Source organism: Demequina sp. NBRC 110052, assembly GCF_002090075.1.
In the GTDB taxonomy this organism is placed as follows: domain Bacteria; phylum Actinomycetota; class Actinomycetes; order Actinomycetales; family Demequinaceae; genus Demequina.
In genome coordinates, this window is the sequence record NZ_BBRI01000002.1 from 226,867 (window position 1) to 342,209 (window position 115,343).

The window sequence follows — 115,343 nt, forward strand, 5'->3', positions numbered from 1 at the left end:
CCACGCACTGTGACGTCGCCGTGCACGGTCGGGAGCCGAGCCTCGCCCTCGAACAGCACGCGATGGGGCTGGGGTGCGATGGGCTCGGGAAGGTCCTCCACATGGCGCCGGTACTCGATGAGGTCGGCGATCGTGAGGAACACCAGGTCGTCGGTCGCGGCCAGAGCGGTCGCGTCGCCCTGGCGCATCATCGTGCCGTCGTCGTTGACGAGCTCGGCGATCACGCCCACAGGCGAGACACCTGCGAGCCTGCACAGATCCACGGCCGCCTCGGTGTGCCCAGGGCGGTGAAGGACGCCGCCGGCGACCGCGCGCAACGGCAGCACGTGGCCCGGCCGGATGAACTCCTCAGCGGACGCCGTCGGGTCGGCGAGCAGCTGGAGCGTGCGATGACGGTCAGCCGCGGAGATGCCCGTCGTGACGCCCTCGGCCGCGTCGATCGACACCGTGTACGCGGTGCGTCGCGGGTCCTGACTCTGCGGCACCATGAGGGGAAGCTTGAGCGCGTCGGCGCGATCGCCGGTGAGCGGCGCACAGAGATAGCCCGAGGAGTGGCGGATCCCCCAGGCGACCCACTCCACGGTCGCGCGCTCGGCTGACATGATGAAGTCGGCCTCGTCCTCGCGGTCACGAGAGTCGGCGACAAGCACGGGTCGGCCCGCGCGGATCTCCTCCAGCGCGCGTTCGACCAGGGCGATCGCCTCCGCGGTCATGCGCGCGCCTCCATCATGCGCTCGACGTACTTGCCGATCACGTCGACCTCGACGTTCGCGCGGTCGCCGACCCGAGCGTCGCCGAACACGGTCTCCGCGAGGGTCGTCGGGATGAGCGACACGGTGGCGATGTCACCCTCGAGCTCCGCAACAGTCAGCGACACGCCATTGAGCGCAATCGAGCCCTTACGCACGACGTAGCGCAGCACCTCAGCAGGCAGGCGGAACGAGAGGTCGTCCCAATCGGGCTGCGAGTCGCGCGCGACGAGCTCCGCGACGCCGTCCACGTGGCCCTGCATCATGTGCCCGCCGAGCCGGCCGTCGGCGCGCATCGCGCGCTCGAGGTTGACGCGGTCGCCGACCTTCACATCGGCGAGCGTCGTGGTGGCGCGCGTGACCTTCATGACGTCCGCGATCCAAGTGTCGCCGGAGTGCTTCGCGACGGTGAGACACACGCCGTTGACGGCGATCGACTCGCCGTATTCGAGATCATCGCCGAATCCGGGTGACGAGATGGAGATCTGGGACTGAGCGCCGCTGTCCGTGACCGCGGTGACGGTGCCGACGGATTCGACGATGCCGGTGAACATCTAGGGGCCTGCTTTCGTGATCTTCGCTGCGACCAGCGTATCCGCGCCCAGGCGGACCGTGGTCACGTCCTCGCCTCTCAACGCCTCGGACATCGTGGCGATTCCGAGGTCCCCCACCGCGCTCGGTCCCGCACCTAGGATCACGGGCGCGACGTAGGCGTGCACCTCGTCGACGAGCCCAGCGCGCAGGAATGCCGTCGTCACTGTCGCGCCGCCCTCGACCAGGACGACGCGGACATCCCGCTTCCACAGTTCGGCGAGCACCTGAGCCGGGTCGTGTGTCGCGAGGTGCACCGCGTTGTCGTCGCGCCACACGCGTCTGCCTCGCGTCTCCGTCATGCCCATGGCGACGCGCAGCGGCTGATGTGCGTCCGCCACCCCCGCGGGCCGAGCGCTGAGCGAGGGGTCGTCGGCGAGCACCGTGCCGGTGCCCACCACGATCGCCCCGACCTCAGCACGCACACGGTGCGCGTGCTCGCGCGCCTCCTCGCCCGTGATCCAGAAGCTGGTGCCGTCGGCGGCCGCGGTGCGCCCGTCGAGCGTCGCCGCCCACTTCGCGATGACGTAGGGGCGCCCGGCGCTCACCGCGGTGAGCCACCTCGAGTTCAGGTCTGCGGCGCCGTCGTGGGGCGCGAGCTCCGCCGGGATGCCGCGCGAGCGCAGCACCTCCCCTCCCCCGGCGGCCACCGGATTGGGATCCTCGACGGCATAGACCACGCGTCCGACGCCGGCCTCAGTGAGCGCGTCCGCGCACGGCCCGGTGCGGCCCGTGTGGGTGCACGGTTCGAGTGTCACGTAGGCCGTCGCGCCGGTCACGTCGACTCCGGCGGCTCGCGCGCGCGCCAGAGCGTCCGCCTCTGCGTGCAGGGTTCCGGCGCCGCGGTGCCATCCCGCCGTGAGCACCTGGCCTGCGGCGTCCACGATCACGCAGCCGACGCGCGGGTTGGGTCCCCACGCTGGCCCCTGCGCGGCCAGCGCGACGGCACGATCCATCGGATGCTGCGCCGCAGCGAGATCGAGTCCCTCGAGATCAGGCACGTGAGTGCCGCTCGCCGAGCGCGCGCAGCGCAGCGATCTCGCCGGCCACGTCGTCCGCACCGTAGATGGCCGATCCCGCGACTAGCACGTCGGCGCCGGCCTCCACCACGGTCGGGACAGTGTCGCGCGCGACACCACCGTCGACCTCGATGCGCAACGAGTGGCCCAGACGGGTGGCGTGCTCACGTAGCGCCGTGACCTTGGGCATCGTCTCGGGCATGAATGCCTGGCCGCCGAAGCCGGGCTCGACCGTCATGACGAGCACCATGTCGAACTCGCGCAGCACGTCGAGCAACGAGTCCACGGGCGTGCCCGGCCTGACTGCGACCGAGGCACGGGCGCCGAGCGCGCGCAGGTCCTTGGCGATGCGCACCGGGTCCTCGGCAGCCTCGAGGTGGAACGTCACTGATGTCGCGCCCGCCTCGGCGTAACGAGGCGCCCAATGGTCGGGGTTCTCGATCATGAGATGCGCGTCGACGGGCAGCGGCGAGACCTCCGCGAGCCGCTCGAGCACCGGCAGGCCGAGCGTGAGGTTGGGGACGAAGTGACCGTCCATGACGTCCACGTGGAGCCAGTCGGCGCTCGCGACACGAGTGATGTCGCGCTCGAGGTTGGCGAAGTCGGCAGAGAGGATGGAGGGAGCGATCTGGATGCCCATGATCACAACCTAACGCGCTCGACGGCGGGTCATTCCGCGGGCCTCTCGAGCAGCGCGAGGAACATGCTGTCGGTCCCGTGCGCGTGGGTCCACAGCTGGACGTGCGGCCCTTCTCCCCACGTGTCGGGCGACGTCCCCGACAGTGCTGCGACCGGCACGCGCGCGTCGAGCGCCCGCAGTCCACGCTCGCGCGCAACCACGTCGCGCGTCTCGGCCAGCAGGGGCGAACAGGTGATGTAGGCGACCAGCCCGCCGGGACGGACGAGGCGCGCGGCGTTCGCGAGGAGGCGGGACTGCAGCGCCGAGAGCTCGCCGACATCAGAGGACTGCTTGCGCCACCTCGCCTCCGGCCTGCGTCTCAGCGCGCCGAGCCCCGTGCACGGCGCGTCGAGGATCACGCGGTCATACGACCCGGAGTCGCCCCACGCCGTCCCGTCCCCCACCGCGATGTCGACCGTGCCTGCGGGCACCGCCCGCACGGAGTCCCGCACGAGGTCCGCGCGATGCGGGTGCAGCTCGAGCGCGTCCAGATGCGCACCGAACTGGGCGGCGTGCGCGCCCAGAAGCGCGGCCTTGCCTCCCGGTCCCGCGCACAGATCGAGCCAACGCTCTCCCGGCGCGACCTCCCGAGCGGCCACCAGAGCCGACGCGACGAGTTGGCTTCCCTCGTCCTGCACCGCGGCGCGTCGGTCACGCACCGCCGCTACGGCACCGGGGTCTCCTCCGCCGCGCAGGACCGCCGCCGTGGGCGCCCAGTGCCCCGGTTCGGCGCCGTCGACCTGCTCCACCAGGTCCTCGCGCGCCACCAGGCCGGGTCGCGCCACCAGCGTGACGGCGGCGGGCTCGTTGTCGGCCTCGAGCAGCTCCTCCACCTCGCCACGTCGGCCGTCCGCGGCCAGCGCGCGGTCGAGCTCGGCGACGACCCACGCCGGGTGCGAGTGACGCAGAGCGATCGCGTCCCTGCCGCTCCCGGGTGCCACGCGCGCCAGCCACGCCTCCCGATCCGCCTCCGTCACGCGCCGCAGGACCGCATTGACGAGCCGCGCAGGTCCCTCGCCTGCGACGGAGCGAGCGAGAGTTACCGTCTCCCCTACCGCCGCGTGGTCCGCCACACGCATGCCGAGCACCTGGTGGCATCCCAGCAGCAAAGCTCGTCCTACCGGCGGGTCGAGGCGTCGCCACGGACGACCCGACGCGCGCTCGACGATCGCCTCATACAGTCCACTGAACCGCAGCGCCCCATAGGCGAGCTCGGTCGCGAACGCCGCGTCGCGCCCGGCGAGCCGGTGCTCCGCGAGGATGCGCGGCATCACCAGGTTCGCGTAGCCGTCGTCCTCCTCGACCGCAGTGACGCATGCGTACGCCGCGAGACGCGCCGCGTCCGGACGAGGTCGTCGTCCGGTTCCTCCGCGGCCTTGGGGTGAGCGACGATCGGCGCTGCGACCGCCTCGTGCCCCCTGCGCGCCACCGCGCGCCGGTCCGCCGCTCATGCCTCGCCCAGCGCAGCGCCCTCAGGAAGGCGAGCGCCGCGCCACCACGCGTCGGCGTCCATCGCCTTCTTGCCCGCCGGCGCGATCCAGCTCAGCGCCACCGGCTCCGTCCCCGTGCCGACCAGCACCTCACCCTCGACGAGCGACATCTGGCCGGGGACCGTCACCGACCGCCCCACGCGCGGCGACACCGGGCCCAGCTTCGCCGTCTGACCATCAGGGAGCGTGGTCCACGCCCCCGGTGCCGGCGTGCATCCGCGGACCTGTCGATCCACCACGTGCGCGGGACGATCCCAGCGCACGTACGCATCCTCGCGGGAGAGCTTCGCCGCGTACGACACGCCATCGGCGGGCTGCGGCTCTGGCACGAGCGCCCCCGCCTCGAGCCCACTCAAGGTCTGGACGAGCAGCGGCGCGCCGACCCGAGCCAGCCGCTCCAGCAGGGTGCCAGCGGTGTCCGTGACGCGAATCCGCTCAGTCAGAACGCCCAGCACCGGACCCGTATCCATGCCCTCGTCGAGCAGGAACGTCGTGGCGCCCGTCAGATCGTCACCCGCCATGAGCGCCCGCTGCACCGGCGCCGCACCGCGCCACGCCGGCAACAGGGAGAAGTGCAGGTTGACCCACCCCAGGCGCGTCGCCGCGAGGAGGGCAGGACGGAGGATCTGGCCGTACGCGACTACGGCGGCGGCATCCGCCTCGAGCGCGGCGATCTGCGCGATGAACTCGGAGGCGGAAGCCTTCGCCGGGTCCAGCACAGGGATGCCGTGAGCTTCAGCTGCCTGCTTCACCGGAGACGGGTGGAGCGCGCGACCGCGCCTGCCTCGCGCGTCGGGCTGCGTCACCACCGCGACCACCTCATGCGGCGACGCGACCAGCGCCTCCAGGCTGGGAACGGCGACGTCCGGGGTGCCGGCGAAGATCAGGCGCATGCCCCCATCGTAGAGCGGCTGAGATGTCCGCCGAGGGCCCCAGGGACGCCTAGAGTGTTCGCGTGGAACCTGTCGGGATGGAGTCGGCGGAGCCCTCGTGGGCTCGCAAGAAGGCGCGGCGACGACGCCGACGCTGGATCCTGGCGGGCGGCGCCGTCGCGCTGATCGCCGCAGCTGTCATCTTCGGCAGCATCGTGGAGCGCGTGCCTGCCGCGGAAGAGTACACCCAGCGCCTGAGCGAGGCCCTCGCCACCGCCCGGTCCGACGCAGGCGTAGCCGCGCTCGCGTGGAACGACTGCGTCGCCGCCGAAGCTGCGGAGGCCGCCGAGGTGTACGAGGCGAGCTTGCGCGTCGAGGCCTCGATCACCGAGGTGCCGTGCGGGGACGCCGTCGTCGTCGGCGAGCTTCCCATCCGTGGCATCACCTCCCCCGAGGATGCCGTCGCCACGTGGACTAGGTCGAGCTACCGCCGCGACATCGCTCTTGCCCCCGACGCCGACGCGTGGGGTGCGGCATGCCGCACCTACGAGGTCGACATCCGACGCTACGTCACGTGCTCTGTCGTGCTCGTCTCGTATCCGTCCTAGCGCGTCGCTCAGCGGAGGCGCAGCGGCCCGTCCACACGAAGTCTCACGGGACCTCCACCCTGCTTTGAGGCCCTGCGCACCGCAGCGCGCAGCGCGTCGACGCATCCCTGCGCCGCGGCCCTGCTCACGAGAAGCGACGCGCCCTCGGCATCCCGCACGACGATCGCGCCGTCGCGCTCGGCCTCGCGGAGCTCGCTCTTCGCTGCGCCCAGGTCGCCCTCCACACGCACATGGCGCGTCGCGGGCGGCAGCGACAGCTCGAACCGCTCGCGGTACGCCTCGAGGGCGGCCGACGCCGTACGCCAGGTGCCGAGCGCGCGTGACGTGAGGTCCGGCAGCGATCCGACGACCGTGACCTCACCACCGCTCTTCCTGGAGCTCACAAACACTGCCGCCGCCGCGATCCACAGACGCAGCGCGGCGATCTCGCCGCCTAGGCCCGTGGACGGAACGGACGCGTCCACGACCACCACGTGCGCGTAGCCTCCCGGCACCGCCGGAAGCGCTCCTGGTGTGGCCACGACGATCCCCGTGGACACCGCACCGTCGGACAGGACCTCGGTGGCACCCGCGGACACCACGAGCGACACCCCCGGCGCCATCGCACGCAGCTGCTCCGCTATGCGCAGCACCCCCTGCCTGCGGTGCGCGAGACGCGACCCCTGGCAGTGCGGGCAATGCCAATGGGACTGGATCACGCCGCACACGGTGCACTGCGGGTCCTCGCCCGCGCGCGCGATCGCCACGGGACCCTCGCACTCGCGGCACCTCGCCCACTCGTCGCAGCGCGCGCACGCGGCCGCGGCGACATATCCCGCGCGGGGAACGACGATCGCGACGGGCCCGCGCTCGCGTGCACTCATCAGCCTTCGCCACGCACCGGGTGGCATCCAATGGAAGCCTGCGGGGCCTTCCGCCTCGCGCCGCGCATCGTCCCACACTGTGATCGTCGCTGTGCGCTCCCGGACCTCGTCCATCGTCGGCTCCTCAAGACGGGCCCAGCCGTGCTCGACGAGCGCAGCCGCATCCACCGAGGGAGCGTAGGAGGCAAGAGTCAGGTCCGCGTGCTCCGCCTCGGAACGCATCGCGGCGACCGTGCGCGCGTGGGGATACGGCGCATGAGGATCCTCGTAGGCCGAGTGCCCGTCGTCCCACAGCACCAGCGCGGCCAGTGACGGGACCGGCTGCATCGCGGTCGCACGCGTGCCGATCACGAGACGCGCCTCGCCGCGCAGCGCTGTGAGGTACTGGCCGTACCGCACGCTCGGACCGTCGTCAGCGTCCAGCACCACGAAGTCCCCTCCGCCGCGCGCGATCCAGCGCTCGGCACCAGCCTCGCGCAACGCCGCGACGAGCGCCGCAGTCGCCCGAGCGTCCGGCACCACGACAATCACGGAGCCGGTCGACACGGCGAGTCGACTCGCGGCCTCGCGCACGATCTCTCGCGCGGGGATCGACCCCGGCGCTCCCGGATCCGGAACGCACTGCCTCACGATGCGCGCTGGTGCGCCGTGCGTAACCGCGGAGCCTGCGTTCGCGCCCAAGCGCGGAGCGTCCTGCGGCTCCTCACCCGACAGCGCAGCGGCGAGCGTGCCCCACCGCTCGCGATCGTCGACGGCTCCCACAATGGTCCGCTTCTCCACGGCCGCGACGCGCGGCGGCGCCATGAGCCGCAACACATCCCAGGTGGACCCGCCATAGCGCCGGGCGATCTCTCCGGCGAGACGCAAGCTCTCGTGCGTGAATGACGGTGCGTGCGCCGCGGTGCGCACCTCGCTGAGGCGTCCCTCGAACGAGGACTCGCCCGCGACCTCCATGACGACGGCCGAAACGAGGCGACCCGCGAAGGGGACGCGCACGCGGAAGCCCGCGGTCACCCGCTCCAGGCGCTCAGGGATCGCGTAGTCGAAGAAGCCGTCGAGGTGCGGCAGCGGCGAGTCGATCACCACGCGCGCGATGCGCGCGGGGCGCTCCCCTACGGCCACGTGCGGATCACACGGCTGCGAGCAGCGCGTCCACGCGGTCCAGCCGCTCCCACGTGAAGTCGTCCAGCTCGCGCCCGAAGTGGCCGTACGCGGACGTCTGACGGTAGATGGGACGACGCAGGTCGAGCGCGTCGATGATCGCCGCTGGCCTGAGATCGAACACCTCGTGAACCGCAGAGGCGATGCGCGAGGGGTCCACCGTCTCGGTGCCGAAGGTCTCAACATAGAGACCCACGGGATGAGCGGTGCCGATCGCGTACGCGACCTGCACCTCGCACCGATCGGCGAGCCCGGCCGCCACGACGTTCTTCGCGACCCAGCGCATCGCGTACGCCGCCGAGCGATCCACCTTCGACGGATCCTTGCCCGAGAAGGCGCCTCCGCCGTGGCGCGCCATGCCGCCGTACGTGTCGACGATGATCTTGCGGCCGGTGAGCCCCGCGTCGCCCTTGGGGCCGCCGATCTCGAAGCGCCCTGTGGGGTTGATGAGGCTGCGGTGCGCACTCGCGTCGAGGTCGAACTGAGCGAGCACGGGCGCGATCACCGCGGTCTCGAGTCGCTCCCGCAGCTCGCCCATCTCGATGTGCTCGGCGTGCTGGCTCGAGAGCACCACCGTGTCCACCGTCCGCGCGACATCGCCGTCGTAGCCGATCGTCACCTGGGCCTTGCCATCGGGCCTGAGGCCGGGCACCTCATCGGAACGGCGCACCTGGGCGAGGCGCTGCGTGAGACGATGCGCGATCGCGATGGGCAACGGCATGAGCTCGGGAGTGTCGCGGCACGCGTAGCCGAACATGAGTCCCTGGTCGCCTGCGCCGAGCTCCTGCCCGTCCACATCCGTCGCGTGACCGACGCCCATCCAGATGTCAGGGCTCTGCTCGCCGATCGACACCGACACTCCGCACGAGTCGCCGTCGAAGCCGACCTTCGAGGACGTGTAGCCGATCGAGCTGACAACCTCGCGAATGGTGCCGGGGATGTCCACGTACGCTTCGGTGGTGACCTCGCCCGCCACGTGCACGAGGCCCGTCGTGACCATCGTCTCGACCGCGACCCGGGAGAGCGGGTCCTGCCGCAGCATCTCATCGAGGATCGCGTCGGAGACCTGGTCGCAGACCTTGTCCGGGTGGCCCTCGGTCACGGACTCGGAGGTGAAAAGTCGCAGGTCAGTCATGCTCACCATCGTACGGGCCCCGGCTGACACGCAGACCCGCCACAGCGTCGAGCATCGCGTGAGCTACCGCGAGCTTGGAGCCCTCGGCCCGACCGGCGACGTTGCCGTCAGCGTCGAGCATGATCACCGCATTGGGCCGGTCGCCGAAGCCGATCTCGGCGCCCACCGCGTTAACGCACAGCAGGTCTGCACCCTTGCGCCTGGCCTTGTCCGCTCCGTGCTCAAGCACGCTCGCCTGAGCGTCTCCGGTCTCCGCCGCGAAGCCCACGACCACCTGAGGCGCCACCCGGGAAGCCACGAGCGATGCGAGGATGTCCTCCGTGGGGACGAGCTCGAGCGTCAGCGCATCGTCCCCGCGCTTCTTGATCTTGTGCGACGCCACCTCGCGGGGCCGATAGTCCGCGACCGCGGCCGCCATGATCACCACGTCCGCACCGACGGCCTCGCGCTTCATCGCCTCCGCCATCTCAGCGCCCGTGCTCACGTCGACCCGCCTGATGTCCTCCCCCAGTGGCAGCGCGACGTGCGCCGCCACGACGGTCACGTTCGCGCCACGCTCGCGTGCGGCCTCCGCGATCGCGAAGCCCTGGTGTCCCGACGAACGGTTGCCGAGGAACCTCACCGCATCGAGAGGCTCGCGCGTGCCGCCCGCGCTGACGAGCACCGTAAGTCCGTGCAGGTCTCCCCACTCCGCTCCGGCGTCCGAGCGCGGCGCGAGCAAGATTCCGGATCCCTCGGCCATGGCATAGAGGCCGACGACGATGTCCTCGGGCTCCGGGAGACGGCCAGGCCCCGAGTCGGCACCGGTGAGCCTGCCGACGGCTGGCTCGAGCACGTGGACGCCACGCGATCGAAGGGTCTCGACGTTGGCGCGAGTGGCAGGGTGCTCCCACATCTCGGTGTGCATCGCCGGGGCCACCATCACAGGCGCCGCAGTGGCAAGCAGCGCATTCCCGAGCAGGTCGCGCGCCTCGCCGTGGGCCATTGACGCGAGGAAGTCAGCAGTGGCGGGCGCGATGAGCACGACGTCGGCGTGCTGGCCGAGCCGCACGTGCTCCACGCCCGGCACGTCCTCGAACGTGCCCGTGGTCGCGGGCAGTCCTGACAGCGCCTCCCACGTCGCGCGCCCCACGAAGTTCAGCGACGCCTCGGTAGGGACGACGCGCACCGAGTGCCCATCCTCCTTGAGGCGCCGAAGAACGAGGGCAACCTTGTAGGCGGCGATGCCGCCAGTCACCCCCAGCAGGACGCGCATATGCGCGTCTACTCGGCCGAGTCGCCGAGCTCCAGCAGGTCTCCCGCGTTGATCTCACGCAGCGCCACCGAGAGCGGCTTATCCGTCTGGTCGGCCTCGACGAGCGGGCCCACGTTCTCGAAGTGGCCCTCGCCGAGCACCTCGTAGTACGAGTTAATCTGGCGTGCGCGCTTGGAGCTGTAGATCACGAGCGCGTACTTCGAGTCGACCTTCTCAAGCAGCTCGTCGATGGGCGGGTTCGTGATGCCCTCGGGCTGTGCGACCGTTCCGGCCATGATGTGTACCTCTCTCCTGCGGGGAGACTCCCCCGCAAACCCGCACCATCCTACCGTGCGTGCTCCACCAGATGGGCGACCGCCGCGACGGCGCGGTCCAGATCGTCGTTCACGACGGTCTCGTCGAACTCCTCGACTGCTGCCAGCTCGTCGCGCGCGGTCGCGAGTCGCCGCTCGCGCTCCGCCTCAGTCTCGGTGCCCCTTCCCACGAGTCGCCGCACAAGCTCCTCCCACGACGGCGGCGCAAGGAAGACGAACAGCGCGTCTGGCATCGACGCCTTGACCTGCCGGGCACCCTGGAGGTCGATCTCGAGCAGGCACGGCGTGCCCTGGGCGAGCCGCTCCTCGACGGGGCCGCGAGGCGTGCCGTAGCGGCGATCGCCGTGCACCGACGCCCACTCAAGCAGCTCACCCGCCGCCACCATCCTGTCGAACTCGTCGTCGGACACGAAAAAGTAGTGCTCGCCGTCCACCTCGCCCGGGCGCGGACTCCTGGTGGTCGCCGATACCGACACCCAGATGTCCGGGCGCGAGACCCTGAGCGCGCGCACCACGGTGCCCTTGCCGACCGCAGTAGGCCCGGCAAGGACGACCAGGCGGCTCACCTGGTCTCTCGGGCGACCAGCGCGTCGACCTGATGCGTGCCGAGGCCGCGGATGCGGCGTGCGTGCGAGATTCCGATCTCGTCCATGACGGTCGTCGCGCGCTTGGGGCCGATGCCGGGGAGGCACTGCAGCAGGTCCTTGACCCGGATCCCGGCGAGCGCGTCATCCGACTTCGCCTGACGGATTGCCTCCTGCAGCGACATCTCGCCACGCGAGAGGTCCTCCTTGAACACGCGTCGCGCCGAGCGCACCGCGGTCGCCTTCACCAGCGCGGCGGCGCGCTGCTCCTTGGACAGCTCCGGAGTGGTCACGTGAACTCCTAACGAGGTCTGTCAGTCCAGCTCGTCGGTGGACTGCAGGGTGTACTGCGCGGCGCCGGCGGCAGCCTGGATCGCACCACGCAGCTTCTCCACGAAGGGCCCCGCGTTGAGCACCCCTCGCGACTGATTGACGAGCACGCGCTTGCGCGCGTCCCCGAATACCTGCATCAACTGCGCAGGTCCCGCACCCTGAGCGCCCACACCGGGCGACAGGATCGGTCCGTTGAAGCCCGAGAGATCGATCCCGAGCTTGCTCACGGCATCGCCGACGGTCGCTCCGACGACGAGGCCGACATCTCCCATGGGGCTCGCGCCCTCGTTGAGCTCATTCGCAAGCCGCACGACCGAGGCCGCGACGGGCTCGCCATCCGGACCCACCGCGTGCTGCACCGAGGCGCCCTCCGGGTTCGAGGTCAGCGCCAGCACGAAGACGCCCTTGCCCGTGTGCGCCGCGAGATCGAACGCGGGCTGCAGCGAGCCGAAGCCGAGGTAAGGGGAGACGGTGATCGCGTCGGCCTCGAGCGGGACGCCCTCGGCGAGGTACGCGTCCGCGTAGCCCTCCATCGTGGATCCGATGTCACCGCGCTTGACGTCGAGGATGGTGAGGATCTCGAGCTCGCGGGCGCGACGCAGCACGTGCTCAAGCGCCGCCACTCCCCTGGCGCCGTGACGCTCAAAGAACGCGGCGTTGGGCTTCACGGCCGCCGCGGAGCGGACCGACGCCTCGAGAATGGTCTCGCCGAACGCGGCCAGGCTCTCGGCGGTGTCGGTCAGACCCCACCGCGCGAGCAACTCCGGGTGGGGGTCGATCCCCACGCACAGGGGTCCGCTGACGTCCATCGCCGTCGCGAGACGCTCGCCGAAGCCCATCCGGTCCTCCTTCTCGACGCCAGGCGCCGAATCATCCGTGTTTCCCATGCTACCTGCCCACTTGCTCTCAAGCAGAGAGGGCGCCATGCGCCTCCTGCAGGCTCATCACCTCGAACGAGCCCGCCCGCAGCGCCTCGATCGCCTGCACCGCCGCCGCGAGCTGCTGCGTCGTGGTGATGATCGCCGCGTCGGCAGCGGTCGCTGCCGCCCTGATCTCGTATCCGTCGGCGCGCCCGCCCTGGCCCGACGGGGTGTTGACCACGAGGTGGACCTGACCCGTCTGCACGAGGTCGACGATCGTCGGCTCACCGTCGGGGCCGCGACCCTCGAAGTGCTTGCGCACGACCTCGGCCGGAATCCCGTAGCGGGCGAGCACCTGCGCAGTGCCCGCGGTCGCGAGGATCCTGAATCCCATCTGATGCAGCCGCGCGACCGGGAAGGTGATGGACCGCTTGTCACGGTCCGCCATCGACACGAAGACGGTGCCCTCCGTGGGCAGGCCCCCGAACGCGGCGGCCTGCGACTTCGCGAAGGCCATCGGGAACGTCTCGTCGAAGCCCATCACCTCTCCGGTCGAGCGCATCTCCGGCCCCAGCACCGTGTCGACGGCGAGACCCTCGTGCGTGCGGAAGCGTCGGAACGGCAGCACGGCCTCCTTGACGGCGATGCGCTGCGACATGTCGATGGCGGAGGCATCCTCCTCGGGCAGCACGCCGTCGCGGCGCAGGTCCGCGATCGAGGCGCCCGCCATCAGGAGCGAGGCGGCCGTCGCGAGCGGCACGCCGGTCGCCTTCGCCACGAACGGCACCGTGCGCGACGCACGGGGATTCGCCTCGAGGACGTACAGCACGTCGCTCACGAGCGCGTACTGGACGTTCATGAGCCCGCGCACGCCGATGCCCTTGGCCAGCGCCTCGGTCGAGCGACGGATGCGCTCCAGCTCCTTCACGGACAGCGTGACCGGGGGCAGCACGCACGCGGAATCACCCGAGTGGATGCCCGCCTCCTCGATGTGCTCCATGACACCGCCGAGGTACAGCTCCTCGCCGTCGTACAGCGCGTCGACATCGATCTCGATCGCGTCGTCGAGGAAGCGATCCACGAGCAGCGGCGCGTCAGTGGCGTGGTCGCCGACCTCCGCCATGCGCGTGCCATAGTCCTCGAGCTGGGCGCGGTCGTAGACGATCTCCATGCCGCGGCCGCCCAGCACGTAGGACGGGCGCACGAGCACGGGGAAGCCGATGCTCTCGGCGATCTCGATCGCCTCATCGATGCCGCGCGCGGTGCCGTACGCGGGGGCGGGCAACTCGGCGGCCTCGAGGACCTTGCCGAACGCCTCACGGTCCTCAGCGTTGTCGATCGCCTCGGGGGACGTACCGAGGATGGGGACTCCCGCGTCGGACAGGCGCTGTGCGAGGCTCAGCGGGGTCTGCCCACCCAGCTGGACGAACATTCCCTTGACGGGACCGGCCGCGAGCTCCGCCTCGTACACGGCCATGACGTCCTCGAACGTCAACGGCTCGAAGTACAGGCGGTTGGCGGTGTCGTAGTCCGTCGAGACGGTCTCAGGGTTGCAGTTGACCATGACGGTCTCGTAGCGGTCCTTGAGGCTCAGCGCCGCGTGCACGCACGAGTAGTCGAACTCGATGCCCTGCCCGATGCGGTTGGGGCCCGAGCCGAGGATGAGGATGGCCTCGCGCTCGCGCGGCGCGACCTCGTTCTCGGCGTCGTACGAGCTGTAGTGGTACGGCGTCCGCGCCTCGAACTCGGCCGCGCAGGTGTCGACCGTCTTGAACACCGGGAGCACACCAAGGGCCTGACGCGCCTCGCGCACGTCCGCCGCTTCCAGTCCTCGCAGAGAGGCGACCTGCTCATCCGCGAGGCCGTGACGCTTGGCCTCGAGCAGCACGTCGTACGTGAGTTCAGGGGCCTTGGCCACCGAGTCGGCGACCTCGTTCATCAGCAGCATCTGGTCCAGGAACCACGGGTCGATGCGGCACGCGTCATAGATGGACTCGAGCGTGGTGTCTCCCGCATGGACCGCGCGCAGAAGCTGCTGCACCTGGATGAAGCGTCCCTCTGTGGGCGTCCTGATGGCATCGAGGAGCGCATCGATCTCCGCGCCGACGGGCGCGTCGCCGCGCCAGTGGAAGTTCGCCTGGCGCTTGTCGATCGACCGCAGCGCCTTGCCGAGCGCCTCCGTGAACGAGCGGCCGATGCTCATGGCCTCGCCCACGGACTTCATGGTGGTGGTCAGCACGGGGTCCGCCGCAGGGAACTTCTCGAATGCGAAACGCGGCACCTTCACCACGACGTAGTCGAGCGTCGGCTCGAAGCTCGCGGGCGTGGAGCCGGTGATGTCGTTGGGGATCTCGTCGAGCGTGTAGCCGAGCGCGAGGCGAGCGGCGATCTTCGCGATCGGGAAGCCCGTGGCCTTCGACGCCAGCGCCGAGGACCGCGACACGCGCGGGTTCATCTCAATCACGATGAGGCGGCCCGTCTCGGGCTCCACCGCGAACTGCACGTTGCAGCCGCCCGTATCCACCCCGACCTCGCGGATGATCGCGATGCCCACGTCACGCATGCGCTGGTACTCGCGGTCGGTCAGCGTCATCGCAGGCGCCACCGTGACCGAGTCGCCGGTGTGCACGCCGACGGGGTCCACGTTCTCGATCGAGCACACGACCACGACGTTGTCGTGCTTGTCGCGCATGAGCTCGAGCTCGTACTCCTTCCAGCCGAGAATCGACTCCTCCAGGAGCACCTCGGTGGTCGGCGAGTAGTGCAGTCCCTGTCCGCCGATGCGACGCAGGTCCTCCTCGTTCCACGCGAAGCCGGAGCCGAGCCCGCCCATCGTGAAGGACGGGCGCACCACGACCGGGTACTTGAGGTCCTCCGCGGCGGCGAGCAGCTCGTCCATCGTGTGGCAGATGGCGGAGCGCGCCGAGTCGGCTCCGCAGCGCTCGACTACGCCCTTGAACAGCTCGCGGTTCTCACCGAGGTTGATGGCCTCGAGGTTGGCGCCGATGAGCTCGACGCCGTGCTTGTCGAGGATGCCAGTCTCGGCCACCGCGATGGCGGCGTTGAGCGCCGTCTGGCCGCCGAGCGTCGGAAGCAGCGCGTCGGGCTTCTCCTTCTCGATGATCCGCTCAATGACCTCGGTGGTGATGGGCTCCACGTACGTGGCGTCGGCGAACTCGGGGTCCGTCATGATCGTCGCAGGGTTCGAGTTCACGAGGATCACACGCACGCCCTCGGCGCGAAGCACGCGGCAGGCCTGGGTGCCGGAGTAGTCGAACTCGCAGGCCTGGCCGATCACGATGGGACCGGAGCCGATGACCAGCACGGAGTTGATGTCGTCGCGCTTGGGCATCGTCAGCGCTCCCCCTTCATGAGGTCGATGAATCGGTCGAACAGGTACGACGCATCATGCGGACCTGCGGCGGCCTCCGGGTGGTACTGCACCGAGAAGGCGGGAATGTCGAGACACTCAAGTCCCTCGACCACGTCGTCGTTGAGGCACACGTGGCTGACCTTCACGCGGCCGTAGCCGGCCGGCGAGACGCTGTCACCCTCGCGCGGGGCATCGACGGCGAAGCCGTGATTGTGCGCGGTGATCTCGACCTTGCCTGTCGTACGGTCCATCACGGGCTGATTGATGCCACGGTGACCGAACGGCAGCTTGTACGTGCCGTAGCCGAGCGCGCGGCCCAGCAGTTGGTTGCCGAAGCAGATGCCGAAGAACGGCACCTTCTCGTCGAGCACCTTGCGCAGCTCGCCCACCGAGCGTTCCGCCGCCGCGGGGTCGCCCGGGCCGTTCGAGAAGAACACGCCGTCGGGGTTCATCGCGAGGATCTCCTCGCCGGTGGTGGTCGAGGGGACCACGGTGACGCGCAGTCCGCGCTCGGCCATGCGCTCCGGCGTCATGGCCTTGATGCCAAGGTCCACCGCGACCACGTGCAGACCCGCGTACGCGCCGGTCGGCTCGATCACGTACGGCTCGGTGACAGACACCGCGTCGGCCAGGTGGGCACCGGCCATCTCCTCGCCCGCCTTGACCCGCTCCACGAGCTCGGCCTCCGGGGCCAGCGCGTCGCCGGAGAAGATACCTCCGCGCATCACGCCCTCGCGCAGGATGCGCGTGAGCTGACGCGTATCGATCCCCGAGATGCCGACGATGCCCTGGTCCTCGAGCATCGCGTCGAGGCTGCGGGTCGAGCGCCAGTTCGAGGGCACGCGCGCAGGATCGCGCACCACATAGCCGGCGACCCAGATCTTCGTCGACTCGTCGTCTTCGTCGTTGACTCCCGTATTGCCGATGTGCGGCGCGGTCATCACCACGATCTGGCGGTGATAGCTCGGATCGGTCAGAGTCTCCTGGTAGCCGGTCATGCCGGTGTTGAAGACGACCTCGCCGAGCGTGGCTCCGCGCGCGCCGTACGCACGACCGGTGAAGACCTGGCCGTTCTCCAGGACGAGCAGGGCGGTGTCGCTCACGCGGGGACTCCTTCGGTGTCGGGGGCCAGTCGAGGGTCGAGGTGGGTCGGCTCGCCGCGCAGGATCGTCGCGACGGGCCGACCGGGAAGCTCGATCCCACCGTACGGCGTGTTGCGGGCGCGCGACGCCAGCGCATCGGCGCTGACGGTCCACGGGGCATTCGGATCGATGAGCGTGATGTTGGCGGGCTCGCCAGCGGCGAGCGGGCGCCCGTGAAGATGGTCCACCCGCCCGATGCGCGCGGGCGTCTCCGACATCACGCGGGCGACGTCGCGCCAGGTCAGCACGCCCGTGTCCACGAGCACCTTCTGGACGATGCCGAGCGCGGTCTCGAGCCCGAGCATGCCGAACGACGCGGCGGCCCACTCGCAGTCCTTGTCCTCGCTGGCGTGCGGGGCGTGGTCGGTCGCGATGATGTCGATGGTGCCGTCGCCCACGGCGTCGCGCAGCGCGTCGACGTCATCCTGGGTGCGAAGCGGCGGGTTCACCTTGAACAGCGGGTCGTAGGTGCGCGCGGACTCGTGGGTGAGCAGCAGGTGGTGCGGCGTCGCCTCGGCGGTGACCGAGATGCCGCGCTCCTTGGCCCAGCGCACGATCTCCACCGAGCCGCGGGTCGACAGGTGCTGGACGTGCACGCGCGAGCCGACGTGCTCGGCGAGCAGTGCGTCGCGCGCCACGATCGACTCCTCCGCGACCGCAGGCCAGCCCGCGAGTCCTAGCTCTGCGGAGACCTCGCCCTCGTGCATCTGCGAGCCCTCTGTCAACCGGAGGTCCTGCGCGTGCTGCACGACGGCGCCGTCGAACGTCTTCACGTACTCGAGCGCACGGCGCATAATCACCGGGTCGTAGACGCAGATTCCGTCGTCGGAGAACAGCCGCACGCGGGCGCGCGAGTTCGCCATGGCACCCATCTCGGACAGATGCTCTCCCTTGAGGCCCACCGTCACAGCCCCCACGGGGAAGACGTCGACGAGGCCGATCTCCTGGCCACGGCTATGCACCTGCTCGACCACGCCGGCAGTGTCCGCGACGGGGTTGGTGTTGGCCATGGCGTGCACGGCGGTCCAGCCGCCACGAGCGGCGGCTCGCGATCCCGTCTCGATGGTCTCGGCATCCTCGCGCCCGGGCTCACGCAGGTGCGTGTGCAGGTCCACGAGGCCCGGCAGGGCGACCAGGCCCGACGCGTCGATCACGAGGGCGCCCTCCGGCGCCTCGATCGAGTCGGCCACCTGGGCGATGACACCATCCTCCACGAGGAGGCTGGCGGTCTCCTCGCCGTACAGCGAGGCGTTGACGATGACGATGGGGCGGCTCACTGGGCGCCCTCCTCTCCGGCGAGAAGCAGATACAGGGCGGCCATGCGGACGGCGACTCCGTTGCCCACCTGCTCCACGATGACGGAGCGGGGCGAGTCGGCGGCCTCGGCCGAGATCTCGAGGCCCCTGTTCATGGGGCCGGGGTGCATGACGATCGCGTGGTCGGGCAGCCGTCCCAGACGGTCCGCGTCGAGCCCGTACAGGCGCGTGTACTCGGCGGGGCTCGGGAAGAACGCCAATCCTCCACCCGACATGCGCTCGCGCTGCACTCGCAGCATCATGAGCGCATCGATGTCGTACGACTCGATCGCCTCGTCGAGGGTGTGGACCACCTCGCACGGCCACGGCTCCATGCCGACCGGCACCAGCGTCGGCGGGGCGACGAGCACGACGCGCGCGCCGAGCGTGTGAAGCAGGTGGACGTTCGAGCGCGCCACGCGCGAGTGGAGCACATCGCCCACGATCGCCACGGTCAGCCCATCGAGGCCCGCGCCCTCCGGAGAGCCGACGAGGTGACGGCGCATCGTGAACGCGTCGAGCAACGCCTGCGTCGGGTGCTGGTGCGTGCCGTCGCCCGCGTTGAGGACGCTGCCGTGGAGCCAGCCGCCGTGAGCGAGCTGATACGCCGCTCCGGACGCCCAATGGCGCACGACGACCGCGTCCGCGCCCATGGCCTGCAGGGTCAGCGCCGTGTCCTTGAGGCTCTCCCCCTTGGACACGCTCGAGCCCTTGGCCGAGAAGTTGATGACATCCGCACTGAGGCGCTTCGCGGCGGCCTCGAACGAGATGCGGGTGCGCGTCGAGTCCTCGAAGAACAGGTTGACGACCGTCTTGCCGCGAAGCGTCGGAAGCTTGCGCACCTCGCGCTCCTGCGTGGCGGCCATCTGCGCGGCGGTGTCGAGGATGAGGATCGCGTCGTCGCGGCTGAGGTCGCGCGTGCTAAGCAGGTGCTTCACGCCTCCGCCCTCCCCGCGCTGAGGATCACGGCGTCCTCGCCGTCGACCTCCTCCAGGTGCACGTCGACGCGCTCACTGCGAGAGGTCGGGATGTTCTTGCCCACGAAGTCAGCGCGGATCGGCAGCTCGCGATGGCCTCGGTCCACGAGCGCGGCGAGCTGGACCGCGCGCGGGCGTCCCAGGTCCTTGATCGCGTCGAGCGCCGCCCGAATCGTGCGGCCCGTGTGGAGCACGTCGTCAACGAGCACCACGACCGCGTCGTCGATGCCCTGCTCGGGAAGCCGCGTCGTGCCGATCGCGCGCGTGGGCTGACGGTGCAGATCGTCGCGGTACATCGTGATGTCGAGTGCGCCGCATCGCGCGTCGGCGTCGAACCCGGGCTCGACCTCGGCGAGCCGCGTGGCGAGCCGCTCGGCGAGCGGAAGCCCACGGGTGGGGATGCCCAGCAGGACCACGTCGTCGGGTCCACCATTGCGCTCGAGGATCTCGTGCGCGATACGAGTGAGGGCGCGGGAGATGTCTCCCGGCCCGAGCAGGGTGCCGGTCACGGCGACCTCCTTCTCCGCCTCACAGGACGGCCTTTAAAGGGTGTCTTCGGAGTTCAGCCTAGCCGAGCGCGCACCGCAGGGGCGCCCGCGCGGCCCTCTTCAGTTGTCGTGTCCTTCGAGGTCCGACGCGGTGGTGACGTCATCGACGGGCTCAGCCTCCGCGTCGGGCTGGCTCGCCGGCACCGAACCCATCGCGGGCGCCTCGCGCGCGATGCGCCCGAGCACTCCGTTGATAAACCTCGGCGAGTCGTCAGTCGAGAGCTCCCCGGCGAGGTCCACTGCCTCGTCGATCGCCACCGCTGTGGGAACCTCGGTGCTGAACAGCACCTCCCACGTCGCAAGACGGAGGATTGCGCGATCCACCGCGGGCATGCGGTGCAGCGGCCACTCCTCGGAGGCCTCCTGCAGCAGCGCATTGATCTCGAGCCAACGCGAAATCACGCCGCGGACCAGCTCCGCCGAGTACTCCGGGAGCGGAGTCTCGCGGCCCGAGCGCGCCAGGCGCTCCTCGAGCACATCCGCGACGTTGGCGCCGCGCTGGTCCGCCTCGAACAGGATGTCGAGCGCGCGCTTCCTCGCCTTGGTGCGAGCGGCCACTAGTCGTTCACGCGGCCCAGGTACTCGCCCGTGCCGGTGTTGACCTTGACCTTGACGGGTGCCTCGAGGAATAGCGGCACCTGGATCTCCTTGCCGGTCTCGAGCGTCGCGGGCTTGGTGCCGCCCGACGAACGGTCGCCCTGCAGGCCCGGCTCCGTGTACGTCACCTCAAGCACGACTGAGCCCGGGAGCTCGAGGAAGATCGGGTTGCCGTTGTGCGAGCCGATCGTGGCGACCTCGTTCTCGAGCAGGTAGTCGGTCGCGTCACCCATGACCGCAGGCGAGACGGGGATCTGGTCGAACGTGTCGGGATCCATGAAGATGAAGTCGGTGCCGTCGTTGTACAGGTACTGCATGTTGCGGCGGTCGACCGTCTCGAAGTCGACCTTCGCGCCCGCGTTGAACGTCTTGTCCACGACCTTGCCCGTGAGGACGTTCTTGAGCTTGGTGCGCACGAACGCGCCGCCCTTGCCCGGCTTCACGTGCTGGAACTCGATGACGGACCACAGGTTGCCGTCGAGGTTGAGCACGGAGCCGTTCTTGATGTCGTTCGAAGTCGCCACTGGATAGTCCTCGTTCTCGCTTGAATACCGCAGACGATTCTAGCCGACGCGCACGCCGCACCACCGCGCGGCGCCGCGGGTTAGGCGACCTTCTGGGCGATCGCGTCGAGCGCGAGGCGGTACGAGTCGACGCCGAACCCAGCGATCGTCCCCACAGCGACACCCGAGATCACCGACGTGTGCCGGAACTCCTCGCGCGCATGGGGGTTCGTGAGATGCACCTCGACCAGCGTCAGCCCCGCACCGCCAAGCATCGCGCACGCGTCCCTCAACGCATACGAGTAGTGCGTGAACGCTGCCGGATTCAGGATCACGTGGGCGCCCCAGTCGACGGCCTCATGAATCCACGCGACGAGCTCGCTCTCCGAGTCCGTCTGCCGCACGTCCGCGTCAAGGTGGCGTTCGTCCGCCCAGGCCGCGACCTTCTCCGTCAGCTCGCCCCACGAGGTCGACCCGTACTTCTCGGGCTCACGCGAACCGAGCCTTCCCAGATTGGGGCCGTTGAGGACGAGCACGCGGTTCATGCGGCCAGCCTAGCGGCGCACGGTACGCGTGCCACTCGCCGCGCTCAGCGGCTGACGGCGCCGTACGCACCCAGCAGCAGCGCGGGGTCGGGGCCCTCCAGACGAACGGGGTTGCCGATGCCCTGCAGGACCACGAAACGCAGCATGTCCCCGCGCGACTTCTTGTCGAGCCGCATCGCCGCGAGCAGCGCGTCCCACTTGTCACTCGCGTAGGTCGTCGGAAGACCCAGCCCGGTGAGGATCGCCCGGTGCCGCTCCACGTCGGCCTCGCTGAGGCGCCCCGCGAGGTGGGCGAGTTCAGCCGCGAACATCATGCCGACCGCGACGGCGGAGCCGTGACGCCACTGGTAGCGCTCGACGTGCTCGATCGCGTGTCCGAACGTGTGGCCGTAGTTGAGGATCTCGCGCAGGTGCGACTCCTTCAGGTCTGCGGCGACGACTTCTGCCTTGACCGCGACCTTGCGAGCGATCAGCTCCTCGAGTATCGGCAGTGCGGCATCGTCGAGCGTGCGCTCGTCGGCCATGGAGGCGCGCGCGCCGTCCTGCGGCCCCGCCGCGGAGAGGAGGTCGAGGTTGTCCTCGACGATCTCGAGGATCCGCCCGTCGCGGATGAAGCCGCCCTTGACGACCTCCGCGAGGCCCGCGACCAGATCGTGTCTCGGCAGTGTCGTGAGGAACTGGACGTCGTTGAACACCGCGAGGGGCTCGTGGAACGCGCCGACGAGGTTCTTCCCCTCGGCAGTGTTGATCCCCGTCTTGCCGCCCACTGCGGCGTCGACCATCCCCAGCAGCGTCGTCGGGAGGTGGATCACGCCGATGCCGCGCATCCAGGTCGCGGCGACGAACCCGGCCAGGTCGGTCACGGCTCCCCCGCCGAGGCCGACCACCACGTCCGACCGCGTGAACCCCGACTTGCCGAGGACCTGCCAGCAGAACGCCAGCACCTCGGCGGTCTTGCCCTGCTCCGCATCCGGAACCTCGGCGAGCACGGGCTCGCGCCCCGAGGCCTCGATCAGCGCCCGGAGTCGATCTGCCACCGGCGCCAGCGGTGCCGAGTGCACAACGAGAACCTTGGCCGATGCCCCGGGCAGCGCGTCGATCGCTCGCTCGAGAAGCCCGCGCCCCACGGTCACGTCATACGGCGCGGCCGAGGCGACATGGACGATCCGATCAGTCATGAGGCGCCTCCCGCGATCTCGCCAGCCACCGCGTCGGGTGTGATGCCATCAGTGAGCACCGTGCGCGTCGCTACGGCCTCGTACACCGGACGGCGCTCGTCCATCAGCTGCTTCCATCGCAGGCGCGGATTGCCTGCCAGGAGCGGACGCGCGGCGTTCAGACCCACACGCGGCGCAGCCTGCGCGAGCGACACATCGAGGAACACGACCTCGCCCCCGTCACGCGCGTAGGTCGCGAGCCGTGCCTGTGTATCTGCGTCGAGGACCGCGCCCCCGCCGAGTGACAGCACACCCTCGTGCTCTGTCAGCGCACTCGCAACAGCCTCACGCTCGAGCTCCCTGAAGCGCTCCTCGCCGTCGTCGAGGAAGATCTCTGCGACGGACTTGCCCGCTGCCTGCTCCACGTCATGGTCGGTATCGCGGAACGGCTCGCCCCACACTCGCGCCAGGGCATGCCCGACGCTTGTCTTGCCAGAGCCGGGAGGGCCGACGAGGACGACGCGGGGGCCGGGCATCAGCGGAGGTTGTCCGGGATCGCCGCGGCGAACGCTTCCACATTGCGCCGCACCTCGTCCACCGAGTCGCCGCCGAACTTCTCCAGCACCGCGTCAGCGAGCGTCAGCGCGACCATCGCCTGCGCCACCACAGCCGCCGGCGCCACCGCGCACACGTCGGAGCGCTGATGGATCGCCTTGGCGGGTTCCCCCGACGCCGTATCGATGGTGTCGAGCGCGCGCGGGACGGTGCTGATCGGCTTCATCGCAGCGCGCACGCGCAGCGGCTCGCCGTTCGTCATGCCGCCCTCGACGCCGCCCGCGCGATTGGTGCGGCGCCGCACGCCACCCTCCGTGTACTCGATCTCGTCATGGGCGACAGAGCCGCGTCGCGCCGCCGTACGGAAGCCGTCGCCGACCTCGACGCCCTTAATCGCCTGCACGCCCATCAGCGCGGCCGCCAGCCGTGAGTCAAGGCGTCGATCCCAGTGCACGTGAGAGCCCAGGCCCACCGGCACGCCGTACGCCACGACCTCCACGACGCCGCCGAGCGTGTCGCCGTCCTTCTGACACGCGTCGATCTCCGCGACCATGGCCGCGGAGGTCTCCGCGTGGAAGCAGCGGATCGGATCGGCGTCCAGATCGGGAGTCGAGCCGCGAGGCGGCAACGGCGCGTCCTCGGGCACCGTCACCGACCCCACCTGCACGGTATGAGAGACGAGCTCGATCCCCGCGGCCTGCGTGAGAAAGGCCTCGGCCACGGTCCCCAGCGCCACGCGCGCGGCGGTCTCCCGCGCGGACGCCCGCTCGAGCACGGGGCGAGCGTCGTCGAAGCCGTACTTCGCCATCCCCACGAGATCCGCATGACCGGGACGGGGGCGCGTCAGCGCCGCCGCGCGCGCACCCGTGAGCTCCTCGGGATCCACCGGATCCGCGCTCATCACGGTCTCCCACTTGGGCCACTCAGTGTTCCCGACCATGACGGCCACCGGACCACCTTGGCTGAGCCCGTGGCGCACGCCGCCGAGGATCGTCACCGCATCCTGCTCGAAGCTCATGCGCGCGCCGCGACCGTAGCCCAGGCGCCTGCGCGCCAACGCGTCCTGGATCTCTCCCGTGGTGATCCCGACGCCAGCCGGAAGCCCCTCAAGAGTGCCGACCAGCGCCGGGCCGTGCGATTCGCCTGCCGTGAGCCATCTGAGCATGAGCGTCATTCTTCCATGGTCGGGACGCGCGTCGGCCCCCGCAGGACGAGCCTGCGAGGGCCGTGCGCGACGGGCTAGTTGGAACCGGTGAAATTGCCGTACGGGTCGCCCGCTCCCGGAGCGGTCGGCTCCGCATCGACGAGCTGTTCCGGCACGGTCGGGTCCACGTTCTCGTTGACGTACGTGAAGACGTGGAAGCTGAACTCGCCCGTGTAGAGGTTCTCGTCCTCATCACCGGACTCCACGATCGAAGAGCTCTCGACGTAGAGGAAGCGGTGCTCGCCGAGCTGGAGCTCGGTCAGTACGCCTGCGACACGGCGGTACTCGCCCTGCACCGTCACCGTGATCGGCGTCGCCACGAGATTCCCGAAGGACGCCCCGTCGCTCGGCGCTGTCTTGCCAACCGCGGCAGCGGCTTCGGCCAAGGACTGCGACGCCGGGTCGACGACGGTCGCATCGCCCACCGACGAGTTGACGAGCGTCACGCCGTAGGCATCGAAGGCGGACTGAAGAACGGTACGAACCGCCGCAAGATCCTCTCGGAGCGGCAGGTCGACACGCACCGCCTCGAGCTCCGCGGCGAGCGCTGGCAACTGCGCGTAGTCGAGCTTGAGCACCTCGAGCTGCGTCTCGAGGATGTCGTTCTGGTCCTGCGCCGCGACTGTCTGCTCCTGCGCGTCGGACCGTGCGGTCAGAGCCGGCGAGTACAGCCCGAACCACGCGAGCACGGTCGCCAGGAGCACCAACAAGACGAGTCCGAGGATGATTCCAGCGTTGGAGGTCTTCATGTCAGCGTCCCGCCCCTCGTGCGTTCGCCAGCAGCCCCGCGTAGTACTCCTGGGTGCCGGGCTCGTCCTCGGTGCCGTACCACGACCGCGAGAACCTCTCGGTGAACACGTCGTAGGTCACTTGGATCGTGCCAGTCAACTCGAAACCAGTCGCGCCCTCACCCTCTTCGGCACCTTCGAGGCCCAGATTGCTCACATCCACGACCCGAACCTGGGAGAACGCATCGTAGGACTCGAGACGAAGTTCAACATCGTTGGCTGCAACGAAGGTAGGCGAAGATGCGGTGAAATTGATCGTGCCGACGCTCGGCTTGGCAAAGGCCCCGCTGCCACCGCCAGCTGCGTTCGCGAAGGTCGTAATTCCCAAGGTGTACTGCGTGAGAACCGTGCCTTCGGGCATCGCGCCGAGCAGGTACGAACTGACCTCCGCGCGCACTACGTCCGTGTTGCCCACGAACACGCGCGCCTGCTCCGCGGACGTGAGCTCGGACTTGATGTTCTGCACCACCTGGTATTGCGCGATCTCCGTGTTGAGCGCCGTCATCTTCTGCTGCTCGAAGGCGAGCTCGTCCTCAGCGGAACGGCGCAGGTTGTCCACCAGGAGGAAGCCAGCCGCGAGGAAGATGACGAACACCACTGCGAAGACACCCGCAATCCGCACGAGCCTGGACCGCGTGCGCCGTTCGCCGACCTCGGGAGGCAGGAGGTTGACCTGCGGGAGCGCGGGCGCCTTCACCGACGCGGGAACCGGGTTCACGACGACACCTCCATCATTCCCAGGCCCACCGCGATGGCCCCGAGCGTCTCGTAGCCAGCCACCGACGTCGTCGCCTTCTTCGCGACCTTCACGCGAGAGAACCCGTCACCGAAGCTGACGGGAAGCCTGCTCGCGCTCGCCAGGTACTGGCCGAGCCCGGGGAGGTGCGACCCTCCACCGGTGATCACCACGTGCTGGATCCCGGCGCCCGGGTTGTTGCCCGCGTAATACACGAATGTGTTGCGCACCGCATCGACGAGCGTCTTCGTCGTGGTGGCGATCGCGTCCTTGGCCAGCTGGTACTCCGGGCCCACCTCGGTGCCGATGCCGATGCGACGCTTGTACTCCTCCGCCTCCGGGAGCGACACCTTCATCGCGCTCGCCACGGCGTCGGTCGCCTCTGCTCCGCCTGACGGCAGGACGCGGATGAACCGCGGCATGCCGTTCTGCGCCACGACCACGTTCGTGGTTCGGGCGCCGATGTCCACGAGCGCGACGACCTGCTGGGCCCAGTCGCCGAACACCTGAGCGCGCAACAGTGCGAAGGCGCTGAGGTCGACCCCGATGGGCCGCAGACCCGCAGCCTCGACCGCCACGATGGCGTTGGCAACCGCATGCTTGCTCGCGGCCACGAGGATGCCGCGCAACTGCTTCGCGCCGTCCACCTCGACCTCTGCGGTCGGATAGAAGTCGAGCAGGGCCTCATCGGCCGACATCGGCAGCATCTCCGCGACCTGGAACGGCAGGGACGAGCGCAGCTCCGCGAGCGGCATGGACGAGAGCTCGAGCTCACGCAGCACGGTGCGCTGGTTCCCGAAGCCCACCACCACCTGCTTGTCCGAGAACTTCGCCGACGCCCACAACTGCTTGAGCACGGCGGCCAGGCCCGCAGTATCGAGAACCTCGCCGTCGCCCACCACTCCCGCGGGAAGCTGAGCGGTCGCGAAGTTGACGAGCGTTGCAGATCCCCCCGCGCCCGGGCCCTTGCCCGAGAGCTCGACCTCTGCGGCCCGCACCTGCGTCGTTCCGATATCGACGCCGATCACACGTGTCGCCACGGCACTCCTTCCCCAGAAAACCTTGCCCAGACTATCGGCATGCCACGCGTATTCATCAAGGCATCCGTGAGATTTCTCGCATCCGGTCGTAAACGCACAATCATCGCATTGACCTCATACCACGCCCAGCATTCCCAGATATGCATCCGAAATCGCGCCGCCAGCAAGAAGCCCCAGCCACGCGCCTGCGATCAGCGCCGGTCCGTACGGCACCGCGGATTTGCGGCCGAGCTGGCCCGCGAGGAGGCCTCCGATCACGAAGACGCCTCCGATCAGGGGCCCCGCAATGGCGGCGACCGCGACGGCGCCCCAGCCAAGGTGCCCGGCGACGAGCCCCAGAAGCCCGGCGGTCACGACGTCGCCGAAGCCCATGCCCGCGGGGTACACGAACCACACCGCGGCGTAGAAGCCTCCGAGCGCGCCCAGGCCCGCGAGAGGCATCCACCAGGTGGCGCCCTCCCCCATCACGGTCGCGACCAGCAGCAGGACGGCGACCACGCCATAGCTCGGGAGCACGAGCGCAAAGGGCAGTCGGCGCACATCGAGATCGATGGCCACGAGAGCGACCGAGACGACGGCGAGGTATGCGAGGAGGAGCGCGGTGACGGACCAGCCCCACTGGAGGAACACCAGCACCCAGAGCGATGCGACGGCGACCTCGACGATCGGATAGCGCCATGAGATCGGCTCACGGCACGCCCGGCACCTGCCCCTCAGGATCGCGAAGGACAAAACCGGAACGTTGTCATACCAGCGAATCGGCGCCCCGCACCGAGGGCAGCGGCTGCCGTCGCTGACCCAGTTCTCCCCCGCCGGCACGCGAGCGATGAGCACATTCGTGAAGGATCCCCAGAGCAGACCGAGGACCGCGACTGCCGCGATCTCCACTCGGTCAGCGCATCTCGCGCTTGCTGGCGATCTGCACGTAGTAACCGGCCGAAGCGCTCGACTGATCGATGTTCAGCTCCACACCAGGCACATCCACGGCCTCATAGATGAAGTTCGTGCCGGTCTGACCCACCGTGACGTTCCCGCCGTACACCTGCCCGTACGCCGTGGAGCGGTTCTGGAACGAGATGGTGCACGGCGAGTACATGAAGATCGAGATGGGCGGCTGCACGTCGATGGCGTTGGCACTCAACGAGATATTGCCGATGCCGCCCGAGCACTCCGCGACGCCGTTCGGGTTGTTGTCCATCACCATGATCATCACCTGGTGCGGCTGACCATCTCCGGACTTCATGACGATGCCGTTGGACACGTCGAACGAGTTCACGATCAGCGCCGCATCGGCGTAGAGGTTCATCGTGAAGTAGGTGTTGCCCGAGTGCGAGTTGATCCTCAGGTCGCAGCCCCGCATGTCGTAGACCGTGTTCGTGGTGCCCGTCTGCGGGAAGCGCACCGGCCCCTCGTCCCAGTTAGCAGGCACCGTGCACGCGTTCAGGCTGTCCGTCACCTGCGTGAGCTTCCATGCCTGGTTGAAGTGGGGGGCCCATTGCGCGAGGATCGCGTCGCGGAAGCCGCCGAGGTCGGACATCGCCCAGCCATCTCCGGTCCAGTCGCTCGGCTCCCACACGATTTCCGGGAGGCCCACGGGGTTGTAGTACTCGAGGCCAGGGCACGGCGTGGTGTTGTCCGAGCACACGGTGCCGGAGATCACCGAGTTGCTCCAGTGTCCGTTGGTCGGAGTGTTGCCGCCGACCGCGAGGTTGCCGCCGATCGTGATCCTGTTGCTGAGGTTCACGTCGCCGTTGAAGATCGTCGCGTTGCCGCCAATCGTCGGCGAGCCCGCAGGCGCCGGAGTCGCGTTGTACAGACCGTCGGACGCATAGAGGTTGCCGGTGATGTGGCAGCCGCGGCTCTGGAAGTTCGCAGTGCCGTCGACCACGTAGACAGAACCCTCGATCGCGGTGTTATTCGGATTGCACAGCCAGTCACCGGAGTCCTGCCACACCGCTGCTGCCTCCGAGGCGGCTGCCGCGCTCACAAGGTAGCCGCCTCCGGGGTTGATGACGCCACCACTGAACAGTGCTGCGCCAGGAATGGACGTGGAGATCGCCTGGAGATTGACCGTGGCCTGCACGGTCCGCTCGGGCTCGGCGCCGGGACCGGGATTGACCGGAGTCGCGACGGCAGTGATGATCGCCTTGGTCGCGATCTCGTTGAGCACGCCGCTCGCGCACGTGAGGTTCGGGGAGGCCGCTGCCGGGTCGTCCGTGAAGTACTCGAGAGAGACATCGACCGTCACTTCGGTGGAGCCCTCCCCGTAGGTCAGGGTGTCGCTGCACACCGGACCGATCCGAAGTGAGGCGAGAGTCGCGTCAACCGCGGCCTCGGCCGCGTGTACCTCGGTGGTGCGCACGCGGTCGCGCTGGGAGTCGTTGGTGACCATGAGGGCCTGCGCCACGACGACCACGCTGAGCATCATCCCGATGATGGACACGCCCACGGCTGCCACGAGCGCGCTGCCGCGATCGCGCATCCGGTAGGTGTTCGCGCTGCTCATCAGTTCTCCTCCTGGTACATGCTACGGCGCGGGGTACGCCTGGCACTTGGTCGCGGGGTATCCGATGACAGAGTTGCGACCGGTCACGACGGTCGAGACGGCCACCGGCTTCGACTGCTCGCGCGCCTCGGGGTCCTTGAGACGCAGCGTGACACGGACGAACTGCGCAGTCGTGGTGCCGGTCGACGTCGTGTCCACCCAGAACGGCGGCCACGTCGTGGGATCGGCGGGATCGATGTCCGACTCGGTCGCTGGCAACACGTCCATCTGCACGAGGTTGCGGGCGACGACTCCCCAGTCGGTGGCACTCAGCACATTGCCGGGCTCCCACTTACGGAACTGCAGGTCGCCGAAGCCGTCGCCCTCCTGATCGATCACGCGCCACTGGACGCACATGTCGAGACCGTCCTCCTGCGTGTTGATGCGCATGGAGAAGAACGGACCCACGCCGGCCGTCGCCATCGACTCCTGCGAGGGGTCAAGGATCACATTGCCCGAGCGCACCTGGCGGTCGATCTGTGACACTCCCAGGCGAGCCTCCTGCACCGCCCGCACGGTCGCCACGGTGTCTTTCGACTGGTACGTGATCGCGATCAGCACGGAGAACACGATCGCCATGAGGATGCCGAAGATGACCATGCCGATCAGCAGCTCGGTGAGAGTCATGCCGGAGTCGTCGGTCCGGCGCCGCAGGCTGCTACGCATCCGACGGCTCCAGGTATGTGACCGATGCGCGCATGCCTGAGAGCTGAGTGGTCGCCGTGACGGTGTATACCAGGGTGGGGTCCGCGACCGACGCGATGGTGTACGAGGCCGTGATCGTCACCGAGCCGCTGTCCACCGTCGCGATGCACGCCTCATCGATGCAGTCGGGGTCGGTGCCGTCCTCGGCATCGACCGCGCCAGTCACGGTCACACCCGCCGAGGCCGTGACTTCGTAGCCGCCGAAGGTCGCAGTGACAGGAGCCGTGATCTCGGTGCGCGAGGTCGAGGAGCTCAGATCGAACGCCTCGTAGCCGCTGTACGGACCCGTTCCGGTCCACCAGTACACGGTGCCGCACCGCGTCGAGATCGGGTCGGTGTCCTCGAAACCGAAGCCTCGCTGCACCAGGACCGATTCGGTGTAGCGCGAGCACGAGCCTGCATCGCCCTCGACCCGCACAAGGCCGCTCGAGGCATCGCCGCCCCAGTCGGCGCCGATCACGGCGCCGATAGACACGTCGGCCGACGACCGCTCGGCGCCCGCCGACACGCAGCCGGGCTCGGAGTTGGTCACGCAACCCACGCTGGGGTCGGATGCCGCGGCGGTCGGGAAGCGCGCGACCCACGCGTCATCCGAGTTGCTGCTCGACTCAGCGAGTCGCCGGGCCAGCCGGATCTGCGTGCCATCGACGTCCATGATCATGTACGCAGAACCGGACGCGATCGTCGCATTGTTGCCCAGTGATGCGTGAGCGCAGCCCGAGTCCGCAGGGATGCCCGTCACACAGCCGTTGGTCATACTCGCGTCGATGCTTCCCGGTCGCGCGTAGTCGGAGCGCGCCCAGAAATCGATGCCCGTGCCTCCGGTCGTCACGTAGCGGATACTCTCGTCTCCGCCCGTGAGGCTGACCGAGACGTCGCTCGGATTCGTCGTCAGCGCAGACGCCACGTCGTTGTCCGCTGCGAGCTCGAACCCTGACCCGCCGTTGAGCCAGCCGCTGCTGGAAACCTGCGTGTTGGGATTGTTGTCGTCCACGCTCGTCGCGCCGTACTGCAGGTAGCCGACCGCGTTGGTCACCTGCTGGCTCTGCAGGATGGCCGAGGTGCTCGCGCTGCGCACGTAGAACGAGTAGAAGATGTCACCGGTGGGGTACAGCAGGTTGACGGCCGTGGGCGGACCGGTCGGCGGAGTCATCGAGGCGTCGACATACGTGGAGAACGTGCCAGAAGCGGACTCAGCCGAGAAGTACGCCTGGCAGCCCGTGAGGAACGGCTGGACCGCCTGCTGCGCGCTGTTGCACGCGTCACCACGGAAAGCCTCCGACCAGATCACGGTCTGACTGGGACGGCCGCCGGGCCCGGACCAGTTCACCACCGCGGCGAGAGTGACGATCGAGTTGTCCGCCACCGTGGGCTCCAGCACGTACGAGCGAATCGTGAAGTCCGTGCCAGCGAGCGAGGGATCCTGCCTCACCTGCATGTTCGAGCCCGCCGCATAGCCCGTACCTGCGGGATCCATGAGGATGGGCGTCCACTCGGGGGTCGAGTCCTGCACGGACGTGCGGACGGTGCGCGAGACCCCGCCCACCTCGAGCTTCCCCGTGGACGTGTTGATGTTCGGGTCGACGTTCCCGTCGTTGAAGTTGTTGTCGAGACCGCTCGCGAGCACTGCCCACGGAATGGCGCGCATCTGCTCCATCGCCTCGTTCGCAAAGGCGGTGGCCTGCTCGCGCTTGCGCGCCTCCGCGACGGTCACCATCGACGAGATCTGGATGCCGATGAGCAGCGTGAGGATCAGCCCCAGGATGAACATTGCGACGATGAGCTCAACGAGCGAGAACCCTTGCTCTCGTTCGCTCAGCACACGCCACCGCGCGTTCATCAGCTGCACGACTGCCCCTCTCAGCTACGTGGTCCTCGATACTACCGGTGCCGCCGGACCCGAGCGGCGGTGCCGTGGGGCGACGCATTGTGCGCGCCACCCCACGGCTCCTTACCCGATGTCGTCGAAACGACGTCAGCCTTACGGGCAGGTGCCCTCTTCGAGGCCGCCCTGAGCGGAGTACTTGAAGCCGAGGTCGTTGGCGACGTCGCCCTCGTCGTTGCGCACGGAGACGCACCAGTCAGTCGACGATGCAGCCGTACCGGAAACGGTGGCGAGGTACACGTTGTTCGACTGGTTGCCGATGAGGTTGTCGGTCGCGACCGTGTTCATGTAGTACTTCTCGTTCGACACGGTGATCGCAGGCATCACGGTGCCGTCGACCCAGAAGGTGGCGATCTCCTTGCCGAGGGTGGAGACGTCGGCCTTCGCCGCCGAGTCCTCGGCCTTCTTGCGCTGGTTGAGGAAGATCGGGATGGCCACCGCGGCGAGGATGCCGATGATGATCATGACGACCAGCAGCTCGATGAGCGTGAAGCCCTGGTCCTTGTTCTCGATGCTCTTGCGGATGCGCGCGATCATGCGTGCTCCCCCATTTCTGTGTGCATTGTTTTCATTGTGAACTCCGCGGCGAACCGCGGATTTAACGTCCGCCCCCGTGTGCCATGTTAAACCCTCAGCAATGAGGTCGGACGAGCTCTTTGTAACTACTAGGCAATCAGGTCGAACACTCCAAAGATCGGCAGATAGAGCGCGATCACCATGAATCCGACAATTCCTCCCAGCACCGCAATCATGAGCGGCTCGATAAGCGAGGTCAACGCCTCTGTGGTCGATTCCACTTCCTGATCGTAGAAATCTGCGACCTTCGCCAGCATCTCGTCGAGCGCGCCCGTGTCCTCACCGACGGCGATCATCTGCACGACCATCGCGGGGAAGACCGGATGCTGCTGCAGCGGCGCGGCCAGGGAGTTTCCGGTGCGCACGGACTCCTTGACTGCTTTGGCCGCATTCTCGATGACGATGTTGCCCGAGGCCTCGCCGACGATGTCGAGCGCCTGGAGGATCGGCACGCCCGCCTTGATCATCGCGCCGAAGTTGCGCGTGAACCGCGCGACGGCGATCTTGCGGACCAGCCCTCCGAACACCGGCATCTTGAGGTAGAGCGGCTCGACCTTCTCGCGGAAGCCTCGCTTGTGCTTGTTCTTGTTGAAGAGCACGACGGCGACCACGATGCCGATCACGATGGGGACCGCGCCGATCTTCAAGAACGCGGACATGTTCACGAGGACCTGCGTCAGCGCCGGCAGCTCGCCACCGAGATCCGTGTACATCGACGCGAACACGGGCACGATGAACAGCAGCATGCCGATCACGGCGAGTACGGCGATCGCGAACACGACCACGGGGTACGTCATCGCGGACTTGATCTTGCCCTGGAGCTTGACGGAGGCCTCGAAGTTCTCGGCGACCGACACGAGCACGTCGTCGAGGAATCCGCCGACCTCGCCTGCTCGCACCATGTTGATCATCAGCGGCGGGAAGACTCCCTGGTGCTTGCTCAGCGACTGGGACAGCGAGTTTCCGGTCTCGACGTCGGACCGAACCTCCTGGATCACCTTCGCGAGGGCCTTGTTCTCGGTCTGCTCCGAGAGGATGTTGAGCGCGCGGATGAGGGATAGTCCCGACTGGATCATCGTGGCCATCTGACGCGCCATGACGGCGATGTCCTTGAGGCTGATCTTGTCGGTGAGGCCAGGGATATGGATCTCGGTGTTGAGACCACCGGTGCTGACGGCCGTGATGGAAACCGGCGACATGCCCATGGCCTTGAGCCGCGAGGACACCGCTGCTTCGTTGGCGGCCTCGATCTTGCCCGTCTGGATGCGCCCGCCCGAGTCCCTGACGGAGTACTCGAACGTCTTGGTCTGCGCTGCCATCTGTCAGTCCCTCCCGCTCACATCGCGTGGCTGGAGGTCATGGCGCCCTGCGCGGAGCCGCCCGAGCGGCCGCTGAGGCGGTTGAACTCCTCGGTGTGGTGACACTTCTCGAGCCCGGTCTCGTACGAGATCTTGCCCGCCTTGACCAGATCCGCAAGATGCTGGTCCATGGTGTGCATGCCCTGCTTCTGGCCGGCCTGCATCGACGAGTAGATCTGGTGGGTCTTGCCCTCGCGGATGAGGTTGCGAATCGCCGAGGTGGCGACCATGACTTCGGTCGCGACTGCTCGGCCGGGCCCGTCGGCGCGGCGGCAGAGCGTCTGACACACGACGCCCTGGAGCGCGGTGGCGAGCTGGGTGCGGACCTGGCCCTGCTGGTGCGCGGGGAAGACGTCGATGATGCGGTCGATGGTCTGCGCGGCGTCCTGCGTGTGCAGGGTGCCGAACACGAGGTGGCCGGTTTCGGCTGCGGTCAGCGCCACCGAGATGGTCTCGAGGTCGCGGAGCTCGCCGACGAGGATGATGTCGGGGTCCTGACGCAGCACGTGCTTGAGCGCGGCACCGAACGAGTGCGTGTCCGCGCCGACCTCGCGCTGGTTGACGAGCGACTTCTTGTGGCGGTGCAGGAACTCGATCGGGTCCTCGACCGTCATGATGTGGTCCGAGCGGGACCTGTTCGCGAGGTCGATCACCGAGGCGAGGGTCGTCGACTTGCCCGATCCCGTCGGTCCGGTCACGAGCACAAGTCCGCGCGGCAGTCCAGCGAAGTTGCCGACCACCGGCGGGATGCCCAGCGACTCGAGCGGTTTGATCTCGTAGGGGATCACTCGGAAGGCCGCACCCACCGAGTCGCGCTGCATGTAGACGTTGACGCGGAATCGCGCCTCGCCCACCAGTGCGTACGCGAAGTCGAGCTCGAGATTGGCCTCGAAGTCTTCGCGCTGCTTCTGGGACAGGATCGAGTAGATGACACGCTGCAGCTCCTCGCCGTCGAGCGTCTTGAAGCCCTCGAGGGGGCTGAGCGATCCATCCACGCGCGCCATGGGCGGTGCGCCCACGGTCACGTGGAGGTCGGAGCCGCCGAGCTTGAGCATGCGGCGGAGCGCTCCGTTGAGGTCGAAGTCGTCCTCGCGCGCCTCGTTGTTCATGCCGACGCGTCCGCCGCTGGCAGCGGTCGGGCGCGGGGCTGCGGCGGGCGCGCCAACCCCGGCCTGCGCCGCCCGGGCGGCAGAGCGCGACACCTCGGCGCCGCTCGGGACGGGAGCCTGTGGCGCCGGCTGCTGGGGTGGGACAGGCGCGCCGCCAGGGGCGGGCGTCGGAATGGACTGCGTCGCGGGCGTCGGCTGGCCGTACGACGGAGCTGAAGGCGCAGGCGCCTGCGGCGGTATCGCGGGGCCGCCGGGGGCGAAGGTGCCTTGTCCGGGCGTCGGGGGCTGCGCCGCGCCCTGAGGCGCGTAGCCAGGGGCAGGTGCCTGCTGACCGTACGAGGGCTGGCCCTGCGCGGGGTATGCCTGGGGCGGGATCGGAGCCTGAGGCGTGCCTGTCTGGGGCACGAACGCGCCCTGCGCGGGAGCGCCCGTGGGCGGCCCATCGGGCTGGAACTGTCCGTTCACGTGGGGATCCCCTCCTCCGGTTCCTGCGAACCGTGGCTCAGACTACGTGGCGATTCTCTCAGTGAGTATCGGCGAAACGCCCCGATTTCTTCACTCGTGCGGCCTGCGTGGCCTATTTCACAACCCTCAGCAACTCTTCGACAGTGGTCAGCCCCTCCATCGCCTTGGCCCAGCCGTCCTCGATGAGGGACTCCATGCCAGCGGCCTTCGCCGCACGCTGGATTTCCGCCGCAGAGGCACGGGCCACGGCGAGCCGCTCGATCTCCTCGTTCACGGGCATGATCTCGTGCAATGCAAGACGCCCGCGGTAGCCGGTGTTCGAGCACGAGTTGCATCCGACCGCCTTGACGAGCGTGGGAGGTGCGGCACCTTCCCAGCCGAAGCGCGCGACCTCGATCGCGGACGGCTCGTACTCCTCGCAGCACTTCTGGCACACGCGCCTCGCGAGTCGCTGGGCCACGACACAGTCAAGGCCCGAGCCGACGAGGAACGGCTCGATGTCCATCTCGATCAGTCGCGTGATGGCTGACGGCGCGTCGTTGGTGTGCAGCGTGGAGAGCACGAGGTGACCGGTCAGTGCGGCCTCGATCGCGATCTGCGCGGTCTCGTGGTCTCGGATCTCACCGAGCAGCACCACATCGGGGTCGGCGCGGAGGATCGAGCGCAGCGCTCCCGCGAATGTGAGGCCCGCCTTCACGTTCACCTGCACCTGATTGATGCCAGGGATGCGGTACTCGACCGGGTCCTCGACGGTGATCACATTGATCTCGGGCCGCGAGATCTGGTTGAGCGTCGCGTACAGCGTGGTCGACTTTCCCGAGCCGGTCGGGCCGGTGACGAGGATCATCCCGTACGGCTTCCTGAACGACGCGGAGAAGATCTCGTAGTTGTTCTCGCGAATGCCAAGGTCGGCGAGCTCCATCGCCGCCGTCGAGTTGTCGAGCACACGCATGACGATCTTCTCGCCCCACACCGTGGGGAGCGCGGCCACACGCAGGTCGATCTTCTTGCCCTGGTGATTGACTGACAGGCGACCGTCCTGAGGCTTGCGCCTCTCGGCGATATCCATGTCCGCCATGATCTTGAGGCGCGACAGGACTCCGTTCTGGATGTTCTTGCCCGCGCGCTGCATCTCGTGGAGCACGCCGTCGATCCGGTAGCGGATGCGAAGGTCCTTCTCCCCCGGCTCGATGTGGATGTCGGAGGCACGGTCCTGGATGGCCTGCGTGATGAGGAGGTTGACGAACCGCACGATCGGCGCGTCGTCCTCGATCTCTGCCGTCATGTCCGAGAGGTCTTCGACGGCCTCGCCCTCGAGCGAGCCCTGGAGGTCCTCGATCTCGTGGTCTGCACGGCAGTAGCGGTCGATCGCTTGGAGCACGTCGTCGTGCGCGGCGACGACCGGCACCACCTTGAGGTTGGTGAGCGTCCGGAAGTCGTCGACGGCGACCACGTTGCCGGGGTTCGACATCGCGAGCTTGAGCGTGCCGTCCTCGAGCGCGATGGGAAGTGCCGTGTGTCGGCGGCACACCTGGGCAGAGACGAGCGACACCGCCGTGCGGTCGACGTTGTAATCGGCGAGCTCAACGAACTCCATGCCCACCTGGCTGGCGAGCGCCTTCACCAGCTGTGCCTCGCTGATCATGCCGAGCTCGACGAGCGTGCGGCCGAGCGACTGCCCGCGCTGCTGCTGCGCGTCGATCGCGTCCATCAGCTGGTCCTCGGTGAGGACGCCCTCCTCCAGGAGGATGGAACCGAGCTGCTTCACCTGTGCCCCTCTCACTGCGCCGGGCCTTGCTCCCGACCTGCACACGGTACATCGGCACGCCGACCGCTTCACCCAAGAGTCGGAAAGTCCACATCCGCCCGAAAAGTCACGTACACGTCCGACGCTGGGGGCAGATCCCCGGAGGGTTGCGGTTCCTGCAGCGTCAGCGGGTCAGGGCCTGCGACAGCGCCGCGTCCATCGCGTCGAGCGGCGCCTCGCGACCGGTCATGAGGCGCACCTGCTCCCCCGCCTGGTGCAGGAGCATGCGGGTGCCATTCACGGCCGTCCCGCCGCTCGCGGTCCACGACGCGGCGAAGGGGCTCTCGAGCGGCTCGTACACGACATCAAGAAGCACGCCACGCGCCGTCGTGAGTGCCGGCACCAGCGCTGCCGCCGCGTCGGCCGGGATGGTGGAGACGACGGCGTCCGCATGGACGAGGTCCCGCGCGACATCGTCGAACGCGACGAACCGGGGCGCGACACCCATGCGCGTGGCCGCGCGCACGAGCGCACCTGCGCGGGCTCTGCTGCGCACTGCCACGACGGGTGCGGTGCACCCGAGCTGGCCGAGCGCCGCCATCGCCGACGTCGCCGTGGCGCCTCCGCCGAGGATCACGGCGGACTCGACTCGCGCGACGCCCTGCTCGCGCAGCGCGGCGACCACGCCATGGACGTCGGTGTTCGCGCCGACGAGCTGTCGCATGGGCCCCACGTGCTGGATCAGCACCGTGTTGACCGCGCCGACGAGTTTGGCCATGGGCTCGACGAAGTCCATCAGCGGCACCGCGGCCACCTTGAGGGGCATCGTCAGCGACAGGCCCGCCCATTCGAGACCTAGGCCGTCGATGAATCCGCTCAGCTGGGACTCCTCGACGTCGTACGCCTCGTACTCCCAGTCCAGTTCCAGTCCCGCGTAGGCGGCACGGTGAAGCGTCGGCGACAGCGAGTGGGCGATGGGATGCCCGAGCACGCCCGCCCGGCGGGCGACGCTCACGCGATCAGCCGCCGTTCTCCGCGTACCACTGCTGCAGGATCTCGACGTTCTTGAGGTGCTCCGAGTAGGTCTCCGCGTAAGCCGTCTCGCCGGTGATGAGGTTCGTCGTCACGAAGTACATGTAGTCGTGCTCCGCGGGAAGCCACGCCGCCTGGATCGACGCCTCGCCAGGTCCCATGATGGGACCGGGCGGCAGCCCGGTGTACAGGTACGTGTTGTACGGCGAGTCGATCGCGCGCTCCTCGTCCGAAGTGAACGCACCTTCCGACGGCGAGAGGTACTTGACCGTCGAGTCGAACTGCAGAGGCATGTCTGCCTCGAGACGGTTGTAGATCACTCCGGCGATCATGGGCCGGTCCTCGTCCAGCTTCGCTTCCGCCTCGACCAGCGAGGCGACGGTCAGCACCCGCTGCCACTGATCCTGGGGAACGCCGACGCTCTGGAGCTTGCTCACGGTGGTCGCGACCATCTTGGACAGCACATCCTGCGGCGTCACGCCGGGGTTGAACTCGTACGTCGAGGGGAACAGCCAACCCTCGAGGTTGCCGCCAGCTTCGGCGGGCAGGCCGAGCGCCTCGGTGTCCGCGGCAGCCGCCTCGACCTCGTCGTACGTGTACTCCGTGAGGTCGGCGATCTTCTGGTAGTAGTACTCGAGCCGCACGCCCTCGCGCACCGTGATGCGGCGCACGTCCCGGTAGTTGGGATCGAGCAGCTGCTGAAGCGCGTATACAGCCTTCATCTCGCGCTGCATGAAGTAGTAGCCGGGCGTGATGCCCGCCGAGTCGGGGTTGCTCTGCCACGCCTGGATGAAGGCCTGGGTCGAGGCGACCACGCCCGCGTCGTACAGCGTGTTCGCGATGTCGGTGCCGGTGTCGCCGGCCTCGATCACGACCTGGACCGTTCCCTGTCCGCTGCCCTCGAAGTCCGCGACCGTCGTCTCCTCCGGCTGGAACGAGTTCAGGAAGCCGTAGGCCACGGACGCGCCGAGCGCGAGCACCACGAGCGCCACGGCCGTGGCGACGAGCGTCCACTTGCGGCGCGTGGCGCGGCGCTTCTGGCGCTGCAGACGGCGCAGATCGAGAGACGTGGTGGACACGGTCTCCGCTTCGAACAGGTCAGTCATGACTCCCCTTGCGTGAAACCTCGTAGGTCACTGTACCGAGGTTCCCGTTCTTCTGTATATCGAGTGCGTTCTCGAGGATGACCACGGCGGCGGCCTGATCGATCACCGCGCGCTGCTGCTTGGTGGATCGCCCGGCGGCGCTCATGGCCCGCGAGGCGGTCGTGGTCGAGAATCGCTCGTCCACCAAACGAACCGTCGCGTGCGTGAGTTCCGCGAGCTCCTGTGCAAAAGCGCGAGCATCGTCCGCGGACGTGCTCTCGCGCCCCGCGAGCGTGCGTGGCAGCCCCACGAAGACGACGCGTGCGTCGCGCTCGGCGACCAGCGCGGCCACCTCACGCACGGCGGTCTTGGACCGCTGCACGGTGCCGACCGGGAAGGCCATGAGACCGTCCGGGTCGCTCGCGGCGACGCCGACGCGCACGGTGCCCACGTCGACGCCCACGCGCACGTGCCTATCCACGCACGGCGTCCTTGATGGCCGCCAGCGCGTCGGGCACGCGCGCCGGGTCCTGGCCGCCGCCCTGCGCGAGGTCGGGCTTGCCGCCGCCTCCGCCGCCGAGCACGCCCGCCGCGATCTTCACGAGGTCTCCCGCGCGCACCCCCCGGCCGCGCGCCGCCTCGTTCGTGGCGACGACGATCTGGGGCCGCCCGTCGAACACGCCCGACGCGGCGACCACGGCAGGGGCCGACTCGCCGAGGCGGGCACGGACGTCGAGCACGAGGGTGCGCAGGTCGTCACCGCTCGCGGCTGCCTCCGACGCATGCGTCACGACGCGCACGCCGTCCACCTCGTCGGCGGAGTCGACCAGGCCCGCCGCGGCGTCGCGCATCGCCTGCTGGCGGAAGCCCGCGAGCTGGCGCTCCGCATCGGCCACACGCTCGAGCAGGCGCTCGACACGGCCACGAAGCTCGCCCGGCTGAACCTTGAGGGTGCTCGTGAGCTCCGTCACGAGGGCGCGCTCGGCCGCGAGCTGCTGGAACGCCTCAAGCCCGACGAAGGCCTCGATGCGACGCGAGCCCGAACCGACAGAGGCCTCGGAGGAAACGGCGACCATGCCGACCTGGCTCGCGTGGTCCACGTGCGTGCCGCCGCACAGCTCGCGCGACCACGGGCCACCGATCTGCACCACGCGCACCTGAGACTCGTCATAGGTCTCGCCGAACAGCGCAACGGCGCCCCAGTCCTTCGCCTCGGGGAGCGTCATGTACTGCCACGACACGTCGAGGTCCTGGCGGATCGCGCGGTTCGTGACCTCCTCGATCTCGGAGCGCGTCTCGGCGCTGAGCGCCGAAGGCCACGAGAAGTCCAGGCGCAGGTAGCCGGGCTTGTTGTACGAGCCGGACTGCAGCGCCTGCGGACCCAGGACCTCACGCAGCGCAGCGTGCAGCAGGTGCGTGCCGGAGTGTGCCTGACGCGCGCCAAGGCGCCACTCGGGGTCGACCTCGGCGGAGACGGCGTCACCCTGCGCGATCTCGCCCTCGACGACGCGCGCGGTGTGGACGATGAGTCCCTTGACCGGGCGCTGCACGTCGATGACTTCCAAGGTCGCGTGCGCGGAGCGGATCACGCCAGAGTCCGCCTCCTGGCCGCCAGACTCCGCGTAGAACGGGGTCTGCGGTAGCACCACCTCGACGGTGTCGCCCTCGGTCGCCACCGGCACGGACACGCCTTCCTTGAGCAGCGCAGTCACCTCGGTCGCGAGGGTGAGGGTCTCGTAGGCCCTGAACTCAGTGAGCCCCTCGGCCTCCTTGATGCCGTTATAGACGCTGACGTCCGCGTGGCCGCCCTTCTTTGCCTTCGCGTCGGCGCGCGCACGCTCCTTCTGCTCCTTCATGAGCTCGCGGAAGCGCGCCTCATCCACCTGGATGCCCTGCTCGGCGGCCATCTCGAGGGTGATGTCGATCGGGAAGCCGTAGGTGTCGTGCAGCGTGAACGCGTCGGCTCCCGAGAGCGCCTTGTCGCCGGCGCTCTTCGCCTTGGCGACCGCGACGTCGAAGATCGTGGTGCCGGAGGTGAGAGTGCGACGGAACGCGTCCTCCTCGGTGTAGGCGATCTGCTCGATGCGGCCGCGGTCCGCCTCGAGCTCGGGGTACGTGAGCTTCATCGCCTCGAGCGAGACGGGCAGCAGCTCCGGCATCGCCTGCGCGTCATAGCCCATGAGGCGCATGGCGCGCACGGAACGTCGGATCAGGCGGCGCAGCACGTAGCCACGGCCCTCGTTGCCCGGGGTGACGCCGTCGCCGATGAGCATGAGCGAGGAGCGCACGTGGTCCGCGATGACGCGCATGCGCACGTCGTTGGTCTCATCCGAGCCGTAGTCGCGACCGGTGAGCTCCTGAGCCTTCGCGATGACGGGAAAGACCTCGTCGATCTCGTACATGTTCGCCACGCCCTGCTTGAGGTACGCGAGGCGCTCCAGGCCAGCTCCCGTGTCGATCGCCTTCTGGTCGAGTTCCTTGATCAGCGGGTAGTCCTTGCCTGCGCCCTCGCCCCGCAGGAACTGGTCGAACACCAGGTTCCAGACCTCGAGGTAGCGGTCGCCGCCGGGATCGACGGTGCCCCCCACGGCCTCGGGGCCGAACTCGGGGCCGCGGTCGTAGTGCCACTCTGCGCACGGGCCCGCGGGGCCAGGCTGACCGGTATCCCAGAAGTTCTCCTCGCGCGTCAGCTTGACGATGCGCGACGGGTCCACTCCCACGTTCGTGAGGTGCGAGTACGCCTCGTCGTCCTCGCTCCAGATCGTCACCCAGAACCGCTCGGGGTCGAAGCCGAGCTTGCCCTCGGACTCGGGACCGGTCAGGAAGTCGTACGCGAAGTGGATCGCGCCTTCCTTGAAGTAGTCGCCGAAGGAGAAGTTGCCCAGCATCTGGAAGAACGTGCCGTGGCGGGTGGTCTTGCCGACCTCTTCGATGTCCTTGGTGCGAATGCACTTCTGGACCGAGGCGATACGCGCGTGCGGGGACGTGTCGGTGCCGATGATGTACGGGATGAACGGCACCATCCCTGCGACCGTGAACAGCAGCGACGGGTCCGGAGACACCAGCGACGCGCTCGGCGCCACGTGGTGGTCCTGCTTCGCGAAGTAGTCAGTCCAGCGCGTGGCGATCTCGGAGGTGCGCATTCTTTCCCTGTCTCCTGGCCCGCGCGAGGCGGGCGAATCTGTGCGGCGGCCGGCGTGAACGGGCCTCATGCAGAACGCCGCGACGCTCCGCTCCCGACCGGGAGCAGCGCGCCGCGGCGTCTGCGTGTGTCGGCTCTGGAAGAGCCTAACGGTTCAGCGGATTATCGAGCGTAGTACTCGACGACCAGCTGCACGTCGCAGGTCACGGGGACCTCGGCACGCTTGGGGCGACGCACGAGCTGAGCCGTGAGCTTCTCCAGCGTGACGTTGAGGTACTCCGGCACCTGGGGCAGGACGTCGCGGTGCGCGCCCGCTGCAGCGGCCATGTAAGGCTCCATGGTGACGGCCTTGGGCTTGACCTGGATGGTCTGACCCGGCTTCACGCGGAACGAGGGGCGGTCGACGATCTTGCCGTCCACGAGGATGTGGCGGTGCAGCACCGACTGGCGGGCCTGCAGGATCGTGCGGGCGAAGCCGGCGCGCAGCACGAGCGCGTCGAGACGCATCTCGAGAAGCTCGACGAACGCCTCACCGGTCAGGCCCTGCTCCTTCTTGGCCTCGGCGTAGGTCGAGGTCATCTGCTTCTCGCGCAGACCGTACTGCGCGCGAAGACGCTGCTTCTCGCGCAGACGGACGGCGTAGTCGCTCTCCTTGCGGCGGGCGGTACGACCGTGCTCGCCGGGCGGGTAGGGGCGCTTCTCGAAGTGCTTGACAGCCTTGGGCGTCAGGGCGATGCCGAGAGCGCGGGACAGCCGCACCTGGCGGCGTGCCTTCTGAACAGAGGTCATGATTTCCTTCACTGCCTCGATGCGCGCGGGAGCGCACCGAGAAGTACGAGTGTGTGCATGTTCGCGGCGACAGCAGCCAACCGTCCGCGAGGGCTGAACAAGCATACCAGGCGCAGGTCGCCTGGTCAGTCCCGTCCGAGCATCTCCCGGATCGCGGTGAGCCTCTCCCCCAGCGTGCGCTCGACGCCATGGTCCGTCGGGGCGTAGTAGCGCGTGCCGCGCAACTCCTCCGGCAAGTACTCCTGGGCGGCGACTCCGCGCGGCGCGTCGTGGCTGTACTGATAGCCCTTGCCGTGCCCGAGCTTCTCGGCCCCGCTGTAGTGCGCGTCCCGAAGGTGCGCCGGCACGACGCCTGCCCTGCCGGCCTTGACGTCTGCGATCGCCCTGTTGATGGCGTCGTACGCGCGATTCGACTTGGGTGCGAGAGCCAAGTAGGCCGTCGCCTCCGCAAGTGGGATGCGACCCTCGGGCATGCCGATGAAGCTCACCGCGTCGGCCGCTGCCTGAGCGATCACCAAGCCCTGAGGATCCGCCAGACCGATGTCCTCCGACGCGAGGATCACGAGCCGGCGCGCGATGAAGCGCGGGTCCTCCCCCGCCACCACCATGCGAGCGAGGTAGTGGAGCGCGGCGTCGACGTCGGATCCGCGCACCGACTTGATGAACGCGCTGATGACGTCGTAGTGCTGGTCGCCGGACTTGTCGTAGGCGACCAACGCGGCGTCCATGGTGGCCTCGACGATGCCCCGAGTGATGACACCGTCATTGTCCGCGGCCGCATCCGCGACCGCCTCGAGGAGCGTGAGCGCCTTGCGCGCGTCTGCGCCCGCGACACGCACCAGCTGATCGCGCGCGTCGTCGTCGAGGACCACGTCCCCGCCGAGGCCGCGCGCATCGGCGACGGCGCGTCCCAGCAGCGCCGTCACATCGTCGGCGCCCAGGGGCTTGAGGGTCAGTAACAGCGACCGAGACAGCAGCGGGCCGACGACCGAGAAGGACGGGTTCTCGGTGGTCGCCCCGATCAGCGTGATCCAACGGTTCTCGACCGCTGGCAGCAGGATGTCCTGCTGGCTGCGGGTGAAGCGGTGGATCTCGTCGATGAATACGACCGTCTCGCGCTCCCCTGTGGCGATCCGACGCTTCGAGTCGTCGATCACGGCACGCACGTCCTTGACGCCGGACGACACCGCCGAGAGCTCGACGAAGCGCCGGCCTCCGGCGACGAGGTAGGCGAGCGTGGTCTTGCCCGTGCCCGGAGGCCCCCACAGCATCACGGAGGTAGCGGGCGCGGTCTCGCCGATCAGCCGCCGCAGGGGCGAGCCGTCGCCGAGCAGATGGGACTGTCCCACGACCTCATCGAGGGTGCGCGGGCGCATCCGCACCGCGAGCGGCGAGCTCGACGTGGGCGCGGGCACTCCCGAGGCGTCAGTGCGCGCCGCGTCGAACAGATCCATGCGGCAAGCCTAGGCCGTCGCACCGACACCCCGGGAACGCGACGAGGGCGGATCCGATGGTGGGGATCCGCCCTCGTTCGACTGCGGCGAGCTACGCCTTGGAGTCCGCCTCTTCCGGCTCGGGCACGAAGTCCACGCCTGCCTCCTTGCGCTGCTCCTCGGTGATGGGAGCGGGCGCCTCGGTGAGCGGGTCGTAGCCGCCTCCGGACTTGGGGAACGCGATGACGTCTCGAATGGAGCCGGCCTTCGCGAGCAGCGCGGTGACGCGGTCCCAGCCGAGCGCGATGCCGCCGTGCGGCGGCGCGCCGTACTGGAACGCGTCCAGGAGGAAGCCGAACTTCTCCTGCGCCTCCTCCTCACCGATGCCCATGACGTTGAACACGCGCTGCTGCACGTCCTGGCGGTGGATACGGATCGATCCGCCGCCGATCTCGTTGCCGTTGCAGACGATGTCGTACGCGTACGCCGTGGCCGGGCCCGGGTCCGTGTCGAACGTGTCCATGAACTCAGGCTTGGGGCTCGTGAACGCGTGGTGGACGGCGGTCCAGGCCGACGAGCCGAGCGCCACGTCGTCGTCGTCGGCGACGACCGGCTTGAACAGCGGAGCGTCGACGACCCAGCAGAACTCGAAGCGGTCCTCGTCGATCAGGCCGACGCGCTTGGCGATCTCGTTGCGGGCGGCACCAAGGAGCGCACGGGAAGTATCCACGCCACCTGCGGCGAAGAAGATGCAGTCGCCTGGCGCCGCGCCGGTGGCCCCCGCGAGCCCGGCCAGCTCCGATTCCGAGAGATTCTTGGCGACCGGGCCCGTGAGCGTGCCGTCCTCCTGGACGAGCACATACGCAAGGCCCTTGGCGCCGCGCTGCTTGGCCCACTCCTGCCAGGCGTCGAGCACCTTGCGCGGCTGCGAGGCCCCGCCGGGCATGACGACCGCGCCCACGTAGTCCGCCTGGAACACGCGGAACGGCGTCTCCTTGAAGTACTCGGTCAGCTCCGTGAGCTCGAGGCCGAAGCGCAGGTCGGGCTTGTCAGAGCCGAAGCGCGCCATGGCGTCCGCGTACGTGATGCGCGGGATCGGCGTCGAGACCTCATAGCCGATGAGCGCCCACAACTCCTTGACGAGCTCCTCGCCCAGCGCGATCACATCGTCCTGGTCAACGAAGCTCATCTCGATGTCGAGCTGCGTGAACTCGGGCTGGCGGTCGGCGCGGAAGTCCTCATCGCGGTAGCAGCGCGCGATCTGGTAATACCGCTCCATGCCGCCGACCATGAGCAGCTGCTTGAACAGCTGCGGCGACTGCGGCAGCGCGTACCAGGACCCGGGCGACAGGCGGGCGGGCACCAGGAAGTCTCGGGCGCCCTCGGGCGTGGAGCGCGTCAGCGTCGGAGTCTCGATCTCGAGGAAGTCGTGGCGTTCGAGCACGCGGCGCGCAGCCTGGTTGACCTTCGAGCGCAGCACGATGTTCGCGCGGGGCTGGGGGCGCCGCAGGTCGAGGTACCGGTGCTTGAGGCGCGCCTCCTCGCCGACGTTGACGTGCTCGTCGATCGGGAACGGCGTGGGCGCTGACTCGTTCAGGACGGTCACGTCGCTGACGACGACCTCGACCTCACCCGACGGCATGTTCGGATTCGCCGAGCCGGCCGGGCGTTCGCGGACCTCGCCCACCACCTGGATGACGTACTCCGTGCGCAACGCGTGCGCGATCTCCTCGCGTATGACGACCTGAGCGAGGCCCGACGCGTCGCGCAGGTCGATGAACGCCACGCCGCCGTGATCGCGACGGCGGCCCACCCAGCCGGCAAGCGTGACGGTCTGGCCCGCGTCGGAGGCGCGGAGGTTTCCTGCGAGATGCGTGCGGAGCAAGGTCTGCCTTTCGTTGGCGCCCCTGGGGCGCTCGGTGGTGCGTGAAGCGGGTTCCAGTCTAGCGGCGGGCGCCGTACGGCTCGCAGGCCCGACGCTAGACCCAGTCAGTCGGCGACGGGCACCACGCGTGGGGCACGGTCCTCGAGGGGCGGGGTCCACGCGTCGGCGTCCGCGGGAGCCTGCGAGCCCGAACGGATGTCCTTGACCTCGCCGTCGCCGGAGGCACCGGGGAACCACACGAACGGGATGCCGCGTCGATCCGCGTACTGGATTTGCTTGCCGAACTTCGCGGCGCTCGGAGCGACCTCGCAGGCGATGCCGCGCGCGCGCAGACGATCGGCGATCGCGGCGGACTGACCACGAGACCCCTCATCGACGACGGCGACGAGCACCGCCGAGGGCACCGAGCGCGTCGGCGCCACGAGTCCAGCGGACAGCAGCAGCGCGACGAGTCGGCTCACGCCGATCGACATGCCGACTCCAGGGAAGCCTCCCCCGGCCACGAGCGAGTCATAGCGGCCGCCCGAACAGATGGAGCCGAAGCCCTCGTGGCCGTCCATGAACGTCTCGTAGACCGAGCCCGTGTAGTAGTCGAGCCCTCGGGCGATCCGCAGATCCGCCACCGCGGTGCCGGGCACGGCGGCGTTGACGGACTCCACGAGCGCCGCGAGTGAGGCGATGCCGCGCGCGAGCTGCTCCTGCGCGGCCGCGTGGTCGTGGACCTTCACGGTGGTCTCCCACAGATCATCGACGGCCCGGGCGAACGACGCGTCGGTCGACGAGATCTTCGCGAGCTCGAGTGCCGCGTCGGCCGCCGTCTGCGCGATCCCCTGCGCCGCGAGCTCGGCGCGCACGCCATCGGGACCGATCTTGTCGAGCTTGTCCACGCTGCGGAGCGCGCCCGCGACGTCCTCGATGCCCACACCGCGGTAGAACCCCTCGACGAGCGCACGATTGTTCACACGCATCGTCACGGACGGGATCGGCAGCGATCCGAGCGCGCGCGCCATGACGATCGCGACCTCGGCCTCGAGGTGCTCGGGCAGCGTCTCGCGAGCCACGACATCGATGTCGGCCTGATAGAACTCGCGGAAGCGCCCCTCCTGAGGCCGCTCGCCGCGCCACACCTTCTGAATCTGCCAGCGACGGAACGGGAACTGCAGCGCGCCCTGGTGCTCCTCGACGTAGCGCGCGAAAGGCACCGTCAGATCGAAGTGCAGACCGAGCTTCGCCTCGGCGTCGCCCTCGGCGTGCAGACGCTGGAGCACATAGATCTCCTTCGAGGCCTCCGAGTCGCCCGCCAGTCGTTCCACGGGCTCCACCGCGCGCGTCTCGATCTCGCCGAAGCCATGGAGCGCGAACACCTCGCGGAGCGTTCCGAGGACGTGGGACTCGACCACCCGCTCGGCGGGGGTCCACTCGGGGAATCCTGACAGGGGTCTCACGCGTGCCATGCAGCACATTGTTCCATCCGACGCGCGCCTACACTGACGGCGCCGAGAACAGGGAGAACGCTGTGAGCAGTCGACACCGCGCCACAGAGCGCGCACGCCGGGAGCGCATCGAGCACGAGCGTGCCGAGGCGGAGCGCGAACGGCGCGTGAGACGGCGCTGGCAGCTGGTCGCGATCGTCGCGGCGGTCCTCCTGATCGGCGCGTTGGTGGCAGTCGTGCTCGCGCTGGCTACAGGGCGCGACGAGGCGGGGACGGACGACGCCCCCACTGCATCGGGCGTGCCGACACCCACCGATGCCGCTGAAGCCGAACCCGAGTTCGAGGTCTCAGACGGGTGGGCTGCATCCAGCACGCCACCGCCCAGCTCGCTTGCGGAGGCACAGACCTGGACCGCGACGCTCGCGACCAATCACGGCGACATCGTCGTCGAACTCGACGGCGAGGCAGCGCCGCAGGCCGTCGCGTCGTTCCTCGCGCTCGCCGAGGACGGCTACTTCGATCGCACCGAGTGCCACCGGCTGACCACCTCGGGAATCTATGTGCTCCAGTGCGGCGACCCGCTCGGCACCGGCGCTGGCGGCCCGGCGTACACGTTCGGGCCGATCGAGAACGCACCCGCGGATGGCATCTACCCAGCGGGCACGCTCGCGATGGCACGCCAGAGCGCCCTCGCCGCGGGCGCGGACGCCGCCGCGAACTCGATGGGGAGCCAGTTCTTCGTCGTCTACGAGGACTCCGCCATTCCCGCCGACGACGCCGGCGGCTATACGGTGTTCGGCCACGTGGTGTCCGGGCTGGGTATTGTGGACTCCGTTGCCCACGCCGGCACGATCACCGGGGATGCCGATGGTCGTCCGGCACTGTCCGTCATCGTGAACGAGGTATCCGTTTCATGACCACCGCCGAGCGCCCCGCCGACACCACTGCCGACGCCGTCCCCACCGAGGAGGGCGCGGTCGACGACGCCACCGTCGACTCCCCCGTCGAGCCCGAGGCCGCGACCACACCAGCCGCCGACGCGTCGGCCGACTCCGCGCCGGACGAGGCCGCTCCGAGCACGGACGGCGGTGACTCGAAGGACGCCGCCGAGGCGCCCACGAAGGCAAAGGGCCCGAAGCCTCGTGCGCCGAAGCCAGGTTCCCCCAAGCCCCGCGCTCCCAAGCCTGGCTCGGGCCCCTCCCCCGCGGCGATCGCGGCGCACGCCACGCATCCCGTCAAGGTGCCGGTCGTGGACGAGGTCACGCCCGAGCAGCTCGCCGCAGCCGAGGCGTTCGGCGAGGTCGAGGACGGCACCGTGTACGTCGTGATCGGCAAGGACAAGGTCGCGGTGGGGCCCGCCTCCGCAGAGGACCCGCTCGCCCCGTACTCGAAGGCCTTCTACGAGCTGAAGGCGTCGGTCGAGCGCTTCCACGCTCGACTGAGCTCCGCCGAGCTGTCGGTCAAGGACATCGACGACTCGATGTCGACGCTCACCGAGGCGCTCGGCCGCCCCGAGGTCGTCGGCGACGTCGCTGCGCTGCGCGAGCGCTTCGCCGCAGTCTCCGACGAGGCCGCTGCCGCCCGCACTCGCATTCAGGAGGAGCGGCGCGCCGCGCGCGAAGCCGCGCTCGCCGCCCGCGAGGACATCGTCGCCCGTGCCGAGGCGATCGCCGCGAAGCCCGAGTCACAGGTCCACTGGAAGAACGACACCGCCGAACTGCGCGCGCTGCTCGACGAGTGGAAGGAAGCGCAGCGCGCCGGTGCGCGCATCTCCAAGGACACCGAACGTGCCCTGTGGAAGCGCTTCACGCACGCACGATCGGCCTTCGAGAAGGCTCGCAAGCACCACTTCGCTCAGCTCGACAAGGACAATGCCGAAGTGGCCGACCGCAAGGAGGCGCTCGTCGCCCGCGCCGAGGCCCTCCAGACGTCGACGGACTGGGACTCGACCGCGCGCGCATTCCGTGACCTCATGAACGAGTGGCGCCAGTCCGGTCGCGGGCGCCGCAGCGTCGATGACGCCCTGTGGCGCCGCTTCCAGGCAGCACAGGACGCCTTCTTCGACAGCCGCCGACAGGCGAGCGACGCGGAGGACGCGGCGCTCGCGGGCAACGTCGAGGCCAAGGAGGCCGTGGTCGTCGAGGCCGAGGCACTCCTGCCCATCACCGATCTGGCGACCGTGAAGCAGACGCTGCGTGCGCTGCAGGATCGCTACGAGGCCGCAGGTCGCCTGCCGCGTGCGGACGCCGCCCGACTGGCCAAGCGACTCGGCGCCGTGGAACGCGCCGTGCGCGAGGCGGAGGACGCCGCCTGGAACTCGTCCAACCCCGAGCTCGAGAAGCGCGCCTCCGGCGCCGCGGCACAGCTGTACTCCGCCATCGCGGAGCTCGAGTCCGACCTCGAGAAGGCCAAGGCAGCCAAGGATGCGCGCGCCATCAAGGCGGCCGAGGAGGCACTTGCCGCCCGCCGCGCCTGGCTCGCACAGATCGAGGCTCTCTAGACCGCAGGCCGCGCCGGCGGCGCGCGAAGTCATCCCCAATGGGCCCGGTTCGGATTCCTCCGAGCCGGGCCCACTGGCATGCTCGGGGCCATGCTTCTCGCCACCGCCCCCACGCTCGGGAGACACGGTTACGAGCGCGCGCTGCGTGAGGGCCACCTCCGCCAGCTGCTGCCAGGCGTCGCCGCCCCGATCGACCTGCCGCTCACGCCTGGGATCCGCGCGCTCGCGGTCGCGCACCTGGTGCCGCGACGCGGCGTCGTGACCGGACTCGCGGGGCTGTGGATACACACGGGATCGCAACCCACCACCACCATCGACGTCATCGGCCCGCGGGAGATGCACCGTCCAGACGTGCGCGCCGGGGCGTCCCTCCGCGTGCGCACGCACGTCGCCTGCGCTCCGGCGACGCCCGTCGCGCCCGGCGTGGCCGTCACTGACCCACTGCGATGCTGTGCCGACGCGCTGCGCTTCAGCGCAGCAGCGCACGCGTTCTCACCCGTCCAGGCGTTCCTGCGCTGCAACCCTGCTGGCCTCGACGGCGTCGCCGCCATGGTCGCCGCAGTGCCGCCGACGCGAAGAGGAGACGCCGACGCGGTGCTGACGGCGCTGCGTGCCATCGCCCGCGAATCACCCGGCTTGACCGAGGCCGCCTAGATCTTGCGGGTGCCCGTCACGCGGCGCGCGTCGTACACGCCCTCGATGCGGCGCACCGCACCCAGCACGGCGCCGAGGTGCGAGGGGTCCGCCATCTCGAACGTGAAGGTGTTCAGCGCGACGCGATCCTTGTTGGTCGAGACGTGCGCTCCCAAGATGTTGACGTGGTGGTCGGACAGCACCTGCACCACATCGCTCAGCAGCCTGTTGCGGTCGAGCGCCTCGACCTCGATCTGGACCATGTAAGTCGCCTCGTGCTGCCCGGTCCACTGGACGTCGATGAGGCGTTCGGGCTGCTGCTCCCTCAGGGAGGCGAGATTGTCGCAGTCGGCACGATGGACGCTTACTCCCTGGCCGCGCGTGACGAAGCCCTGGATCGCGTCGCCGGGCACGGGGGTACAGCACTTCGACAGCTTGACGACCACATCCGACAGCCCGTGCACCGAGACGCCGGGGTCTCCCCGCCTCGCGGTGCGCGCCGTGCCTGGTCGGGTGATCTCGGTGATGTCCTCGTCGGCGCCCTCCTGGCCACCGACGGCCTCGACCATGCGGGCCACGACGTCGGCCGGCTGCTCCTTGTGCTCGCCGATGGCGGCGTAGAGAGCGTCCACATCGTCGTAGTGCATCTCCTTGGCGAGTGCGAGGAGCGTCGACCGGGACATGAGGCGCTGCATGGGCAGGTGCTGGCGCCTGATGGCACGCGCGAGCATGTCGCGACCTGCCTCGATGGACTCCTCGCGCCGCTCGCGCGTGAACCACTGCCTGATCTTGTTGCGCGCACGCGTCGACTGCACGAAGTCGAGCCAGTCGCGCCGCGGATGAGCGTTCTCGTCTGAGGTGGTCAGCACCTCGACCGTGTCGCCGTTGTCCAAGGTCGAATCGAGCGGCACCAGCCGCCCGTTGACCTTCGCGCCGATCGTCTTGTGTCCCACCTCGGTGTGCACGGCGTAGGCGAAGTCGACGGGCGTCGCGCCCTGCGGCAGCGACAGCAGGCGCCCGCGCGGCGTGAAGACGTACACCTCGGCGCGCGAGATCTCCCCTCGCAGCGAGTCGAGGAACTCGCTCGGGTCGGCCGTCTCCTGCTGCCAGTCGGCGATCTGGCGCAGCCACCCCATGTCCCCGGGCGCACTCGTCGCCTGCTCGCCGGTGCGCCCGTTCTCCTTGTAACGCCAATGAGCAGCGAGGCCATACTCAGCACGCCGGTGCATGTCGTGGGTGCGGATCTGCAGCTCCACCGGCTTGCCCGAAGGGCCGATCACCGTCGTGTGCAGCGACTGGTACAGGTTGAACTTGGGCGTCGCGATGTAGTCCTTGAAGCGGCCCGGCACCGGCTGATAGCGGGCGTGCATGGCGCCCAGCACGGCGTAGCAGTCGCGCACCGTGTCCACCAGGATGCGCACACCTACGAGGTCGTAGATGTCGTTGAGGTCGCGCCCGCGCACGATCATCTTCTGGTAGACGGAGTAGTAGTGCTTGGGTCGCCCCGAGATCTCCGCCTTCACGCGCATCTCGCGCAGGTCCGCCGCGATCTCCTCGCGCACCTGCGCCAGGTACTTGTCGCGCTCGGGCGCGCGCTCCGTGACGACGTCCACGATCTCCTGGTAGATCTTCGGGTACAGCGTCCGGAAGGACAGGTCCTCGAGCTCCCACTTGATCGCGTTGAGCCCCATGCGATGCGCCAGCGGCGCATAGATCTCGAGCGTCTCCTGCGCCTTCTTGCGCGCCGACTCGGGCGAGACGAACTCCCACGTGCGCGCGTTGTGCAGGCGATCGCACAGTTTGAGAAGCAGCACCCGGATGTCCTTGGCCATGGCCACGACCATCTTGCGCACTGTCTCGGCCTGCGCGGCGTCGCCGTACTTCACCTTGTCGAGCTTGGTGACGCCGTCGACGATCATCGAGATCTCGTCGCCGAACTCCGCGGTCATCTGCTCCAGCGGATACTCGGTGTCCTCGACGACGTCGTGAAGGAGCGCGGCTGCGATCACGCTCGCCGGCAGGCCGAGATCGGCGACGATCTGGGCGACCGCGATCGGGTGGGTGATGTACGGCTCGCCGCTCTTGCGGCGCTGACCCTCGTGCGCCTCTGCGGCGACCGTGTACGCGCGCTCGATGACCGCGCTGCGCTCACGCGGGTAGTGGGCACGGAACGTGTCGAGCACGCCGTCGATCGCGGTGGGCTCACGCTGTCCGCGACGCAGGAACCCCAACGGTCCGAGCGACGCGGTGGAGGGCCTCGTCTCGGTCACGCGCACCTCCTGTCACCACGGTCGACGCGGAGACCGCCTGGCAGCCCCGCGAAGGCACCAGTCTAGCGGTGCCTGCACACTCGACTCGCAGGCACAGGAGTGCGACTGCGCGACGGCGGATCAGCTCAGCGGCGTCCCTTGCGGCGCGGCTGCGACTGCGTGCCCTGGTGGTGTCCGGGCTGAAGGGCACCGACGCGCACCTCGCCGTCCTCGCTGTACGAGACGTCCGTGGTGCCCGCCTCGCGTGCGGCGAGCACCTGCGCGGTGTGCTCCTTGATGCGCGGCTCGCTGCTGCGCAGCGCGACCTCGACCGGCGTCGCCACGAAGATCGACGAGTAGGTGCCGACTGCCATGCCGATGAACAGCGCGAGCGAGATGTCCTTGAGGGTTCCCGCGCCCAACAGGAACGAGCCGATGAAGAGGATCGCGCTCACGGGCAGCAGTGCGACGACCGACGTGTTGATCGAGCGCACGAGCGTCTGGTTGACTGCCAGGTTCGCGAGCTCCGCATAGGTGAAGCGATGCTGACTGAACAGGTTCGAGGTGTTCTCGCGCACCTTGTCGAAGACCACGACCGTGTCGTACAACGAGTAGCCCAGAATCGTCAGGAAGCCGATCACGGAGCCCGGGGTGACCTCGAAGCCTGAGAGCGCGTAGATGCCGACGGTGAACAGCAGGTCGTGGAACAGTGCGACGAGCGCTCCTGCGGCCATGCGCCACGCGCGGAAGTACAGCGTCATCACGACGCTCACGAGCAGGAGGAACACGATGAGGCCCTGGATGGCCTTCTTGCCGACCTCCGCGCCCCACGTGGGGCCGATCTGGGTGGAGGCGATGTCCCCCGGGTCGACGCCGTAGCCCTCGGAGAGCTCGTCGACGATGCCGCGCGCCTCCTCGATCGAGGTCTCCCCCATCGACAGCTGCACACGGTCAGTGCCGAGCGGGATCGCCACCGCATCGGCCGAGTGCTCGGAACCGATCTCCTGGGCGATCGCCGGGTCGGTCTGGTCCTGGATCACGAACTGCGTGCCGCCGACGAAGTCGATGCCGGGGTTGATGCCCTTGACCAGCAGGATCAGCACCGAGAGCGCCATGAGCGCTCCCGAAACGATGAACCAACGCTTGCGCTGGCGCACTATGGGATAGGTGATCTCGCCGCTGTGGAGCTTGTTGCCCCACTGTCCGAGGTTGCCGAGCATCAGCTCTCTCCCTTCGCCGCGGCCGCCTTGCGCTCCGCGAGGGTCGGGGCCGTCGAGGCGACGAAGCGCCCGCGACCCTTGTAGATCGTGTCGCGGCCCAGCTGGCGCGGGTCGAGGCCTGACCAGGGGTGGCCCTCGCCGAAGAACTTCGTGCGCGACAGGAGCACGAGCGTCGGGTGGGTGAAGAGGAACACGATGATGACATCGATCACGGTCGTGAGGCCGAGCGTGAAGGCGAAGCCTCGCACCGAGCCGACAGCGAGGAGATACAGCACCACCGCGGCGAGCAGGTTGATCGCGTCGGACGCGAGGATCGTGCGACGCGCGCGCTTCCAGGCGTGGTCGATCGACGACTGCAGCGAGCGTCCCTCGCGCAGCTCGTCGCGAACGCGTTCGAAGTACACGATGAACGAGTCCGCGGTCACACCGATCGCGACGATGAGTCCCGCCACTCCCGCAAGCGAGAGGCGGTAGCCGATCGCCCAGTACAGCAGGTCGATCGCGAGGAAGGTCATCAGTCCCGCGAGGAACAGCGAGCCGACTGTCACGAGACCCAGCGCGCGGTACTGGAAGATCGAGTAGATCACGACGAGGATCAGGCCGACGAGACCCGCCCACAGGCCCTTCTCGAGCTGGTCCTGGCCCAGAGTCGCGGGCACGAGGTCGTTGGACTGGACTTCGAGCTGCAGGGGCAGCGCACCGAACTTCAGCTGGTTCGCGAGGGTCGCGGCCTCCTCGGACGTGAAGTCACCCGTGATCTGCGCGGTGCCGCCGGAGATGCGCTGGTTCATCACGGGGTACGAGATGATGACGCCGTCGAGCATGATCGCGAACTGGTTCTGCGGGCTCGGCAGCGTGATGAGGCGCTGGGAGATCTCGTCGAAGACCACGGCGCCCTCGTCCGTGAAGTCCATGACGACCTGGTAGCCGCCGGTGAGGTTTCCGGTGGGGCCAAGCTCGGGACCCGAGGTCGCTGTCTCCACGTCGGAGCCGGTGAGCTCGACGGGGCCCATGTAGATCTTCGCCAGTCCGTCGGCCGAGCACGCGACGTGGCCCGCCTCGGGGTCCCCGAGGTCGACGCCACCGAGGTTCGCGGGATCGGTGCAGTCGAGCGCATCCCCGTAGGCACGCAGGTCGTCGGTGATCCACGTGAGCGAGGACGGCGACACCTCGTCCGTCGAGTCCGTCGTGTCATCGGTGGAGTCCCCGGCGGCCTCGTCCGAGGCAGGCTCATCTCCAGAGGCCGAGGCCGTCGCGGTGGGCTCGGGCGTCGGGGAAGCCTCGGTCGCCTCGTCTGCGGCCGCCGCCTCGTCAGTCGTCTCCTGCGCCGTCGGCTCCGTCGAGGCCGAGGCGGACGGAGTCGCGGACGGGTCGGTCGCCGTCACCGGGTACGGCGAGTCGATCTCGAGGACCGGGCGGAACTGCAGCTGCGCGCTCTGCCGCACGAGGTCGATGGTCTCGTCCGAAGGATTGCCCGGCAGCGACACGACGATCACGTTCGAGCCCTGGGTCGAGATCTCGGCCTCGGACACACCCGACGCGTCCACGCGCTTACGGATGATCTCGACCGCCTGCGCCAGATCCGACTCGGTCACCTCGGAGCCGTCGGTGGTAGTCGCCTGCAGCGTGAGCTGGCGTCCTCCGGCAAGGTCGAGGGCGAGGCCCGGGGCAAGGGTCGTCTGGTTGGTGAGCACTCCGGCCGCCAGGGCGCCATAGCCCACGACCAAGATGATGCCCAGCCACATCAGCGCGCGACGCGCTGCCTTCGCTGCAGTTGACACGGAGATCCTTCGAGTTGATTCGCCCAGGAGGGCCCACGAGATTCTAGACCCACGTGCGCGCGGATGGCCAAAATCGCGGCGCCCCCGCGCGTCGGGCTCAGCGTCGCAACGTGGCGCGCTCGCGTGCGCGGTGCGTCATTCGAAGAGCCGCGTGGTCGCTCCCCCGTCGCTGTGCTCGGGCCCCTTGAGGCCCAAATGCTCCCAGCCTGCGGGGGTCGCGATGCGGCCGCGCGGGCTACGTCCCATCAGTCCCTCGCGCACGAGGAACGGCTCGGCGACTGTCTCGACCGTCTCGGGCTCCTCGCCCACCGCGACCGCGAGCGTCGTGAGTCCCACGGGTCCGCCGCCGAAGCGCGTGCACAGCGCACCGAGCACGGCACGGTCGAGCCTGTCCAGGCCGCGCGCATCGACCTCGTACACCTCGAGCGCGGCCCTCGCCGCGGTGAGCGTCGCACGCCCGTCGCCGTGCACCTCCGCCCAGTCGCGCACGCGACGCAGGAGGCGATTCGCGATGCGAGGGGTGCCGCGCGAGCGCGACGCGATCTCCGCGGCGGCATCGTGCGAGACGGAGAGATCGAGCATGCCCGCCGAGCGCACGAGGATCGCCTTGAGCTCGTCCGGCTCGTAGAAGTCGAGGTGGCCCGTGAACCCGAAGCGGTCGCGCAGCGGCGCTGGCAGCAGGCCGGCGCGCGTGGTCGCACCCACAACGGTGAACGACGGCAGCGTGAGCGGGATCGACGTCGCGCCAGGGCCCTTGCCCACCACGACGTCCACCCGGAAGTCCTCCATGGCCAGGTACAGCATCTCCTCGGCCGGGCGCGCGAGGCGGTGGATCTCGTCGATGAAGAGCACGTCGCCCTCGTCGAGGGAGCTCAGGATCGCGGCGAGGTCTCCGGCGTGCGCGATCGCGGGGCCTGAGGTCACGCGCAGCGTCGAGCCTGTCTCGGCGGCGATGATCATCGCGAGCGTCGTCTTGCCCAGGCCGGGCGGACCTGAGAGGAGCACGTGGTCCGAGGTCCCGCCGCGTGCCATCGCAGCCCGCAGCACCAACGACAGCTGCTCGCGCACCACGCGCTGCCCCACGAACTCATCGAGGTTGCGCGGTCGCAGAGCAGCCTCGGAAGAGCGCTCGATCGCGTCCGCCTCGGCCGACACGACGCGCTCGAGGTCGTCGATCTCGTCAGCCACGCGAGCCTCCCAGGGCCTTCAGCGCGGCCCTCAGCGTCTCGGGCACAGCCGACTCCGCCACCGGACCCTGGGACACGCTCTCCACGGCCTTCTCTGCGGACTTCAGGTTGTAGCCCAGCCCCACCAGCGCCTCGACCACCTGGACGCTCTCGTCCGTCGACGCGGCGGGAGTGCCGTCCTCGGGCAGCACCAGCCGCCCACCGAGCTCCAGGAGCAGACGCGCGGCCACCTTGGGCCCGATGCCGGGAACCTTGGTCAGGGCCTTCTGATCCCCCGCCTGCACCGCGGCGACCAGCGACTCCGGCGAGTGCACGGCGAGCATGGCGAGCGCCATCTTGGGCCCGACCCCCTGCACCGCCTGCAGCGCCTCGAACGTGTCACGCTCCGAGGCGACGGCGAACGCGAACAGGGTGAGCGACTCCTCGCGCACCACGAGATGCGTGTGAAGCGTCACCTGCTGGCCGTGCCGGAGCTCGGCGAGCGCTGCGGGCGTGGACAGGGCGCGATAGCCGACGCCTGCGACGTCGAGCACGACCGCTGACGCACCCACGTGCGCGACGGTCCCGGTCAACTGTGCGATCACGCAGAACTCCCCTTCGAACGTATGTACGAACGAGGCTACGGGATCGCGCCCCCTCTAGCCGCGCCGACGCGCCGCGCGCTCCGCCTCGGCCCACCTCCGCTGCGCATCGGTCGTCGCGCGGGAGGCGACCGGTGCTGCGCCTCCGCGCCACGCGTGCGCGATGGCGATCGCGAGGGCGTCCGCGGCGTCGGCCGGGCGGGGCATCTCGTCGAGCCCGAGCAGCCGCGTGACCATGGTTCCCACCTGGAGCTTGCCCGCCGTCCCCGATCCGGTGACGGCGGCCTTGACCTCCGAGGGCGTGTACAGCGCGACCGGCAGCCCGCGGCGGTGCGCGGCGACCATGACGACGCCGGAGATCTGCGCGGTGCCCATGACGGTGCTGACGTTGTGCTGCGCGAACACGCGCTCGAGCGCGACCGCGTCGGGAGCGTGCGCGTCCAGCATCCGCTCGACCGCGTCCGCGATGATCGTCAGACGCGCGGGTAGGTCGTCGTCGGGGTCAGAACGCGCCACCCCGACGTCCACGAGCGCGATCTGTCGCGCGGCCGAGGCATCGACGACGCCCAGGCCGCAGCGAGTGAGACCGGGGTCGACGCCGAGGACGCGCACAACTACTCAGCTGCCGCGGCCTCGAGCACCTCGTCGGAGGCGTCCATGTTGGCGTACACGTTCTGGACGTCGTCGCAGTCCTCGAGCGCGTCGATCAGACGGAGCATCTTGCGCGCACCGTCGACGTCGAGCTCGACCTTCATCGACGGCATCCACACGGCCTCGGCCGAGTCGTAGTCGATGCCCGCGTCCTGAAGCGCGGTACGCACCGCGACCACATCGGTTGCCTCCGAGATGATCTCGAAGACCTCACCGACGTTCTCGATCTCCTCGGCGCCCGCCTCGAGCGTCGCCTCCATGAGAGCGTCTTCGTCGGTGCCCGTCGTGGGGACGATGACCTGGCCCTTGCGCGAGAACAGGTACGCGACCGAACCCGGGTCTGCGAGCGTGCCGTTGTTGCGCGTCAGAGCCGTGCGCACCTCCATGGCGGCACGGTTGCGATTGTCCGTGAGGCACTCGATCAGCATCGCGACGCCGTTGGGCCCGTAGCCCTCGTACATGATCGTCTCGTACTGCGCGCCACCGGCCTCGTCGCCCGAACCGCGCTTGACGGCGCGGTCGATGTTGTCGTTCGGGACCGAGGACTTCTTGGCCTTCTGGATCGCGTCGAACAGCGTCGGGTTGCCGGCGGGGTCGCCACCGCCGGTGCGCGCCGCGACCTCGATGTTCTTGATCAGCTTGGCGAACAGCTTGCCGCGCTTGGCGTCGATGACCGCCTTCTTGTGCTTGGTGGTCGCCCACTTGGAGTGCCCGGACACGATGCTCCTCGGTGTCGGTGGTCTGGAATCCCCACCATCCTAGTGCGCGTCCACGGACGGCCAGCCCGTCACACGCGCTCGCTCGCGATGCCGCAGCGTGCCAGCTCGGCCGCGGCCAAGGCGCGCACCGCGTCGGGATCGCCCTCTCGCCACCCCCGCGCGGCGCCCGCGGGAAGCGCCGCAGCGTCGGCGTGGGCCAGTGCACGCAGGGCGAGCGCGTCCAGGCCCGACGCGGTGGTCGCCAACGCCTCTGCCTCACGCCTGCGCCGGACGAACCGGCCGCGCGTCAGGATCCACGTGACTACGGTCGCGAGCACCGTCGGCACCGCCACGAGCCACGGCCCCCACGCGGCGGCGGTGCGGGCACCGTCCTCGACGACGACGCCCGCGTCGTGGACGTCCCCGCCGATTCCAGCGGCGCGCGCGAACGGCTCGGCGAGACCGTCACCGACGATCACGATGCGCGCGGCCTGGTCGGCCACGTCGGTCATGATGCCGGTGAACGAGGTGCCTGCGTCCTGGACCTCAACCCCCGCCTGGGCGAACTCGGCCAGCCACGCACCGACGCCCGCCGCGAACCACACGGCTGCCACCATCAGCGCGACGGCTGTGGCGTCCGCGACGATCTGGCGAGCCCGGCGGCTGGACTGATCTGCGTAGAGGCGCATGCGACCATCGTGGACCCCGCGGGTGCGCAGGTCCAGGGGCTCGCCGCTGCGTTCAGCGCGCGGTGGCGGCGTCGACCAGGAGCGCGTGCACGCGGTCGTCCCGTGAGATCTCCGGGTGGAAGCTCGTGGCGATCGCGTGGCGGTACCTCACCGCCACTGGATGACTGCCGTGCGACTCGTCGACGGCCAGCACCTCGACCTCTGCCGCACACTCCTCGACCCACGGCGCACGAATGAACGTCGCGTGCATCGTCGAGCCGTCCGGCAGCCACGTCAGCTCAGCCTCGGACGAGTCCACCTGACGCCCGAAGGCATTGCGCCTCACCGTCATCGGGATCGCTCCGAGCGAGCGCTGACCGTCGATCGCGCCGATGATGTCCGTCGCGAGCATGATCATCCCTGCGCACGTGCCCAGCACCGGCAGCCCGTCGTCGAGGCGCGCCTTGAGCGGGTCGAACAGCGCGAAGATGCGCAGCAGCTTGTCGATCGTGGTCGACTCACCGCCCGGGATCACGAGACCGTCCACAGTGTCGAGTTCGTCAGCGCGGCGCACACGCACCGTCTCGGCCCCGACGCGCGCGAGAGCGCGCTCGTGCTCCACGACGTCTCCCTGCAACGCCAGGATCCCGATGCGGGTCACTCGTCCACCTCTCCCATGTGCACGGTCGCTCCGTCCCATTCGAGGAACACCGACCAGTCGTCCAGCAGCGTCGCAGGAAACACCTCGCGTCCGTCGGCGACGAGCTCGCCCCGCGACATCCACGCCAGCTCGTCGAGCGCCTCCTGCTCCTGCGGCGTCCAGGCCGCGTCCGCTCTGTCACGCCGCTCGGCGTCCGCGAGGGACGCGACGAAGATGTCCTCGGTCTGCGAGTACGGCATCGACGCGAAGTCGAACACCGCCGTGCGCACCCAGACCGGTCCCATCAGCTCGTGCTCCTCGAGCACGAAGCCCGTCTCCTCGGCAAGCTCGCGGACCGCCGCGGCGCGAGCCGTCTCCCCGCCCTCGCGCCCGCCGCCTGGCGTGAACCAGAAGGAGCGCGTCGGCTCGTGCGGGTCGTGCCCGCGCATCATGAGGAGTCGCGGCTCGACTCCGGACCTGTCGACGAGCAGCACCCGGGCTCCCACGCGCTTGAACCGGCCATCCTCGCCGCGCGAGTGGCCCTCGAGGGGTTCGGTGCGCCTACCAGCCACGCTCAGCGAGGCGGTGCGGCTCGGGCTCCTCCTCGACGTTGATGCCCACCATCGCCTCGCCCAGGCCGCGCGACACGTCCGCGATGACCGACGGGTCGTCGTAGAACGTGGTCGCCTTGACGATCGCCTTGGCACGGGCCGCGGGGTCGCCGGACTTGAAGATGCCGGAGCCGACGAACACGCCCTCGGCTCCCAGCTGCATCATCATCGCCGCGTCCGCCGGGGTCGCGATGCCGCCCGCGGTGAAGAGCACGACGGGCAGCTTGCCCGTCCTCGCGATCTCCTGCACGAGTGGCAGCGGCGCCTGCAGCTCCTTGGCCGCGACGTACAGCTCGTCCTCCGGCATCGCGGTCAGCGCCTTGATCTCCGCGCGGATCCTGCGCATGTGGGTCGTGGCGTTCGAGACGTCGCCCGTGCCTGCCTCTCCCTTGGAGCGGATCATGGCGGCGCCCTCGGAGATGCGGCGCAGCGCCTCGCCCAGGTTGGTGGCACCGCATACGAACGGCACCGTGAAGTTCCACTTGTCGATGTGGTGCGTGTAGTCGGCAGGCGTGAGGACCTCGGACTCGTCGATGTAGTCCACGCCGAGGCTCTCGAGCACCTGCGCCTCGACGAAGTGCCCGATGCGCGCCTTCGCCATGACCGGGATCGAGACCGTGTCGATGATGCCCTGGATCATGTCAGGGTCGCTCATGCGCGACACGCCGCCCTGGGCACGGATGTCCGCGGGCACGCGCTCGAGCGCCATGACAGCGACCGCTCCCGCGTCCTCGGCGATCTTCGCCTGCTCGGGCGTCACCACGTCCATGATCACCCCGCCCTTGAGCATGTCGGCCATGCCGCGCTTGACGAGGTCGGTGCCGACCTGGGGGGTGTGCGTGGGCTCGGTCATGCGCTCTCTTCCTTCTTCACGGGACGGGGGCTGAGTTCCTGGATCAGTCTAATCGCGTCCATGTACGTCTCCTCGACGCGCGGAGCGACCTGGAGCCAGTCGAAGGTGCCAGCGTGCCGCTGCCCGCGCGCCGCGAGCTCCCGTCGCGCGGAAGGATCGTCGAGCAGGGCCGTGAGCGTGCTCGCAAGTCCCTCGGCGTCGCCCACCGGGAACAGCCGCGTCGCAAGGTCGCCGTCAGGGGTCGCCGAGACGTCGCGGAACGCCACGAGGTCGCTCGCCACCACCGCGGCACCCGCCGCCATCGCCTCGACGAGCACGATGCCGAAGCTCTCGCCGCCGCTGTTCGGAGCCACGTACACGTCGAGCGAGGACATGAAGCGCTCCTTGTCCGCCTCGTCGAGCGCGCCGATGTGCTCGGCGCCCGCGCGCCGCACCTTCTCCGCAGTGCGCTCGGAGTAGCGGCCGGCCACGAGAAACCTCGCGCCGGGATGTGAGCGCCTCACCGCCGGCATCGACTCCAGGAACGTCTCGAGCCCCTTGCGCGGCTCATCCATGCGCCCCAGGATCCCGATGGTCGGCGCGCCCTCGGTGCCACGCCAGTGATCGCGCGGCACGGCGGCGACGAAGGTGCTCGTGTCGACCCCGTTCGGGATGATGTGCGTCGCCTCGACGCGCAGGTGCTCGCTGATGGTGCGCGCGGCGGACGGCGAGACGGCGATGCGTGCGTCGAGCTCCTCGTAGCCTGGCTTGATGAACGGCTTGCCGATGCGCATCAGCGCCGAGTCGTCGTTGGACGTGTGGAAGGTCGCGACGGTCGGGCCCAGACGCGCCCACATGGCGATCACGGAGATGCTCGGTGCGCCCGGCTCGTGGATGTGCACCACGTCGAAGCGCCCCTCACGCAGCCACCGCCTCACCCGCACCGCCGTGATCAGCCCGAAGGACAGCCGCGCGGTGGAGCCGTTGTACGGCACCGGGATGGACCGCCCGGTGGAGTAGACGTAGCCCGGGACGGGCGTGTTGGGAGCCGACGGCGCGAGCACGGACACATAGTGCCCGCGCTCCATGAGCGCTTCCGCGAGATCCGTGACGTGCAATTGGACGCCGCCGGGCCGATCGAGCGAATAGGGGCACACGATGCCGATGCGCATTCAGCCCTCCTCGATCCAGCCGAATCGCTGCAGCATGTGCCAGTCCTCGGGATGGGCCGCGATGCGCTCGCCGAGCACAGAAGCCCACGCGCGCGTCATGTCCTCCACCCGGGACTCCCCCTCGAACTCGACCGGGTCGACCGGCGGCCCGAACGAGAGCACCGTACCCCAGCGGGAACGGGCCGCCCGGCGCCGCGCGCCGCGCAGTCGCTCGTACCGGACGTGGACAGGGAGGATCGGTCGTCCGATCGCCGCCGCCAGCGCCGCCGGCCCGGGCGCGACCTTGACGCGATGACCCCACATCTGGACCTCGATGCCCGAGCCTGAGAGATCGCGGTCGGCGACCAGGCACAGCAGGGTGCGCTCCGCACGGCCGAGCCGGATCAGCTGGCGGAACGTCGAGCCGCCGTCGTGCCCGAGGATGCGCAGCCCGTGGCCGGCGCGCAGCGCGACGAACTCGTCGAACACCTCGTCCGGCTTGAGCCGCTCCGCGACCGCGGTCACAGGAATGATGTTGCGGCAGGCGTAGGCTCCGACGAGATCCCAGTTGCCGCTGTGGCCGAGCACGGCGACCGCCGCGCGGTCCTCTGCCAGCACCTCGCTCACGCGCTCGTAGTGCTCGAGCCTCACGCGTGCGTCGATCGCGTCGCCATCGATGCGTCGCATCTCGAGGATCTCCGCGTAGTACCGCGCGGTCGACGCCATGCCGCGACGCGACAGGCGCCGCAACTCGCGACCGCTCGCACCCGTGACGCGGTGCAGGTTCTCCTCGAGCCGCACGACGGGTCGCGCCTTCGCCACCCAGGCGGCGTCGGCGACCGCCCATGCGGCGAACCGCACCACAGGCGTCGGCAGGACCCGCGAGGCGCGCCACGCCGCGAGGAAGAGGCTCATCGCCCGGACTGCTCGGGGTTCCCGCCCTCAGCCCCCGCGTCGGCGCTGTCAGCGGCGCCCTCGACCCCCGCGTCGGCCGCCTCGCCTGCCTGCGCCTCATGCGGGTGGCCGGGCGCGTCCGATGGGTGGTGCGAGTAGTCCTCGGAGTCGCGGTGGTGGTCGCGCTCGAGGTCCAGGTCCGCGCGGTTAGCCACGACGACGCGCCACGTGCGCTGGCCCACCGTGATCGCAGCCGCGAGTGCGAGCAGCCACAGCGTCCAGGTGAGCACGCCAAGGGGCACGCCCAGGCCGACGATTCCCGTCGCCGTCAGGCCGATCACCAGGCGGTCGGATCGTTCAGCAATGCCTACGGCAGCGTCGATGCCGAGGCTCTCGGCCTTGGCGCGCGCGTAGGGCACCACTGCCCCGATCGTGAGGCACAGCAGGGCGCCGAGCGCGGTCCACGTGTCGTCACGGAACGTCCACACGAGCGCGCCGAAGATGGCCGCGTCGGCGATGCGGTCGAGCGTCGAGTCGAGGAATGCCCCGAGGCGCGAGGTCTTGCCCGAGAGGCGCGCCATCGTGCCATCGAGCATGTCCGTCACCACGAAGAACGTGATGAACATGACGCCCCAAAACAGCCAGATGCCTCCCCTCGGGAAGAAGAAGGTCGCGCCGAAGACGACGCCGATGGTCCCGACAATCGTCACTGCGTTCGGGTGCACGCCTGCGCGCAGTAGCCCCTTCGCGGGGGCCTGCCAGATCGCGGCCATCAGCGGCCGCAAGTTGGAGAACATCTCTCGCCTCTCGAATATCCGGGCGCACGCGTCAGCCGCGCGCCGCCCACGCCTCGCTCACGCGTCGCCACGTGTCATCAAGGAGCTGGGGCAGCGCCTTGGTCCGTCCGATGATCGGCAGGAAGTTCGCGTCGCCGGTCCAGCGCGGGACGACGTGCTGGTGCAGGTGCTCGGCGATGCCGGCCCCGCCGACCACGCCCTGGTTCATGCCGATGTTGAAGCCCTGCGTGCCGCTCACCTCGGTGAGCACCTCCATCGCCGCCGCAGTGAGCTCGCCGATCTCCGCCCGCTCGTCGGGCGTGGCCTCGGTGTACAGGCCGACGTGGCGGTACGGGCACAGCATGAGGTGGCCGGGGTTGTACGGATACAGGTTCAGGACCGCGTACACGTGCTCGCCGCGGTGCACGACCAGTCCGTCGCGGTCGTCCTCGTCCACCTTGCTGCAGAACGGGCACTGTCGTTCATCGGAGAACCGCTCGCGCTTCGCCGCGTCGCCCACGTACGCCATGCGGTGGGGCGTCCACAGGCGCTCGAGCCCGTCGGGCTCGCCTCCCATGAGCTCCGAGTCCACCACGTCAGCCATGTCTCAGACCTGCGCCCGCGTCCCGATCGCCTCGACGATGCGCTTCACCGCGTCGGCGACGGGGATCTGGTTGTCCTGGCTGCCATCGCGGTAGCGGAACGACACGGCGCCCGCCTCGGCGTCCTCGCCACCCGCGATCAGCACGAACGGCACCTTCTCCTTGGAGGCGGTGCGGATCTTCTTGGGGAACCGCTCATCGGAGACGTCGAGCTCGGCGCGCACGCCCTGCGCGCGTAGCTGAGCGACGACGTCCGCCAAGTAATCGTTGAAGGGCTCGGCGACCGGTATCCCGCGCACCTGGACGGGCGCGAGCCACACGGGGAATGCGCCAGCGTAGTGCTCGGTGAGGATCGCGAAGAAGCGTTCGATCGAGCCGAACAGCGCGCGGTGGATCATCACCGGACGCTGACGTGTGCCGTCGGCCGCCATGTACTCGAGCTCGAACCGCTCAGGGAGGTTGAAGTCGAGCTGGATGGTCGACATCTGCCACGAGCGACCGATCGCGTCGCGCGTCTGCACGGAGATCTTGGGGCCGTAGAAGGCGGCTCCGCCCGGATCCGGCACCAGCTCGAGTCCCGACTCCACGGCCACCTCGCGAAGGGTCTCCGTCGCCTCGTCCCACACCTCGTCGGAGCCGACGAACTTGTCTGGGTTCTTGGTGGACAGCTCGAGGTAGAAGTCCTCGAGGCCGTAGTCCTTGAGCAGGTCGAGCACGAAGGTGAGCAGGCTCGTGAGCTCGTCCTTCATCTGCTCGCGCGTGCAGTAGATGTGCGCGTCGTCCTGGGTGAAGCCGCGCGCGCGGGTGAGGCCATGCACGACGCCCGACTTCTCGTAGCGGTACACGGTGCCGAACTCGAACAGGCGCAGCGGCAGCTCGCGGTACGAGCGCCCGCGTGCGTCGAAGATCAGGTTGTGCATCGGGCAGTTCATGGGCTTGAGGTAGTAGTCCTGCCCCTGCTTGGTGACGTTGCCGTCCGCGTCCCGCTCCTCGTCGAGGTGCATCGGGGGGTACATGCCGTCTGCGTACCAGTCGAGGTGGCCCGAGGTCTCGAACAGCTGACCCTTGGTCGCGTGGGGCGAGTACACGAACTCGTAGCCCGCCTCGATGTGGCGCTGGCGCGAGTACTCCTCCATCTCGTGACGGATGATTCCGCCCTTGGGGTGGAAGACCGCGAGGCCCGAGCCGATCTGGTCGGGGAACGAGAACAGGTCCAGCTCGGCGCCCAGGCGACGGTGGTCGCGACGCTCGGCTTCGGCGAGCCGCTCCTTGTAGGCGACGAGCTCATCCTTGGTGGGCCACGCGGTGCCGTAGACGCGCTGGAGCTGCGGGTTGGCCTGGTTGCCCTTCCAGTAGGCGGCCGCGGAGCGCATGAGCGACCATCCGTTGCCGAGCACCTTCGTGGACGGCACGTGCGGCCCGCGGCACAGGTCCTTCCACGCCACCTCGCCGTTCCTGCGCACGTTGTCGTAGATGGTGATGTCGCCTTCGCCGATCTCGACCGAGGCGCCCTCGGCATCGCCGGCATCCTGGTTGATGAGCTCGCACTTGTACGGCTCGTGCGCGAGCTCGGCGAGCGCCTCCTCCTTGGTGACCTCGCGGCGCCGGAACGCCTGGCCCTCCTTGACGATGCGCTGCATCGCCTTCTCGAGCGCCTTGAGGTCCTCGGGGGTGAACGGCTCGGCGACGTCGAAGTCGTAGTAGAAGCCGTCGGTGATGAAAGGACCGATGCCGAGCTTGGCGTCAGGTCGCACCTGCTGGACCGCCTGCGCGAGAACGTGGGTGGTCGAGTGGCGCAGGATGTTGAGCCCGTCTTCGCTGTCCACCGGGACCGCCTCGACGGACGCTCCCGACGGCACCTCGCGGTGCAGATCCCACAGGCTTCCGTCGACGCGCATCGCGACGACATCGCGGCGCTCGCCATAGAGGTCCGACCCCGTCGTCCCGGCGGTGAGCTCTCGCTCGTCGCCGTCGATGGTCGCGATGAGGCTGGACACGAAGATGCTCCTTGAGGGTCGTTCGTCGGGTGACGTCACGATGCTACCGGGCCGCGACGGGAGCCCGCCCCTCCCCGGACATGCCGCGCGGCGCCCACCCGCGAGGGGAGGCGCCGCGTCGGAGCCGGTGGATCAGTCCTTGTTGTGGTCCTTCGTCCACTGCTCGGCCTTGGCGACGTTCACGTCGACCTCGTCGGGAGTGTTCTCGCGGACCTTCTCCGCGGCGTTCTCGACGGTCTCGTCGTCGGGCAGAGCGTCCTTGGCCTTGTCCTTGAACTGCTCGGTATCCATGTGCCTCTCCCTTCTCGGTTGATGCACCTTCGTCAACCGATGCACCACGGTAGGGATTCCCCACGCGCGATCTACCAGCGCGTTCGCAGCCGTCAGAGCCCCTGGCCCGCGTCCCACAGGCGTTCCGAGCCACCCGAGATCAGCGCCGAGAGCTGCATCGCCTGCGCGTCGGTAAGCGACGCCACGTAGTCGATGATCCCTCGGCCCTGCGCAAGGCGCCTCAGGGAAGCGCCGTCACGCTCGCCGAGAAGCTCCGGGCTCTCGCGGGCCACATCCGCATAGTCCGCTCCGGCGAGGTCCACGAGATCGAGCAGGCGTCGGGGCGCCCGGCGCACATCGTCATCATCCTCGAGCCATGCGGTGAAGCTCGTGACGAGCTGGTCGATCACGCTCGCCTGACCCCGCTGGTACACGGCGAGATCGGGGCGGTGCAGCACGAAACGTTCCTGCAGGAACTTCAGGACCGCCACGTCGTGCCATGCGGCGGCCTCGAGCGCGACGTGCCCTGAGCGCACGTCCGGCTCGCGGAGGACGCGCACCGAGCTCTGCAGGCGCGAGATCCAGGTCGCCATGAACACGGCGAGCGACCGGTCGGCGGCGAGAGAGCCGTCGTACGGCGTCGACAGCAGCCCGTCGACCACCTGAGCCGCCACACGCTCCACGGACTCGCCGAATGCCTCGTCGCTCGCGATCCACGGGTCCTTCGAGATGAGGCGCCGCCGCAGCAGCTCGAGCCCGTGACCAGGCGTGCGACGCGCGCGCACCAGGTCCTCATGGGGCGCTGCCGCGAGCGCCGCACGGTCACGCGTCCACGTGCGGAACTCCGCCGACACCGCCGCCTGGTTAAGCAGATCGGCGCGGTAGAAGTCGTCGAGGTCGTGCAGCGAGTACGCGATGTCGTCCGCGATGTCCATGATCGCGCACTCGACCGTCTGCTGCAGGGGCGCGATCGCAGGGAATGCCGAACGTGCCGCTAGCAGGCTGTGCGCGTCCAGCACGTAGGCCGAGAACTTCGAGGCGCCCTCGCCCGAGCGGCGCGGAGTCAGGCCTCGCGGCCGCACGGGTCCGCCCGCCCAGCGCTCCCCTTCGGCTCGCATCCACGGGTACTTCAGCACGGCGGCCCGCACCGACGCCGTGAGGTTGAGGCCCGCGCCCGCACGGTCGTACTCGTCAAGTCGCGTGAGGATGCGGAACGTCTGCGCATTGCCCTCGAAGCCCTCCTCGAGTCCGAATCTCTCCCGGGCGAGGCGGTCGAGCGTGCGCTCTCCGAGATGCCCGAAGGGCGGGTGGCCGAGGTCGTGCGCGCTCGCGGCCGCCTGCACGACCACCGCGTCGGCGCCTCCGAGCTCCGCAGCGATCCGCCCTCTCTCCCCCGCGTCCGCGGCGATCGACACAGCGATGCCGCGGCCCACCGCCGCGACCTTGATGGAGTGAGTGAGCCGATTGTGCACCGACAGACCCGCCCCTGACTGGGAGATGACCTGCGTGACGGCGGAGAGCCGCGAGAAGTACGGAGAGAACCGAATGCGCTCCAGGTCCACCCGGTACTCAGGTCGGCGCTCCAGACGCTGGAACTCGTCGAGGTCCTCGTGGACGCGGCGGGCGACGCGCGGGTCACGTGCGGGGGCGTCTGTCATGGCGCCACCGTAGCGAGGCTCGGGCTCGGGGCACCAGCCCGACGCGGCGGCTCGGCACAGACGGGCACACACCCTGGCACGAGCGTCAGGCATGCGTTGCGGGCCCTGGACGCACACAGGCCCCCGGGGGAGTCCCCGGGGGCCTGTGGTGTCGGTGGGCGATACTGGGATCGAACCAGTGACCTCTTCCGTGTGAAGGAAGCGCGCTACCCCTGCGCCAATCGCCCTTGAGCGGGTTCCACTATAGCGGCTATCTGGACCTCGGCGGCACAGGGTCGTGATCTGCGTCCGCGCGCCGCTCGTAGAGCGCGGCGAGCCGTGTCAGCAATGGCCCTGGGGCAAGGTCGGTGCCGTCGATTCGTTCGATGTGCTGCACTCCCCTGGTCGACGAGGTGACGGCGAGGTGCGCGTCGCCCGCGATCGCCTCGTCGAGCACGCTCATGTCGAGTTCGCCGGGCGCGGCGACCCGAACGGGCATGCCCGCGCCCGCTCCCCACTCGAGCGCGAGCCCGCGGGTGATACCTGCGAGGCATCCGGACGCGAGCGGCGGGGTGACGATCTCACCCTGCCTCTCGACGAACACGTTGGTGCCCGTGCCCTCGCAAAGATGCCCGAGAGTGTTGGCCATGATCGCCTCGTCGGCGCCGCGCTGCGCTGCGTACGCGGCCATCACGGCGTTCTCGGCGTACGAAGTGGACTTCACGCCAGCGATCGCGGAGCGCTCATTGCGGCGCCACGGGGAACGCACCGCCCGGCAACGCTCGGGCGCGGGACCGTCCGAGCCCACGACGACCACGGTCTGCGGGCCGGGCCCCCTGACCGAGCTGAGCGGTCCGCCGCCTGAAGTCACGGTGATGCGCACACGCGTGATCCCGTCGCCGACAACACCTCGCACGGCGTCCACGCCGGCGCGCACGGCCGAGAGATCCACAGGCGCGAGCCCCATACGATCCGCGGAGTACTCGAGCCGCCGGAGGTGCCGCTCGAGCGCGAAAGGCACGCCATCGCGCGCCTCAAGAGTCTCGAAGACGCCGTCCCCGACGGTCACGCCGTGATCGAGCGGCGAGATAGCAGGGGTGTCGGCGTCGACGAGGGCGCCATCGACCCACACCGACACGTTCATGAGGTCATTGTGTCGGTCGAGGCGAGGCCGATCAACCGACGCGCCTTCAGTTCGGTCTCCGCCCACTCGCCGGCGGGGTCGGAACCCCACGTGATGCCTGCGCCCGTGCCGAACCGCAGCACGCCGCCCTGGTCGGGCTCCCACCAGAACGTGCGGATCCCGACCGCCAGCTCGGCTCGCCGCGCGTCGGCGTCGATCCATCCGATCGCGCCGCAGTAGGGGCCCCGCGGCGCCGTCTCCTCCCGCGCGATGATGCGCAACGCCGACGACTTCGGCGCGCCCGAGACCGACCCTGGAGGGAACGTGCCCGCGAGCAGATCCCGCCACATCACCGCGGTCCACTCATGCGACGGCGCCAGCGTCGCCTGGACCGTCGACTGCAGGTGCACGAGCCCGGGGTGGACGTGCTCTCCGAGCAGCTCCGGCACGGCGATCGTGCCCGGCTCGGCGACGTGGGCGAGATCGTTGCGCACCAGGTCGGTGATCATCACATTCTCCGCGACGTCCTTCGCGAGCATCGGCACCCCTGGAGCCGCCGTGCCCTTGATGGGCGAGGACCGGATGACATCTCCCTCCACCGCGAGATACAGCTCGGGCGACGCGGAGACGATCCAGCAGCCCGGCATCGCGTCGCTGGCGGGGATCGCGATGCGCGACGCATATCTCGCGGGATTGCCCGTGGCGAGCACCTGCGACAGCGCCACCGCGTCAGGGCCGCCCTGCGACGCCAGCAGCGGCGCGCTCAGCACCCTACAGAGATTGACCTGGTAGACGTCGCCTTCACGAACGTCAGCGCGAATCGCCTCGACGCCCGCCATGTACGCCGAGCGGTCGAGCGAGCTGACCCACGACCCCGGCGCGGGCCCCACCCAGGCGCCCGACGCGTCGGGCGTCTCCGGCACGGCGGAACCGAAACACACATCTTCGAACCGCCACGCGTCGATCCGACCCTCGAACGTGCCCACGAGGACCCAGAAGCCGCCCTCGGCGAGCCGCTCACCCTGGGTCAGCACATCCACGTGCTCGACCGGACTCCGAGCGCGGACGCCCCTGAATGCGGCCTCCCCCGCACGCCTCGGATGCACCCGCCATTCCACGCGACAAACCTACCGAGCAGGCCGCCTGCACGGCGCGAGCACGACACGACACGCAGTGCCGAGGCGATTTGGTGTTGCCTCGAAGTTTCGGCTAGAGTCTCTTTCCTGTCAGGGCAAGCCAAGGCAAGCCCCAGACACGCGGACGTGGCTCAGTTGGTAGAGCATCACCTTGCCAAGGTGAGGGTCGCGGGTTCGAGTCCCGTCGTCCGCTCGTAGGTTCGAATGCCAACCTGGTGTTGGTAACCACGGTGGGTTGGCCGAGAGGCGAGGCAGCGGCCTGCAAAGCCGTATACACGGGTTCGAATCCCGTACCCACCTCGCATGGGCGATTGGCGCAGCGGTAGCGCGCTTCCCTGACACGGAAGAGGTCACTGGTTCGATCCCAGTATCGCCCACCATGCACGTCAGACCCCCGGAGATCCTCCGGGGGTCTCGCCTTTTCAGCGCCTCAGGCGGGGTCCGCGCTGGCGCGCTCCTCGCGAATGCGCCGCAGTCGCTCAGAACTCACCGCGACGGCCCAGAACAGGACGTCGACCGCGGCGGACCACACGCGGCTCACCAGCACCACGAGCGCCGCCGTCGGCGCCGGCACGATGATCAGGAGCAGCACGAGGAGCGTCGCGTCCTTCGTGCCCAGGCCGCTCGGCACCAGCGGCGTGAGCATGCCCACCACGCCCGCGAAGCCGTAAGCCCCCGTGAGGAACAGAAGGTCCCCCGCCCACGCCTCGGGCGCCAAGGCGAACACGAGTAGCGCGAACGATGCACCTGAGACGACCGCACCACCGGAGTACAGCGCCAGCGAGCGGCCCACCAGCGGCCAGTCCACCGGGTCCGGCGCTCCCCTACGGAGCAGTCGGAAACCAAGCCTGAGGATGCGGTTGAAGACCGCGGGCGTCATCGCGCCAAGCCCGACCAGCGCACCGATGGCGACCGCCACGCGCAGCGTCGGCGAGATCTCGCCGATGCGCGGATCTACCGCCAGCAGCAGCAGCGAGACCGTACCGGCGGCGACTACCTGCGCCGCCGCCTCCACGAGCGCAGACACCGCAAGCCGCGAGCGCGCAATCCCCAGCTGCGCGGCCAGATACACCTTTCCCGCGATCCACGGGAGCGTGCCAGGGATGTACCGCGCGAGCCACGCCTTCGCATGCACGTCCGCAAGGGTGCGGAACGGCGGCAACTCGCGCGCGCCGAGGCCCACGAGCACGACACGCCACGTGAAGGCACCCACATAGCAGAACAGGACGCCCACGACGGTGGCAGCCGCGACCCACCCCCACCGCACGGAAACGCCGTCGAGTTGCGACCATTCGACCTTCCACGCGAACCATCCGAAGGCGACGGCGGTAGCCGCGTAGAACGTCCATCGCAGTGCCCTGCCTCGCGCGGAGCGTCCCTGCTCGCGCGCCGGGGTGGCCGCGGGGCCTTCTGCAGGCGGTTCGTCGGTGCTCGACACGCCGACCACCCTAGACGAGGCGACGCCTGGCTTTGGGTCAGGCCTGGAGGCGTGTGTCACATGCCTGCGGCGCGGCTGAGCACGGCCGCATGGCGCGGGGCGAGCGCGTCCCACGTGAACTCCTGCTCCGCGCGTGCGCGGGCAGCGAGGCCCAGCCGTCGCGTCCGGCCCGGATCACGTGCGAGCTCCGCGATCGCGTCCGCGATCTGCTCGGGCGCGCGCTCGTCCACGAGCAGGCCCGTCTCGCCGTCGACCACCACGTCGGGGATGCCCCCGCACCGAGTGCCGATCGCCGGCAGGCCCGCAAGCGCGGCCTCGACGAAGACAAGCCCGAACGCCTCCTGCGCGCCGCTCGCGGCTCGTACAGACGGCGCGATCAGCGCATCGGCAGCGGCGAGCGCCGCTGGCACCGCTGATGGATCCACCCAGCCTTCGAACACCACATGACCGGCGAGCCCGCTGTCGTGCGCGAGTTCCTCCCATGAGGCGCGCAGGGGCCCGTCGCCCACGACTCGCAGCGAGCAGTCCACTCCTCGGTCACGGGCGAGCGCGACGCCCCGGATGGCATCGTCGACACCCTTGCCGTCGGCGAGGCGTCCCACGAACACGAGCGCGAGGGGGACGTCCGGTACCGCATCCTGGCGTGTCGGCGCCGGGGTCAGCAATGACCCCATGGGCAGCAGTTCGTAGGATCGCGAGCGCAGCGCCTCGCACGCGGCGAGAGTCGCGGAACTGTTGACGACGACGGTTCGCGCGCGTCCCAGGGTCCACCGCTTCAACGCGGAGCTGAAGCGACCAGTGAGGGTGAAGACGTCTGAGCCGTGCACCGTCACGACGAGGGGCTTACGTGCGATAGCGCATGCGACCGCGGATGCGAAGCCCTGCGGGATCAGCCAGTGGGCGTTGACGACGTCGGAGCGCCGCGCGAGCCGCAGCGTCGAGAAGACCTGTGCGAGCGTATATGCGGCGCCCTTGATCGGGCCGAGGGCGCCGCCTCGGTACTGCCCGTATGCGATGTTCTCGCCCGTGGCCGGCCACCAGTAGCGGAAGCGCTCCACCTCGATCCCGTCGATCCGCTCGCTGCGCGCGGCTCCGGCGTGGTGGGGCGCCAAAACGCGTACATCCCATCCCAGCTCGTGGAGGTGGACCGCGTAGGAGTGGACGAAGGCGGGCACCGAGTCGCCCTGCCATCGCGGATACGTGGAGGCGAGCACTGTCACCCGCGGCGCGGCGGCGGACGAAGGTCGTCGATCTCCCACGCGCCGACCCTATCGCCCGCTCGCGACCGCGCACGCGGCCGGCGCGCGCAGGCTCATGCCGGCCGCTGGTCGTTCCGTGCGCGCTCGAGCGCCGCCACCACGGTGCGGCTGTGCGCAAGGAGCCGGTCTCTCGCGTCGAGATCATGCGCGTCGATGATGCGGGTGAACTCGCGCATCTCCTCGACCATGCGGTGCGGATGGACGGTGGGATCGAGGCGCTCCGGGTCGCGCCCTCGCAGGTGCATGGTGATGGGACCGCCGGAGTTCGGGGCGCCGTGCATCTCGATCCAGCCCTCGTCTCCGTGCACGACGGTGCGCGACGGGCCGTCGGCGTCCTTCGCGCAGATACCGATGCCTAGGGCGTCGGCGTATTCGAGGGTGACCACGCCGCTCGTGTCAGATCCGCGCTCGAGCGTGGCGCGATAGTCGACGCGCAAGGGCGCCCCGAGCACGCCGACGATGCCATGGAGCGTGTAGATGCCGAGGTCCATCAGCGCTCCCCCGCCCCGAGCGGGGTCGAATGCGGGCGGCATGGCTCCGTCTCGGAACGCGTCGTAACGCGACGAGCGCTGCGTGTACACGGATTCGACGAGCCGGATCCTGCCCAGCTCGGGCAATCGGGACGCCACGGTACGGAACGCCGCGAGGTGCTGCGTCGTGATGGCCTCCACAAGGATGAGCCCGCGCTCCCGTGCGAGCGCGATCAGCGAGTCGAACTCGGCGACGGTGGGCACGATCGGCTTCTCGCAGATCACGTGCTTGCCTGCCGCGAGCGCGGCCCTTGCCACCTCGAAGTGCAGATCGTTGGGCAGCCCGATGTACACCACATCGATGTCGGGGTCGTTCAGGCATTCGTCGAGGTCCGCGTAGACGCGGGAGACATGGTGCTCCTGGGCGAGGGCGGAGACCCGGTCGCGGGACGACTCACGTCCTTGGATGGCGATGACGTCCATTCCGGGGATCTCAGGGACGATCGAGAGGAGTTCCCTGACGATCATTCCCGAGCCGATCAGCGCGAGTCTCATGGCTCCATCCTGCCCGTCATGCCGCAGATGCGGTGTGGCTCTCCCCCACCTCGACGGGCACCGCCAGAGTGTTGCCTGGCCCTGGCAGCGGGCACACCCAGTCGCTCGAGTACGCGCACGAGGGCTGGTAGGCGAAGTTGAGGTCGACGATCAGCCGACCGGCGTCGCCGCCGAGGTCGGCGCCCTTGACGGTGTCGAGCACGTACCTTCCCCCGCCGTAGCTGCGTGGGCTCGCGTCCCTCAGTGGGACGAAGATGCCGCCGCCGTAGCTGTCGAGCCACCACACGTCGAGCGAACCGAGGTCACCGAGCTGGACGCGCCCGATGCGCTCGAATGGCACCACGCCGTCGGACGCCGTCGGGACTTCGCGCCGCTCGCCCGGGCAGGGCTCCACGGGCACCTCGAAGCGCATCGCGAGATCGTACGGCGCCACCACGGAAGCGAAGGTTGACCGCGCCGCGGGAGGCACCGGCGAGGCGGGGTGGGTTCGCAGCAGTCGGTCGCGCTCCTCCGCCCACCGCGCATGCCCGACGCTCGGGTCGGGTTCGGCGCGCACGCTCGCGTACAGCTCCGCTATCCGCGAGCGCCAGTCCCTGATGTCCCATGCGTCCATGCCAGGCGCAACCGTGCCGCACGCCGCGGGATTCCCCGAGCGGTACGGCGGACATCCTTGCAAGCCCTTGGGATGCGCCGCATGCGTCGACGCGGCCTGCCAGCGCTCCGATCACGCGAGGAATGCGGCGCGCGAGGCCTCTACAGTGCTGAGGCGGTCGCGGACAGCCGTGCGACCGCTTCAGCGGCCTCGCGGGTGTCGACGGGTGCAGCCATCGCCCGACAGTCCTTCGCGAGCGCCGCGAGCCGCGCCATCTCCGTCAGACCGCCGTTGAGCCTCGCATCGATCGGGCCCAGCCGAGGGCCGAGCGCCTCAGACAGGCCTGCCCTCACTACGAGGTTGCGCCACCCTGCGAGAAGTCTCTGGAACTCGCGCAGGCGCCCGTCGGCGGCTTCGACTCTCTCCGCTGCGGCCTCGAGGCCGCGTGACGCGTACGTGATCATTCGCTCGGCTGAGGTCACCGACTCCGCGAGCGCTCGCGCGAGTTCCTGCACGCTCCGTGCGGGATCCCCCACTGCCTCGCCGGAGTGCACCTCTCCCGCGAAGATCATGCACATGTCGGCGTGGAGCACCGAGAGCGCGAGCCCCGCACGCAGATCGAGCACGGCGGTGCGCACCTGGGCAAGGACGGCCCCGAGTGGAGCCACGTCGTCAGACACCGCCTCCGCCAGTGACACCGCGCCGCGCGCCGAGGTCGCGAGCGCTGGTGCGGCTCCGTCTGCCGTCGCGGCTGCCGCGGCTGCGGCCCCTGCCGCGGCCACGAGCTCTACGATCCCCGCCTCGAGCCTGTCGCGTCCTGCGGCCAGCTCCTCAGCCATCTGCGCTGCGGTCGAGTAGCGTGCGAGCAGCGCGTCCAGCGCGGCGTCGACGTCGCGGATCGCGGACACCAGGGCATGCAAGGGATCGGCCGGGTCAGTCACTGGTGGGTGCGGCGGGGCGGCGGCGCGGCGCGCCTCGACTTCGGCGGGCAGCAGGGTGCGGATCACGTCGTCGTAGGTGTCGAACCCGAGAGCTGACAGACGCGCCTGCAGGTCGTCCGCGCCGAGTCTCGCCGCCTCAGCGCGCGACAGGCCTTCGTCCCGCCAGCGGAGCTCACGTCGCCTGGTCTCCTCATATGCCGCTTCGACCGGACCCCAGAGGTCAGGCCGCATGGCCGCAGACCGTACTGACAGGAACCCGTCGCCGAGCGGCGTGACGGTGGAGAACGTGCGGTAGTAGGCGTCGTCCTTCGCTTTGTTGACCACGTACGCCACCATCGACTGGCCGCTCAGCAGCCGGTCCCACATGATGCGGAACGCACCACCCGGCATCGCAGGATGCCGAATGATGTTGTGTGGCTGGCCAAGCAGTTCCACGGCGGCGAAGCGCGACAGCCGCACGAAGGTCGAGTTGACCGACTCGATGACGCCGCGCCTGTCCGTCGTCGAGAAGAACACCTCCTCAGCGCCGTACGCTCTCTCCGTCAGCCCCTGATCCCGCCACCACTCGCTAGTCATGCACGTCCCCTCGGTCACGGCAGCATTGCCGTCTCGCCCGACACTACTCCCGCGGCACGGCTCCCACCGCACCGCTGCCGTGGCGTCCCTTCAGGCCTTTGCCCGGTCTTGCCAGGGAAGAAACACTCCCGTGACCGAGTTCTGACATGATGACTACGCATCGACGACGGGGTATTCATCCATGGCAGACGCACCGCAGACACGGACCAAGAGACTGGGTCACCGGGCAGACGCGCCCGTGCCGACCTCGACCTACAGGCTTCAGCTGACGGAGGACTTCGCCTTCGCCGACGCCGCCGCTCGCCTCGACTACTTCGCGAGCCTGGGCGTCAGCCACCTGTACCTCTCTCCGATCCTCACCGCGGCCCCTGGATCCACCCACTTCTACGACGTCGTCGACCACTCCCGGATCGCCGACGTGCTCGGCGGCGAAGAGGGTCTCCGGGACCTCGCATGGCGCGCGGGCGAGCGCGGCATCGGTCTCGTCGCGGACCTTGTGCCCAATCACATGGCCGTCCCGACTCCCGCGTACCACAATCGCGCGCTGTGGTCGGTGCTCGCAGAGGGCGCAGATTCCCCGTTCGCGCATTGGTTCGACGTCGACTGGGACAGCGGTGACCCCGTGCTCATGCCCGTCCTCGGAGAGCGGCTCGGCTCGATCCTCAGTTCCGAGCAGCTCACTCTCGACCGCATGGTCGTGCCAGGCTTCGAGGACCAGGGCGAAGTGCCGGTGCTCCGCTACTACGAGCACGTGTTCCCCGTGAAGACCGGCACCGAGAACCTGCCGATGGCGTCGCTCGTCGGCGAGCAGAACTACCGCCTCGCGTACTGGCGGGTGGGCAACGAGGAGCTCAACTACCGCCGGTTCTTCGACGTCGGCTCGCTCGTGGCCGTCCGCGTCGAGGACGCGGACGTCTTCGACGCGACGCATCGAGTGATCGTCGACCTGGTGAAGGACGGCACCCTCGCGGGCCTGCGCATCGACCACCCAGACGGCCTCGCGAACCCCGCGGGCTACATCGAGCGACTCTCGGAGGCCACCGACGGCGCATGGATCGTCGTGGAGAAGATCCTCGAGGACGAGGAGACGCTCCCCACCTCGTGGAAGACCGCCGGCACCACGGGCTACGACGCGATGTGGCGCGTCGGCGCTCTGCTTCGCGACCCCGCGGGCGCGGCCCCGCTCGCGGGCACCCTCTACCGCCTCACCGGCGACGCGCTCGGCTCGCTCCCCCAGCTGATTCAGGACGCGAAGCGTGAGATCGTCCGTGAGTCGCTGTCGAGCGAGGTCCACCGCCTCACCAACCTCGCGCATCGCGTCTGCACTGCGGACGTGCGCCTGCGCGACCATACCTGGCGAGCCCTGTACGACTGCCTGCGCAGGCTGCTCGTCGCGTTCGAGCGGTATCGCGCCTACGTAGTGCCGGGCGTGCAGCCCAAGCCGATGTCGCTTGACGCGATCGACCACGCTGCGGACAAGGCCCGGGCGCTGCTCGACCCAGAGCGCCACGAGACGCTCGACGTCGTGGTCGACCTGCTCAAGGGGCGCGAGGTCGGCTCCGCGGGCCGCACCGAGGACGCGACGCGCGCCGAGCTGATCACCCGCTTCCAGCAGGCGTGCGGCGCGGTGATGGCCAAGGGCGTCGAGGACACCGCGTACTACCGCTGGACTCACCTGCTTCCGCTGTGCGAGGTGGGCTCGCCCGCGGCCCGCTTCGCGATGCCGCCAGCCGGCTTCCACGCCTGGGCCGGCGAGCAGCAGCTCACGTTCCCGCACGCGATGACCACCCTGACCACGCACGACACCAAGCGCTCCGAGGACGTCCGCGCTCGGCTCGGCATCCTCAGCGAGGTTCCCGACGACTGGGACGCACTCGTCGCGGCACTCCGCGAGGCCAGCACCTCTATGCGACCGCAGCAGCTTGACGGTCGCATGGAGAACCTGTGGTGGCAGATCCTCGTCGGCACGGGCGACGAGGACGGGCCGATGGAGTGGGAGCGCCTCTCGGGGTACCTCACGAAGGCCATGCGCGAGGCGAAGACCCACACCACGTGGACCTCGGTCAACGAGGAGTATGAGGACGCAGTCCAGGGCTTCGCGTGGGCCACCCACGGTGACGAGACGATCAGGGCGCTGCTCGCGCGCTGGCACCACGACACCGTCGAGGGCGTGCGCGCCGCGGTGCTCGGCCAGAAGCTCATCCAGCTCACCATGCCAGGCGTTCCCGACGTGTATCAGGGCAACGAGACGCTCGCGCCGTCGCTCGTCGACCCCGACAACAGGCGCCCCGTCGACTACGACGCCCGGGAGGAGGCGCTCGCGCGTCTCGACAAGGGCGGGCGGGCCCGCACGCTCGCCGACGAGAAACTGCTCGTCACCGCGAGCGCGCTGCGGGCGCGTCGGGACCACGCCGATGCGATGGTGGGGCCCGATGCGGGATACCAGGCGTTGCCCTCGTCCTCGGGGCACGCCGTGGTCTTCGCACGCACTGTCGCCGACGTACCGCGGGTCATCACGGTCGCCACGCGTGTCGCGCTCGAGCTGGAGCACCTGGGCGGCTGGGGCGAGACCACGGTGCAGCTTCCCGAGGGACGGTGGCATGACCTGATCGGACGTGCGGACCACGAGGGAGGCACGGTGCACCTCGCCACGTTGCTCAAGTCGCACCCCGTCGCGCTCCTGGTGCCCGCATGAGCGCGGCGAAGGTCTGGGCACCGACAGCCCACTCGGTCGAGATCCATGTGCGCCCTCCCATGGCTCCGCACGATTCCGAGCCGGATGTGGCGTCGATGGAGCGCACCGAGGACGGATGGTGGGTCGGTCCGCGCCTCGAGCACGGGACCGACTACGCGTACGTCGTGGACGGGAACGGTCCCTTCCCTGACCCTCGCAGCCCGTGGCAGCCCCGCGGGGTGCACGGCTTCTCGCGCGCCTTCGACGCCTCACGGCACGAGTGGAACGACGCTGCCTGGGCCGGGCGCGACGCACGGGGCGCGGTCACCTACGAGCTGCACATCGGCACCTTCACGCCCCGCGGCACCCTGGACGCGATCGACGACCGGCAGCTCGCCGACCTTGCCTCTCGCGGCATCGAGATGCTCGAGCTGATGCCCGTCGCCGCGTTCCCCGGCGAGCGCGGCTGGGGCTACGACGGGGTCGCAATCTACGCCGTCCATCAGTCCTATGGTGGGCCAGCGGCGCTCCAGTCGTTCGTGGACCGTGCGCACGCGCACGGACTCGCCGTGTGCCTGGACGTCGTGTACAACCACCTGGGACCCGACGGCAACTACCTCGCGCAGTTCGGCCCGTACTTCACCGACGCGCACGAGACGCCGTGGGGATGGGCCGTCAACCTCGACCAGGAGGACGCCGTCGGCGCACGAGGCTTCATCGTCGACAATGCACTTCGGTGGTTCGAGGACTTCCACGTGGACTGCCTGCGGCTCGACGCGGTACACGCACTCGTCGACGATTCCGCGCGACACGTCCTCGCGGAGCTCTCGGACGCCACCGCGGCACTGTCCGAGCGGCTCGGCAGGCCGCTGTCCCTCGTGGCGGAGTCCGACCTCAACGACGCGAGCATGGTCCAGCCGACCGACCAGGGCGGCAAGGGCATGACCGCGCAGTGGGCGGACGACGTCCACCACGCGCTGCACGCGTACCTCACCGGCGAACGCCACGGCTACTACTGCGACTTCGGCTCGCTCGAGACCCTCGACAAGGCGTACCGCGAGGTCTTCGTCCACGATGGCTCGTTCTCGACGTTCCGCGGCGAGAACTGGGGCGCGCCCGTGCCGGACGGAGTGGCGCGCGACCGGTTCGTCGTCTTCGCGTCCAATCACGACCAGGTCGGCAATCGGGCCCTCGGCGATCGCCCCGCGTCGCGGCTCTCCCCGGGCGCGCAGGCGGCGTCGCTCGCGTTCATCCTGCTGTCGCCCTTCACGCCGATGCTGTTCATGGGCGAGGAGTACGGCGAGACCCGGCCCTTCATGTTCTTCACGGATCACGACGAGCCCCTCGGCTCCGCAGTCTCGAAGGGCCGCATGAGCGAGTTCGCCGGGCATGGCTGGGAGGACCTCTACGGCGGCGACGTCGACGTGCCCGACCCGCAGGACCGCCAGACGTTCCTGCGCTCCAAGCTCGGGTCCGGCGTGGCTGCGGCGGGTCCCCTGGCCGCGAAGCTCGAGGCGTGGGTCGCCCACCTCATGGCCGCGCGCCCCCACACGCTCGAGCCCGACGCATGGGCACGTCACCCTGTGAGCGTGACGGAGACGCTGCCACGGCAGGTGACGCTCCACGGCCCCGTGCTCGTGCATGCGAACCTGTCGGGCGAGCCGTCGCGCCACCAGGGCTCGGCGCTCGCGGTGTTCGGCGAGGCGGCGTTCCACGACGGGGGCTTCACGCTCGCACCGGACTCGGTGGCGATAGTCGCCGCCGAGGATGCAGCGGCGGACGCCTGAGCCGGCCGACGCGTCGGCCGGGCGCCTGGATGACCTCGTCGCTCAGGCCTCAGCCATGGCAGCCAGTCGCGACAGTGCCCTGAAGTACTTCTTGCGATAGCCACCGCGCAGCATGTCCGGCGTGAAGATGTCCCCCAGCGACTCGCCGGTCGCCACGACGCGCACGTCGCGGTCGTACAGGCGGTCCACGAGCGCGACGACCCTCAGCGCCTGCGCCTGATCCTCCAGCGGCCCGACGTCGCTGACGCCGAGGACCTCGATGCCCTCGACGTAGGCGCCGTAGCGGCTCGGGTGAACGTGCCACAGGTCGTCGACGAGAGCCTTCCAGTCGGCCACGGTCCCGCCGGAAGCTTCGCCGATGGCATCCAGGTCGCCGTCCGACGCGGGCGGCGGGAACGCGATCTCGCCGCGCCTGCGGTAGTCGCGCCCGTCCATCGTCTGCACGCTGAACACGGCCGCAACCGCCTGGATCTCGCGCCGGAAGTCCTCCGCGGCGAACCTCCCCTCGCCCAGGGACTCAGGAAGCGTGTTGGAGGTGGCCGCCACCGCGACGCCGCCGTCGGTGAGCTCGCGCATGAGCCGCGCCATGAGCAGCGTGTCACCGGGGTCATCGAGCTCGAACTCGTCGATGCAGACGAGGGCGAAGCCCGCGAGCTGCTCGCGCGCGCCCGCGAATCCGAGCGCGCCGACCAGGTGCGTGTACTCCACGAACGTGCCGAACGCGGCCCGGTCTCCCACCGCATGTGCCATCGAGGCGAGCAGATGGGTCTTGCCCACGCCGAAGCCCCCATCGAGGTACAGGCCCCGGCCGGAGCTCGACGGACGCAAGCCCACCAGCCCACGTCGGGTCGCGCCCGTCGCGAACCGACGAGCGGCCTCCTGAGCGGCGGCCTGGCTCGGGTAGTCAGGGTCGGGCAGGTACGTGTCGAAGGTCGCCCGCGCGAAGTGGGGCGGTGGCACGAGCTGCCCGACCAGGTCGGAGGCGGGCACATGCGGCCGCCTGCCGACGAGGTCAGGAGTCATGTCTGCGGTGCAGGTGCGTCGCTCAGGCCTCGACCTCGCTGCGGTCGCCCGACCACAGCGTGTGGAACGTCCCCTCGGCGTCCACGCGCTTGTAGGTGTGAGCCCCGAAGAAGTCGCGCTGACCCTGGATCAGCGCGGCGGGCAGTCGCTCGGAGCGCAGCGCGTCGTAGTACGCGAGCGAGGACGAGAACGCGGGCGTCGGAACGCCCGTGAGCGCGGCCATCGACACGATGCGCCGCCATGCGCCCACGCCCTCGGACACCGCGTCGGCGAAGTACGGGTCGACGAGCAGCGAGGCGAGCTCACCGTCACGCTCGTAGGCCTCGGTGATGCGGTTGAGGAACCGTGCACGGATGATGCACCCGCCGCGCCAGATGCGTGCCATCGCGCCGCGGTCGATGTCCCAGCCGTACTGCTCGGACGCGGCCTGGATCTGGTCGAAGCCCTGCGCGTAGGCGACCACCTTGGACGCGTACAGCGCGAGCCGCACGTCCTCGATGAAGCCCTCGCGGTTGTTGATGTGCCAGTCCGACGTCGAGGCCGACAGCACGTCGCGTGCCGCCTCTCGCTGGGCGACCTGGCTCGAGATGGCTCGAGCGAAGGTCGCCTCGGCGATGCCGGTGACGGGGACTCCGAGGTCGAGCGCGTTCTGCACGGTCCAGCGACCGGTGCCCTTCTGCCCCGCCTGGTCCACGATGACGTCCACGAGCGGCTTGCCCGTGCGCGCATCGACCTGCCCGAGGACCTCTGCGGTGATCTCGATGAGGAAGCTCTCGAGGTCGCCCTCGTTCCACTGGGCGAAGATCTCGCCGATCTCCGCGGGGCTCAGGCTCAGGCCGTCGCGCAGCAGCTGGTAGGCCTCGCCGATCAGCTGCATGTCCGCATACTCGATGCCGTTGTGCACCATCTTGACGAAGTGGCCGGCGCCATCAGGGCCGACGTGCGTGCAGCACGGCACGCCGTCCACCTGCGCGGCGATCTTCTCGAGGATGGGGCCGAGCGTCTCGTAGGACTCAGCGGGGCCGCCGGGCATGATCGAGGGGCCTAGCAGCGCGCCCTCCTCGCCGCCCGAGACGCCCGCGCCGACGAAGTGCAGGCCGAGCTCCTTGAGCGCCGCCTCACGCCGACGCGTATCCGGGTAGTGCGCGTTGCCCGCGTCGATGACGATGTCGCCCGTCTCGAGCAGCGGCACGAGCGAGTCGATCACGGCATCCGTGGCCGCGCCGGCCTGCACCATGATGACGACCTTGCGCGGACGCTCGAGCGACGCCACGAAGTCCTCGAGCGACTCCGAGCCAATGAAGTCGCCCTCGTCGCCGTGCTCCTCGATGAGCGACTGCATCTTCTGCGGGCTGCGGTTGTGCACTGCGACCGTGAACCCGTTGCGTGCGAAGTTACGGGCCAGGTTGCGACCCATCACTGCGAGTCCGGTCACACCGATCTGGGCAAGCGCCATGTCAAGTCCTCTGGGGTCGGGGAACAGTCCTCGCCCAGCCTAGAGGCTCCTCGACCGCGTGGCGTACCGGACGCTCGCGCGCACGGTCCTAGGCTCGGACCATGGCAGACGACATCGCGTCGGCGCCCGAGCTGTTCCGCGAGGCGCTGCGGTCCATTGCGGGCGCGCACGTGCGTCGCGACGTGCGTGTGGTCGAGGTGCCGGCGCCGGGGCGGATCGCGCCGTACGCGGCGGCGATCAGCGGCGAGGCCGTCGATCCCGGCATCGAGGCGTCGGGGCGGTTCGTGCTGCTGCACGATCCTGACGGCAACGATGCGTGGGACGGCACGTTGCGCGTGGTCGCTCTGGTCAAGGCGCAGGTCGAGCCCGAGGTCGGCGCCGACGAGATGTGGGCGGACGTCGCGTGGGCGTGGCTCGTGGAGGCGCTCGAGGATCTGCCTCACAGGGAACGAGGAGGAACGGTGACGAAGGTCGTGTCGCGGTCGTTCGGGGAGATCTCCGAGCGTCCGGACGAGGTGCATGTGGAGGTGCGGGTCTCGTGGACCCCGGAGGACGCCGAGATCGGCGCGCACGTCACGGCATGGACCGAGCTGCTCGCCTCGTGCGCCGGCCTCCCTCCGGTCCCGGACGGGGTGGCCGTGCTGCGGGGGCGTCCGGCATGACGGACGCGCCGGAGACTGAGCAGACCGAGCCCGCCGTCGTCCCGCTCACGGAGCCCGCGGGCGGCGTCCCCGACGTCGTGGACACGCCCGACGCTCTTGCCGAGGTCGTCGCCCGCTTCGCCGCCGGCACGGGTCCGGTCGCCGCGGATGCCGAGCGCGCGTCAGGATTCCGCTACGGCCAGGCCACCTACCTCGTGCAGTTCAAGCGGGAAGGCGCGGGACTCGCGCTGATCGACACCGCCGCCCTGACCGACCTCAGCGCGTTCGGGGAGGCTGTGGGCGACGCGGAGTGGGTGTTCCACGCCGCAAGCCAGGACCTGCCCGGCATGCGGGAGCTGGGCCTGAGCCCGGCCAGGATCTTCGACACCGAGCTCGCTGCGCGCCTTCTCGGCTGGCCCAAGGTGGGACTCGCCGCGGTCGTCGAGCGCGTGCTCGGCCTCGCGCTCGCCAAGGAGCACTCCGCGCAGGACTGGTCGACGCGGCCACTGCCTCATGACTGGCTCGTGTATGCCGCGCTCGACGTGGAGGTGCTGATCGAGGTGGCCACGCACCTGCGCGGCGAGCTCGAGGCAGCCGGCAAGCTCGCGTGGGCGGAGCAGGAGTTCGAAGCCGTGCGGCTCGCGCCGCCTTCGGAACCGCGTGTGGACCCGTGGCGACGCACCTCCGGCTCGCACCAGTTGCGCGATCAGCGCGCGCTCGGCATCGTCAAGACGCTGTGGGAGGCGCGCGAGCGTGAGGCCCAGCGTCGCGACATGTCGCCCGGTCGCGTACTGCGCGATGCCGCGATCGTCGCGGCGGCGCAGGCGAAGCCAGCGACCTACGACGACCTCGTCGCCATCCCCGAGTGGCGCTCGCGCGGCACGCGGCGAGCCGCGAGCCGTTGGTGGCCGCACATCGAGGAGGCGCTCGCGCTGCCCGAGCGTGCCCTGCCCCCGCGTCGCGGTCCCCGGGGCGACGGTCCTCCCCCGCCTCGCGCGTGGAAGGACAAGCGCCCGCTCGCGGCGGCACGGCTCGCGCTCGCGCGCGACGGTATCCAGGAACTCGTCGAGCGCCATGGCATGCCAGCCGAGAACCTCATGCAGCCGGACGCGGTCCGACGCTGCTGCTGGGAGCTGGTCGATGCCGAGCCCACGGCGCTGCGCGCCTTCCTGTCGGGGCGTGGAGCGCGCGAGTGGCAGCTCGATCTCGTGGTGCCCGTGCTCGTCGACGCCTTCACGCGCGCCGCAGAGGAGCCCGCCGAGGCGACCGAGGACGCCTGACCGCTCCGTCCGCGCGACCGTTACGCGAGCAGTTCCTGAGCGGTGTCCGCGATCGCGGACGCGTCCAGGCCCACCTGCTCGAGGATCTGGGCGCGGCTCGCGTGGTGGAGGAACTCGCGCGGCACCCCGTGGTGGGACCACCGTGTGTGCCTGCCTGCGAGGCGCGCGAACTCCTCCCACGACTGGCCCAGGCCAGCGTCGACGAGCCCGTCCTCGATGGTGACGACGAGCTCGGCGTCACCCACGATCTCCAGCAACCCCTCCGGCACGGGGTGGACCCAGGTCGCACTCGCGGCCAGGACGGAGCGTCCATCCGCCGCGAGCTTGCCTGCGACCTCGACCGCTGTGGCCGCCATCGGGCCGAGCCCCAGGACCACGACGTCGGGCGCACCGGACCCATGCTCGGCGAGCACGTCGATGTCCTCGACGCTGCGCAGGGATGGAAGCGGTTCGCCCAGCGCGCCCTTGGGATAGCGGACCACCGTCGGGGCGTCATCGACGTCGATCGCGTCGCGAAACGCCGATCTCAGGGTGGGCTCGTCGCGCGGTGCGGCCAGTCGCAGGCCGGGAACGTGGCGCAGCAGCGCCATGTCCCACATGCCGTTGTGGCTGGCTCCGTCGTCGCCGGTCACTCCTGCGCGGTCGAGCATGAACGTCACGCCTGCACGGTGCAGCGCCACGTCCATGAGCACCTGATCGAACGCCCGGTTGAGGAAGGTCGCGTAGACCGCGAAGACCGGGTGCAGTCCCGCATAGGCGAGGCCCGCCGCGCTGGTCACGGCGTGCTGCTCCGCGATGCCGACGTCGATGACGCGGTCGGGGAACTCGTCGGCGAACGGCTGCAAGCCGACGGGGGCGAGCATGGCCGCTGTCAGGGCGACGAGGTCGTCTCGCTCGCGACCGGCCTTGAGCATCTCGTCGGCGAAGACCTTGGTCCACCCGAACCGTGACGGCTCGATGGGCAGTCCGGTCTCGGGGTGGATGCGTCCCACGGCGTGGAACCGATCCGCGACGTCCTGCTCGGCGGGCGAGTATCCGCGGCCCTTCACCGTGAGTACGTGAACCAGCACCGGCCCGCCGAAGTCTCGCGCCTGCCGCAGCGCCTGCTCCAGGTGACGCTGGTCGTGGCCGTCGATGGGTCCGATGTACTTGAGGCCCAGGTCCTCGAACATGCTCTGCTCGGTGAGCAGCCCCTTGAGCGCACGCTTGCCGTGCATCACCGTGTTGTAGGTGAACGAGCGGAACCGTCCCCGGTTCTCGAAGGTGCGCTTGCCCCAGCCGAGGAACTGCTCGTAGCGGCGATCCGTGCGGATGCCGTCGAGCTTGCGCGCGAGCCCGCCGATCGTGGGCGCGTACGAGCGGCCGTTGTCGTTGACGACCACGACGATGCGGTCGCCGCCCGCGGCGAGCGAGTTGAGCGCCTCCCACGCCATGCCGCCGGTGAGCGCGCCGTCGCCGATGACCGCGACGGCCGTCCGGTCGCGCTCGTCACGCAGCGTGTGACCGCGCGCGATGCCGGAGGCCCACGACACCGCGGTCGAGGCGTGCGAGTTCTCGACGATGTCGTGCTCGCTCTCGGCGCGCGACGGATAGCCGGAGAGCCCCCCGCGCCTTCGCAGCTCGGAGAAGTCCTTGCGTCCCGTCACCAGCTTGTGAACGTACGACTGGTGTCCCGTGTCGAACACGATCGAGTCGAGCGGAGACTCGAAGACGCGGTGCAGCGCGAGGGTGAGCTCCACGACTCCCAGGTTGGGCCCGAGGTGCCCGCCCGTGCGCGACACGGAGTCGACCAGCACGTCGCGGATCTCCTCGGCGAGCGCATGAAGCTGCTCGTACGAGAGGTCGGCGAGGTCGCGCGGCGACTCGATGCGCTCCAGCACACTCACTCCTTCGGGAACGGGGTAGACATCACTGTACGCGTCACGACGGGTGCCGCCGCGGCATCAGCAGGGTGAACGCCGTCGGCGCGCCCGCCGTTCCCGACGAGGCGCGCCGACATGAGGTCGCTACTGCGTGACGAGCGACCGGAGCACGTACTGGAGGATGCCGCCGTTGCGGAAGTAGTCGGCCTCTCCCGGCGTGTCGATACGGACCACGGCGTCGAAGGCGACCACAGAACCGTCGGACTTCGTCGCGCGCACGGGCAGCGTGCGCGGGTGCTCGCCTGCGCTGAACGCGGACACGCCCACGATGTCGAACGTCTCCGTGCCGTCGAGTCCCAGCGAGGCGGCGGTCTCGCCCGCGGGGAACTGCAGCGGGAGCACTCCCATGCCGATCAGGTTGGAGCGGTGGATGCGCTCGAAACTCTCGGTGATGACCGCGCGCACGCCGAGCAGGCGCGTGCCCTTCGCCGCCCAGTCGCGCGACGAGCCGGACCCGTACTCCTTGCCTGCGAGCACCACGAGCGGCACGCCTGCGTCGGCGTAGGCGACCGAGGCGTCGTAGATGGTGGTCTGCTCACCGGTGAGGTGGTTGCGGGTGAAGCCGCCCTCGACCACATTGCCATCGGAGTCCGCGAGCAGCAGGTTCTTGAGGCGGATGTTGGCGAAGGTGCCGCGGATCATCACCTCGTGGTTGCCTCGGCGCGAGCCATACGAGTTGAAGTCCTTGCGGTCCACGCCGTGCTCGGCGAGGTACCGTCCCGCGGGGCTGTCGGCCTTGATCGAGCCAGCGGGCGAGATGTGGTCGGTCGTGACCGAGTCGCCCAGCAGTGCCAGCACACGCGCGCCCGCGATGTCCTCCACGGGCTCCGGGGTCAGCCCCATCCCCTCGAAGTACGGTGGCTTGCGCACGTAGGTGGAGTCGTCCTCCCATTCGAACGTCTTGCCGTCCGGCGTCGGCAGCCCCTGCCAGCTCGCGTCGCCAGCGAACACGTCCGCGTAGTCCTTCTCGAACATCTCCTGCGTGATGGAGGATCCGACGATGGACTCGACCTCTGCCGCGTCGGGCCAGATGTCCTTGAGGTAGACGTCGTTGCCCTCGGCGTCCTGGCCGAGCGCCTGCGACTCGAAGTCGAAGTCCATGGTGCCGGCGAGCGCGTAGGCGATCACGAGCGGCGGCGACGCGAGGTAGTTCATCTTCACGTCAGGGTTGATGCGCCCCTCGAAGTTGCGGTTTCCCGACAGCACCGAGACCACCGTGAGGTCGTGCTCGTTGACCGCGCCTGACACGGGCTCGGGCAGCGGGCCCGAGTTTCCGATGCAGGTGGTGCAGCCGTAGCCGACGAGGTGGAAGCCGAGTGCCTCGAGCTCGGGCCACAGCCCCGCCTTCTCGTAGTAGTCGGTCACGACCTTCGATCCCGGCGCCATCGACGTCTTGACCCACGGCTTGGACGTGAGGCCCTTGGCGTTCGCGTTGCGCGCCAGGAGCGCTGCCGCGAGCATCACGGACGGATTCGAGGTGTTGGTGCACGACGTGATCGAGGCGATCACCACGTCGCCGTCCTTGAGCGGCACGGTCTCGCCTGCCTCGTCGACGTACGTGGCGTCCTTGGCGTCGCCGGCGCGCACCTGCGAGATCGCCTTCTCGAATGACGGCTTGGACTCGGACAGCGCGACGCGGTCCTGAGGGCGCTTGGGGCCCGCGATCGACGGCACGACGGTCGAGAGGTCGAGCTCGAGGTACTCCGAGTACACGGGCTCCACGTAGCCGGGTGCAGCCGGGTCGTGCCACATGCCCTGCTCCTTGGCGTACGCCTCGACCAGGGCGACCTGCGCGTGGGACCGTCCGGTGAGCCGCAGGTAGTCGATGGTGACGCCGTCGATCGGGAAGATCGCGGCGGTCGAGCCGAACTCAGGGCTCATGTTGCCGATCGTGGCGCGGTTGGCCAGCGGCACCGCACCGACGCCCTCTCCGTAGAACTCGACGAACTTGCCGACCACGCCGTGGCGGCGGAGCATCTCCGTGATCGTGAGCACGACGTCCGTCGCGGTCGCACCTGCCGGGATCGCGCCCGAGAGCTTGAACCCGACGACGCGCGGGATGAGCATCGAGACGGGCTGGCCGAGCATCGCCGCCTCGGCCTCGATGCCGCCGACGCCCCAGCCGAGCACGCCCAGGCCGTTGATCATCGTCGTGTGAGAGTCGGTGCCGACGCACGAGTCGGGGTACGCCTGCGTCACTCCGTCGACGTCCTTCGTCATCACGCCGCGCGCCAGGTACTCGAGGTTCACCTGGTGCACAATGCCGGTGCCAGGCGGCACCACCTTGAAGTTGTCGAACGCGGTCTGGCCCCAGCGGAGGAACTGGTAGCGCTCGCGGTTGCGCTGGTACTCGAGAGCCGTGTTCAGCTCGAGTGCGTCCTTGCGGCCGAAGATGTCGATCACGACGGAGTGGTCGATCACCATCTCGGCGGGCGCGAGCGGGTTGATGACGGTCGGGTCGCCGCCGAGGTCGGCGACAGCCTCGCGCATCGTCGCGAGGTCGACGACGCACGGCACTCCAGTGAAGTCCTGCATGACGACGCGGGCAGGCGTGAACTGGATCTCCGTGTCGGGGTCCGCGGTCGGGTCCCAGCCGGCGAGCGCCTGCACGTGATCTGCAGTGATGTTTGCGCCGTCCTCGGTGCGCAGCAGCGCCTCGGCGAGCACCTTCAGGGAGTAGGGGAGCTTCTCGAGTCCAGGTACCGCGCCGAGGCGGTAGATCTCGTAGCTCGCGTCGCCGACCTTCAGCGTCGACTTTGCTCCCAGGGTGTTCACGCTCATCGCTGAGTCCTCCAGTGCTCGGGGTCGAGTTCATCCTAGCCGCCGCGCGAGGGCGGTCGCCGCCCGCCCGGATGGTCCCGACGCGCCGGTCAGGCCGCGGAGAACGTCGCCACGGTCTCCACGTGGTGGGTCATCGGGAACAGGTCGAACGCCTGCGCCTCGTCGAGTGCGTACCCGCGCTCTCGGAGCAGTCCGGCGTCCCTGGCGAGCGCGACGGGGTCGCACGCGACATACACGATGCGGGGCGCGCCGAGCCGCGCGATCGCCTCGATCGTGCGCGCCTTCGCGCCCGATCGTGGCGGGTCGAGGACCACCGTCGCGTCGGACCAGTCACGGCCCTGAGCGGCTCGCTCAAGGTATCGGCGGACGTCCTCGCCCACGGCCGTCGAGCCCGCCCGACGCGCGAGGTTGCCCGCGAGCGCTGGCGGCACCTTCCCCTGCAAGGGCGCCTCGACGGCGACGACGTCGCGATCCGCAGCGGCGAAGGGCACCGCGAGCAATCCGGCACCTGAGTAGAGGTCGAGCACCGGGCCGTCGGCGAGGGCGCGCGCGACGGTGGCGTCGACCAGGGTGGCGGGCGCCTCCCGGTGGACCTGCCAGAAGTCGGCGGCCCTCACGCGGTACGCGAAGGAGCCCGACTCTGACTCGACTCGCTCGTGCAGCCACCGCCGGCGAGCGTCGCGCCCGGTGGTCGTGACCGCCGTCTCGCCGGTGGAGCTGACGGCCACGTCGATGCGCGAGCCGGGCGCCGCGCTCGCGTCGAGCAGAGCGCTCTCGGCCTCGGGCACCGCGAGGGGCATGCGGGTCACGCGGCGCCTCTCCCCCGTCCCGGCAACCGCCATGGACGCGTGCCCATCTGCACCTGCCACCGCGCTCACGCGCGTCCGGTAGCCCAGCCCGCCGCGCTCATCGTCGCCAGCCGCGGCATGCACCTCGCCCGTGAAGTCCACGTGGGCGAAGCGCTCGAACGCTTCCTTCAGCACGGCGAGCTTCCACGCTCGCTGGGCCGGCAATGCGACGTGTCCGAGCTCGGCTCCCCCGACGCCGCCCGCGGCCGCCTCCGGCCACGGGTGCTCGACCCTGTCGGGCGACGCCTCGAGGACGGCGACGGTGTCAGCGCTCCAGAAGCGCGCGTCGGGCGCGGGATCGACGACCTCGGCCTCGACCACCTCCCCCGGCAGGGCGTGGCGCACGAACACGGCGCGGCCCTCGTGTCGAGCGATGCAGTGTCCGCCGTGCGCTGGCGCTCCGACCTCGAGACGGATTCTCATGCGCGGGTCTGACCGTCGGTCTCGAGTGCGAGCGCTCGCTCGCGTGCTGACTCGAGGTGCCACGGCACGGCCGAGACGACGACGTTCGGCACGTCGAGCAGTTGTTCGCGCAGTCGCTCGCTGGACTTGTTGTGCAGCAGCCGCTCCCACCAGCGCCCGACCACGTATTCGGGCACGTAGACGACCACCATGTCCCGCGGGCTCGCGCGATGCAGGGACCGCACGTACTCGATCACGGGGCCACCGAGGTCGCGATAGCGGGACTCGAGCACGATGAGAGGCATCCCCAGCTCGCGTCGGCCCCACTCGCGCTGCAGCCGCTCCGCGTCCTTGGGCTCGATCGCGACCGTCACGGCCTCGAGCCGCGCGTGGCGGGCGGCCTTCGCGAAGGCCATCGCACGCATCGCCGGCCGGTGGAGCTGCGCCACCAGCACGATGCCGTGGGTCGCGCTGGGCAGGGCATCCGAGCGGTCGTCCGGAGTGAGTGCCACATCGGCGCGCATGTGCGCGTAATGCTTGGAGATGGCTCGCATGAGGATCACAAGGCTCACGATCAGCACGAGCGCGATCCAGGCGCCTGACGCGAAGTTGAAGACGGAGACGACGATCCACACGAGGAACGCGACGGCCGCGGCGACCACGTGCAGCACTCGCCTGCCCGCGAGGGCGCGCCGCTTGCGGCGGGAGCCCTCGCGCGTCACGGCTGCGCCGAGGTGACGCACCATCGCGATCTGGCTGAGCACGATCGAGGCGAACGCCCCGATCACGTACATATGGATCAGCACCAGAAGCTCGGCGCCCGAGAGGACGATCAGCAGCGAAGACAGACCTGCGACGATCAGCACGCCCCCGCGGAACACGTAGCGGTCGTTGGCCATGGAGAGCTGGCGCGGCAGGTAGGCATCCCGTGCGAGCAGCGAGGCGAGGCTGGTGAAGCGGCGGAACACCGCGAACGCGGCCGCGTACAGCAACGCGACGCCCGCGATGGCGACGCCCCACAGCGCGAGCGGTGCCCCGAGCACGGCGTCGGTGGCCTGGAGCATCACGGGCCCGCTGGCCCAGCCGGAGATGCGGTAGCGCCAGGCGAGCCACACGATCGCGATGAACGCGGCTGCCGCGGCGCCGGTGGCGACGAGCAGGGTGCGTCCCGCACGGCGACCTCGTGGCGGTGCGTGGAACGGGCCCGCGGACGCGAGGTGCTCGATACCCGTCACCATCACGGCGCCCGAGGCGATGGCGCCCGCGAAGGCCGCCATCACGGAGAGGCTTCCCGCCTGCGCGGAGCCGCTGGGCGAGGTGGCCGCGTCGGCGTGGAGCACCCCGAGCACGGCGAGAACGGCCACCACGATGAGGAAGCCGAACCATACGGCGAGCAGCACGCGCGTGCGATCACGGATGCCGCGCAGGCTCACGAGCGTCATGATGCCGATCACGCCGACGCCGACCACACGCTCCCAGCCCCGCGCCTGCGGGACCACGAATGTGATGATGCCGGTGATCGCGGACACCGACACGGCCACGGTGAAGAAGTAGTCGACGAGCAGGGCGGCACCACTGACGAGGCCGTACTGGGCGCCGAGCTCGTCCCGTACCAGTCCGTAGTCGGCACGCTCGTCTGGGCGCGCCCTCACGTTGGAGCGGTAGGCGAACCCGAGCAGCAGCATGATCGCGACGACGCCGACGCCTACCCACAGGGTCGCCCCCTGCTGCCCTCCGCGACGCAGGGCGTCGAGGATCGCATCGGGCGCATACGCCACTGCCGAGAGGAGCCCTGCGCCGAATACGGGCAGGGCGAGCCGCGTCCTCAGGGTCACCTGGCCTGCGCTGCCCGTGGCCACCGGATGCCCGAAGACGAGGCCCTTCAGCGTCTCGAGAAACGTCCGCACGTCGCACCATCCTAGGGCGGCCGGGTATAGCGTGGTGCCTTGTGCATATCGTGATCCTCGGATGCGGGCGCACCGGCGCCTCGCTCGCGACAGAGTTCGAGGCGCGCGGTCACTCGGTCGCCATCATCGATCAGGCCGCCGACGCCTTCCGCCGTCTCCCCGCCGATTTCCAGGGCCAAAAGATCACCGGCATCGGCTTCGACCGCGAGACATTGATGTCCGCCGGGGTCGAGGACGCGTACGCCTTCGCGGCCGTCTCGAGCGGCGACAACTCCAACATCCTGGCGGCGCGCGTGGTGCGTGAGACGTACGGCGTGGAGAACGTGGTGGCGCGCATCGCCGATCCAGGTCGCGCAGAGGTGTACCGCCGGCTCGGGATCCCTACCGTCGCCCCAGTGCCGTGGACCACGGCGCAGATGGTGGACCGCATGCTTCCTGGCGGCGTCGATGAGCTGTATCACGACCCCGCAGTCGGCATCGCGGTGAGGAGGATCCCTGTGAACGCCGCGTGGATCGGCCGCCCCTACGCGGATCTCGAGGCGGCGATGAAGACGCGACTCGTGTATGTGGTGCGGTTCGGCGAGCCCGTGCTCCCCGATGCGAGGACGCTGATCCAGGCTGACGACGAGGCGTGCTTCGCCGTGCCCGACGCTGTGGCTCGCACCGCCGAGCGGGTCGCGGCACGTCCCCCGGGAGGGAAGGCATGAAGGTCCTGATCTGCGGCGCCGGCTCGGTCGGCCGGTCCATCGCGTCGGACCTCATCTCGCACGGGCATGAGGTCCTGCTGCTCGACAACCAGCCCGCAGCGATGCGTGTGGCGCAGGTGCCCGAGGCCGAGTGGATGCTCGCGGACGCGTGCGAGCTCGCCGCGCTGCGCGAAGCCAACGTGCAGGACATGGACGTGGTCGTGGCCGCGACGGGCGACGACAAGGCGAACCTCGTCATCTCGTTCCTCGCGAAGACCGAGTTCGCTGTACCGCGCACCGTCGCGCGCGTGAACAACCCGCGCAACGAGTGGATGTATGACGCGCAGTGGGGCGTCGACGTCGCGGTCTCCACGCCGCGCATCATGACCGCCATGGTCGAGGAGGCAGTGGCCGTCGGCGACCTGGTGAAGGTCTTCAGCTTCCACCAGTCTGGCGCGTCGATCGTGGAGGTGACGCTTCCCAAGACCTCGCCGGTCGTCGGGGCGCTGACGCGCGAGATTCCCTGGCCCTCAGAGATCGTGCTCTCGTGCATCGTGCGCGGCGACCGCGCGATCGCGCCGAGCCCTCAGGACACGCTCGAGGCCGGCGACGAACTGCTGTTCATCGTGTCGGCGGACGCGGATCCTCAGGCTCTGGACGCTGTCCTGAGCTCCGAACCAGGAACCAGATAGCCCATAGCGTCAGCGCGGTGAGGGGTAGTCCCATCACGAGCTTCGCGGTGCCGAGTACCGCGACCTCGCCCGCGAGGTACAGCGGGACCTGCACCACGAGGCGCAGCGCGAACATCGCGGCGAGCATCGCCGAGCCCCACTGCATGCGCCACATGGTGCTGCGGTCCTTGCGCCAGGCCTGACCGGTGCCGCGCAGCAGCGCCATGACGACGCCCACAAGCGGCCAACGCACCGCCATGGTGAGAAGCACGCCGACGCACCAGGCCGCGTTGATCCAGAAACCCGGCACGAAGTACTCGCCCGCGTCGCCTGCACGCCACGCCCACACCGCGCCGAGCCCGACACCGACGACGCCGGAGAACGCCTGCGTCGCGGGGGTGCGCGCGATCAGGCGCGCGGCGACCATGACGACGACCGTGGCCACCGACGCGATCACGGGCACCTTGAATCCCGGCCAGATCACGTAAGCCACGACGAACACGAGCCCCGGCAGGGCGGCTTCGATGAAGCCGCGCCAGCCCCCCATCGCCTCCTGCAGGGAGAACGACTCGGCGTCGAGCAGGCCCGCGAGGCCTGCGCGCGGTGGGCGTTCGGGGGTCTTCTCGTCGCTCATCGGAGCTCGTAGCGCGGGTTGTAGATGCGGGGTTCGGCGTCGGTCGCGCACACGCGGCCCTCGAGGTCGAGCTCGCGGCCCGGCTCAACGCCGGGGACGTGCCTGCGGCCCATGAACACCACGTGGACATAGCCGGTGCCGTCGTCCACCCGGGCCACCACCGCAGGCGGGGCGCCTGCGGGCTCGACCTGGAGCGCGACGATGCGTCCGCTCACGCGGGCGACGGTGCGGGGCTCGAGATCCCTTGCCTGCGTCACCTCGTCGAGCATCAGCGCCTGGGTCACGATCCAGACACCCCCGTGGAGCCGAAGCCGCCGTCGCCGCGGTGCGAACCCGGGAGCGAATCGACCTGGACGAAGTGCGCGCGCTCGACCTGCTGGATCACGAGCTGTGCGATCCGGTCGCCGACGGCGAGCGTCACGGGCTCCGACGCGTCGGTGTTGAGCAGGGTCACCGAGATCTCGCCGCGGTAGCCGGCGTCGACGGTGCCTGGAGCGTTGACGACAGTGACGCCGTGCTTCGCTGCGAGGCCCGAGCGCGGGTGCACGAGCGCGACGTAGCCGTCTGGCAGCGCGATGCGCACGCCTGTCGGCACGGTGGCCCTCTCCCCCGGCGCGAGCGTCAGCGCGACGCGCGTCGTGAGGTCAGCCCCGGCGTCGCCGGGATGGGCATAGGACGGCACGGGGACCGAGGGGTCCGTCGTGCTGAGCAGCACCTCGACGGGTCGCATGATTCCTGACGTGGGCGCGAGCCCTACGCCGCGCACTCCGAGCAGATCGGGTCGTCGCCGCGGAACTCGGCGAGCTGACTGCGGTGGTGGACGAGGAAGCACGACATGCACGTGAACTCGTCCTGCTGCGCGGGTAGCACGCGTACCGAGAGCTCCTCGCCGGAGAGGTCGGCTCCGGGGAGCTCGAATCCCTCCGCGGCCTCCGCCTCGTCCTCGTCGACCACGCCCGAGGTCTTGTCGGCGCGGCGCGCCTTCAACTCCTCGATCGAATCGGCCGAGATCTCGTCGTCGGTCTTGCGGGGGGCATCGTAATCGGTGGCCATTGCGGCATCGGTCCCTTCACAGCACGGTCGTGCCCGGTCAATGTCCCGAGGGGTGGATTCATTCCCCGGGCGGCGCACAGATTATGCGCCAAAAGCCGCGGCGGCGCCACCTCGACGGCGCCCGGGCGTGGCGCGGGCCCTCAGGCGGTGTCCCACAGGCGCTCGACGCCGCATTCGGCGAGTGCGTCGCGGAAGGTCTCCCACGCGTCGGGCGCGGCCGCGATGACAAGCCGCTCGTCAGGCGCGCCGCCGTCGAACGAGGCCACGCGCACGCCTGCCTCCGACGCGATCAGGGCACCTGCGGCGAAGTCCCATGCGTGCGTCCCGTGCTCGTAGTACGCGTCGACCGCGCCCGCCGCGACCTGGCACAGATCGAGCGCCGCGGAGCCGAGCCGCCGGATGTCGCGCACGCGCGGCAGGAGTTCCGCGACGATCCGTCCCTGCACCGCACGCACCTCCGCGCGGTACTGGAATCCTGTGGCCACGAGGGTCTGCGACAGGGGCGGACCGCCCGAGCGGCGCAGCGCGAGGCCATCACGCCAGGCGCCGTGGCCCCTCGCCGCAGTCCACAGCGTGCCGGTGCCGTCGAGGAACGCGCCGGCGAGCGCGGTCCACTCGCGCGGACGCGGCGCCCCCTGGACTGCGGCCACGGAGACTCCGAACGCGGGCGAGCCATACGCATAGTTGACCGTGCCGTCGATCGGGTCGAGCACCCACGTGATGCCCGACGTGCCGACGACGTCGTCGCCTTCCTCGCCCAGGATGCCGTCGTCCGGGCGCAGCCGCGCGATCCTGCGTCGCAACAGCTCCTCCGACGCGAGATCGACCTGGGTGACGATGTCGACGTCGGAGGACTTGGTCGCCGCCACCGTGGCCGTCGCGCGGCCTGCCATCACCAGTTCGCCTGCCTCCCGCGCGAGGACGGTGGCGGTCTCGAGCAGAGACAGGGGCTCGGTCATGCGTCCATCCTGCCGCACCGCGTGGCGTGCCGGGATTGCGCCCGACGCCGTGGCACCCTGAGGCCATGACCGAGCTTCATCTCGTGGGCCCGGCCGAGGACGGTCAGCACGTCATCGTCGCGACCGACGACGGCCAGGAGTTCCGCCTCGCCGTGACGGACGCGTTGCGCCATGCCGTCCGCCACGCCGCCGTGCGCGCGCGGGAGAGCGCGAGCACCTCCGCCCCCGAGGCGGCCGCAACCATGAGTCCCAAGGAGATTCAGCAACGCATCCGCGGAGGCCTGACCGCCGCGGAGCTCGCTGAGCTCACGGGGCAGCCCGTGGAGGCGCTTGAGAAGTTCGAGGCTCCGGTGCTCGCCGAGCGCGCATACATCGTGCAGCTCGCACGTGACACCCGCATCGGCGGCGATGCGGGAGCCCCGCAACTGGGCGACCTCGTCGCTGACCGCCTGGTGCAGCGCAGTGTCGACCCCGAATCGCTCGCGTGGGACGCATGGCGCGAAGTCGACGAGCCGTGGCACGTGTGCGTGGACTTCCGCGCCGACGGCCGCACCGTGCGGGCCCTATGGAGCTTCGACCACCAGTCGCGTGGCCTGACCGCGCGCGACGACGAGGCACGCTGGCTGACCGAGACGGAACTGCTCGACGTGCCGATCCCGAAGCGTCACCTTTCCGCGGTGCGGGAGGAGCGCGCGGCAGACACGCTCGATCTCCACCCTGCACGCCCCGTCGCACCCGCCACGCCCACGCCGGAGCCCGAGAGCGCCACCGAGCTGCTGCTCCAGGACCTGCACGAGCGCCGTGGTCAGCGCGACCAGGTGGACGAAGACGATCTCGAGGAGTTCGACGAGGACGGCGGCTTCGAGGGCTTCGGACCCGCGGCGAAGGCGCGCCAGGCCGAGACGGGCTTCGGGAAGCGCCAGGGCTCTCCGGCGACCCCCGCGTCGGGCACGCCGACCGAGGCGACCACCGGCGAGAACCGCACCGCAGAGAGCCCCTCCGCTCCCCCCGCGACGCCCGCCTCGGGCGAGAGGCGCCCGCGCAAGGGCCGTGCCTCCGTGCCGAGCTGGGACGAGATCGTCTTCGGCGCGCGCAACGACTGACGCAGTCGCCTCGTAGGCCAGGCGTCAGCGCGACGCGAGCGTGAGCAGCGGAACCTGCAGCTCGTCCGGCGTGAGAGAGCCGTGCATGCCGACCAGGTGGAGCGAGTGCGGAGTCTGCGTGCGGGAGTCGACTACCGTCGCGCGGTCGGCCATGGCCACGACCACGTCCCCGATCCGATCCGCGACCGCGGGATCCAGGGCGCCGATCACGCCGGACTCGGCCACCTCGGCACGTGTGCCGACCGCTGCATGCGAGCCGAGCGTCTCGCTCCACCGCTGAGCCACCGCCGAGGCATCGACGCCCTCACGGACGTGGACATGCACGGCGCGAGGCTCGCCCGCGATGAGCTCCACGCCTTCCCGTAGCGAGGGCTCGTCGGCGACGTCCCAGCGAGGCGCCCCGGTGACGTCGACCATGCCGTGGTCGGCGGTGACGATCATCGTGACGTCGCGCGGCAGCGAGGCCGCGAGTCGCCGCAGCTCGCGGTCCGCGTCTTCGAGCGCCGCGACCCACTCGTCGCCCGCCCATCCGGAACGGTGGCCTGCGGCGTCGATGTCGCCCCAGTACAGGTACGAGACGCCAGGCTCGCGCGCGACGGCAGCCGCGATGTCCACGCCGTCGCCCAGGCGGGTCGCTCCGATGAAGTCTCCGCCCCGCAGGACGGCGTGCGTGAGCCCGGAGCCTGCGAACTTGGGCTTGCCGATGGTCGTGACGGTGAGCCCCTCGCGCTGGGCCTCTGCCAGTAGCGACGGCCGCGGCTGCCACTCCTCGGGACGCGCGGCACCCTCCCACGAGATGAGGTTCGCGAGTTCACCTGTACGCGGGTTCCTCACGGTGTAGCCGGCCATGCCCGTACGGCCGACGGGCTCGCCGGTGCCGAACAGGGCGAGCGACGACGCGGTCGTCGTCGGGAAGCCCGCCGTGATGGCGCCCGAGACCGCCGAGCGCAGGAACGGCGCGTGCCCGCGCCGCGCGTCGAGCTGAAGGTGCCCCAGCCCGTCGAGCAGCACGACCACGACATGGCGCGAGCGCGGCAGTCCCAGCCGCGCACGGTCGTCGTCGGCGGAGCGGCCGGTGACCGCATGCGAGGCGCCCACTGCCGCCAGAGCGCCGGGGAGCACCGCTCCGAGCTCACGTCCGCCCAGGTCGGGACGGACCAGGCCCACCTCGGCTAGCCGTGCGGCGAAGCTCACCCGCGCTCCCCCAGGCTGCGCTGCAGCGTCGCAGCGAAGTCCTGGAGCGCGCGCATCGCCGACTCGCCGTCCGCGATCGCGCTGACGCGCACGAGCGTGTCGTCCCCGGTGATGCCTCCCGTGTAGCCGTGGTCGGCCTCGCAGTTCTCGTCTCCGCACGTGGCGGGCTCGAGCTCGATGCGAGTGTGGATGCCGTTGCCCACGGCGAGGATCAGCTCGCTCGGCAGGTCTCCCTCGCGGAACCGCTCGGGATGCGCCACGACGTGGGTGAGCGCCATCGTGCGGATATTGCTGAGGAGGCTGGTCTCGACCGTCGCCTGAGCCTCGTGGCCGCCTTCGCCGCTGGGGCCCACGCCGTCGTCCATGTGGACGCGCATGAGGCGCGACTCAGTGAGGACGAGCACCGTCATGTGGCGCCGCACCTCGGACGTGTCGAACGTCGTCTCAGTCTGAACGAAGTGCGCCCGGACGGTCTCCCCCGCGATCGCGGACTTCAGCACTGTGGTGGCGAGCGCCGGGTAGTAGCCGGCGACGGCGACGGACTCCTCGAGCGTGGACGACATGCGCGCTATTGTTCCACCTCGCATGCGCGCGCCGCGACCCTGACAGGCGGCGGCCCCGCTTCGCACGTCCCGCGTGGCGCGCACACGGGTGCCCTCGGGGCGCGAGACAATGACGCCTGGCCGAGCGGCCCATGGACAGGAGAGTGATGGCAGCCACGCCCGACGCGCAGATCGTCGACATCGACGTCAGCACCGAGATGGAGACCTCGTTCCTCGAGTACGCGTACTCGGTGATCTACTCGCGCGCCCTCCCTGACGCGCGCGACGGTCTCAAGCCGGTGCAGCGTCGCATCGTCTACACGATGAGCGACATGGGGCTGCGCCCCGACCGGGCGCACGTGAAGTCGTCGCGCGTGGTCGGCGAAGTCATGGGCAAGTACCACCCGCACGGTGACGGCGCGATCTACGACGCGCTCGTGCGCATGGCACAGCCGTTCTCGCTGCGGCTGCGCCTGGTGGACGGCCACGGCAACTTCGGTTCGCTCGACGACGGCCCCGCTGCCTCCCGGTACACCGAGGCGCGCATGGCGCCGGGGGCGATGGCCATGGTGGCCGACCTCGGTGAGGACGTCGTCGACTTCATCCCGAACTACGACAACAAGCTCGAGCAGCCTGCCGTGCTGCCGAGCGCCATCCCGAACCTGCTCGTCAACGGCGCGCAGGGCATCGCGGTGGGCATGGCCACCAACATGGCCCCGCACAACCTCGTCGAGGTCGTCTCGGCGGCACGCCACCTGCTGCATCACCCGAAGGCGGAACTCGACGAGCTGATGAGGTTCGTGCCGGGCCCGGACCTTCCCGGAGGTGGCCGCATCGTCGGCCTGGACGGCATCCGCCAGGCGTACGAGACGGGCAAGGGGGCGTTCAAGACGCGGGCCACCGCGCGCGTCGAGAAGGTCACGCCGCGCCGCCAGGGCATCGTCGTGACAGAACTGCCGTACCAGGTGGGACCAGAGAAGGTCATCGAGAAGATCAAGGACGGCGTCTCGAGCCGCAAGCTCGAGGGCATCTCCGCCGTCACCGACCTCACGGACCGCCATCACGGCCTGCGCCTGGTCATTGAGATCAAGAACGGCTTCAACCCCGACGCCGTGCTCGAACGCCTCTATAAGGTGACGCCGCTCGAGGAATCCTTCTCGATCAACAACGTCGCCCTCGTCGACGGGCAGCCGCGCACCATGGGTCTCAAGGAGCTGCTGAAGGTCTGGGTGGACCACCGGCTCGACGTGGTGCGCCGCCGCAGCGCCTACCGGCTCAAGGCACGCAAGGACCGCCTGCACCTCGTGGACGGCCTGCTGATCGCGATCCTCGACATCGACGACGTGATCCAGATCATCCGCACCTCGGACGATGCCGCCGCGGCCAAGGAACGCCTCATGACGGCGTTCGACCTGAGCGAGATCCAGTCGGAGTACATCCTCGAACTGCGCCTGCGGCGCCTCACGAAGTTCTCGCGCCTCGAGCTGGAGAATGAGAAGGCGCAGCTGCTCGCCGAGATCGCGGAGCTCGAGGAGATCCTCGGCTCCGATGCGGTGCTGCGCGACGTCGTGGGCCGCGAGATGGATGCGGCCGCCGCCGAGCACGGCACCCCCCGTCGCACGATCCTCCTCGCGGATGCGGGCGCACCGGCCACCACGGGCGTGCCGGGGACCGGAGCGGCCAAGCCCGCGGCGATGTCCATGGAGATCGAGGACACCCCGTGCTTCGCGCTGCTTTCCACGACCGGCCTCGTGGCCCGCACTGCCGACGACTCGCCCGTTCCCACGGATGGCCGCCGCTCGGCACACGACGTGCTGCGCGCCGTCGTCCCGGCCTCGGCTCGCGCCGATGTGGGGGTCGTGACGTCGGCGGGACGCGTCCTGCGTCTGAGCCTCCTCGACGTGCCCGCCCTGGCCCCGTCATCGGAGCCGCCGTCGCTCGGCGGCGGCGTGCCATTGGCGGAGCTGCTGGTGCTCGACAAGGGCGAGGAGGCCGTGTCGATCGTGCCGCTCGGTTCTGAGACGCCTCTCGCCCTCGGCACTGCGCAGGGCGTGGTGAAGCGCGTGACTCCCGGTGACGAGCCGAGCAGGGACGCCTGGGAGACGATCGGCCTCAAGGATGGCGACCGCGTGATCGGCGCCGCACCGGCGAGCGACGACGCTGAGGTCGTGTTCGTGACGTCGGATGCGCAGCTGCTGCGCTTCTCCGCGGGCGGCGTGCGACCTCAGGGCCGCTCTGGCGGCGGCATCGCGGGCATCAAGCTGGCGGCGGGCGCGCAGGTCCTGCACTTCGGAGTCGTCGCGCCCGATGCGGTGGAGCCGGTGGTCGTCACGATCGCCGGCCCGTCGGCCGCGCTTCCCGGCACCACTCCTGGCGCCGCGAAGGTCACGCCCTTCAGCGAGTACCCGGCCAAGGGGCGCGCGACCGGCGGCGTGCGCGCGCACCGGTTCTTGAAGGGCGAGGACGCGCTGCTGCACGCGGCGGTCGTGCCCTCTCCTCCGCGCGCCACCTCGGGCGCGGGCCAGGCCGTCGATCTGCCTTCCGAGCCGGGCCGACGCGACGGCTCAGGAACGCCGCTCGCGGCGCCCGTGCAGGGCATCGGGTAGTGGAGAAGCCCGACCCACGCGCCTAACTCGCGTCCTATGTCCGCCGGAACGCTCGTCGTATCCGCTAGCGTCAGGTTCACAGCATCTTGAGAAACCTGGTCGCGAGGGGGCGTCATGGTCGAAGAGAATTGGCAACGCGCAAGGCTGATACCCGTTGTCGGGAACTCGACGGCCGGCGAACGCGAACAGCGTGCAACGAGTGCCCTGCTCGCGGTGCTGTCAATCGTGCGACCACTTTCCACGGAACTGTTGGCACCGTTGGGCGCGACGCGCGCGGCCAAGGCGACCGTTGAGACCTTCATCGAGCCGACCTTCAAGGACAAGTCAGGTCAGTCCTTCCGCCCCGATGGCCTCATTCGTGTCCACTTCGGGAAGCAGGACCCTTGGGTCGCGCTCGTTGAGGTGAAGACCGGCTCGAATGCACTCCGCGTCGAGCAGGTGAACTCGTACATTGAGCTCGCTCGTGCCCACGGGTTCGACATGGTAATCACCATCTCGAACGAGATTGCACCCTCGGAAGGTCAGCATCCCACCGTCGGACTCAACGTGCGTTCGAACTCGAGGGTCAAAGTCGCGCACTTCTCGTGGACTCGCGTTGCTGCCATAGCGAGTCGCGTGCGCGATCGTTCGAACGTCGACGATCACGAACAGGCATGGATCCTTGGGGAGCTCTTGAGATATCTCGAGCACCAGAACTCGGGCGCTCTCGAGTTCGATGACATGGGTGAGAGCTGGACTGCCGTCCGGGATGCAGCACGCGGTGGAACTGTGGCCGCTCGTGACCCCGGCACGGAAGACGTCGCCTCGCGGTGGGACCAGCTCATGACGTACGCAGCGATGAAGCTCTCAATCCGCATCAACGAAGACGTCGAGGAGGTTCTGCCGAAGTCGCACAGGACGGATGCGGCCGCACGCCGCAAGGACTTTGCGAAAGAACTCGCCGACGAGGGCACTCTCACGGCGTACCTTCGTGTGCCCCGGACCGCAGGTGACATACAGATCTCGGCAGACCTGCGTGCACGCCAAGTTGCGCTCGCCATGACGGTCGCCGCGCCATCCGACAAGAAGGCTCGCGGGAGCCTGACGTGGCTCACGCGCCAACTTCCCGACGCGCCTGACGATCTCCATATCGATTGCTATGCCAAAGGGTCATCGAGACCGGTCAGCGGCATCATGAGCACGATCCGGACCGACCCCGCTCAGATGTTGGACTCCCTCGGAGACGACATCGCGAGGTTCGTGGTCCGCGTGCAACGTGACGTGTCGGTCGGACGGCGCGGCGGCAAGAATGCGGGCTTCGTCGGATCGGTGATCGACTCCACGTTCAGCTTCTACGACTCGGTCGTGCAGCCCATCACTCCGTATCAGGAGCGTGCGCCAAAGGCCTCCGCAGCTGGCTCCGTCGCTTCCGAGCGAGAGCTCGGATCAGACGACGAGTAGTCGAACTCGAGATACTCCCGCGACGCGGGACATCAGCGTTCGAACGACCACTCGCGGTCAGTGATGAGCTTGCCCACGACGAGTCCGACGAGGATCGCGATTCCTGCCAGGAACACCTGCAGCAGGCCGGACGTCGCCTCGATGTAGTCCGCTTCGTTGAGGGACACGATCGCCTCGTGCGCGGGGACGCCCGGGATCTGCACGAGCGCGGCAGGCACCTGCAGCGTGATGACCGGCCAGCGTCCACCCCTCGCCATCACGGCGGCGAGGATGCCGATCATGACGCACGCGATCGCGGTGGCCATCTGGATCGGAAGGTCGAACTGGTGCTGGAGTAGGTTGCGCGCGACGTAGGCGACCATGCCGATCCACGCCGCGGTGAGCGCCATGCGCCATGGCGAGTTGAACATGAGTGCGAAGCCCGCGACGCCGACGAAGCTGCCGACCGCCCAGATCAGGGCTTGAGCCCAGAGCGGAATCGTCGCGTCCCGCTGCGAGGTGTCGAGACTGCTCATCAAGGACAGCGACCAGACCGCCACTCCGGCGCCCATCACGATCATGAGGCCGAATGCGACACGCGACAGTCCGGCAGAGAAGTCGAGCTTGGCCATGTCGAGGGTGCCGGTGATGAGCGCGAAGCCAGGCAGTAGGAACAGCACCGAGGAGATGTAGCCGGACGCGTGGACCTCGAGTCCAGGGCCCACGAGGCCGATCAGCCCGAGTACGCCCAGGTAGAGAGCCGTCGCAACGAGCGCGGCGATCATCGTGGTGCCGAGCGCGTTGAAGCCCCGATGCGCGAGCCCGCGCCTCAGGTACTGGCCTGCACCTGCGGCCACGAACACGGTCGCGATCTCGATCACGTGCGCGTGATTCAGCGCCGCGAAGCCTGCGCAGGCCGCGCCCGCCGCGGCGGCATTGAACCATGCGGAGTACCGGGCTGGCGTGCGCTCGATCGCGTCGAGCGCGCGGTGGATGTCCCCCGGCGTCGCGGACTCGGGAAGCGACCGCCTGAACCCGTCGAGCGCCGCGATCCGGTCGGCATTGACGCCGGCCTTGCGCAACTCGGACACCTCGGTCCTGAACATGTGGCCCACGCGGGAGGTGACGGTGATCTCGGTCAGCGTGACCTGCTCGCGGATCTCTTCGACGCCGAGCGCGTGGCCGACGGCCTGCATGGCCTGCTTGACGCGGTAGCTTGCGGTGCCCGCCTCGAGCATCATCAGCCCGGTGCGCATGATCGCGCCGGAACGGCGCCCGAGGTCGAGCGCGTCCATGTCGTCGGGGGCCGGCGTTGCGTCGCTCACGTGGCCCATTGTGGCAAAGGTCGCCGCGACATCGGAGGGTTCGAGGTCCCGGTCGCGATCAGCGACCGACGCGCCGGCGCCAGTCGACGATCCTGCGGATGCGCTCATGACGCACCGCGGCGGCGGTGCGCTCAAGCACGAGCGCGGCGACGATCGCGACGAGCACGAACACCCACGGCTCGGAGATGAACACCAGCCCGAGGGTGGCGATGGCTACCGCGACGACGACCAGGAGTGCCCTCGCGGGTCCCGGCGTGCGCTCGAGGACAGCGAGCTCGTCCGCGAACTCGACCTCGCGGTCGGCGTCGCTCAGCTCCTCCTCCAGCATCGGGCAGCGCGCGGGCAGCCCGATCAGCGAGCGGTGACGGAACACGTGACGCGACGGCCCAGGCTCGATGCGCGAGCGCGCGTGGTAGCCGTACGGGTGTGCCGCGCAGAGCGGCCTGGTCTCCTCGATGTCGCTCATGCGTCGATCCTCGTCCTGTCCAGCGCGGCAGCGCCCGCGACGATGAAGTCGCGGCGCGGGCCCACATCGTTGCCCATGAGCAGCTCGAACACTCGCTCGGCGGCCTGCGCATCGGCCGCGGTGATGCGCCGAAGCGTGCGGTGTTCGGGGTCCATGGTGGTCTCGGCCAGCTGGTCGGCGTCCATCTCACCGAGGCCCTTGTACCGCTGGATGTCTTCCTTGTACCGGCGTCCCGCACGCTTGAGCTCGCGCAGCGTGTCGTTCAACTGCTGCTCGGAGTACGTGTAGATGTACTCCTTCTCGCGACGTGCACTTCCCATCACCTCGACACGGTGCAGCGGGGGCACCGCCGCATACACGCGGCCCGCGTCCACCATGGGACGCATGTAGCGGAAGAACAGCGTGAGCAGCAGGGTGCGGATGTGTGCGCCGTCCACGTCGGCGTCCGCCATGAGGATGATCTTGCCGTAGCGGGCCTGCTCGAGGTCGAACGTGCGCCCCGATCCCGCGCCGAGGACCTGGATGATGTTCGCGCACTCCGCGTTGTGCAGCATGTCGGTGACCGACGCCTTCTGCACGTTGAGGATCTTGCCTCGGATGGGGAACAGCGCCTGGAACTCGGAGCGGCGCGCGAGCTTCGCCGTGCCGAGCGCGGAGTCCCCCTCGACGATGAAGAGCTCGGACTCGTTGACGTCGTTGCTGCGGCAGTCCGTGAGCTTGGCGGGCAGCGAGCTCGTCTCGAGCGCGTTCTTGCGCCGCGAGATCTCCTTCTGCTTGCGCGCGGCGACGCGCGCCCGCATCTCCGCGACGATCTTCTCCATCACGATCGTCGCCTGAGTCTTGTCGTCGCGCTTGGACGAGCCGAGCACCGCGCCGAGCTCGCGCTCGACGACCTTGGCGACGATGCCGCGCACAGGAGAGGTGCCGAGCACCTCCTTGGTCTGTCCCTCGAACTGCGGCTCGGGGATGCGCACCGTCACCACGGCGGTGAGCCCAGCCATGATGTCGTCTTTCTCGATGCGCTCGGCGCCATCCTTGCCGGTGAGCTTGAGGCGCCGCGCGTTCGTCTCGATGGTCTTGCGCAGGATCTTCACGAGCCCCTGCTCGAAGCCCGACTGATGGGTGCCACCCTTGGGAGTGGAGATGATGTTGACGAAGCTGCGCACCTCGGTCTCGTAACCCGTCCCCCACCGCAGGGCGATGTCCACGACGCACTCGCGCTCGACCTCCTCGCTGACGAGGTGGCCATTGGCCTTCAGCACCGGAACCGTCTCGGTGTAGGTGTCGGTGCCGCGCAGCTCCCACGTCTGCGTGATCGCGGTGTCGGCGGCGACGAAGTCCACGAAGTCCTTGGCGCCGCCCTCGAAGCGGAACGTCTGCTCGCTCGGCTCGAGCGGATTGCGCTCGTCGCGGACCACGAGCGACAGGCCGGGCACGAGGAATGCGGTCTGACGCGCGCGCGTGATCAGGTCGTCGAACGAGAACGACGCTGACTTGTTGAAGATCTGACGATCGGCCCAGTACCGGATCCGCGTGCCGGTGCGGCCCTTGGCGACCTTGCCGACCTTCTCGAGCTCGGATCCCGTCACGAACGGCGAGAACTCAGCGTCGGGCGTCGCGCCTGAGGCGGGATCCGCGAACAGGCCCGGCTCGCCTCGCCGGAAGGCCATGTGGTGCGTCGCGCCCGAACGGTCGACCCACACGTCGAGGCGCTCGGACAGCGCATTCACGACGGAGGCACCCACGCCATGCAGACCGCCCGACGCGGCATACGAGCCGCCGCCGAACTTGCCTCCCGCGTGGAGCTTGGTCATGACGACCTCGACTCCGGTGAGGCCCGTCTTGGGCTCGACGTCCACGGGGATGCCGCGACCGTTGTCGCGCACCTCGACCGAGTCGTCGGGGTGGAGGATCACCTCGATGCGGTCACCGTAGCCGCCCAGCGCCTCGTCCACCGAGTTGTCGATGATCTCCCACAGGCAGTGCATGAGACCACGCGAGTCGGTGGTGCCGATGTACATGCCGGGACGCTTGCGCACGGCCTCGAGACCCTCGAGGACGGACAGATGGCGTGCGGAGTAGTCAGAGCTCACCCCGAGATTCTACGGAGACGCCCGACGCGCCGGTGACGGGCGCGCCGAGGCGCACCGGCGTCGGGCATGGGCTTAGGACGAGGGGCGGTGACGCACCGCTGTCATGGCGATGTTGTCGCTCTTGACGAAGAAGCCGAGCTCCTCGTAGATCTCGCGTGCCGCGGGGGTGGCGTGCAGCTCGACGACCTCGATCTCGCGGCGATCCGTCTCCTCCAACAGTGCGCGCATGACCGCGTGCGCGTAGCCCTTGCGCTGATGCTGCGGCGCCGTGGAGACCCACTGCACGTATCCGACCTGGTGCGAGTGCGCTCCGGGGCGCGGGAGCCGGGGTCCCACGTTGACGAGGCCGCAGCACGCGAGCCCGCCCTCGGGTGCGTCGATCACCATGCCGATGAGGTCGTCGCCGAGGCGCGCTCGCACGGTGCGCATCGACTCCGCAGCCCACTGCGGCGTGGGCTTCGCGCCCACGGACTTGTACATGAGGGCGCCGAGGTGCACGATCTCTGCGGCATCGGATGCGACGGCCTGTCGCACCCGCGGCTCAGCGCCAGGCGACCGCGACGATGACATTGAGGATCGTGAGGCCACCGACGGTCGCCCAGATGGGCACGGGCACCGCGTCCTTCTTGCGGTACATCAGGACGAGCACCGTGATCGTCAGGGCGACCAGCAGCTTGACGGTGATCTTGCCGTTGTCGACGTGGTCACCGTTGCCCGAGCCATACGCCACGCCCACGAGGGCGATACCCGTGACGAGCTGAGTGAGCGCGCCGTGCATCATGCCCGAGGCGAATCGCTTCACCTTGTCCGACATCCCGTACAGGAAGCCTCCGAGCAGGGCAGCGAGGCCCAGGAAGTGGAGGATGAGGAGGATGATCCGCAGGACGTCCACGTGCGCGTGCTCCTTCTGGCCGCCTGGTTGGGTTGGCGACTGGGTCGATGCTATCGCGACCGCGTCGCGCCGCCGTGGCGCGACTGTCGGAGACTCGCGAAACGAGCCCGCAATCGTCCTGGCCCTACGCTGACGCCGTGACCGCAGCGTCGGCCGTGCGCCGCTCCCCCGCCCTAGGAGCCCTCTACGTCCTCACGGGCGCGTTCCTCTTCGGATTCAACGGCTCGATGACGAAGGTGGTGCTCCAGGCTGGGATCACCGCGCAGCAGCTCACGCTGTTCCGCGTGCTGGGGACCGCGCTCATCGCCGGCGCGGTGCTGCTCGTGACCGACCGCGCCCAGTTCCGAGTCACACTCCGCGAACTGCGCGCATTCGCCCTGCTCGGCATCGGAGGGCTCGCGATGGTGCAGTGGCTGTACGCGGTGGCCATCGCCCACCTGCCCGTCGGCGTCGCGCTGCTGTTCGAGTACATGGCCGTGATCATCGTCGCGTTGGTGGCGAGGGTCGTGTTCAAGGAGCGCGTGCATCCGCGCCTGTGGTGGGCCATCGCTGCCGTACTCGCCGGTCTCGCCGTGGTCGCGCAGGTGTGGGACTCTAACCTGTCCGTGCTGGGCGTGCTCGCGGGACTCGGCGCCGCCTGCGCGTATGCGCTGTACTTCCTCGCCGGCGAACGCTCCGTCGCAGGGCGGCCCCCGATGGCCGTCGCATTCTGGGCCGCCGCCTTCGCCACCGCGTTCTGGCTCGTGTTCTCCGGGTGGTGGACGATGCCCGCGGACACCTTCACCGCAGAGGTGTCCTACGGTGGCACGCTCGACTTCATCGCCACCCCGATGTGGCTGCCGCTGGTCGCCATGGTCGCGCTGGGGGCGTTCGCCCCCTTCACCCTGATCTTCATGTCGCTGCGCCACCTCAGCGCCACTGCCTCGGGCGTGCTCGCCTCGTCGGAGGTGCTGTTCGCGTTCATCGTGGCGTGGCTGTGGCTCGGCGAGACTCTCGCGCCTCTCCAACTCGCGGGCGCCACGGTGGTCTTCGTCGGGATCGTCGGCGCCCAGACCGCGCGCGAACGCCCGCCCGGGACTGCGACGGACGCCGATGACGCCTTCGCGCTCGGAGTGCCTCCCGAGGTGCCCTGACGCGGGAGCCGAAGACAGCGAACGGCCGCTCCCTCCGGAGAGGGGCGGCCGTTCTCGATCGCGCGCGGTGTGCCGCTCAGTCGAGGTAGTCGCGCAGCACCTGGGAGCGCGACGGGTGACGGAGCTTGGACATCGTCTTGGACTCGATCTGACGAATGCGCTCGCGGGTGACCCCGAACACGCGTCCGATCTCGTCGAGCGTCTTCGGCTGGCCGTCGGTGAGGCCGAAGCGCATGCCGACCACGCCGGCCTCGCGCTCCGAAAGCGTGTCCATGACCTTCGACAGTTCCTCCTGCAGGAGCGTGAAGCCCACGGCGTCGGCCGGGACGACCGCCTCGGAGTCCTCGATGAGGTCGCCGAACTCGGAGTCGCCGTCCTCGCCGAGCGGCGTGTGCAGCGAGATCGGCTCGCGGCCGTACTTCTGCACCTCGACGACCTTCTCGGGGGTCATGTCGAGCTCCTGCGCGAGCTCCTCGGGGGTCGGCTCGCGGCCGAGGTCCTGGAGCATCTGGCGCTGCACGCGCGCGAGCTTGTTGATGACCTCGACCATGTGCACCGGGATGCGGATGGTGCGGGCCTGGTCGGCCATGGCACGAGTGATGGCCTGACGGATCCACCAGGTCGCGTAGGTCGAGAACTTGTAGCCCTTGGTGTAGTCGAACTTCTCAACGGCGCGGATCAGGCCCAGGTTGCCCTCCTGGATCAGGTCCAGGAAGAGCATGCCGCGGCCGGTGTAACGCTTCGCGAGCGAGACGACGAGACGCAGGTTTGCCTCGAGCAGGTGGTTCTTGGCGTGACGACCGTCGTTCGCGATCCACTCGAGCTCGCGTCGCATCTTGGGGGCGATCTTCTCTCCGCCCGCAAGCTTCTCCTCGGCGAACAGGCCAGCCTCGATGCGCTTGGCGAGATCGACTTCCTGCTCGGCGTTGAGCAGCGCGACCTTGCCGATCTGCTTGAGGTAGTCCTTCACGGGGTCGGCAGTCGCGCCGGCCGTCGTGACCTGCTGGACGGGAGAGTCGTCGTCCGCTCCGCCGAGCACGAAGCCCGTCGACTCGTCGCTCTCGTCCTTGACGTCCTCGGCGCTGGGCTCCTCGGTCATCTCGTCGTCCGAGGTCTCGGCCTCCTCGACAGGCTCATCCTTGGTGGAGGCCTTCGCGGCGGTCTTGCCCGAGGACTTCGTCGCCGGCTTCTTCGCGGCGGGCTTCCTCGCGGCAGGCTTCTTCTCCGCGGTCTCGGTGGTCTCGACGTTCTCGTCGGCGGCCGATGCGGCCTTGGCGCTGCTCCGCTTGGCGGCGGGCTTCTTGGCGGCGGTAGTCGTGGCCCTACTCCTTCAACATCATGGGGACCGGCGCGACGCCGGTCTCTGAGGTCTTGCTGGTGGCTGCCCTTTGCGGTTCAGTCCCCGAGCGGCGCGGCCATGCTGTGCGCCCCCGAGGTCCCGCGCGGCGGGAACGGTGGCCTGAGCATGGATGACCTCTCCGGGGCTGGGGAAGCTCGGAGGCTTCTGACCGCCTCGCGCAAATCCATTAAAGTATAACGCCCAGCGCAAGCCCGATGCTCCCGGCTCGACAGCGAATTTCGCGGCCCGACGCCCGTTATCAGGCGGTTCATCCCACTTCGCGAAGCCATCCCGGGAGGAGGCCACGGGTGGCAGTTTCGCACAGAAGCGCCGCCAGCCTGCATTCGTCGTCGCGCCGGATAGCCGCCTGAGCCGATGCCAGGCACGATGCCAGATCTCCCCACCACCATGACAGCAACGCGCGCACTGCGGACGCCTCCGCGCCGGAGCGTCCGCGGCACAGATCCTCGATGCGCATCAGCACCGCATCGAACGCCTCCACTGATCGCGGACTGGGGCGCGCATCACCGCGCATCACGCCGTCCAGGCACGCATCCGTGTCGTCGGACGGCACGCCCGCGAGCGTCTCTCGTACAGCGGTCGCGCCCGCGCCGAAGACCTCCAGGATGAGCGCGTCCCTCACCGCGCTGTCCGTCAAGGCATCGCCGAGCCGCCCGACGACGGGCGGGGCGAGGCCGTCGGCGGCCCCCCACGCGTCGGTGGCGTCCGCGGAGTCTGCGAGCGCGGCGCGCCACAGTGCGTGAGCCTCTTCGCGCCATACGGACGCATCGAGCTCACGCTTCCGCCGCGAACGTGCCCCCGCGCGGCGCGCGGAGGTCCGATGCGCTCGCTCGTCCTCCTTCCGTGCCCGGGAGGCCTGTGAGGCGTCACGCGCTGCTGGCAGGCGGCGCCCACCCGGAGGGCAGCAGTGCGGATCCGCGCAGCTCGGCGAGCGGTAGCGTCCGGCGCTGACCACGAGCGAGTCCTCGACCTCCAGGAGGCCCTCAAGCCCCTCTCGCACGAGCTCTCCTGCGGCGCACTCCCAGTCGACGCGGGCGTCGGTGAAGGACACGATCGCGCAGCGCCGGAACCTCATCGCACGGCAATGGGTCACCACGGAGCCCGCGAACGAGGCCGCGATCTCCGGCATCAGACACGCGCGGCGATCGAGACTCGCGGCCATGCCGACGCTCCCGTCACCGCGAAGCGCCACCACCGCTACCGACTCGGGCGGGACTGCATACACGAGTTCGGCCAGAGCGGCCAGCCAGGCGTGATGGGAGGTGGTTCTGCGTCGCGCTGTCATGGAACCCACTTCAGCGGCGCCGAGCGGTGTGTGGGACCGAGCCCCTCATGTTCGTGGAGAACTCGCCTCACGCGAGTGGCTGTGGACGACCGCGCGCGGCCTAGGCTGGGCGCGTGCTCGATCTCTCCCCCACCGCTGTCGTCGCCCGCGTCGACGAGTCGATCGTCGCCGCACTCGACGCCGCATCGGACTCGATCGCGCCGCTCGGCGCTCACGCCGACGACCTGCTGGGGCCGCTCGCTGCGGCGTCTCGTGGCGGCAAGCGGCTGCGCGCGCAGCTGCTGGTCACCGCGCACGCGGCGCACGGCGGGTCGGACGTCGCCGTCTTCGGCGCGGCCGCAGCCGTCGAATGGTTCCAGACGGCAGCGCTCATCCACGACGACGTGCTCGACGGCTCCGACACTCGCCGAGGCGCCCCGGCAGCGCATCGGCGGTTCGAGGCGCTGCACCGCGACCGTGGCCTCGATGGCGATGCCGTGGCATTCGGCAGCGCGAGCGCGATCCTCGCGGGCGACATCGCGCTGATGATCGCGCAGCGTGCGCTCGCGTATGCGTGCGCGCCCCACCGTGACGGCGCGCGCGCGATGACGCTGTTCGCCGAGATGGCCGAGTTGTGCACCGCCGGTCAATACCTTGACATGCGGATCGCCGCAGAGCCACTCGACGCACTCGACGGCCTCGAGGACCAGATCCTCGCCACGATGCGCTCCAAGACCGCGTCGTACTCGTGCGAGCACCCCCTCGCGATCGGCGCGGCGCTCGCAGGTGCCACCGACGCGCAGGTGCAGGCCATGCGAGAGATCGGAGTGCCGCTCGGCATCGCGTTCCAGCTGCGCGACGACGTGCTCGGCCTCGTCGGCGACCCTGCCGTCACGGGGAAGCCTGCCGGCGACGACGTGCGGGAGGGCAAGCGCACCCTGCTCGTTCAGCACGCCTGGACCCACGGAGACGACGCCACCAGGGACGCGGTGCGCGCGGCGCTCGGCGTCGAGGACATCGACGCCGCCGCGCTCGCGCGCGCCGTCGACGCCATCACTGCCTCGGGCGCCCTGGAAGCTGCCGAGTCACGCATCGACGCGCTGGCAAGGCCCGCGCTCGATGCGCTGGCAGCTCTCGAGCTGGAGGCGACCGCTCGCGACCGGCTCCTCGAACTGGGCCGACGCCTCACCGCACGCGACGCCTGAGCCGCGCGTCTCACGCGACTCGTGGCACGTGTCGCCCGTGTGGGGCGTGCGGTCAGAGCTCGGTCTGAGCGGCGCGACGTACCGCGGCGCGGCGACCCTCGCGCAGGGCGTGCATCGGAGTTCCGCCGAGCTCCTCGGATGGCGAGAACAGCCAGTTCATCGTCTCGTCGTCGGTGAAGCCCGCGTC

The 115,343-nt window shown here is 69.6% G+C and carries 103 protein-coding genes, 4 tRNA genes and 1 pseudogene (2 of these 108 only partly in view); 18 read left to right on the forward strand and 90 right to left on the reverse strand.

Annotated features, from left to right (window positions below):
* The 6 genes in view from ribB to fmt are tightly spaced (at most 29 nt apart) and all read right to left on the reverse strand, a layout consistent with a single transcriptional unit that may run on beyond the window.
* Nucleotides 1-713, reverse strand: partial view of a 3,4-dihydroxy-2-butanone-4-phosphate synthase gene (gene ribB, locus B7K21_RS01085; protein ID WP_200806222.1) — the 5' portion only. 529 nt of this gene lie to the left of the window's left edge; 713 of the gene's 1,242 nt are visible here — the first part of the coding sequence; it begins with the start codon at nt 711-713; the stop codon falls past the left edge of the window.
* Nucleotides 710-1,303 (reverse strand): riboflavin synthase, encoded by a 594-nt coding sequence (locus B7K21_RS01090; protein ID WP_084073092.1) that lies wholly within the window; start codon nt 1,301-1,303, stop codon nt 710-712. Before B7K21_RS01090 ends, ribB begins: the two co-directional genes overlap by 4 nt.
* Nucleotides 1,304-2,341, reverse strand: coding sequence for a bifunctional diaminohydroxyphosphoribosylaminopyrimidine deaminase/5-amino-6-(5-phosphoribosylamino)uracil reductase RibD (gene ribD / locus B7K21_RS01095; RefSeq protein WP_234989123.1), 1,038 nt, complete (start codon nt 2,339-2,341; stop codon nt 1,304-1,306).
* Nucleotides 2,334-2,999 carry a ribulose-phosphate 3-epimerase gene (gene rpe, locus B7K21_RS01100; protein ID WP_084073093.1) on the reverse strand — a complete coding sequence of 222 codons (666 nt, stop codon included), beginning with the start codon at nt 2,997-2,999 and terminating at the stop codon, nt 2,334-2,336. Before rpe ends, ribD begins: the two co-directional genes overlap by 8 nt.
* Before the next feature lie 29 nt (nt 3,000-3,028).
* Complete coding sequence (locus B7K21_RS01105) at nt 3,029-4,489, reverse strand: RsmB/NOP family class I SAM-dependent RNA methyltransferase (RefSeq protein WP_084073094.1); 1,461 nt, start codon at nt 4,487-4,489, stop codon at nt 3,029-3,031.
* Nucleotides 4,486-5,421: a methionyl-tRNA formyltransferase gene (fmt, locus tag B7K21_RS01110; protein WP_084073095.1), complete on the reverse strand. Its 936-nt coding sequence runs from the start codon at nt 5,419-5,421 to the stop codon at nt 4,486-4,488. Before fmt ends, B7K21_RS01105 begins: the two co-directional genes overlap by 4 nt.
* Before the next feature lie 62 nt (nt 5,422-5,483).
* Between fmt and B7K21_RS01115 the strand changes: the two genes are divergently transcribed.
* Nucleotides 5,484-6,008: a CAP domain-containing protein gene (locus B7K21_RS01115; RefSeq protein ID WP_144016008.1), complete on the forward strand. Its 525-nt coding sequence runs from the start codon at nt 5,484-5,486 to the stop codon at nt 6,006-6,008.
* An 8-nt stretch (nt 6,009-6,016) separates the two neighbouring features.
* On the opposite strand, the gene B7K21_RS01120 is transcribed toward B7K21_RS01115, so the two are convergent.
* The 37 genes from B7K21_RS01120 to hisS form a co-directional block, all read right to left on the reverse strand.
* Nucleotides 6,017-7,993, reverse strand: coding sequence for a hypothetical protein (locus tag B7K21_RS01120; protein ID WP_084073097.1), 1,977 nt, complete (start codon nt 7,991-7,993; stop codon nt 6,017-6,019).
* A 7-nt stretch (nt 7,994-8,000) separates the two neighbouring features.
* Nucleotides 8,001-9,167: a methionine adenosyltransferase gene (metK, locus tag B7K21_RS01125; RefSeq protein WP_084073098.1), complete on the reverse strand. Its 1,167-nt coding sequence runs from the start codon at nt 9,165-9,167 to the stop codon at nt 8,001-8,003.
* Nucleotides 9,160-10,422: a bifunctional phosphopantothenoylcysteine decarboxylase/phosphopantothenate--cysteine ligase CoaBC gene (gene coaBC, locus B7K21_RS01130; protein WP_084073099.1), complete on the reverse strand. Its 1,263-nt coding sequence runs from the start codon at nt 10,420-10,422 to the stop codon at nt 9,160-9,162. The genes metK and coaBC overlap by 8 nt, the downstream gene beginning before the upstream one ends.
* An 8-nt stretch (nt 10,423-10,430) precedes the next feature.
* Entirely contained in the window at nt 10,431-10,697 is a 267-nt protein-coding gene (rpoZ, locus tag B7K21_RS01135; protein WP_084073100.1) for a DNA-directed RNA polymerase subunit omega, read from the reverse strand.
* Between the two features lie 50 nt (nt 10,698-10,747).
* Complete coding sequence (gene gmk, locus B7K21_RS01140) at nt 10,748-11,302, reverse strand: guanylate kinase (protein WP_084073101.1); 555 nt, start codon at nt 11,300-11,302, stop codon at nt 10,748-10,750.
* Nucleotides 11,299-11,613 (reverse strand): integration host factor, actinobacterial type, encoded by a 315-nt coding sequence (mihF, locus tag B7K21_RS01145; protein WP_084073102.1) that lies wholly within the window; start codon nt 11,611-11,613, stop codon nt 11,299-11,301. The genes gmk and mihF overlap by 4 nt, the downstream gene beginning before the upstream one ends.
* A gap of 21 nt (nt 11,614-11,634) precedes the next feature.
* A complete protein-coding gene (gene pyrF, locus B7K21_RS01150) occupies nt 11,635-12,540 on the reverse strand; it encodes an orotidine-5'-phosphate decarboxylase (protein WP_234989124.1) in 906 nt (301 codons plus the stop codon).
* Between the two features lie 19 nt (nt 12,541-12,559).
* The gene (carB, locus tag B7K21_RS01155; protein WP_084073104.1) at nt 12,560-15,865 is read right to left on the reverse strand and encodes a carbamoyl-phosphate synthase large subunit; all 3,306 of its coding nucleotides are present in this window, start codon (nt 15,863-15,865) and stop codon (nt 12,560-12,562) included.
* A gap of 2 nt (nt 15,866-15,867) precedes the next feature.
* Nucleotides 15,868-16,989 (reverse strand): glutamine-hydrolyzing carbamoyl-phosphate synthase small subunit, encoded by a 1,122-nt coding sequence (gene carA, locus B7K21_RS01160; RefSeq protein ID WP_084073105.1) that lies wholly within the window; start codon nt 16,987-16,989, stop codon nt 15,868-15,870.
* A complete protein-coding gene (locus B7K21_RS01165) occupies nt 16,986-18,305 on the reverse strand; it encodes a dihydroorotase (protein WP_084073106.1) in 1,320 nt (439 codons plus the stop codon). The genes carA and B7K21_RS01165 overlap by 4 nt, the downstream gene beginning before the upstream one ends.
* The gene (locus B7K21_RS01170; RefSeq protein WP_084073107.1) at nt 18,302-19,261 is read right to left on the reverse strand and encodes an aspartate carbamoyltransferase catalytic subunit; all 960 of its coding nucleotides are present in this window, start codon (nt 19,259-19,261) and stop codon (nt 18,302-18,304) included. Before B7K21_RS01170 ends, B7K21_RS01165 begins: the two co-directional genes overlap by 4 nt.
* Nucleotides 19,258-19,809 (reverse strand): bifunctional pyr operon transcriptional regulator/uracil phosphoribosyltransferase PyrR, encoded by a 552-nt coding sequence (gene pyrR, locus B7K21_RS01175; RefSeq protein WP_084073108.1) that lies wholly within the window; start codon nt 19,807-19,809, stop codon nt 19,258-19,260. The genes B7K21_RS01170 and pyrR overlap by 4 nt, the downstream gene beginning before the upstream one ends.
* Before the next feature lie 99 nt (nt 19,810-19,908).
* Nucleotides 19,909-20,406, reverse strand: a complete 498-nt coding sequence (gene nusB, locus B7K21_RS01180) for a transcription antitermination factor NusB (protein WP_084073109.1) — start codon at nt 20,404-20,406, stop codon at nt 19,909-19,911.
* Entirely contained in the window at nt 20,406-20,969 is a 564-nt protein-coding gene (gene efp, locus B7K21_RS01185) for an elongation factor P (protein WP_084073110.1), read from the reverse strand. Before efp ends, nusB begins: the two co-directional genes overlap by 1 nt.
* Nucleotides 20,970-21,049: 80 nt before the next feature.
* The gene (gene aroQ, locus B7K21_RS01190; protein ID WP_084073111.1) at nt 21,050-21,493 is read right to left on the reverse strand and encodes a type II 3-dehydroquinate dehydratase; all 444 of its coding nucleotides are present in this window, start codon (nt 21,491-21,493) and stop codon (nt 21,050-21,052) included.
* A gap of 44 nt (nt 21,494-21,537) precedes the next feature.
* The gene (aroB, locus tag B7K21_RS01195; RefSeq protein WP_084073112.1) at nt 21,538-22,671 is read right to left on the reverse strand and encodes a 3-dehydroquinate synthase; all 1,134 of its coding nucleotides are present in this window, start codon (nt 22,669-22,671) and stop codon (nt 21,538-21,540) included.
* Nucleotides 22,668-23,186, reverse strand: coding sequence for a shikimate kinase (locus B7K21_RS01200; protein WP_084073113.1), 519 nt, complete (start codon nt 23,184-23,186; stop codon nt 22,668-22,670). Before B7K21_RS01200 ends, aroB begins: the two co-directional genes overlap by 4 nt.
* On the reverse strand, nt 23,186-24,370 hold the full coding sequence (gene aroC / locus B7K21_RS01205) for a chorismate synthase (protein ID WP_084074752.1): 1,185 nt from the start codon (nt 24,368-24,370) through the stop codon (nt 23,186-23,188). The genes B7K21_RS01200 and aroC overlap by 1 nt, the downstream gene beginning before the upstream one ends.
* Before the next feature lie 74 nt (nt 24,371-24,444).
* Nucleotides 24,445-25,158, reverse strand: a complete 714-nt coding sequence (locus B7K21_RS01210; RefSeq protein WP_084073114.1) for a hypothetical protein — start codon at nt 25,156-25,158, stop codon at nt 24,445-24,447.
* 1 nt (nt 25,159) lies between these two features.
* Nucleotides 25,160-25,915, reverse strand: a complete 756-nt coding sequence (locus B7K21_RS01215; RefSeq protein WP_084073115.1) for a PilN domain-containing protein — start codon at nt 25,913-25,915, stop codon at nt 25,160-25,162.
* A complete protein-coding gene (gene pilM, locus B7K21_RS01220) occupies nt 25,912-26,973 on the reverse strand; it encodes a type IV pilus assembly protein PilM (protein ID WP_234989125.1) in 1,062 nt (353 codons plus the stop codon). The genes B7K21_RS01215 and pilM overlap by 4 nt, the downstream gene beginning before the upstream one ends.
* 114 nt (nt 26,974-27,087) lie before the next feature.
* The gene (locus B7K21_RS01225; protein ID WP_084073116.1) at nt 27,088-27,861 is read right to left on the reverse strand and encodes an A24 family peptidase; all 774 of its coding nucleotides are present in this window, start codon (nt 27,859-27,861) and stop codon (nt 27,088-27,090) included.
* Nucleotides 27,862-27,865: 4 nt separating this feature from the next.
* Nucleotides 27,866-29,479, reverse strand: coding sequence for a hypothetical protein (locus tag B7K21_RS01230; protein ID WP_084073117.1), 1,614 nt, complete (start codon nt 29,477-29,479; stop codon nt 27,866-27,868).
* Between the two features lie 21 nt (nt 29,480-29,500).
* The gene (locus B7K21_RS01235) at nt 29,501-30,145 is read right to left on the reverse strand and encodes a PilW family protein (RefSeq protein ID WP_234989126.1); all 645 of its coding nucleotides are present in this window, start codon (nt 30,143-30,145) and stop codon (nt 29,501-29,503) included.
* Between the two features lie 31 nt (nt 30,146-30,176).
* Nucleotides 30,177-32,063 (reverse strand): prepilin-type N-terminal cleavage/methylation domain-containing protein, encoded by a 1,887-nt coding sequence (locus B7K21_RS01240; protein ID WP_234989216.1) that lies wholly within the window; start codon nt 32,061-32,063, stop codon nt 30,177-30,179.
* A 141-nt stretch (nt 32,064-32,204) separates the two neighbouring features.
* Nucleotides 32,205-32,645 (reverse strand): type II secretion system protein, encoded by a 441-nt coding sequence (locus B7K21_RS01245; protein ID WP_084073120.1) that lies wholly within the window; start codon nt 32,643-32,645, stop codon nt 32,205-32,207.
* A gap of 128 nt (nt 32,646-32,773) precedes the next feature.
* On the reverse strand, nt 32,774-34,003 hold the full coding sequence (locus B7K21_RS01250; RefSeq protein WP_084073121.1) for a type II secretion system F family protein: 1,230 nt from the start codon (nt 34,001-34,003) through the stop codon (nt 32,774-32,776).
* A gap of 17 nt (nt 34,004-34,020) precedes the next feature.
* Nucleotides 34,021-35,151 carry a type IV pilus twitching motility protein PilT gene (locus B7K21_RS01255; protein ID WP_084073122.1) on the reverse strand — a complete coding sequence of 377 codons (1,131 nt, stop codon included), beginning with the start codon at nt 35,149-35,151 and terminating at the stop codon, nt 34,021-34,023.
* Between the two features lie 577 nt (nt 35,152-35,728).
* A complete protein-coding gene (locus tag B7K21_RS01260) occupies nt 35,729-37,384 on the reverse strand; it encodes a GspE/PulE family protein (protein ID WP_084073123.1) in 1,656 nt (551 codons plus the stop codon).
* A 163-nt stretch (nt 37,385-37,547) separates the two neighbouring features.
* Nucleotides 37,548-38,378 (reverse strand): shikimate dehydrogenase, encoded by an 831-nt coding sequence (locus B7K21_RS01265; protein WP_084073124.1) that lies wholly within the window; start codon nt 38,376-38,378, stop codon nt 37,548-37,550.
* Between the two features lie 4 nt (nt 38,379-38,382).
* Nucleotides 38,383-39,501, reverse strand: coding sequence for an endolytic transglycosylase MltG (gene mltG / locus B7K21_RS01270; protein WP_084073125.1), 1,119 nt, complete (start codon nt 39,499-39,501; stop codon nt 38,383-38,385).
* Nucleotides 39,494-39,961 carry a Holliday junction resolvase RuvX gene (gene ruvX / locus B7K21_RS01275; RefSeq protein WP_084073126.1) on the reverse strand — a complete coding sequence of 156 codons (468 nt, stop codon included), beginning with the start codon at nt 39,959-39,961 and terminating at the stop codon, nt 39,494-39,496. Before ruvX ends, mltG begins: the two co-directional genes overlap by 8 nt.
* Nucleotides 39,954-42,623 carry an alanine--tRNA ligase gene (gene alaS, locus B7K21_RS01280; RefSeq protein ID WP_084073127.1) on the reverse strand — a complete coding sequence of 890 codons (2,670 nt, stop codon included), beginning with the start codon at nt 42,621-42,623 and terminating at the stop codon, nt 39,954-39,956. Before alaS ends, ruvX begins: the two co-directional genes overlap by 8 nt.
* A 161-nt stretch (nt 42,624-42,784) precedes the next feature.
* Nucleotides 42,785-43,411 (reverse strand): 30S ribosomal protein S4, encoded by a 627-nt coding sequence (rpsD, locus tag B7K21_RS01285; RefSeq protein WP_084073128.1) that lies wholly within the window; start codon nt 43,409-43,411, stop codon nt 42,785-42,787.
* A gap of 125 nt (nt 43,412-43,536) precedes the next feature.
* Nucleotides 43,537-44,865, reverse strand: a complete 1,329-nt coding sequence (locus tag B7K21_RS01290) for a replication-associated recombination protein A (RefSeq protein ID WP_084073129.1) — start codon at nt 44,863-44,865, stop codon at nt 43,537-43,539.
* 91 nt (nt 44,866-44,956) lie between these two features.
* Nucleotides 44,957-46,729 (reverse strand): aspartate--tRNA ligase, encoded by a 1,773-nt coding sequence (aspS, locus tag B7K21_RS01295; RefSeq protein ID WP_084073130.1) that lies wholly within the window; start codon nt 46,727-46,729, stop codon nt 44,957-44,959.
* A 104-nt stretch (nt 46,730-46,833) separates the two neighbouring features.
* Nucleotides 46,834-48,183 (reverse strand): histidine--tRNA ligase, encoded by a 1,350-nt coding sequence (gene hisS / locus B7K21_RS01300; RefSeq protein ID WP_084073131.1) that lies wholly within the window; start codon nt 48,181-48,183, stop codon nt 46,834-46,836.
* Nucleotides 48,184-48,245: 62 nt separating this feature from the next.
* Here hisS and B7K21_RS01305 point away from each other — a divergent pair, with 62 nt between their 5' ends.
* The 3 genes from B7K21_RS01305 to B7K21_RS01315 all read left to right on the forward strand — a co-directional run bounded on the left by B7K21_RS01305 (nt 48,246) and on the right by B7K21_RS01315 (nt 51,316).
* Entirely contained in the window at nt 48,246-49,079 is an 834-nt protein-coding gene (locus B7K21_RS01305; protein WP_084074754.1) for a peptidylprolyl isomerase, read from the forward strand.
* A complete protein-coding gene (locus tag B7K21_RS01310) occupies nt 49,076-50,662 on the forward strand; it encodes a DUF349 domain-containing protein (RefSeq protein WP_084073132.1) in 1,587 nt (528 codons plus the stop codon). Before B7K21_RS01305 ends, B7K21_RS01310 begins: the two co-directional genes overlap by 4 nt.
* A 90-nt stretch (nt 50,663-50,752) precedes the next feature.
* Complete coding sequence (locus B7K21_RS01315) at nt 50,753-51,316, forward strand: hypothetical protein (protein ID WP_144016009.1); 564 nt, start codon at nt 50,753-50,755, stop codon at nt 51,314-51,316.
* Here the strand turns inward: B7K21_RS01315 and B7K21_RS01320 are convergent.
* The 21 genes from B7K21_RS01320 to B7K21_RS01415 all read right to left on the reverse strand — a co-directional run bounded on the left by B7K21_RS01320 (nt 51,313) and on the right by B7K21_RS01415 (nt 71,903).
* On the reverse strand, nt 51,313-53,565 hold the full coding sequence (locus B7K21_RS01320; protein WP_373994274.1) for a bifunctional (p)ppGpp synthetase/guanosine-3',5'-bis(diphosphate) 3'-pyrophosphohydrolase: 2,253 nt from the start codon (nt 53,563-53,565) through the stop codon (nt 51,313-51,315). The genes B7K21_RS01315 and B7K21_RS01320 overlap by 4 nt on opposite strands.
* A 125-nt stretch (nt 53,566-53,690) precedes the next feature.
* A complete protein-coding gene (gene secF / locus B7K21_RS01325; protein ID WP_084073135.1) occupies nt 53,691-54,764 on the reverse strand; it encodes a protein translocase subunit SecF in 1,074 nt (357 codons plus the stop codon).
* On the reverse strand, nt 54,764-56,545 hold the full coding sequence (gene secD, locus B7K21_RS01330; RefSeq protein WP_084073136.1) for a protein translocase subunit SecD: 1,782 nt from the start codon (nt 56,543-56,545) through the stop codon (nt 54,764-54,766). The genes secF and secD overlap by 1 nt, the downstream gene beginning before the upstream one ends.
* A gap of 135 nt (nt 56,546-56,680) precedes the next feature.
* Nucleotides 56,681-57,733 carry a Holliday junction branch migration DNA helicase RuvB gene (ruvB, locus tag B7K21_RS01335; RefSeq protein ID WP_084073137.1) on the reverse strand — a complete coding sequence of 351 codons (1,053 nt, stop codon included), beginning with the start codon at nt 57,731-57,733 and terminating at the stop codon, nt 56,681-56,683.
* The gene (ruvA, locus tag B7K21_RS01340; RefSeq protein ID WP_084073138.1) at nt 57,726-58,316 is read right to left on the reverse strand and encodes a Holliday junction branch migration protein RuvA; all 591 of its coding nucleotides are present in this window, start codon (nt 58,314-58,316) and stop codon (nt 57,726-57,728) included. Before ruvA ends, ruvB begins: the two co-directional genes overlap by 8 nt.
* A gap of 54 nt (nt 58,317-58,370) precedes the next feature.
* Nucleotides 58,371-58,925 (reverse strand): crossover junction endodeoxyribonuclease RuvC, encoded by a 555-nt coding sequence (gene ruvC, locus B7K21_RS01345; protein ID WP_084073139.1) that lies wholly within the window; start codon nt 58,923-58,925, stop codon nt 58,371-58,373.
* Nucleotides 58,926-58,927: 2 nt separating this feature from the next.
* Nucleotides 58,928-59,683, reverse strand: coding sequence for a YebC/PmpR family DNA-binding transcriptional regulator (locus B7K21_RS01350; protein WP_084073140.1), 756 nt, complete (start codon nt 59,681-59,683; stop codon nt 58,928-58,930).
* Nucleotides 59,684-59,751: 68 nt separating this feature from the next.
* Complete coding sequence (locus tag B7K21_RS01355) at nt 59,752-60,351, reverse strand: hypothetical protein (RefSeq protein ID WP_084073141.1); 600 nt, start codon at nt 60,349-60,351, stop codon at nt 59,752-59,754.
* Between the two features lie 52 nt (nt 60,352-60,403).
* Nucleotides 60,404-60,991, reverse strand: a complete 588-nt coding sequence (gene pdxT / locus B7K21_RS01360) for a pyridoxal 5'-phosphate synthase glutaminase subunit PdxT (RefSeq protein WP_234989127.1) — start codon at nt 60,989-60,991, stop codon at nt 60,404-60,406.
* Nucleotides 60,988-61,542: an NUDIX hydrolase gene (locus tag B7K21_RS01365; RefSeq protein WP_159448371.1), complete on the reverse strand. Its 555-nt coding sequence runs from the start codon at nt 61,540-61,542 to the stop codon at nt 60,988-60,990. Before B7K21_RS01365 ends, pdxT begins: the two co-directional genes overlap by 4 nt.
* Nucleotides 61,532-62,434: a pyridoxal 5'-phosphate synthase lyase subunit PdxS gene (gene pdxS / locus B7K21_RS01370; protein WP_084073143.1), complete on the reverse strand. Its 903-nt coding sequence runs from the start codon at nt 62,432-62,434 to the stop codon at nt 61,532-61,534. The genes B7K21_RS01365 and pdxS overlap by 11 nt, the downstream gene beginning before the upstream one ends.
* The gene (locus B7K21_RS01375) at nt 62,431-63,585 is read right to left on the reverse strand and encodes a glycosyltransferase family 4 protein (protein ID WP_084073144.1); all 1,155 of its coding nucleotides are present in this window, start codon (nt 63,583-63,585) and stop codon (nt 62,431-62,433) included. Before B7K21_RS01375 ends, pdxS begins: the two co-directional genes overlap by 4 nt.
* Nucleotides 63,586-64,479 (reverse strand): phosphatidylinositol mannoside acyltransferase, encoded by an 894-nt coding sequence (locus B7K21_RS01380; RefSeq protein ID WP_084073145.1) that lies wholly within the window; start codon nt 64,477-64,479, stop codon nt 63,586-63,588.
* Nucleotides 64,476-65,255: a phosphatidylinositol phosphate synthase gene (pgsA, locus tag B7K21_RS01385; protein WP_084073146.1), complete on the reverse strand. Its 780-nt coding sequence runs from the start codon at nt 65,253-65,255 to the stop codon at nt 64,476-64,478. Before pgsA ends, B7K21_RS01380 begins: the two co-directional genes overlap by 4 nt.
* Nucleotides 65,256-65,286: 31 nt before the next feature.
* Nucleotides 65,287-65,838, reverse strand: a complete 552-nt coding sequence (locus tag B7K21_RS01390) for an HIT domain-containing protein (protein ID WP_084073147.1) — start codon at nt 65,836-65,838, stop codon at nt 65,287-65,289.
* Between the two features lie 3 nt (nt 65,839-65,841).
* A complete protein-coding gene (thrS, locus tag B7K21_RS01395) occupies nt 65,842-67,833 on the reverse strand; it encodes a threonine--tRNA ligase (protein WP_084073148.1) in 1,992 nt (663 codons plus the stop codon).
* Nucleotides 67,834-67,965: 132 nt separating this feature from the next.
* Nucleotides 67,966-68,124 carry a hypothetical protein gene (locus tag B7K21_RS12535; RefSeq protein ID WP_159448372.1) on the reverse strand — a complete coding sequence of 53 codons (159 nt, stop codon included), beginning with the start codon at nt 68,122-68,124 and terminating at the stop codon, nt 67,966-67,968.
* A 92-nt stretch (nt 68,125-68,216) separates the two neighbouring features.
* Nucleotides 68,217-69,761, reverse strand: a complete 1,545-nt coding sequence (locus B7K21_RS01400) for a deoxyguanosinetriphosphate triphosphohydrolase family protein (RefSeq protein WP_084073149.1) — start codon at nt 69,759-69,761, stop codon at nt 68,217-68,219.
* Between the two features lie 155 nt (nt 69,762-69,916).
* Nucleotides 69,917-69,988 (reverse strand) — tRNA-Val (locus B7K21_RS01405).
* Between the two features lie 23 nt (nt 69,989-70,011).
* On the reverse strand, nt 70,012-70,884 hold the full coding sequence (locus tag B7K21_RS01410) for an aminotransferase class IV (RefSeq protein ID WP_084073150.1): 873 nt from the start codon (nt 70,882-70,884) through the stop codon (nt 70,012-70,014).
* Nucleotides 70,881-71,903 carry a chorismate-binding protein gene (locus tag B7K21_RS01415; protein WP_144016011.1) on the reverse strand — a complete coding sequence of 341 codons (1,023 nt, stop codon included), beginning with the start codon at nt 71,901-71,903 and terminating at the stop codon, nt 70,881-70,883. The genes B7K21_RS01410 and B7K21_RS01415 overlap by 4 nt, the downstream gene beginning before the upstream one ends.
* A 216-nt stretch (nt 71,904-72,119) precedes the next feature.
* Here B7K21_RS01415 and B7K21_RS01420 point away from each other — a divergent pair.
* The 3 genes from B7K21_RS01420 to B7K21_RS01430 all read left to right on the forward strand — a co-directional run bounded on the left by B7K21_RS01420 (nt 72,120) and on the right by B7K21_RS01430 (nt 72,379).
* A tRNA-Gly gene (locus B7K21_RS01420) sits at nt 72,120-72,192 on the forward strand.
* Between the two features lie 36 nt (nt 72,193-72,228).
* Nucleotides 72,229-72,299: transfer RNA gene (locus B7K21_RS01425), tRNA-Cys, on the forward strand.
* A gap of 5 nt (nt 72,300-72,304) precedes the next feature.
* A tRNA-Val gene (locus tag B7K21_RS01430) sits at nt 72,305-72,379 on the forward strand.
* Between the two features lie 50 nt (nt 72,380-72,429).
* Here the strand turns inward: B7K21_RS01430 and B7K21_RS01435 are convergent.
* The 5 genes from B7K21_RS01435 to B7K21_RS01455 all read right to left on the reverse strand — a co-directional run bounded on the left by B7K21_RS01435 (nt 72,430) and on the right by B7K21_RS01455 (nt 77,830).
* Nucleotides 72,430-73,437, reverse strand: coding sequence for a hypothetical protein (locus tag B7K21_RS01435; protein WP_084073152.1), 1,008 nt, complete (start codon nt 73,435-73,437; stop codon nt 72,430-72,432).
* Between the two features lie 56 nt (nt 73,438-73,493).
* The gene (locus tag B7K21_RS01440) at nt 73,494-74,696 is read right to left on the reverse strand and encodes a glycosyltransferase (RefSeq protein ID WP_084073153.1); all 1,203 of its coding nucleotides are present in this window, start codon (nt 74,694-74,696) and stop codon (nt 73,494-73,496) included.
* Nucleotides 74,697-74,749: 53 nt separating this feature from the next.
* The gene (locus tag B7K21_RS01445; RefSeq protein ID WP_084073154.1) at nt 74,750-75,721 is read right to left on the reverse strand and encodes a Gfo/Idh/MocA family protein; all 972 of its coding nucleotides are present in this window, start codon (nt 75,719-75,721) and stop codon (nt 74,750-74,752) included.
* A gap of 16 nt (nt 75,722-75,737) precedes the next feature.
* A complete protein-coding gene (locus B7K21_RS01450; RefSeq protein ID WP_084073155.1) occupies nt 75,738-76,334 on the reverse strand; it encodes a DUF1684 domain-containing protein in 597 nt (198 codons plus the stop codon).
* A gap of 140 nt (nt 76,335-76,474) precedes the next feature.
* Nucleotides 76,475-77,830, reverse strand: coding sequence for a hypothetical protein (locus B7K21_RS01455; RefSeq protein WP_084073156.1), 1,356 nt, complete (start codon nt 77,828-77,830; stop codon nt 76,475-76,477).
* Between the two features lie 181 nt (nt 77,831-78,011).
* On the opposite strand from B7K21_RS01455, the gene treY reads away from it, so the two are divergent.
* Both treY and treZ read left to right on the forward strand, forming a co-directional pair.
* Nucleotides 78,012-80,525: a malto-oligosyltrehalose synthase gene (gene treY / locus B7K21_RS01460; RefSeq protein WP_084073157.1), complete on the forward strand. Its 2,514-nt coding sequence runs from the start codon at nt 78,012-78,014 to the stop codon at nt 80,523-80,525.
* Complete coding sequence (gene treZ / locus B7K21_RS01465) at nt 80,522-82,291, forward strand: malto-oligosyltrehalose trehalohydrolase (RefSeq protein WP_084073158.1); 1,770 nt, start codon at nt 80,522-80,524, stop codon at nt 82,289-82,291. Before treY ends, treZ begins: the two co-directional genes overlap by 4 nt.
* 42 nt (nt 82,292-82,333) lie before the next feature.
* On the opposite strand, the gene zapE is transcribed toward treZ, so the two are convergent.
* Complete coding sequence (zapE, locus tag B7K21_RS01470) at nt 82,334-83,314, reverse strand: cell division protein ZapE (RefSeq protein ID WP_084073159.1); 981 nt, start codon at nt 83,312-83,314, stop codon at nt 82,334-82,336.
* Nucleotides 83,315-83,336: 22 nt separating this feature from the next.
* Entirely contained in the window at nt 83,337-84,770 is a 1,434-nt protein-coding gene (gene gndA, locus B7K21_RS01475; RefSeq protein WP_084073160.1) for an NADP-dependent phosphogluconate dehydrogenase, read from the reverse strand.
* Nucleotides 84,771-84,871: 101 nt separating this feature from the next.
* Between gndA and B7K21_RS01480 the strand changes: the two genes are divergently transcribed.
* Both B7K21_RS01480 and B7K21_RS01485 read left to right on the forward strand, forming a co-directional pair.
* Complete coding sequence (locus tag B7K21_RS01480) at nt 84,872-85,432, forward strand: DUF3000 domain-containing protein (RefSeq protein WP_084073161.1); 561 nt, start codon at nt 84,872-84,874, stop codon at nt 85,430-85,432.
* Complete coding sequence (locus B7K21_RS01485) at nt 85,429-86,691, forward strand: HRDC domain-containing protein (protein ID WP_084073162.1); 1,263 nt, start codon at nt 85,429-85,431, stop codon at nt 86,689-86,691. The genes B7K21_RS01480 and B7K21_RS01485 overlap by 4 nt, the downstream gene beginning before the upstream one ends.
* Before the next feature lie 20 nt (nt 86,692-86,711).
* On the opposite strand, the gene dxs is transcribed toward B7K21_RS01485, so the two are convergent.
* The 4 genes from dxs to B7K21_RS01505 form a co-directional block, all read right to left on the reverse strand.
* On the reverse strand, nt 86,712-88,577 hold the full coding sequence (gene dxs / locus B7K21_RS01490; RefSeq protein ID WP_084073163.1) for a 1-deoxy-D-xylulose-5-phosphate synthase: 1,866 nt from the start codon (nt 88,575-88,577) through the stop codon (nt 86,712-86,714).
* A gap of 120 nt (nt 88,578-88,697) precedes the next feature.
* Nucleotides 88,698-91,394 (reverse strand): aconitate hydratase AcnA, encoded by a 2,697-nt coding sequence (gene acnA, locus B7K21_RS01495; RefSeq protein ID WP_084073164.1) that lies wholly within the window; start codon nt 91,392-91,394, stop codon nt 88,698-88,700.
* Between the two features lie 89 nt (nt 91,395-91,483).
* Nucleotides 91,484-92,665, reverse strand: a complete 1,182-nt coding sequence (locus tag B7K21_RS01500; RefSeq protein WP_084073165.1) for a class I SAM-dependent RNA methyltransferase — start codon at nt 92,663-92,665, stop codon at nt 91,484-91,486.
* Entirely contained in the window at nt 92,662-94,551 is a 1,890-nt protein-coding gene (locus tag B7K21_RS01505; RefSeq protein WP_159448373.1) for an amino acid permease, read from the reverse strand. The genes B7K21_RS01500 and B7K21_RS01505 overlap by 4 nt, the downstream gene beginning before the upstream one ends.
* Nucleotides 94,552-94,592: 41 nt before the next feature.
* On the opposite strand from B7K21_RS01505, the gene B7K21_RS01510 reads away from it, so the two are divergent.
* Together B7K21_RS01510 and B7K21_RS01515 are read left to right on the forward strand one after the other, a co-directional pair.
* A complete protein-coding gene (locus B7K21_RS01510; RefSeq protein WP_084073167.1) occupies nt 94,593-95,258 on the forward strand; it encodes a TrkA family potassium uptake protein in 666 nt (221 codons plus the stop codon).
* Entirely contained in the window at nt 95,255-95,929 is a 675-nt protein-coding gene (locus B7K21_RS01515; protein WP_084073168.1) for a TrkA family potassium uptake protein, read from the forward strand. The genes B7K21_RS01510 and B7K21_RS01515 overlap by 4 nt, the downstream gene beginning before the upstream one ends.
* On the opposite strand, the gene B7K21_RS01520 is transcribed toward B7K21_RS01515, so the two are convergent.
* From B7K21_RS01520 to B7K21_RS01540, 5 genes are all read right to left on the reverse strand, one after another.
* Nucleotides 95,859-96,542, reverse strand: a complete 684-nt coding sequence (locus B7K21_RS01520) for a DUF3159 domain-containing protein (RefSeq protein ID WP_084073169.1) — start codon at nt 96,540-96,542, stop codon at nt 95,859-95,861. The genes B7K21_RS01515 and B7K21_RS01520 overlap by 71 nt on opposite strands.
* A complete protein-coding gene (locus B7K21_RS01525; protein WP_084073170.1) occupies nt 96,539-96,826 on the reverse strand; it encodes an OB-fold nucleic acid binding domain-containing protein in 288 nt (95 codons plus the stop codon). The genes B7K21_RS01520 and B7K21_RS01525 overlap by 4 nt, the downstream gene beginning before the upstream one ends.
* A complete protein-coding gene (dut, locus tag B7K21_RS01530) occupies nt 96,823-97,272 on the reverse strand; it encodes a dUTP diphosphatase (RefSeq protein WP_084073171.1) in 450 nt (149 codons plus the stop codon). The genes B7K21_RS01525 and dut overlap by 4 nt, the downstream gene beginning before the upstream one ends.
* A 23-nt stretch (nt 97,273-97,295) precedes the next feature.
* Nucleotides 97,296-97,595 (reverse strand): DUF4193 domain-containing protein, encoded by a 300-nt coding sequence (locus tag B7K21_RS01535; RefSeq protein ID WP_084073172.1) that lies wholly within the window; start codon nt 97,593-97,595, stop codon nt 97,296-97,298.
* A 140-nt stretch (nt 97,596-97,735) separates the two neighbouring features.
* Nucleotides 97,736-98,554, reverse strand: a complete 819-nt coding sequence (locus B7K21_RS01540) for an inositol monophosphatase family protein (RefSeq protein ID WP_084073174.1) — start codon at nt 98,552-98,554, stop codon at nt 97,736-97,738.
* Nucleotides 98,555-98,619: 65 nt separating this feature from the next.
* On the opposite strand from B7K21_RS01540, the gene sepH reads away from it, so the two are divergent.
* A complete protein-coding gene (gene sepH, locus B7K21_RS01545; protein ID WP_084073176.1) occupies nt 98,620-99,657 on the forward strand; it encodes a septation protein SepH in 1,038 nt (345 codons plus the stop codon).
* A gap of 24 nt (nt 99,658-99,681) precedes the next feature.
* Here the strand turns inward: sepH and B7K21_RS01550 are convergent, their stop codons facing one another.
* Nucleotides 99,682-100,851, reverse strand: coding sequence for an alkaline phosphatase family protein (locus B7K21_RS01550; protein ID WP_084073178.1), 1,170 nt, complete (start codon nt 100,849-100,851; stop codon nt 99,682-99,684).
* A complete protein-coding gene (locus B7K21_RS01555) occupies nt 100,848-101,414 on the reverse strand; it encodes a DUF5998 family protein (protein ID WP_234989129.1) in 567 nt (188 codons plus the stop codon). Before B7K21_RS01555 ends, B7K21_RS01550 begins: the two co-directional genes overlap by 4 nt.
* Nucleotides 101,415-101,560: 146 nt before the next feature.
* Between B7K21_RS01555 and B7K21_RS01560 the strand changes: the two genes are divergently transcribed.
* Nucleotides 101,561-103,999, forward strand: coding sequence for a DNA topoisomerase (ATP-hydrolyzing) subunit A (locus tag B7K21_RS01560; RefSeq protein ID WP_234989130.1), 2,439 nt, complete (start codon nt 101,561-101,563; stop codon nt 103,997-103,999).
* A 249-nt stretch (nt 104,000-104,248) separates the two neighbouring features.
* The gene (locus B7K21_RS01565; RefSeq protein WP_144016012.1) at nt 104,249-105,439 is read left to right on the forward strand and encodes a hypothetical protein; all 1,191 of its coding nucleotides are present in this window, start codon (nt 104,249-104,251) and stop codon (nt 105,437-105,439) included.
* A gap of 32 nt (nt 105,440-105,471) precedes the next feature.
* Here the strand turns inward: B7K21_RS01565 and B7K21_RS01570 are convergent, their stop codons facing one another.
* The 5 genes from B7K21_RS01570 to B7K21_RS01590 form a co-directional block, all read right to left on the reverse strand.
* Nucleotides 105,472-106,743, reverse strand: coding sequence for a threonine/serine exporter ThrE family protein (locus B7K21_RS01570; protein ID WP_159448374.1), 1,272 nt, complete (start codon nt 106,741-106,743; stop codon nt 105,472-105,474).
* A 58-nt stretch (nt 106,744-106,801) separates the two neighbouring features.
* Entirely contained in the window at nt 106,802-107,209 is a 408-nt protein-coding gene (locus B7K21_RS01575) for a hypothetical protein (protein WP_084073190.1), read from the reverse strand.
* The gene (locus B7K21_RS01580) at nt 107,206-109,302 is read right to left on the reverse strand and encodes a type IIA DNA topoisomerase subunit B (RefSeq protein ID WP_084073192.1); all 2,097 of its coding nucleotides are present in this window, start codon (nt 109,300-109,302) and stop codon (nt 107,206-107,208) included. The genes B7K21_RS01575 and B7K21_RS01580 overlap by 4 nt, the downstream gene beginning before the upstream one ends.
* A gap of 72 nt (nt 109,303-109,374) precedes the next feature.
* Complete coding sequence (locus B7K21_RS01585) at nt 109,375-109,836, reverse strand: GNAT family N-acetyltransferase (RefSeq protein WP_159448375.1); 462 nt, start codon at nt 109,834-109,836, stop codon at nt 109,375-109,377.
* 7 nt (nt 109,837-109,843) lie between these two features.
* The gene (locus B7K21_RS01590; protein ID WP_084073197.1) at nt 109,844-110,194 is read right to left on the reverse strand and encodes a hypothetical protein; all 351 of its coding nucleotides are present in this window, start codon (nt 110,192-110,194) and stop codon (nt 109,844-109,846) included.
* Between the two features lie 137 nt (nt 110,195-110,331).
* On the opposite strand from B7K21_RS01590, the gene B7K21_RS01595 reads away from it, so the two are divergent.
* Nucleotides 110,332-111,327: a DMT family transporter gene (locus B7K21_RS01595; protein ID WP_159448376.1), complete on the forward strand. Its 996-nt coding sequence runs from the start codon at nt 110,332-110,334 to the stop codon at nt 111,325-111,327.
* A 76-nt stretch (nt 111,328-111,403) separates the two neighbouring features.
* Here the strand turns inward: B7K21_RS01595 and B7K21_RS01600 are convergent.
* Nucleotides 111,404-112,648: pseudogene (locus tag B7K21_RS01600) on the reverse strand (RNA polymerase sigma factor); the annotation flags it as partial.
* A 286-nt stretch (nt 112,649-112,934) separates the two neighbouring features.
* The gene (locus B7K21_RS01605; protein ID WP_084073202.1) at nt 112,935-113,972 is read right to left on the reverse strand and encodes a DUF4192 family protein; all 1,038 of its coding nucleotides are present in this window, start codon (nt 113,970-113,972) and stop codon (nt 112,935-112,937) included.
* A 113-nt stretch (nt 113,973-114,085) separates the two neighbouring features.
* Here B7K21_RS01605 and B7K21_RS01610 point away from each other — a divergent pair, with 113 nt between their 5' ends.
* Nucleotides 114,086-115,156 (forward strand): polyprenyl synthetase family protein, encoded by a 1,071-nt coding sequence (locus B7K21_RS01610; RefSeq protein WP_084073205.1) that lies wholly within the window; start codon nt 114,086-114,088, stop codon nt 115,154-115,156.
* Between the two features lie 52 nt (nt 115,157-115,208).
* Here the strand turns inward: B7K21_RS01610 and B7K21_RS01615 are convergent, their stop codons facing one another.
* A protein-coding gene (locus tag B7K21_RS01615; protein WP_084073207.1) for an Rv2175c family DNA-binding protein crosses the window boundary here: on the reverse strand, nt 115,209-115,343 show its 3' portion. Its footprint extends 213 nt past the window's final position; the window shows 135 of its 348 coding nt (coding positions 214-348); its start codon lies off the right edge, out of view — the gene reads right to left on this strand; the stop codon is at nt 115,209-115,211.

What these genes read in the sequence shown, in the direction of transcription:
- aroQ (WP_084073111.1), bottom strand. Translation starts at nt 21,493, where the DNA reads ATGAACCGCGTGCTCGTCCTCAACGGCCCCAATCTGGGAAGGCTCGGT.
- B7K21_RS01400 (WP_084073149.1), bottom strand. Translation starts at nt 69,761, where the DNA reads ATGACAGACGCCCCCGCACGTGACCCGCGCGTCGCCCGCCGCGTCCAC.
- B7K21_RS12535 (WP_159448372.1), bottom strand. Translation starts at nt 68,124, where the DNA reads ATGGATACCGAGCAGTTCAAGGACAAGGCCAAGGACGCTCTGCCCGAC.
- B7K21_RS01290 (WP_084073129.1), bottom strand. Translation starts at nt 44,865, where the DNA reads ATGGATCTGTTCGACGCGGCGCGCACTGACGCCTCGGGAGTGCCCGCG.
- B7K21_RS01485 (WP_084073162.1), top strand. Translation starts at nt 85,429, where the DNA reads ATGACGGACGCGCCGGAGACTGAGCAGACCGAGCCCGCCGTCGTCCCG.
- B7K21_RS01540 (WP_084073174.1), bottom strand. Translation starts at nt 98,554, where the DNA reads ATGACCGAGCCCCTGTCTCTGCTCGAGACCGCCACCGTCCTCGCGCGG.
- B7K21_RS01090 (WP_084073092.1), bottom strand. Translation starts at nt 1,303, where the DNA reads ATGTTCACCGGCATCGTCGAATCCGTCGGCACCGTCACCGCGGTCACG.
- gndA (WP_084073160.1), bottom strand. Translation starts at nt 84,770, where the DNA reads ATGGCGCTTGCCCAGATCGGTGTGACCGGACTCGCAGTGATGGGTCGC.
- rpsD (WP_084073128.1), bottom strand. Translation starts at nt 43,411, where the DNA reads ATGACCTCTGTTCAGAAGGCACGCCGCCAGGTGCGGCTGTCCCGCGCT.
- B7K21_RS01210 (WP_084073114.1), bottom strand. Translation starts at nt 25,158, where the DNA reads ATGAAGACCTCCAACGCTGGAATCATCCTCGGACTCGTCTTGTTGGTG.
- coaBC (WP_084073099.1), bottom strand. Translation starts at nt 10,422, where the DNA reads ATGCGCGTCCTGCTGGGGGTGACTGGCGGCATCGCCGCCTACAAGGTT.
- B7K21_RS01450 (WP_084073155.1), bottom strand. Translation starts at nt 76,334, where the DNA reads ATGGACGCATGGGACATCAGGGACTGGCGCTCGCGGATAGCGGAGCTG.
- B7K21_RS01310 (WP_084073132.1), top strand. Translation starts at nt 49,076, where the DNA reads ATGACCACCGCCGAGCGCCCCGCCGACACCACTGCCGACGCCGTCCCC.
- B7K21_RS01240 (WP_234989216.1), bottom strand. Translation starts at nt 32,063, where the DNA reads ATGAACGCGCGGTGGCGTGTGCTGAGCGAACGAGAGCAAGGGTTCTCG.
- treY (WP_084073157.1), top strand. Translation starts at nt 78,012, where the DNA reads ATGGCAGACGCACCGCAGACACGGACCAAGAGACTGGGTCACCGGGCA.
- B7K21_RS01380 (WP_084073145.1), bottom strand. Translation starts at nt 64,479, where the DNA reads ATGAGCCTCTTCCTCGCGGCGTGGCGCGCCTCGCGGGTCCTGCCGACG.
- rpe (WP_084073093.1), bottom strand. Translation starts at nt 2,999, where the DNA reads ATGGGCATCCAGATCGCTCCCTCCATCCTCTCTGCCGACTTCGCCAAC.
- mltG (WP_084073125.1), bottom strand. Translation starts at nt 39,501, where the DNA reads ATGACTGACCTGTTCGAAGCGGAGACCGTGTCCACCACGTCTCTCGAT.
- B7K21_RS01230 (WP_084073117.1), bottom strand. Translation starts at nt 29,479, where the DNA reads ATGAGCAGCGCGAACACCTACCGGATGCGCGATCGCGGCAGCGCGCTC.
- B7K21_RS01560 (WP_234989130.1), top strand. Translation starts at nt 101,561, where the DNA reads ATGGCAGCCACGCCCGACGCGCAGATCGTCGACATCGACGTCAGCACC.
- carB (WP_084073104.1), bottom strand. Translation starts at nt 15,865, where the DNA reads ATGCCCAAGCGCGACGACATCAACTCCGTGCTGGTCATCGGCTCCGGT.
- B7K21_RS01200 (WP_084073113.1), bottom strand. Translation starts at nt 23,186, where the DNA reads ATGCCCGGCCCCCGCGTCGTCCTCGTCGGCCCTCCCGGCTCTGGCAAG.
- B7K21_RS01390 (WP_084073147.1), bottom strand. Translation starts at nt 65,838, where the DNA reads ATGGCTGACGTGGTGGACTCGGAGCTCATGGGAGGCGAGCCCGACGGG.
- B7K21_RS01455 (WP_084073156.1), bottom strand. Translation starts at nt 77,830, where the DNA reads ATGACTAGCGAGTGGTGGCGGGATCAGGGGCTGACGGAGAGAGCGTAC.
- B7K21_RS01535 (WP_084073172.1), bottom strand. Translation starts at nt 97,595, where the DNA reads ATGGCCACCGATTACGATGCCCCCCGCAAGACCGACGACGAGATCTCG.
- secF (WP_084073135.1), bottom strand. Translation starts at nt 54,764, where the DNA reads ATGCTCGGCAACCTCGGACAGTGGGGCAACAAGCTCCACAGCGGCGAG.
- fmt (WP_084073095.1), bottom strand. Translation starts at nt 5,421, where the DNA reads ATGCGCCTGATCTTCGCCGGCACCCCGGACGTCGCCGTTCCCAGCCTG.
- B7K21_RS01575 (WP_084073190.1), bottom strand. Translation starts at nt 107,209, where the DNA reads ATGAGCGACATCGAGGAGACCAGGCCGCTCTGCGCGGCACACCCGTAC.
- zapE (WP_084073159.1), bottom strand. Translation starts at nt 83,314, where the DNA reads ATGACTCCTGACCTCGTCGGCAGGCGGCCGCATGTGCCCGCCTCCGAC.
- hisS (WP_084073131.1), bottom strand. Translation starts at nt 48,183, where the DNA reads ATGGCACGCGTGAGACCCCTGTCAGGATTCCCCGAGTGGACCCCCGCC.
- B7K21_RS01480 (WP_084073161.1), top strand. Translation starts at nt 84,872, where the DNA reads ATGGCAGACGACATCGCGTCGGCGCCCGAGCTGTTCCGCGAGGCGCTG.
- B7K21_RS01515 (WP_084073168.1), top strand. Translation starts at nt 95,255, where the DNA reads ATGAAGGTCCTGATCTGCGGCGCCGGCTCGGTCGGCCGGTCCATCGCG.
- metK (WP_084073098.1), bottom strand. Translation starts at nt 9,167, where the DNA reads ATGACTGACCTGCGACTTTTCACCTCCGAGTCCGTGACCGAGGGCCAC.
- B7K21_RS01375 (WP_084073144.1), bottom strand. Translation starts at nt 63,585, where the DNA reads ATGCGCATCGGCATCGTGTGCCCCTATTCGCTCGATCGGCCCGGCGGC.
- alaS (WP_084073127.1), bottom strand. Translation starts at nt 42,623, where the DNA reads ATGCGCACCTCCGAGATCGCCACGCGCTGGACTGACTACTTCGCGAAG.
- B7K21_RS01315 (WP_144016009.1), top strand. Translation starts at nt 50,753, where the DNA reads ATGCTTCTCGCCACCGCCCCCACGCTCGGGAGACACGGTTACGAGCGC.
- B7K21_RS01105 (WP_084073094.1), bottom strand. Translation starts at nt 4,489, where the DNA reads ATGAGCGGCGGACCGGCGCGCGGTGGCGCGCAGGGGGCACGAGGCGGT.
- B7K21_RS01235 (WP_234989126.1), bottom strand. Translation starts at nt 30,145, where the DNA reads ATGACTCTCACCGAGCTGCTGATCGGCATGGTCATCTTCGGCATCCTC.
- aroC (WP_084074752.1), bottom strand. Translation starts at nt 24,370, where the DNA reads ATGCTCAGATGGCTCACGGCAGGCGAATCGCACGGCCCGGCGCTGGTC.
- acnA (WP_084073164.1), bottom strand. Translation starts at nt 91,394, where the DNA reads ATGAGCGTGAACACCCTGGGAGCAAAGTCGACGCTGAAGGTCGGCGAC.
- B7K21_RS01555 (WP_234989129.1), bottom strand. Translation starts at nt 101,414, where the DNA reads ATGTCGTCCACGCTCGAGGAGTCCGTCGCCGTCGCCGGCTACTACCCG.
- B7K21_RS01250 (WP_084073121.1), bottom strand. Translation starts at nt 34,003, where the DNA reads ATGGCAGCGCAGACCAAGACGTTCGAGTACTCCGTCAGGGACTCGGGC.
- B7K21_RS01605 (WP_084073202.1), bottom strand. Translation starts at nt 113,972, where the DNA reads ATGACAGCGCGACGCAGAACCACCTCCCATCACGCCTGGCTGGCCGCT.
- B7K21_RS01245 (WP_084073120.1), bottom strand. Translation starts at nt 32,645, where the DNA reads ATGATCGCGCGCATCCGCAAGAGCATCGAGAACAAGGACCAGGGCTTC.
- sepH (WP_084073176.1), top strand. Translation starts at nt 98,620, where the DNA reads ATGACCGAGCTTCATCTCGTGGGCCCGGCCGAGGACGGTCAGCACGTC.
- B7K21_RS01500 (WP_084073165.1), bottom strand. Translation starts at nt 92,665, where the DNA reads ATGAGAATCCGTCTCGAGGTCGGAGCGCCAGCGCACGGCGGACACTGC.
- pdxS (WP_084073143.1), bottom strand. Translation starts at nt 62,434, where the DNA reads ATGACCGAGCCCACGCACACCCCCCAGGTCGGCACCGACCTCGTCAAG.
- B7K21_RS01445 (WP_084073154.1), bottom strand. Translation starts at nt 75,721, where the DNA reads ATGAGACTCGCGCTGATCGGCTCGGGAATGATCGTCAGGGAACTCCTC.
- B7K21_RS01410 (WP_084073150.1), bottom strand. Translation starts at nt 70,884, where the DNA reads ATGAACGTGTCGGTGTGGGTCGATGGCGCCCTCGTCGACGCCGACACC.
- pyrF (WP_234989124.1), bottom strand. Translation starts at nt 12,540, where the DNA reads ATGGGAAACACGGATGATTCGGCGCCTGGCGTCGAGAAGGAGGACCGG.
- rpoZ (WP_084073100.1), bottom strand. Translation starts at nt 10,697, where the DNA reads ATGGCCGGAACGGTCGCACAGCCCGAGGGCATCACGAACCCGCCCATC.
- dut (WP_084073171.1), bottom strand. Translation starts at nt 97,272, where the DNA reads ATGCGACCCGTCGAGGTGCTGCTCAGCACGACGGACCCCTCGGTCCCC.
- aroB (WP_084073112.1), bottom strand. Translation starts at nt 22,671, where the DNA reads ATGACTGATCGGATCGTCCATGTCGCCTCGGCCGCGCCGTATGACGTG.
- B7K21_RS01355 (WP_084073141.1), bottom strand. Translation starts at nt 60,351, where the DNA reads ATGCGCCTCTACGCAGATCAGTCCAGCCGCCGGGCTCGCCAGATCGTC.
- treZ (WP_084073158.1), top strand. Translation starts at nt 80,522, where the DNA reads ATGAGCGCGGCGAAGGTCTGGGCACCGACAGCCCACTCGGTCGAGATC.
- B7K21_RS01255 (WP_084073122.1), bottom strand. Translation starts at nt 35,151, where the DNA reads ATGAACAACGAGGCGCGCGAGGACGACTTCGACCTCAACGGAGCGCTC.
- B7K21_RS01520 (WP_084073169.1), bottom strand. Translation starts at nt 96,542, where the DNA reads ATGAGCGACGAGAAGACCCCCGAACGCCCACCGCGCGCAGGCCTCGCG.
- pgsA (WP_084073146.1), bottom strand. Translation starts at nt 65,255, where the DNA reads ATGTTCTCCAACTTGCGGCCGCTGATGGCCGCGATCTGGCAGGCCCCC.